The organism is Pseudomonas sp. JV449, from assembly GCF_032424295.1.
Taxonomy (GTDB): Bacteria; Pseudomonadota; Gammaproteobacteria; order Pseudomonadales; family Pseudomonadaceae; genus Aquipseudomonas; species Aquipseudomonas marginalis.
Genome location: NZ_VYKD01000035.1, coordinates 113,352 through 195,108, shown reverse-complemented (window position 1 = coordinate 195,108; position 81,757 = coordinate 113,352). Strand labels below are relative to the sequence as shown.

General features: G+C 58.5%; 77 protein-coding genes and 3 pseudogenes (1 of these 80 running past the window's edge). 46 read left to right on the top strand and 34 right to left on the bottom strand.

The genetic code is table 11. The features are described from left to right. The 3 genes from F6S08_RS31310 to rep form a co-directional block, all read right to left on the bottom strand. A partial coding sequence (locus tag F6S08_RS31310; RefSeq protein ID WP_409999783.1) for an integrase core domain-containing protein occupies positions 1-952 on the bottom strand: 952 nt, incomplete at its 3' end. 127 nt (positions 953-1,079) lie between these two features. Beyond that, a complete protein-coding gene (locus F6S08_RS31305) occupies positions 1,080-1,652 on the bottom strand; it encodes a xanthine phosphoribosyltransferase (protein WP_065948742.1) in 573 nt (190 codons plus the stop codon). Between the two features lie 58 nt (positions 1,653-1,710). Then, complete coding sequence (gene rep, locus F6S08_RS31300; protein ID WP_027608306.1) at positions 1,711-3,720, bottom strand: DNA helicase Rep; 2,010 nt, start codon at positions 3,718-3,720, stop codon at positions 1,711-1,713. A gap of 255 nt (positions 3,721-3,975) precedes the next feature. Here rep and F6S08_RS31295 point away from each other — a divergent pair, with 255 nt between their 5' ends. After that, on the top strand, positions 3,976-5,649 hold the full coding sequence (locus F6S08_RS31295; protein ID WP_065926694.1) for a putative bifunctional diguanylate cyclase/phosphodiesterase: 1,674 nt from the start codon (positions 3,976-3,978) through the stop codon (positions 5,647-5,649). Here F6S08_RS31295 and F6S08_RS31290 read toward each other — a convergent pair. Beyond that, positions 5,646-7,058, bottom strand: coding sequence for a NorM family multidrug efflux MATE transporter (locus F6S08_RS31290; RefSeq protein ID WP_065926693.1), 1,413 nt, complete (start codon positions 7,056-7,058; stop codon positions 5,646-5,648). The two genes, F6S08_RS31295 and F6S08_RS31290, sit on opposite strands and share 4 nt — an antisense overlap. Positions 7,059-7,210: 152 nt before the next feature. Here F6S08_RS31290 and F6S08_RS31285 point away from each other — a divergent pair, with 152 nt between their 5' ends. Both F6S08_RS31285 and F6S08_RS31280 read left to right on the top strand, forming a co-directional pair. After that, complete coding sequence (locus F6S08_RS31285) at positions 7,211-8,131, top strand: LysR substrate-binding domain-containing protein (RefSeq protein WP_065926692.1); 921 nt, start codon at positions 7,211-7,213, stop codon at positions 8,129-8,131. Positions 8,132-8,308: 177 nt separating this feature from the next. Further along, positions 8,309-10,285, top strand: a complete 1,977-nt coding sequence (locus tag F6S08_RS31280; RefSeq protein WP_315872751.1) for a methyl-accepting chemotaxis protein — start codon at positions 8,309-8,311, stop codon at positions 10,283-10,285. 60 nt (positions 10,286-10,345) lie between these two features. Here the strand turns inward: F6S08_RS31280 and F6S08_RS31275 are convergent. After that, positions 10,346-10,999 (bottom strand): annotated as a pseudogene (locus tag F6S08_RS31275) (ATP-binding protein); the annotation flags it as partial. 255 nt (positions 11,000-11,254) lie between these two features. Here F6S08_RS31275 and F6S08_RS31270 point away from each other — a divergent pair. The 5 genes from F6S08_RS31270 (at position 11,255) to F6S08_RS31255 (ending at position 17,122) form a co-directional block, all read left to right on the top strand. Continuing rightward, entirely contained in the window at positions 11,255-11,809 is a 555-nt protein-coding gene (locus tag F6S08_RS31270) for a TnsA endonuclease N-terminal domain-containing protein (protein ID WP_315872754.1), read from the top strand. After that, complete coding sequence (locus F6S08_RS31265; RefSeq protein ID WP_248748487.1) at positions 11,796-13,724, top strand: helix-turn-helix domain-containing protein; 1,929 nt, start codon at positions 11,796-11,798, stop codon at positions 13,722-13,724. Before F6S08_RS31270 ends, F6S08_RS31265 begins: the two co-directional genes overlap by 14 nt. Next, a complete protein-coding gene (locus tag F6S08_RS31260) occupies positions 13,721-14,611 on the top strand; it encodes a TniB family NTP-binding protein (RefSeq protein ID WP_248748488.1) in 891 nt (296 codons plus the stop codon). Before F6S08_RS31265 ends, F6S08_RS31260 begins: the two co-directional genes overlap by 4 nt. Next, positions 14,569-15,690, top strand: a complete 1,122-nt coding sequence (locus tag F6S08_RS31655; RefSeq protein ID WP_409999782.1) for a TniQ family protein — start codon at positions 14,569-14,571, stop codon at positions 15,688-15,690. Before F6S08_RS31260 ends, F6S08_RS31655 begins: the two co-directional genes overlap by 43 nt. Before the next feature lie 670 nt (positions 15,691-16,360). After that, complete coding sequence (locus tag F6S08_RS31255; protein ID WP_248748489.1) at positions 16,361-17,122, top strand: hypothetical protein; 762 nt, start codon at positions 16,361-16,363, stop codon at positions 17,120-17,122. A 125-nt stretch (positions 17,123-17,247) separates the two neighbouring features. On the opposite strand, the gene F6S08_RS31250 is transcribed toward F6S08_RS31255, so the two are convergent. Together F6S08_RS31250 and F6S08_RS31245 are read right to left on the bottom strand one after the other, a co-directional pair. Then, positions 17,248-17,466, bottom strand: coding sequence for a hypothetical protein (locus tag F6S08_RS31250; protein WP_248748490.1), 219 nt, complete (start codon positions 17,464-17,466; stop codon positions 17,248-17,250). A gap of 92 nt (positions 17,467-17,558) precedes the next feature. After that, positions 17,559-19,328 carry a hypothetical protein gene (locus F6S08_RS31245; protein ID WP_315872750.1) on the bottom strand — a complete coding sequence of 590 codons (1,770 nt, stop codon included), beginning with the start codon at positions 19,326-19,328 and terminating at the stop codon, positions 17,559-17,561. Positions 19,329-19,816: 488 nt separating this feature from the next. Here F6S08_RS31245 and F6S08_RS31240 point away from each other — a divergent pair, with 488 nt between their 5' ends. The 7 genes from F6S08_RS31240 (at position 19,817) to F6S08_RS31210 (ending at position 27,615) form a co-directional block, all read left to right on the top strand. Next, positions 19,817-20,992: an AAA family ATPase gene (locus F6S08_RS31240; RefSeq protein ID WP_248748491.1), complete on the top strand. Its 1,176-nt coding sequence runs from the start codon at positions 19,817-19,819 to the stop codon at positions 20,990-20,992. Beyond that, positions 20,989-23,205 (top strand): S8 family peptidase, encoded by a 2,217-nt coding sequence (locus F6S08_RS31235; RefSeq protein ID WP_248748492.1) that lies wholly within the window; start codon positions 20,989-20,991, stop codon positions 23,203-23,205. Before F6S08_RS31240 ends, F6S08_RS31235 begins: the two co-directional genes overlap by 4 nt. 28 nt (positions 23,206-23,233) lie before the next feature. Then, positions 23,234-23,722 (top strand): toll/interleukin-1 receptor domain-containing protein, encoded by a 489-nt coding sequence (locus F6S08_RS31230; protein WP_248748493.1) that lies wholly within the window; start codon positions 23,234-23,236, stop codon positions 23,720-23,722. Positions 23,723-23,758: 36 nt separating this feature from the next. Then, positions 23,759-24,148 (top strand): TIR domain-containing protein, encoded by a 390-nt coding sequence (locus F6S08_RS31225; protein WP_248748494.1) that lies wholly within the window; start codon positions 23,759-23,761, stop codon positions 24,146-24,148. Continuing rightward, positions 24,145-25,137 (top strand): caspase domain-containing protein, encoded by a 993-nt coding sequence (locus tag F6S08_RS31220; RefSeq protein WP_248748495.1) that lies wholly within the window; start codon positions 24,145-24,147, stop codon positions 25,135-25,137. The genes F6S08_RS31225 and F6S08_RS31220 overlap by 4 nt, the downstream gene beginning before the upstream one ends. A gap of 11 nt (positions 25,138-25,148) precedes the next feature. Beyond that, positions 25,149-26,321, top strand: a complete 1,173-nt coding sequence (locus F6S08_RS31215) for a S8 family peptidase (protein WP_283099309.1) — start codon at positions 25,149-25,151, stop codon at positions 26,319-26,321. 298 nt (positions 26,322-26,619) lie between these two features. After that, positions 26,620-27,615 (top strand): TIR domain-containing protein, encoded by a 996-nt coding sequence (locus F6S08_RS31210; RefSeq protein ID WP_248748496.1) that lies wholly within the window; start codon positions 26,620-26,622, stop codon positions 27,613-27,615. A gap of 464 nt (positions 27,616-28,079) precedes the next feature. Here the strand turns inward: F6S08_RS31210 and F6S08_RS31205 are convergent, their stop codons facing one another. The 4 genes and pseudogenes from F6S08_RS31205 to F6S08_RS31190 all read right to left on the bottom strand — a co-directional run bounded on the left by F6S08_RS31205 (position 28,080) and on the right by F6S08_RS31190 (position 31,323). Continuing rightward, positions 28,080-28,847 carry a reverse transcriptase domain-containing protein gene (locus tag F6S08_RS31205; RefSeq protein ID WP_248748497.1) on the bottom strand — a complete coding sequence of 256 codons (768 nt, stop codon included), beginning with the start codon at positions 28,845-28,847 and terminating at the stop codon, positions 28,080-28,082. Next, the gene (locus F6S08_RS31200; RefSeq protein ID WP_248748498.1) at positions 28,831-28,992 is read right to left on the bottom strand and encodes a hypothetical protein; all 162 of its coding nucleotides are present in this window, start codon (positions 28,990-28,992) and stop codon (positions 28,831-28,833) included. Before F6S08_RS31200 ends, F6S08_RS31205 begins: the two co-directional genes overlap by 17 nt. 993 nt (positions 28,993-29,985) lie before the next feature. After that, positions 29,986-30,837, bottom strand: a pseudogene (locus tag F6S08_RS31195) (YifB family Mg chelatase-like AAA ATPase); the annotation flags it as partial. 225 nt (positions 30,838-31,062) lie between these two features. Further along, complete coding sequence (locus tag F6S08_RS31190; protein WP_065926689.1) at positions 31,063-31,323, bottom strand: accessory factor UbiK family protein; 261 nt, start codon at positions 31,321-31,323, stop codon at positions 31,063-31,065. 422 nt (positions 31,324-31,745) lie between these two features. On the opposite strand from F6S08_RS31190, the gene glnK reads away from it, so the two are divergent. From glnK to sutA, 4 genes are all read left to right on the top strand, one after another. Then, a complete protein-coding gene (gene glnK, locus F6S08_RS31185) occupies positions 31,746-32,084 on the top strand; it encodes a P-II family nitrogen regulator (protein WP_002555808.1) in 339 nt (112 codons plus the stop codon). A gap of 34 nt (positions 32,085-32,118) precedes the next feature. Further along, positions 32,119-33,456 (top strand): ammonium transporter, encoded by a 1,338-nt coding sequence (locus F6S08_RS31180; RefSeq protein ID WP_027608313.1) that lies wholly within the window; start codon positions 32,119-32,121, stop codon positions 33,454-33,456. A gap of 199 nt (positions 33,457-33,655) precedes the next feature. After that, on the top strand, positions 33,656-34,081 hold the full coding sequence (locus tag F6S08_RS31175; RefSeq protein WP_065926688.1) for a secondary thiamine-phosphate synthase enzyme YjbQ: 426 nt from the start codon (positions 33,656-33,658) through the stop codon (positions 34,079-34,081). 101 nt (positions 34,082-34,182) lie between these two features. Further along, positions 34,183-34,509 (top strand): transcriptional regulator SutA, encoded by a 327-nt coding sequence (sutA, locus tag F6S08_RS31170; protein WP_027608315.1) that lies wholly within the window; start codon positions 34,183-34,185, stop codon positions 34,507-34,509. A 195-nt stretch (positions 34,510-34,704) separates the two neighbouring features. On the opposite strand, the gene F6S08_RS31165 is transcribed toward sutA, so the two are convergent. Genes F6S08_RS31165 through lptM form a run of 6 tightly spaced genes read right to left on the bottom strand, consistent with a single transcriptional unit; the run spans position 34,705 to position 39,293 of the window. Then, on the bottom strand, positions 34,705-35,400 hold the full coding sequence (locus tag F6S08_RS31165) for an HAD family hydrolase (protein WP_074847965.1): 696 nt from the start codon (positions 35,398-35,400) through the stop codon (positions 34,705-34,707). Then, complete coding sequence (gene xerC, locus F6S08_RS31160; protein ID WP_315872749.1) at positions 35,397-36,296, bottom strand: tyrosine recombinase XerC; 900 nt, start codon at positions 36,294-36,296, stop codon at positions 35,397-35,399. The genes F6S08_RS31165 and xerC overlap by 4 nt, the downstream gene beginning before the upstream one ends. A 2-nt stretch (positions 36,297-36,298) precedes the next feature. After that, entirely contained in the window at positions 36,299-37,018 is a 720-nt protein-coding gene (locus tag F6S08_RS31155) for a DUF484 family protein (protein ID WP_027608318.1), read from the bottom strand. 13 nt (positions 37,019-37,031) lie between these two features. After that, a complete protein-coding gene (gene dapF, locus F6S08_RS31150; RefSeq protein ID WP_315872748.1) occupies positions 37,032-37,862 on the bottom strand; it encodes a diaminopimelate epimerase in 831 nt (276 codons plus the stop codon). Between the two features lie 3 nt (positions 37,863-37,865). Continuing rightward, a complete protein-coding gene (gene lysA / locus F6S08_RS31145; RefSeq protein ID WP_065926684.1) occupies positions 37,866-39,113 on the bottom strand; it encodes a diaminopimelate decarboxylase in 1,248 nt (415 codons plus the stop codon). Positions 39,114-39,122: 9 nt separating this feature from the next. Beyond that, complete coding sequence (lptM, locus tag F6S08_RS31140) at positions 39,123-39,293, bottom strand: LPS translocon maturation chaperone LptM (protein ID WP_010207449.1); 171 nt, start codon at positions 39,291-39,293, stop codon at positions 39,123-39,125. 238 nt (positions 39,294-39,531) lie between these two features. On the opposite strand from lptM, the gene cyaY reads away from it, so the two are divergent. The 3 genes from cyaY (at position 39,532) to rnk (ending at position 40,627) form a co-directional block, all read left to right on the top strand. Further along, positions 39,532-39,864, top strand: a complete 333-nt coding sequence (gene cyaY, locus F6S08_RS31135) for an iron donor protein CyaY (protein ID WP_315872747.1) — start codon at positions 39,532-39,534, stop codon at positions 39,862-39,864. Positions 39,865-39,866: 2 nt separating this feature from the next. Beyond that, positions 39,867-40,085, top strand: coding sequence for a DUF1289 domain-containing protein (locus tag F6S08_RS31130; protein WP_027608322.1), 219 nt, complete (start codon positions 39,867-39,869; stop codon positions 40,083-40,085). Positions 40,086-40,216: 131 nt separating this feature from the next. Further along, positions 40,217-40,627, top strand: coding sequence for a nucleoside diphosphate kinase regulator (gene rnk / locus F6S08_RS31125; RefSeq protein ID WP_053127715.1), 411 nt, complete (start codon positions 40,217-40,219; stop codon positions 40,625-40,627). Here the strand turns inward: rnk and F6S08_RS31120 are convergent. The 3 genes from F6S08_RS31120 to F6S08_RS31110 form a co-directional block, all read right to left on the bottom strand. Next, positions 40,624-43,464, bottom strand: coding sequence for a class I adenylate cyclase (locus F6S08_RS31120; RefSeq protein WP_315872746.1), 2,841 nt, complete (start codon positions 43,462-43,464; stop codon positions 40,624-40,626). The two genes, rnk and F6S08_RS31120, sit on opposite strands and share 4 nt — an antisense overlap. 167 nt (positions 43,465-43,631) lie before the next feature. Then, a complete protein-coding gene (locus F6S08_RS31115) occupies positions 43,632-43,886 on the bottom strand; it encodes a TIGR02647 family protein (protein ID WP_027608325.1) in 255 nt (84 codons plus the stop codon). Between the two features lie 95 nt (positions 43,887-43,981). Further along, positions 43,982-44,266 carry a hypothetical protein gene (locus F6S08_RS31110; protein ID WP_065926681.1) on the bottom strand — a complete coding sequence of 95 codons (285 nt, stop codon included), beginning with the start codon at positions 44,264-44,266 and terminating at the stop codon, positions 43,982-43,984. Positions 44,267-44,391: 125 nt separating this feature from the next. On the opposite strand from F6S08_RS31110, the gene F6S08_RS31105 reads away from it, so the two are divergent. Beyond that, positions 44,392-45,051, top strand: coding sequence for a glutathione S-transferase (locus F6S08_RS31105; RefSeq protein ID WP_315872745.1), 660 nt, complete (start codon positions 44,392-44,394; stop codon positions 45,049-45,051). 37 nt (positions 45,052-45,088) lie between these two features. On the opposite strand, the gene argH is transcribed toward F6S08_RS31105, so the two are convergent. Then, complete coding sequence (gene argH, locus F6S08_RS31100; protein WP_065926679.1) at positions 45,089-46,483, bottom strand: argininosuccinate lyase; 1,395 nt, start codon at positions 46,481-46,483, stop codon at positions 45,089-45,091. 389 nt (positions 46,484-46,872) lie between these two features. On the opposite strand from argH, the pseudogene F6S08_RS31650 reads away from it, so the two are divergent. The 8 genes and pseudogenes from F6S08_RS31650 to F6S08_RS31065 form a co-directional block, all read left to right on the top strand. Continuing rightward, positions 46,873-46,989 (top strand): annotated as a pseudogene (locus F6S08_RS31650) (sensor histidine kinase); the annotation flags it as partial. Then, positions 46,986-47,732, top strand: a complete 747-nt coding sequence (locus tag F6S08_RS31095) for a LytR/AlgR family response regulator transcription factor (protein ID WP_065926678.1) — start codon at positions 46,986-46,988, stop codon at positions 47,730-47,732. The pseudogene F6S08_RS31650 and the gene F6S08_RS31095, both read left to right, overlap by 4 nt. A 137-nt stretch (positions 47,733-47,869) precedes the next feature. Next, the gene (hemC, locus tag F6S08_RS31090; RefSeq protein ID WP_065926677.1) at positions 47,870-48,811 is read left to right on the top strand and encodes a hydroxymethylbilane synthase; all 942 of its coding nucleotides are present in this window, start codon (positions 47,870-47,872) and stop codon (positions 48,809-48,811) included. Next, positions 48,808-49,566, top strand: coding sequence for a uroporphyrinogen-III synthase (locus tag F6S08_RS31085; RefSeq protein WP_065926676.1), 759 nt, complete (start codon positions 48,808-48,810; stop codon positions 49,564-49,566). Before hemC ends, F6S08_RS31085 begins: the two co-directional genes overlap by 4 nt. 18 nt (positions 49,567-49,584) lie before the next feature. Further along, complete coding sequence (locus F6S08_RS31080) at positions 49,585-50,709, top strand: uroporphyrinogen-III C-methyltransferase (RefSeq protein WP_065926675.1); 1,125 nt, start codon at positions 49,585-49,587, stop codon at positions 50,707-50,709. Between the two features lie 5 nt (positions 50,710-50,714). Beyond that, positions 50,715-51,956 (top strand): heme biosynthesis protein HemY, encoded by a 1,242-nt coding sequence (locus F6S08_RS31075; protein ID WP_065926674.1) that lies wholly within the window; start codon positions 50,715-50,717, stop codon positions 51,954-51,956. Between the two features lie 236 nt (positions 51,957-52,192). Beyond that, a complete protein-coding gene (locus tag F6S08_RS31070; protein ID WP_065926673.1) occupies positions 52,193-52,714 on the top strand; it encodes a disulfide bond formation protein B in 522 nt (173 codons plus the stop codon). 209 nt (positions 52,715-52,923) lie between these two features. After that, positions 52,924-53,382: an Rsd/AlgQ family anti-sigma factor gene (locus F6S08_RS31065; RefSeq protein WP_027608335.1), complete on the top strand. Its 459-nt coding sequence runs from the start codon at positions 52,924-52,926 to the stop codon at positions 53,380-53,382. Positions 53,383-53,434: 52 nt separating this feature from the next. Here F6S08_RS31065 and F6S08_RS31060 read toward each other — a convergent pair whose 3' ends face one another. Next, the gene (locus tag F6S08_RS31060; protein ID WP_315872744.1) at positions 53,435-54,112 is read right to left on the bottom strand and encodes an FKBP-type peptidyl-prolyl cis-trans isomerase; all 678 of its coding nucleotides are present in this window, start codon (positions 54,110-54,112) and stop codon (positions 53,435-53,437) included. Positions 54,113-54,304: 192 nt separating this feature from the next. Between F6S08_RS31060 and F6S08_RS31055 the strand changes: the two genes are divergently transcribed. After that, positions 54,305-55,462 (top strand): AlgP family protein, encoded by a 1,158-nt coding sequence (locus tag F6S08_RS31055; protein WP_315872743.1) that lies wholly within the window; start codon positions 54,305-54,307, stop codon positions 55,460-55,462. Here the strand turns inward: F6S08_RS31055 and F6S08_RS31050 are convergent. Continuing rightward, the gene (locus F6S08_RS31050) at positions 55,459-55,923 is read right to left on the bottom strand and encodes a TIGR02444 family protein (RefSeq protein ID WP_065926671.1); all 465 of its coding nucleotides are present in this window, start codon (positions 55,921-55,923) and stop codon (positions 55,459-55,461) included. The genes F6S08_RS31055 and F6S08_RS31050 overlap by 4 nt on opposite strands. A gap of 50 nt (positions 55,924-55,973) precedes the next feature. Here F6S08_RS31050 and F6S08_RS31045 point away from each other — a divergent pair, with 50 nt between their 5' ends. The 3 genes from F6S08_RS31045 (at position 55,974) to F6S08_RS31035 (ending at position 59,180) form a co-directional block, all read left to right on the top strand. Further along, positions 55,974-57,884, top strand: coding sequence for an ATP-binding cassette domain-containing protein (locus tag F6S08_RS31045; RefSeq protein WP_065926670.1), 1,911 nt, complete (start codon positions 55,974-55,976; stop codon positions 57,882-57,884). Beyond that, a complete protein-coding gene (locus tag F6S08_RS31040; protein ID WP_003176850.1) occupies positions 57,884-58,456 on the top strand; it encodes a mechanosensitive ion channel family protein in 573 nt (190 codons plus the stop codon). Before F6S08_RS31045 ends, F6S08_RS31040 begins: the two co-directional genes overlap by 1 nt. 91 nt (positions 58,457-58,547) lie before the next feature. Next, a complete protein-coding gene (locus F6S08_RS31035; protein ID WP_027608340.1) occupies positions 58,548-59,180 on the top strand; it encodes a LysE family transporter in 633 nt (210 codons plus the stop codon). Between the two features lie 151 nt (positions 59,181-59,331). Here the strand turns inward: F6S08_RS31035 and F6S08_RS31030 are convergent, their stop codons facing one another. From F6S08_RS31030 to F6S08_RS31015, 4 genes are read right to left on the bottom strand one after another with little or no spacing between them, the layout of a single operon-like run. Beyond that, the gene (locus F6S08_RS31030; protein ID WP_065926669.1) at positions 59,332-60,072 is read right to left on the bottom strand and encodes a penicillin-binding protein activator LpoB; all 741 of its coding nucleotides are present in this window, start codon (positions 60,070-60,072) and stop codon (positions 59,332-59,334) included. 3 nt (positions 60,073-60,075) lie between these two features. Then, complete coding sequence (gene lpoB / locus F6S08_RS31025; RefSeq protein WP_027608342.1) at positions 60,076-60,663, bottom strand: penicillin-binding protein activator LpoB; 588 nt, start codon at positions 60,661-60,663, stop codon at positions 60,076-60,078. Positions 60,664-60,698: 35 nt separating this feature from the next. Then, positions 60,699-61,070: a YcfL family protein gene (locus tag F6S08_RS31020; RefSeq protein ID WP_015886478.1), complete on the bottom strand. Its 372-nt coding sequence runs from the start codon at positions 61,068-61,070 to the stop codon at positions 60,699-60,701. 10 nt (positions 61,071-61,080) lie between these two features. After that, positions 61,081-62,475 (bottom strand): COG3014 family protein, encoded by a 1,395-nt coding sequence (locus F6S08_RS31015; RefSeq protein ID WP_065926668.1) that lies wholly within the window; start codon positions 62,473-62,475, stop codon positions 61,081-61,083. A gap of 268 nt (positions 62,476-62,743) precedes the next feature. Between F6S08_RS31015 and F6S08_RS31010 the strand changes: the two genes are divergently transcribed. Together F6S08_RS31010 and F6S08_RS31005 are read left to right on the top strand one after the other, a co-directional pair. Beyond that, positions 62,744-64,639: an FTR1 family protein gene (locus F6S08_RS31010; protein WP_315872742.1), complete on the top strand. Its 1,896-nt coding sequence runs from the start codon at positions 62,744-62,746 to the stop codon at positions 64,637-64,639. A 1-nt stretch (position 64,640) separates the two neighbouring features. Beyond that, the gene (locus tag F6S08_RS31005; protein ID WP_065926879.1) at positions 64,641-65,096 is read left to right on the top strand and encodes a YaiI/YqxD family protein; all 456 of its coding nucleotides are present in this window, start codon (positions 64,641-64,643) and stop codon (positions 65,094-65,096) included. 29 nt (positions 65,097-65,125) lie between these two features. Here the strand turns inward: F6S08_RS31005 and elbB are convergent, their stop codons facing one another. Next, the gene (gene elbB / locus F6S08_RS31000; protein WP_065948752.1) at positions 65,126-65,791 is read right to left on the bottom strand and encodes an isoprenoid biosynthesis glyoxalase ElbB; all 666 of its coding nucleotides are present in this window, start codon (positions 65,789-65,791) and stop codon (positions 65,126-65,128) included. 116 nt (positions 65,792-65,907) lie between these two features. On the opposite strand from elbB, the gene F6S08_RS30995 reads away from it, so the two are divergent. Beyond that, the gene (locus tag F6S08_RS30995) at positions 65,908-67,143 is read left to right on the top strand and encodes a sterol desaturase family protein (RefSeq protein ID WP_065926665.1); all 1,236 of its coding nucleotides are present in this window, start codon (positions 65,908-65,910) and stop codon (positions 67,141-67,143) included. Here F6S08_RS30995 and F6S08_RS30990 read toward each other — a convergent pair. After that, complete coding sequence (locus F6S08_RS30990; RefSeq protein ID WP_065926664.1) at positions 67,124-67,762, bottom strand: DedA family protein; 639 nt, start codon at positions 67,760-67,762, stop codon at positions 67,124-67,126. The genes F6S08_RS30995 and F6S08_RS30990 overlap by 20 nt on opposite strands. A 208-nt stretch (positions 67,763-67,970) precedes the next feature. Between F6S08_RS30990 and hemB the strand changes: the two genes are divergently transcribed. Together hemB and ppk1 are read left to right on the top strand one after the other, a co-directional pair. Continuing rightward, the gene (hemB, locus tag F6S08_RS30985) at positions 67,971-68,984 is read left to right on the top strand and encodes a porphobilinogen synthase (protein ID WP_065948754.1); all 1,014 of its coding nucleotides are present in this window, start codon (positions 67,971-67,973) and stop codon (positions 68,982-68,984) included. Positions 68,985-69,002: 18 nt separating this feature from the next. Beyond that, entirely contained in the window at positions 69,003-71,228 is a 2,226-nt protein-coding gene (gene ppk1, locus F6S08_RS30980; protein WP_027608351.1) for a polyphosphate kinase 1, read from the top strand. A 168-nt stretch (positions 71,229-71,396) separates the two neighbouring features. Here ppk1 and ppx read toward each other — a convergent pair whose 3' ends face one another. Continuing rightward, positions 71,397-72,899: an exopolyphosphatase gene (gene ppx, locus F6S08_RS30975; protein ID WP_027608352.1), complete on the bottom strand. Its 1,503-nt coding sequence runs from the start codon at positions 72,897-72,899 to the stop codon at positions 71,397-71,399. A 495-nt stretch (positions 72,900-73,394) separates the two neighbouring features. On the opposite strand from ppx, the gene F6S08_RS30970 reads away from it, so the two are divergent. From F6S08_RS30970 to F6S08_RS30950, 5 genes are all read left to right on the top strand, one after another. Continuing rightward, a complete protein-coding gene (locus F6S08_RS30970) occupies positions 73,395-74,054 on the top strand; it encodes a DUF1120 domain-containing protein (protein ID WP_315872741.1) in 660 nt (219 codons plus the stop codon). An 83-nt stretch (positions 74,055-74,137) separates the two neighbouring features. Continuing rightward, positions 74,138-74,785, top strand: a complete 648-nt coding sequence (locus F6S08_RS30965) for a DUF1120 domain-containing protein (protein WP_315872740.1) — start codon at positions 74,138-74,140, stop codon at positions 74,783-74,785. 92 nt (positions 74,786-74,877) lie between these two features. Next, on the top strand, positions 74,878-75,591 hold the full coding sequence (locus F6S08_RS30960) for a fimbria/pilus chaperone family protein (protein ID WP_074847951.1): 714 nt from the start codon (positions 74,878-74,880) through the stop codon (positions 75,589-75,591). Between the two features lie 135 nt (positions 75,592-75,726). Then, on the top strand, positions 75,727-78,105 hold the full coding sequence (locus F6S08_RS30955; RefSeq protein ID WP_315872739.1) for a fimbria/pilus outer membrane usher protein: 2,379 nt from the start codon (positions 75,727-75,729) through the stop codon (positions 78,103-78,105). 58 nt (positions 78,106-78,163) lie between these two features. Next, positions 78,164-78,670, top strand: a complete 507-nt coding sequence (locus tag F6S08_RS30950; RefSeq protein WP_315872738.1) for a hypothetical protein — start codon at positions 78,164-78,166, stop codon at positions 78,668-78,670. Here the strand turns inward: F6S08_RS30950 and F6S08_RS30945 are convergent. Genes F6S08_RS30945 through F6S08_RS30930 form a run of 4 tightly spaced genes read right to left on the bottom strand, consistent with a single transcriptional unit; the run spans position 78,651 to position 81,490 of the window. Continuing rightward, positions 78,651-79,388 carry an amino acid ABC transporter ATP-binding protein gene (locus F6S08_RS30945; RefSeq protein ID WP_027608358.1) on the bottom strand — a complete coding sequence of 246 codons (738 nt, stop codon included), beginning with the start codon at positions 79,386-79,388 and terminating at the stop codon, positions 78,651-78,653. The genes F6S08_RS30950 and F6S08_RS30945 overlap by 20 nt on opposite strands. Then, positions 79,375-80,025 carry an amino acid ABC transporter permease gene (locus F6S08_RS30940; protein WP_065926657.1) on the bottom strand — a complete coding sequence of 217 codons (651 nt, stop codon included), beginning with the start codon at positions 80,023-80,025 and terminating at the stop codon, positions 79,375-79,377. Before F6S08_RS30940 ends, F6S08_RS30945 begins: the two co-directional genes overlap by 14 nt. Beyond that, entirely contained in the window at positions 80,022-80,690 is a 669-nt protein-coding gene (locus F6S08_RS30935; protein WP_017736949.1) for an amino acid ABC transporter permease, read from the bottom strand. The genes F6S08_RS30940 and F6S08_RS30935 overlap by 4 nt, the downstream gene beginning before the upstream one ends. Before the next feature lie 14 nt (positions 80,691-80,704). Beyond that, entirely contained in the window at positions 80,705-81,490 is a 786-nt protein-coding gene (locus tag F6S08_RS30930) for a transporter substrate-binding domain-containing protein (protein WP_027608360.1), read from the bottom strand. Between the two features lie 255 nt (positions 81,491-81,745). Between F6S08_RS30930 and F6S08_RS30925 the strand changes: the two genes are divergently transcribed. Continuing rightward, positions 81,746-81,757, top strand: partial view of a FadR/GntR family transcriptional regulator gene (locus tag F6S08_RS30925; RefSeq protein ID WP_065926656.1) — the start only. The gene runs 684 nt beyond the window's last position; the window shows 12 of its 696 coding nt (coding positions 1-12); the start codon lies at positions 81,746-81,748; the stop codon falls past the right edge of the window.

Below are 81,757 nucleotides of genomic sequence, written 5' to 3'. Positions count from 1 at the left end.
CTGCCGGATATTCCACATCGGGCAAGCATCCAGGATAAATTCGGGTGGACGGCACATACAAGTCTCCCGGACGTTTCATGCCGAGCGCTTCGTGAGGGCGTACGTAATTAAACTCATGCCTGAAATGCTCCAGCAAAAGCTGCTGCTCGACTAAGTTTTTCCCTAAGGGCAACTCAAGTTTCAAGCTACGGTGCATTCGTTCATGGCGACCATTCTGGGCGGGTCTTCCCGGCATGGTTCGCTCGGGATAAATACCCAGCCGAATCCACCAAACTGCCAGTGTGGATATTCTTTCCAGGCCAGGAGAGGCGAACGGTACCCCGTTGTCCGAACGGATAACTTCCGGCATGCCGTACTCCTGAAAAAGCCTCTCAAAGGCCTGTTTTACAGGCTGRGTCATGATCTTGGGATGGGCCCTGCACGCTAAAATCAGCCGCGACGCATGGTCTGTGACGGTCAAAGGGAAGCACATCTGAGCATTAAGCATCTTGAACTGCCCTTTGTAGTCAGCACACCACGTCTTGTTAGGTTCGTCGGCCTTTCGCATTTGTGCGTGGGAAATGCTGTGTCGGCGTTTGAAGCGCCGCTTTTTGACGAGCCCAAGTCGGTCAAGCCATTGACCGGCCGTACTTGGAGAGGGCCAGGTGACGGAGGGATCTTCCAGCCGTAATAGCTCGAGAAGCTTTTTCGGCCCCCATTTATCGTGAGCCTCCTTCATCGCGACTACACGGGCCAAAATCTCGTCGTCGGTTTTATTTGGGCTGTTGTGAGGTCGCCGGGACAGTTCGGATAAAGACCTCAAATCGCCGTCGTGCCGGGCAATCCACTTATCGACGGTAGGTCGGCTAACGTCAAAGCGGCGTGCCAACTGGCTTTTGGTGAAGTTGCCAGAAAGCCAATCAGCTACCAGCTTGATTCTTTGATTCATGGGGGACTCTTGGTTCCAGGGCATGATCAGTTACCTCCTGATCATGCGTATTAGCCTGTAAACCATGTCCCCGGTTAGAAATGTAAACGATGTCCCCGGTTTGTACCGGGGCAAGCCCCCTCCCACCTGTTTAACCGCGTGCAGGCAACGATTATTCGATGAAGGTGACGACGCCACCTTCCAGCGACTTCACCCGCGCCAGCGACTCAACCCGATAACCCTGCGCATCCAACTCCGCACGGCCACCCTGGAACGACTTCTCGATCACAATCCCCAAGCCGGCAACGGTCGCACCGGCCTGCTTGATGATCGAAATCAGCGCTTGGGATGCCTTGCCGTTGGCCAGGAAGTCATCGATCACCAGTACGCGGTCGCTGCTGGTCAGGTGGCGCGGCGAGATCGCCACGGTGCTTTCGACTTTCTTGGTGAAGGAATACACCGTCGCCGACAGCAGGTTTTCGGTCAGGGTCAGGGACTGCTGCTTGCGGGCGAAAATCACCGGCACGCCCAGGTTCAGGCCCGTCATGATCGCCGGTGCGATGCCCGACGCTTCAATGGTGACGATCTTGGTGACGCCCGAGTCCTTGAACCGCGCGGCGAATTCGTCGCCGATCAGTTTCATCAGCGCCGGGTCGATCTGGTGATTCAGAAAGGCGTCGACCTTGAGTACCTGATCGGAAAGCACGATGCCTTCTTCGCGAATTTTCTTGTGCAGTGCTTCCACGGAAAGCTTCCTCTAATGGCGGGTTGTGCGCCGAAAGTAGATTGAAAAGTAGTCGATTCTAGCGCTTTAACATCGCGCGTATATCCGCCAGGGCGGTGTTGCCGCGAACGGCCTTCACCTCGGTCGGGGTGTCGTCATTGCCTTCCCAGGCCAGGTCATCCGGCGGCAGCTCGTCCAGGAAACGGCTGGGGGCACAATCGATGATTTCGCCGTATTGCTTGCGCTTGGCGGCAAAGGTGAAGGCCAGTGTCTGACGTGCGCGGGTAATGCCCACGTAGGCCAGGCGCCGTTCTTCCTCAATAGTGTCGGCTTCGATGCTGGAGCGGTGCGGGAGGATTTCCTCTTCCATGCCCATGATGAACACGTAGGGAAATTCCAGGCCCTTGGACGCATGCAAGGTCATCATCTGTACACCTTCGGCGCCGTCTTCCTCTTCCTGCTGACGCTCGAGCATGTCGCGCAGCACCAGCTTGCCGATGGCGTCCTCGACAGTCATTTCGCCGTCTTCGTCTTTTTCCAGGGTGTTCTTCAACGCTTCGATCAGGAACCAGACGTTGCCCATGCGGTAATCCGCGGCCTTGTCGCTGGAACTGTTGGTGCGCAGCCAGTTTTCATAGTCGATGTCCATGACCATGCTGCGCAGGGCGCTGATCGGGTCTTCGCCGGCGCACTGCTCACGTACCTTGTCCATGAAGCGCTTGAAGCGCGACAGGCGATCGGTGAAGCGCGTGTCCAGGTGTTCGCCCAGGCCGATTTCATCGGTGGCGGCGTACATCGAGATCTTGCGTTCGGTGGCGTAGTTGCCGAGCTTTTCCAGGGTGGTGGAACCAATCTCGCGGCGCGGCACGTTGATCACGCGCAGGAAGGCGTTGTCGTCGTCCGGGTTCACGATCAGGCGGAAGTAGGCCATCAGGTCCTTCACTTCCTGGCGTCCGAAAAAGCTGTTGCCGCCTGACAGCCGATACGGGACCTGGTGGTGCTGCAATTTCAGCTCGATCAGCTTGGCCTGGTAGTTGCCGCGATACAGGATCGCGAAGTCGCTGTAGGGGCGGTCGGTGCGCAGGTGCAGGCTGAGGATTTCCACCGCCACGCGCTCGGCTTCGGCGTCTTCGTTGCGGCAGCGGATCACGCGGATCTCATCGCCGTGGCCCATCTCGCTCCACAGTTGTTTTTCAAACTCGTGGGGGTTGTTCGAGATCAGCACGTTGGCGCAACGCAGGATGCGGCTGGTGGAGCGGTAGTTCTGCTCCAGCATCACCACTTTCAGGGACGGGTAGTCGTCCTTGAGCAGCATCAGGTTTTCCGGGCGGGCGCCGCGCCAGGCGTAGATCGACTGGTCGTCGTCGCCCACCACGGTGAACTGGTTGCGCGTACCGATCAGCAACTTCACCAGCAGGTATTGGCTGGCGTTGGTGTCCTGGTATTCGTCCACCAGCAGGTAGCGCACCTTGTTCTGCCACTTTTCGAGGATGTCGGCGTGTTCCTGGAACAGCTTCACCGGCAGCAGGATCAGGTCGTCGAAGTCCACCGCGTTGAACGCCTTGAGCGTGCGCTGGTAGTGGGTGTAGACGATGGCGGCGGTCTGTTCCTTGGGGTTGCGCGCGTTTTCCAGGGCTTCAGGCGGCAGGATCAGGTCGTTTTTCCAGGCGCCGATCATGTTCTTGATCTCGTCGACGCCGTCGTCGCCTGCGTATTCCTTCTGCATGATGTCGGTCATCAGGGCCTTGACGTCGGTCTCGTCGAAGATCGAGAAGCCCGGCTTGTAGCCCAGCCGCACATGCTCCTTGCGGATGATGTTCAGGCCCAGGTTGTGGAAGGTACATACCGTGAGACCACGGCCTTCGCCACCCTTGAGCAGGGTGCCGACACGCTCTTTCATTTCCCGCGCGGCCTTGTTGGTAAAGGTCATGGCGACGATGTATTGGGCGCGGATGCCACAGTTCTGGATCAGGTGCGCGATCTTGCGGGTGATCACACTGGTCTTGCCGGAGCCTGCGCCGGCGAGCACCAATAGAGGGCCGCCGACGTAGTTCACGGCTTCTTGCTGCCGGGGATTGAGTCGGGACATACGGAATTCAGGGAGTCGTTGTTCAAAAGGGCGGGCATTTTAACAGGCTGGCAAGATTCTGCTGCCCTGGATCGACGGTGTGACGTACCACTCGATCTAAATTTGCCGGTTTTGCTACTTTGCCGCAGGATGTCTGGGTTTTTAAGACAATTGCTTACAGCCTGCGTATTTGATAACCACGATCATTGGTGATTATCAGGCCGCACGTCATAATGCCCGCCGCCAACGAATTTTTGCAGAGTCTAGGGAGCTAGCTTGTCTACGCCTGTCGAACCCTTGCGTTTGCTGCTACTGGCCGATACGCCTGAGTGGGCAGCGTTGTTGCGCGAGTGCCTGGCGCCGATGGGCGATGGGGCTGTGCTGATCAGCGCGCCAAACTGGGACTCGGTGAGTCGTCTGTTCGATGACGACGACAGCGCAGTGCTGTTGACCATGCCCAGCCTGCAACCCGGCCCTGGCCGTTGCAGCTTGCCGTGCGTGTTGTTGTTGGAGCAGGAGCCGCTGGTTCCGCCACTGGGCGTCAGTGACTGGCTGATCCGCAATGCGCTGGACGCCGACACGTTGCGTCGTTGCCTGCGCCATGTGCGTGAGCGGGGGGTGCTGGAAAACACCCTGCAACGCCTGGCCGAGCAGGACCCGCTCACCGGCATCGCCAACCGCCAGGGCTTCCAGACCCTGCTGGCCGCACGGTTGGCCGAGAACGAAGGTCGCGGCCTGGCCCTCGGTCACCTGGACCTCGATAATTTCCGCCATGCCAACGATGCCCTCGGCCACCAGGCCGGCGACCGCCTGATCCTGCAAGTGGTCTCGCGGCTCAAGAGCCAGCTGGAAGCCGGCGATCAACTGGCGCGCCTGGGCAGCGACGAATTCGCCCTGCTGATCGATACGCGCCGCGCGCCCCAGCGTGCGGAGTGGATGGCCGAGCGCATCACCGAAGCCATGGCCGAGCCGTATTGGGTGGATGGCGAAAGCCTGCTGATCGGCTGCAGCCTGGGCGTGGCCCATGCCCGCGCCCGTGCCGGCGCCGACCCGCTGATGTGGCACGCCCATATCGCCATGCAGCAAGCCAAGAGCACCCAGGGCTGTACCTTTCATATCTTCAACGAACGCATCAACCGCAACGCGCGCAGCCTGGCCGACCTGGAAAGCGAGCTGCGCCGTGCCTTGCGCCGTGATGAGCTGGAGCTGCATTACCAGCCGCGCCTCGACCTCGACGACGGGCATATCGTCGGCCTGGAAGCCCTGGTGCGCTGGCGCCACGGCGAGCGCGGCCTGTTGCCGCCGAGTGAATTCGTGCCCCTGGCCGAACAGAGCGGCCTGATTGTACCGTTGGGTTACTGGGTGATTTCCCGGGCCCTGCGTGACATGCAAGACCTGCGCGAACGCGGCCTGCCGCCGCTGCATATGGCGGTCAACCTGTCGTTTCGCCAGTTCCAGGACAGCCAGCTGCTTTCTACACTGAGCCGGCTGATCAGCGAGCGCGGCGTGGAAGCGCAATGGTTGGAGTTCGAACTGACCGAAACCGCCGTGATGCGCCGCAGTGACCTGGTCAAGCAGACCATGGACGCCCTTGGTCGCCTGGGTGTGCGGTTTTCCCTGGATGACTTCGGTACCGGTTTCTCGTCGTTTGTGCACCTCAACAGCCTGCCGATTGCCTTGTTGAAGATCGACAAAAGCTTTGTCGGCGGCATGGAGGAGCGCGAAGAGAACCGCAAACTGGTGCACGCGATGATCAACCTGGCGCACAACCTCAATCTGGAAGTGGTGGCCGAAGGTGTGGAAACCCCCGAGCAACTGGCGCTATTGCGGCTGTTCGGCTGCGACCAGGCCCAGGGTTACCTGATCAGCAAGCCGCTGCCGTTGCCGGAGCTGGTGGAATACCTGACCTTCGGCGACGGCAAGCACACCCGCGTGAGCGAGGGTCTCTAGTCGGCCTGTACCGCCTGAAAGCCGGTGTCGGCTTCGGGCGCCGGGCCTTCCCGGCGAATCATCCGCTTCATCTTCGCTTCAAACGCCCAGGTCAGGCTTATCGCGGCGCAGGCCAGTCCCAGTGCCAGGCCCCACCACACGCCGGTTGGCCCCCAGCCCAACGTGAAAGCCATCAGCCAGGCCGAGGGTGCGCCAATCAACCAGTAGCAGCCCGCACCGATCAGGAACGTGGTCTTGGCGTCCTTGAGCCCGCGAATGCAACCCATGGCGATGGTTTGCACGCCGTCGAACAGCTCGAACCACGCGGCGACGGCCAGCAGGCTCACGGCCAGGACGATCACGTCGTGGAACGCCGGGTTGTCGTGGTCGATCAGCAGTCCTATGAGCGGCTCGGAAAACAGCCACAGCACCGCCGCGAATCCCAGCATTATCGCCGCGCCAAAGCCTATGCCGACACGCCCGGCCATGCGTGCGTGCACCAACTGTCCGGCGCCATAATGCTGGCCGATGCGCATGGTCACCGCGTAGGACATCCCCGCCGGCACCATAAAGGCCACCGATACGATTTGCAGGGCGATCTGGTGCGCTGCCAACTGCGTGCTGCCCATGGTGCCCATGCACAGGGCTGCAAAGGCAAACAGCCCGACCTCCACCGCATAGGTGCCGCCGATCGGCAGGCCCAGGCGCCACAACTCGCGCAGATATTGGGTGTTGAGGTGCAGCAGCCCTGTACTCAGCGGGTAGGCGGCATAGGCCCGGTTGCTGCGGATGTACCACATCAACGCCAGCGCCATGCTGTTGGCGACAATCGCCGTGACCAGGCCGATGCCCATCAAGCCGAGCTTGGGCAGGCCGAACATGCCTTCGATCAGTGCGTGGTTGAGCAGGTAGTTGACCACTGTACCGCCGAGGCTGATCACCATCACCGGAGTGGCTTTGCCGATGGCGCTGGTAAAGCCGCGCAGGGCCATGAAGCTCAGGTAGCCGGGCAGGGCAAACGGCAGCATGGTCAGAAATTGCCCGGCCGAATGTACGTTGGTCTCGGTCTGGCCGAACATCAGCAGCACCGGCTTGAGGTTCCACAGCAGCAGGGCCGCCGCCAGGGCCATCAGCCAGGCCAGCCACAGCCCGGCCTGGGTCAGGCGGGTGGCACCTTCGATATCGCCCGCGCCGTGGCGGATCGCAACCAAGGTGCCCACGGCGGCAATCACGCCGATACAGAAAATCGCGACGAACGAATAGCTTGCGGCACCCAGGCCGCCACCGGCCAGGGCTTCGGGGCTCAGGCGCGCCATCATCAGGGTGTCGGTCAACACCATCAGCATGTGCGCCAACTGTGAGGCAATCAACGGCCCTGACAGCCGCAGAATGGCCCAGAGTTCGGTACGTGCCGGATGCTGCATGATCATCACGCTCAAAAAGTCAGAGGGTTGGGGAAGGGCTGATTCTCGGCGCTCTCAGCCCATTGCACAAAGGGATAAATGCGATCGTTTGCATGATTAAAACTCATGCTTGATTGATTCTGGTAGGGTTTCAGTATTGCGCTGTCGGAGCTTTCCTCATGTCTCGTCGTCTTCCTCCTCTTTATGCCTTGCGCGCGTTTGAAGCGGCCTCCCGACACAGCTCTTTCACCCGCGCGGCCGAGGAGTTGTCGATCACCCAAAGTGCGGTGAGCCGACATATCCGCACGCTTGAAGAGCATTTCGCCTGCCGGCTGTTCCAGCGCAATGGCCGCACCTTGCAGCTCACTGAAGCGGCGCGTCTGTTGTTGCCCGGTGTGCGCGAAGGGTTCGCGGCGCTGGAGCGCGCCTGCCATACCTTGAATGCCGAAGATGACATCCTGCGCATGAAGGCCCCCTCCACATTGACCATGCGCTGGCTGCTGGCGCGACTCAGCCGCTTCCGGGCGCTGCAGCCGGGCAATGAGGTGCAACTGACCAGCGCCTGGATGAGCGTGGACGAGGTGGACTTCAACCAGGAGCCGTTCGATTGCGCGGTGTTATTGAGCTACGGGCATTTTCCAGCGGATTGGGAAGCCAGCTATCTGTTCCCCGAGCTGTTGATACCGGTGGGTGCACCGAACCTGTTGAACGACGGTCCTTGGGACGTGACTCGCCTGGCCGGCGCCGAGTTACTGCACCCCACACCCGACCGCCGAGACTGGCGCAATTGGCTGGAGCGCATGGGGCTATCGTCCCAGGTGTCGCTCAAAGGCGGGCAGGTGTTCGATACCTTGGAGCTGGGCATGATCGCCGCCGCCCGCGGTTATGGCGTGTCGATGGGCGACCTGCTGATGGTGGCCGAGGATGTGGCGCAGGGACGCTTGAGCTTGCCGTGGCCGACTGCGGTAGCGAGTGGGGAAAATTACTATTTGGTGTGGCCGAAAACCCGTCCAGGGGGTGAGCGCTTGCGGCGTCTGGCGGATTTCCTCCAGAGCGAGGTGCAGGCCATGGTTTTACCCGACGTCGAACGGCTCAATTGAGGGGTTTTGACTCAGCGACGCAACCGTTTGCGTGATACCCCTGCGCTTCGCTCAAGTATTGCAAAACGCCGCCGAAGTAGGTGTGTTGGAACCATCGTGCACCAACGTTTCCCACCAGATAATTTGCCGAGCAGCGCTATGAGATCAGGATGATCCTGGCCTCGGCCAGGAGCTGTCATGTCTCAACCTCGCGCCCGGATTGCCTCCCAGTTAGGTCTCGCGTTAGCCGTGATTTTGGCTGTCGTCATCAGCGGCAGTACTGTTTTCGCCTTGCGTTCCCTCGATTCCGCCAACCTCGATACCCGCGAGGAGCACCTGGCCAGCGAGGCGCGCTTGCTTGCCGACCAACTCAATACCTTCCACAGCACGTTGCGCGAGAGCACCCAGCGTTTGAGCGGGCTGTTTGAAAAACGTTTCGGTGCCGGGTTGAGCGTGCATGTGGACCAACCCGTGAGCGTGGCCGGTGTTCAGACGCCCAGCCTGTACCTGGGCAACGAGGTGTTGAACAACAACTTTGATGAGGTGGACGAGTTCAAGCAAATGTCTGGCGGCGTGGCCACCGTATTTGTGCGCAGTGGCGACGACTTCATCCGTATCAGCACGTCCCTGACCAAGCAGGATGGCAACCGCGCCATCGGCACCGTCCTCGACCGTCAGGGCCCGGCCTACCAGCGCGTTGTGGGTGGGCAGACCTACATCGGCAGGGCGGTGTTGTTCGATCGTTCCTACATGACCCAGTACAGCCCGGTGCGTGACAGCGGCGGTAAGGTTATCGCCGTGCTGTTCATCGGTTTTGACTACACCGATGCGCAGAATGCCCAATTCGAAAACCTCAAGCGCTTCCGAATTGGCCAGACCGGCTCCCTTGCACTGCTGGATGAGCAAAAGCACTGGCTAGTGGCACCCGCCGGCGTGCAGGCGTTGGATCAATCGGTGCCGGTGATGCTGGACCTGGCCAAGACCCCGGGCAAAGGTCGCTTCTGGAGCGACAAGAACGAAGATTTCTATAGCGTTTCGGTACCGTTCGAAGGCGGCCCGTGGGCCGTGGTCGCGAGCATGCCGAAAGCTGAAATCCGCGCGGTGACCTGGGCCGTGGGGATTCGCCTGGTGATCGGCAGCGTGCTGGCGATGTTGCTGGCGGTGGGCGCCACGGTCTGGCTGCTGCGCAGCAAGCTGCAACCGCTGAGTGACTTGGTACACCAGGCCGAAGCCTTGGGTGCGGGCGACTTGAGCGCACGCCTCAACGTATCCAGCCATGACGAAATCGGCCAACTGGCGCGCAGCTTCAATCAGATGGGTGAAGCGCTGTCGACGATGGTTTCCCATATCCGCAAGGCGGCCGAGGAGGTCAATAGTCGGGCCCAGGCGTTGTCCGGTCTGTCCGGTGGGGCCTATGACGGCATGGAGCAGCAGTCCGGCGAAATCACCAGCATGGCCGGCGCGGTGGAAGAGTTCAGTGCCACCTCGCTGAACATTGCCGACAACATGGGCAACACCGAGCGCCTGGCCCAAGAAAATGCCCAGCAAACCCGCATTGGTCGCAATTCGATGCAGGAGGCGTCGTCGTCGCTGGAACATATCGCGACCGCGCTGAACAGCACGGCCACAGTGATCAATACCCTGGGCCAGCGCTCCCAGGAAATCGGCGGCATCGTCGGTGTGATCACGTCCATCGCCGAACAGACCAACCTGTTGGCGCTCAACGCGGCCATCGAGGCTGCACGCGCCGGTGAACAGGGCCGTGGGTTTGCCGTGGTGGCTGATGAAGTACGCAACCTGGCATCGCGCACCCGCGAAGCCACCGATGAAATTTCCGGGATGATCCAGAGCATCCAGCGGGAAACCGGTAACGCCATCAACACTATGGAACACGGCAACACGCTGATGCAGGAAGGCTTGTCGCGCAACGCCGACGTAGCCTCGGCCCTGGCGCGCATTGATGAGCAGAGCCGCTCGGCCGGCCAGCAATTCGCCGCGATCACCACCGCCACCCAAGAGCAGAGCAGCACCGCGACCTTGCTCAGCAGCAACTTGCAGAGCATTGCGCTGGCCAACAGCGAGCAACGTGAAGTGGTGTCCAACCTGGCGATTACCGCCAAGGAACTGGAGACGTTGGCGGCGAGCCTGCGCCATGAGGTGGATCGCTTTCTCTGAGCCACCGTTTTCCAAGATGTGGGAGGCTTGCCCCCTTCCACATTTGGCGCTGCGCCAAGCTTAAGTGATCGCCGCCGGGCGGTATTGCAGGGCCTCTTTCAGGTGGTCGCGGGTGATGGTCTCTACCTGATCCAGATCCGCCAGGGTGCGCGCCACCTTGAGCAGTCGATGGGCCGCGCGCAGCGATAGGGTCAGTCGTTCACAGGCCGTTTCCAGCCAGTTTTCATCCACCTTCGTGAGCTTGCAGTGCTCGCGCAGCCCCGGCAGATCAAGAAAGGCATTCGCACAGCCCTGGCGCTTTTGCTGATGCTCGCGAGCCTGGGCGACCCGCGCTGAGGCATGGGCGGTATCCTCGCCCGCCTGTTGGATCGGGTTCAGTGCCGTCGTTTCCCTCGCCACGGTCAGGTGCAAGTCAATCCGGTCCAGCAGCGGCCCCGAGAGCTTGTTGCGATACCGCTGAATCTGCTCCGGCGTACAACGACAGCGCCCGCTGGGTTCGCCCATATAGCCGCAAGGGCAGGGGTTCATCGCCGCCACCAGTTGAAAGCGTGCCGGGAAACTTACGCGGTCGCGGGCGCGGGAAATCACGATATGCCCCGACTCCAGCGGTTCGCGCAAAACCTCCAGCACCTTGCGATCAAACTCCGGCAGCTCATCCAGGAACAGCACGCCATGGTGAGCCAGGGTGATTTCCCCAGGCTGTGGTTTCGAGCCGCTGTAGGCTTTCGAAATACATGATAAGTAGCTACGCTAGAGGCCGCTATTGGCCATCAAAACCTTCTGAAATTACTGAGAAGCTTGTCGGTAATAAATGAGACCAGATAGAAAATGATCGGAAATAGATGCGACCAGATTAAGCCGGTTCGGAAGATCAAGCCGACTCGCCGCAGCATTTCAGGAGTGATGGCTTTCAAAGGGCTAGGTGGGGTCGCTTTTGAGTCGTCATTGGAAAGAGACTTTCTGAAGCGTATGCGCTTCTCTCACCAGGTTGAGTCGGTTATCTCCCAACCGGTCGAGGTTCCTTTCTCCGACTCCCTAGGACGCCCGCAGATCTACACGCCTGATTATCTTGTTTTTTACCACCAGCAGAACTTGCCTTACTTTGGCGTGCTACGGCCGCTGCTTGTGGAGGTAAAACCGAGGGAACAATGGGTAGAGAACTGGCGAGCCTGGTCAGGCAAGTGGAAGGAAGCACGCCGGTTGGCTCGTAGCCAGGGGTGGCAGTTCCGCATTTATGACGAGTCGCGGATTCGTGGCCTTCCGCTCGAAAACATTGTGTTCCTCGAGCGCTTTGAGCGAATGATCTTTGAACAAAGTGACATCGATACAGTGCTGAATACGCTGCACGAGATGGAAGTTGCTCCGGTGCACTACCTCCTGGCACGGCATTTCAACGGTATTTTCCGCGATCGGGGCGTATCGCTACTGTGGCACCTGATCGCCACGCGTCAGGTTGACTGCGACATTACTGAACCGCTGAATCATGACCTCGAACTCTGGGTGCCTGATCATGAAACTGTATGAAGACGACACCAGCGAGCATCTGGTCCCGTTTGAGCCCGTTCGGTCTCGCGTTGCCATTGAGGTCGGCGCGATGGTGCGGCGAGACAGGCAGGTCTACCGGATTGTTCAGATCTTGGATCTGCAAACGGTGATCGCGACGGAGGTCGAGACCGGTCGCAGTACGGCTCTACAGATTCTGGACCTTAGGGCTGTGGATGCGGAAAAACTGGACGGCCTATACGTTAACCACGATATCAGCAGCATCAGCTCAGATGCCTGGGCTATTGCGCAAAAGCGTTACTCCGCAATTCTGCCGTTGCTAGGCAACACGGTCTTATCCAAAGAAACCGTTGCGGCGCGTGCGAAGGCGACAGGAATCAGCCCGGCAACCCTTTATCGTTGGCTAGATCGCTACAATCGATGGAATGAGGTCTTGGCTCTCGTACCGCGCAAACGAGGATGGCGTGAGGGCAGTACGCGTCTTTCTGTTGAAGGAGAAAAGCTCGTACAAGAGGTGCTGGCTGATTACTACCTGACTGAGCAAAGGTACACGGTTCAGTCCACCATTTCGGAAGTCGAACGTAGAGCGCGAGTGCTAGACATTCAGCCTCCGGGTGCATCCGCCATCAGGGCCCGGATCCGACAGATTCCCGAGGTGGTGAAGCTTCGCCGGCGCGGATATGCCGAGCAGGCGAACAATAGACACACACCTTCAGTCGGTCAGTTTCCAGACGAAGGCTATCCCCTAGCCGTTGTGCAGATCGACCATACCCCGGTCAATCTCATTGTGGTGGACGAGCGCCATCGCAAGCCAATTGGTCGGCCATGGCTCACCCTTGCCATCGACATCTACTCCTGCATGATCGTTGGCTACTACTTGGCGTTCGAGTCGCCTTCCGAGACATCTGTGGCGATGTGCATCGCACATTCGATTTTGCCCAAGGAAGCCTGGCTGGCTGCCCACGACATCCGTGGAGAGTGGCCGGTATGGGGCTTTCCGCGCACGATTCACACTGATAACGGTGCAGACTTCAGGGCGCAGAACATCGTAGATTCTTGCAAGAACTACGGGATAGACAGCGTCTTCCGACCATCCAAGGTTCCAAAGTACGGTGGTCGAATTGAGCGGGTGCTTGGTACCTTCATGAGAATGGTGCACGAGCTACCGGGAACCACCTTCAGTAACCCTCAGGAGCGTGAGGGCTATGACTCGGATGCTAAAGCCGTTCTCACAATGGCGGAATTCGAGGTATGGCTGGTTCGGTCAATTCTGAAGTACCACCAGACCTACCATAAAAAGCTCCACATGAGCCCAGCTCGCAAGTGGCAGTTGGCATTCTTCGGCAATCGGGAGGTAGATCCCCTGATCAGCGTGCCGGCGCGACCGACGGATCCTTTGGCGGTACAGCTGGACTTCCTCCCATCTGTTCGCAGGACAGTGCAGACGTATGGTGTGCAGTGGGATCTGTTCTACTACTCCGAGGCGCTGCGTCATTGGATCAATCAAAAGGATCCCGCGACCGGAAAGGCTCTCAAACTGCTCTTCAGGCGGGATCCTAGGGATGTAAGCGTCATTTGGTTCTACGACCCTGTTCTGAAGCAATACTTTCGAGTGCCGGCCTCATACCAGGCATTTCCTGCGGTAACCCTCTGGGAGTATCACGCTGCCAAGGACAAAGCTGTCAGCGAAGGGCGCGAGAACATAGACGATGCGTTGATCGCCGAGTACGCCGTCGAAAACCGAAAGCTTGTCCAAGAGGCGTCCGCGAACAGCAAGAAAGCCCGCAAAGACGCTCAGAAGAGTCGTACCCACAGCAGGAAGGGTACGCCGGCCCAACCGAGCAAGCCCGTTGCGAAGCTGGTACTGGAGCCCATTCAGGAGGATTCTGACCTACTTATGCTTTCGGAGGTCGAATCGACAGGTGAAGTCGAATGAGCACATACGAACACATCCATTCTGATTTTCGACCGGTGTTGCAGCTGAGTGACCGGGAACGGATCCTTTTCATGGGAGAGGAGCGCTGGATCGGGTATGCATCGGCTCGTACGATCCTGGATACGCTTAATGACCTGATCGTCATGCCCAAGCGAGCGCGAATGCCTAATCTGCTGATTGTGGGCGATTCCAACAACGGCAAGACGACCATCATTCGGCGCTTCCAGAAAACGCATGGTGAAGGGTACGTCGACGAAAATGATGACCCGGTCCGCCCGTTGATTCTTGCGGAGGCACCTTCGGCTGCTGACGAGAAGGCGCTGTATGTGGCTTTGTTGGAGCAGCTATGGATGCCTTACAGAATCACGGATACCAAGTTGGCATTGCGTTACCAAGTGATCCATTCTTTCCGTGAGCTCAGGGTCAGAATGCTGATCATTGATGAGTTTCATTCGTTGCTGACGGGCTCTGCGATCAAGCAACGTGAGGTGATGAACGCCTTGAAGTCGCTCTGCAATGAACTGGTAATACCGATCATTGGCGTCGGAACAACGGATGCCGTTCGTATCCTTCATCATGACCCACAACATGCCAGTCGCTTCGATGTCATCAAACTCGATCAGTGGAAGCTTGATCCCGAATTCCAGCGCATACTCAAAGGGTTTGAGTCGGTACTGCCGCTGAAGAAGCCCTCTGGGTTGGCACATCCAGACAAAGCTCGGCGTATACACGCCATTTCCGGCGGAAATCTCGGGAATGTGCACCGCCTTCTGATGGAGTGTACGAAGCAGGCCATAGCTTCTGGTAAGGAGTGCATTGAGATAGAACTTATCGAGAGCATGTCATGGTTACGTCCTACTCGTGGCATCCGGGAGCAGGCCCTGTAAACTCGATCTGGCCTCTCAGTAAACCGCTGCTCGCCGACGAGCTTCTGACTTCGTGGATTGTCAGGATGGCACTTGCTCACGGCTGCTCCCCAGCAGCGTTGACCGCAATCGCATGGCCTGGCTTTAGAGCTTGGGCAAGTGACCTGGGTCGAACTGTGGCAGAGAATAGGCTTGCGGTTCTGAGCCGGCTGTCGGGTGTACCTTGCGCGAGTCTGCAGTTCGCTACCCTTGGGCATGCGATGTCTTCGATTGTGCATCGTCCGGACAGACTGCCGCGTGGGAATTGGCCATGGCTAACAGTGCTGGGCTGCAGAGGGGGGTATCATAGTGGGGGGCTGCAATGCTGCCCAGATTGCATTGCGCAATACAACTCGCGGTACTGCATTCAATCGCGCTTGGCCTGGCATACCTGCTGCCCTATCCATGGAGTAGAGCTTGTTGATCGGTGTGGACGTTGTCTGGCTCCTCTGCAGCCGGAGCAACTAAGAGCCGGTGCCATGTTCAGCGACTGCCATAGGTGCGGTGCTGCGTTAAGCGGTGGAGCTCGGAGCCCTGCTGCAGAAGCTGCGCTGGCTTTTCAGAGGTACGTAGACGAAAGCATTGGCCTGCGCCCCCTTTACGGAATATCGTCTCTCGATTTACGCGATTGGTTAGCTATCGCTCGAACCATGGTGAGTTTTGCCCAGGTAGCAATACGTCGCCATAGCGCTGCTGCCGGACGTTTCTTTCAATCACTGGGCATACCGCTTGAGTCCCTTCAACCGATCCCATTGGGTTTACCCTTTGAATACCTTTCTCCCGCTGAACGCTCTGTGCTGCTCAGCATCGTGTGGGTGATAATGTCAGCCGGGCCACGAACGTTTATCGAAGCAGCACGACATGAATCACTTCCAGCCTCGACTCTGCATTTCTCCCCCAGTAGTGCGCCCCCAGTTCTGCTGGATTTGGTCGCAGCACTGCGGTCGCCTGGACATCATTTGATGAGTGGTGTTGGCCGTGAACTTACCAGTAGCCCCGCGCAGACGCTGCGTATGTGGTTGCGACTGAAACGAAAGGTCAGACGACGTGGCATCTGTTGAGCATTTGGATCGCTGTGAATGCGACGGCTGTGGCCGTGCCATTGAGCAGCCCAAAAGGATTTACCAAGAAAAGCGCTATTGCGGGAACTGCTATCCACGGCTGTTCAAGCGTCGACTCTGTCCTGGCTGCGGCAATTTCTCCAGGCTTCCGACATTTGATAAGGCCGCTCGCTGCAGCGCCTGTTTGAGGAGTGGGCCATGTGCCCGATGCAACAAGGTCGATTTCAAAGTCGGGCGAATTACCCCATATGGGGCTGTGTGCAAGCCTTGCGCGGTGCACTTTCGTGAGTCGGCAATCTGCGAATCCTGCGGGACGCATTCACAGCGAGTAGCGAGGAATACGCTGACTGGCAAATTGCTCTGCCCAAAATGCAGTGGTCCTGCTGCCGAGACATGTCCTGACTGCCGGCGACATCGCGTACTGATTGCGGGATCTGATGGTCGCCGGCGCTGCAAGGTCTGCATCACAGCAGGTGTGCATGCGTGTGTGACTTGTCGTGTCAGTACACCAGCCGGGCGTGGCGAAGAATGTGAGCAATGCTATTGGGAGAGAACCTTCCACAAGCGCTTGGCAATTAACGTTGCCGGATTGAGCGTTCAATCCATGGCGCAGCGGTTTCAGCGATTCGGAAGTTGGGCTTTGCTTGAGCTTGGTCCCAAGGCGGGAGCCTTGAAGATCAACACTTATTACAAGTTCTTCAAAGAACTCGAAAACGTCTGGCAGGATGTGCCTCCGTACGTTGAATTGCTGCGGCATTTCTCGGCTGAAGGATTGCGCCGTGCACGCGTTCCCATGCGTTGGCTGAGCGAGCTCGACGGTTTAATGATGTGCGCGCTGGCCCGCGAAACAGATTCTGAGCAGCGACGTGTGCAGGGCATCATGGAGCAACCCCGAGAACTCTGGCCCGAGCAATTGATTGTCGGTTATTACCGCATGCTGCAAAGCCGCTTGGCGGCCGGTGACATTAGCCTAAGATCAACCAGGCTCGCTTTACGATCTGCCTCTGATTTGCTGGGACACTCGCGGCTGAAGGCCGGCGCCATGGTTGACCAGAAAGCGCTCGATAGTTATTGGCGTAAGTCGCCGGGGGCGGTGGCAAGTGTCACCGGGTTCATCGGGTACTTGAACAGGGTTTACAGCGCGGGACTGAACTCTCGTCCGGATGCGAATTGGGCAAGACAGCAGAAGCTAGCGAAACGCGAGCGAGAGCTTGTCGAGTTGCTGCCACAACGTGACGAGACAAGTGATTTTGAGTCTCGATGGATTGCTAAGGCCTTGGCCTATTTTCATGGTATCGGCAGGATCAGTCGCAAGGCACTGGTTTATGTTCCGGCAACCTATCAAGGGACTGCAGGATTCAACATTGAATGCCCACAAGGGGTGCTGTGGGTGCCATCAGCGGGCACCTATGAGCGACCCATCGTCGATTAAAGGGTAATCCATGGACTTAGCCATCTCTCTGTATTCTACCTGACCATCATGCAGCGCGGCCGCGGCCTGCGGAGAGTGTCCCGTCGCGGTAAGTCATCTATGACTCCAGAGTCCGGGGTAGTTATCTAGCACTGCCGTAGTTGCATGATCGCGTCCGCAATCGCTTTTGAATTTACATCCAGGGTTTCCATAGCTCCCACTGCATTGGCTGCAACACTCTCTACATCATTCTCAGAAAGCCACTTGGTGATTTCTTCGATCGCCGCGCCTAGGGCGTGCTGGTTGTGCAGGAGCAGTGTCAGAGCATCAGCCGTGGCGATCTTGCAATCTGAGTAGTCAGTCATGATGGTCGTCCTTGGAAAGAGCTTCTGGAAGCCTAGTTCATCTCGCCGGCTACAGCGGGGCGCTTCTCTAGGGAGTCGGTAGAGCTCCAAGATTAGACAAGCGCTAGATCAAGCTCACCAAATTTGTTGATGAGGATGTTCCGATAAAGAATTTCCTTGTCATGTTTGCCATGGTTAAAGGTGACGTATTCTTCTGGGTACAGCTTCTTGAGTTTGCTGAATACCCCTCTGTAGCCGGGAATCCTTCGGCATAGCTCGTTGACGAAATGCTTGAATGCCTCTTCATTTCCGCTGAACGTCATCAACAGCCCTGCAGATCCCGGAGGGATTTCACCTTCTTTCCCGTCCTTTCGCTGAACCTCGAAGCAAAAGAAATTGCCCTTGGTCGTCTTGATGCGGACGATCAATATTCCCCGCCGCAGTCCGGCGCTTCGGTCGAGATACAGCCAGGAGCGAACATCTGATGGAAGCTCCTCTTCGTTTTCGACCACGAGCTCAACGACACCGAGTGGCGGCTTACTGCTGAACCGTGCGAGGGGCGTGTACCAGTCAACGCGTAGGATCTTTTCCGGATTGTCAGCAGCGATTGATTTGAGTGCATTCCAGATGTCCATAAAAAAGCCTTGAGTTTCCAGCGCCACGTCAGGTGCTGTCTCATGCTCTGCATCCGATACGGTCTCAAGCTTGCCGACGTTCTTTCCACTTCCGGTGCCAGTACCTGCAGAAACTCCATCTGCCTTAGGTGGTGCTGGGCCAAGTGGACTTTTATTGGCTTTCACGACAGATTTTGATTTCTTCACTGGCCGTTTTTCGCCAAGCACTTTGAACGGCGCGGCTTTGGCCTCATAGATTTCGGCATGCCTATCGGGCTCAATCGTGGAACGCTCTTGGAGGAACTCCTCAAGGGCAGCGCTTTTGATCGGGCGCGGCAGCACGATTCTTCCCAGTCCATCCACGCCTTCGCTGCTGTCGAACTTCAGTTTTTGAAATTCAACTTCAGGACCTTTGGGCATGCTTGTTCCCATCAGATCCAAGCACAAAAAAGTTTTCCCGCCATTCAGCCATTTGCCCCGACCGAGGATCTCACCATGACCTTCGAACCATGGTTCGCATTTGAGGAGCATGGGCTTGCCTGGTGCTTGGGACATGAATTGCGAATTCACCCTTTTTACAACGCTAGCCGTGTGCGGGTCGTAGAGAATATGAGCCAGGAACACTGCGTCGAAGAAGCGCATTCTCGGGCCTGGGCGAACTAGCCAAACGGGCAGATTACGCTCTGCTTTCGGGTTTTGATAAAGAACGTTAAAAACATCGTCCCAACGTAAATTCGCAAGCGTCCTGCAGATTTCCATGTTTCTGGCATAGGCACGTACGAAGTACTCTGTGCAGGGGATCAATAGGTTTTTATCATCATCTAACGAGAAGTCGAGAAGCTTGCAGGCATCTTCGTTTTCCCTGAGTAACGGATACTCCTCATCTGCGAAGAGTTTTCCTTGATCTGCGGCGATGAGCTCTCTGCGTGAAGTAATCCGCCGTTTTTCTGTGCTGAAGTTTACCGCGAGCCTTGCGGTGGCAAGCTTGGTGTCTGAGATGCAGTGGCCATTGCGCCAGATTGTGCCGACTCGGTAATGGGGGAGGCTGGTGAAGGGAACGTGGGCCACCTTAAATTCACCAGGGACGTTATCCTTCAGTTCGCGGAACAGTACGGCCGCAAGAGGGATAGACATCGCCCTGTTATTACGCATCACGGGGCCATACCACCAGACGATGTAGTCGCCTACCCAGTTTTGGGTTTTGCTATCAGGATTCCTGAGGTCTGGCCTTCGGTAGGCAAAATTGCAACGCGTAACTGCTCCGGTCACTGACCATTCTCTCCTGACTTGCAGCTCAACCCATTCCGCGCCTCATCGATAGCGCCGGCGTGCCACTTTTTTGACATCACTTTGCGGCGCCAGTGTATCTAGTCGTTTTGTTTCGCGCGATGAAAATTGGCGCCAGCGTTACGTCGGGAGCCTCTTCAAATCAACAGTAGCAGTCAACTCATCCATGGAGGCCACAAACGTGGGGCTGGGCATCTGTAATTGATGCTGTCGCGATGGGTGGTGGTGATGAAATTGGGGTAAATTTTAAAGAAATATGTATATATATACAGTTATCCTGTTTCAAGCTGCTCCTCCTCCTCGCCATCCAAAAATTTATGAGGTCTGAGGGCCCGTTAGTCGTAGGGCTAAAGCTTTAGCTATAGAGGAATTCGTGCCGTTCAGCAGTCGCTAGGGCGAGATTCTCATTTTATGATAGGATGTAGTCCATGTTTTTAATGCTTTCAACCCTTTAAATACGGCGGTTTGCGATGTCTGTGGACGAATGCGAGAAATTTAAGTTTGATTTAGCCCAGGTCGTTCGTCTTGCACTGGAAGAGAAGAGTGAAGACATTCGTCTCTTCGTAGCCAGGTTGGTGCGACAGTATCGAGGTACTGAACCCAGCCTGGCGCAGGAGTTGGCCGGGTTCCTGAAAACTAACGCTCCCAAGGCTGCGCCGACCGCAATGCGACGAACACGCGAGAGTGCAGAGACGGGCCGCAGCGCTTTACCAGTTGATGACGATTCGCAACTCGCTCTTTTGAAGCGCTTTGTCGAGACCGAATCTCTTCCAAAGCCTTTGCTTTCTAAAGACATCGAGCGAGCGTTGGAGCAAATCCTCAATGAACGAAAACAGATTGAAGAGCTTGCTGCGCGAGGTTTGGATCCAACCAAGTCGGCTGTTTTCGTTGGTGCACCAGGTGTAGGAAAGACGATTACAGCGCGTTGGATGGCAGCACAGCTTGGTGTCCCACTGTATGTTTTGGATCTGTCTGCTGTCATGAGTAGTCTTTTGGGACGAAGCGGCTCAAATCTGCGTAATGCACTTGATTATGCCAAGCGAACCCCATGCGTGCTCTTACTTGATGAGCTGGATGCGATTGCAAAGCGCCGTAGTGACGACAGCGACATCGGTGAGCTGAAACGGTTGGTAACGGTAATTCTCCAAGAGGTGGATGAATGGCCAGCAACTGGGCTTTTGCTTGCAGCCACCAATCACCCAGAGCTCATTGATCCTGCGTTATGGCGGCGATTCGACCTTGTCATCGAATTCGGCGCTCCTGAAGCAGGCGCGGTCGACGCAGCGATCCAGCGTTTTCTGGGGCCGGATCTCGATCTGTTTAAAGAATGGCTAGAAGTTCTTTCGTACTCTTTCCAAGGTGAATCGTTTAGTGATATTGAAAGGCTATTGCGACGAATGCGAAGGGGCCTTGTAGTCGGAGGAGGGAGTGCTGAAAGCCTAATTGAAGATCTTGTGAGGGCGAAATGTGCTTCTCTTGATCGACAGGCTCAGATTGACTTTGCGGTTTTGCTCGACGGCCATACTGGACTTTCTCAGCGGCGTGTCAGCGAAATCACGGGTGTCAGTCGCGATACCATTCGAAAACACAGACCGAGTACACGGATAGTTAGTGGGCGGTCATCAAGGGCGAGAAAGGATGCATGACTCAAACTAACTTTTTAATAGGCCGAGGCGAGTTGTTGACTCATGACATCAAGGGGCCGCGCCGAAATCCAGACAAATCTGAGGTTTACACCCTCAAGCAATCGCAAGATCGCTTATTTGACCAGGCTCGCGATACGGCTGTAGCTCTAGATGCGTTGCCTAAAGGCGCTTGTCCAAATGACTTCGGTGTCGCAAGGTTTGTACTCAATCCAAGCTACATTGCGCGTTCATTTTTTCCTTCCGATTTGTTTCGTGCCGTCGGTCTTAAATCGATAGGCAGCCGTAGGGTGACAATTCGTCCGGATGGATGGAAACGTAAGGGCGATCCAAGAGAATGTTCCACAACAGAAATATTCGTAGCCGGCAAGCGTCAGGCCTTTCGCTCGTTAAGTGATTGGATGCTCGATGTCGACTCGGAGTCTGATGAGGCCTTGGATCTACGTCGCATTGAGCAAATTGGAGTTTTTGAGCCATCGCAACGAGTCGCTGACGCGGGTACTGAGAAAGATCGTTTTTATGAGGTCGGAATTCACCTACTGGCCGATGATGGGAGCAATTTCATTCAGCAGGCCTTTACTGAATTCGCTGCAGAGCTCGGCGTTAAAATTCATCAGGATCTGAGCTTTCAGGCAGGTACGTTGTGGTTCGTACCGGTCGAGGGAGCTCAAGAGAAGGTCCTCAGCTTATCGAGATTTGTATTTGTACGGGTCGTTCGGCCTGTGCCGAAGATGCGAGGACTTTTGCCGAGTGTTCGGCGTAGTGGACCTGCTATTGAGTGCTCTCTTCCCGCTCAAGATCCTTTGTCTTCTGATCCCCGGGTAGCCATTTTGGATGGCGGACTACCTAAGGTTCACCCCGTTGGGCGCTGGGTAAGAAATTATCGGGTTTTGGATCCATATTCTTCTGATGATCTCGATGGGCCTGAGCACGGGTTAGCTGCGACATCTGCTTTTTTATTTGGGGCCATTCAACCAGAGGAGATGGCTGAGCGGCCCTATTCCTATGTGGATCATTTACGTGTATTGGATGATGGTGCGAACAGTGAAGATCCTCTAGTCCTTTATCGTACTTTGGGGCATGTGGAAGAGGTTTTGCTCTCGCGCCAGTATGAGTTTATCAACCTCAGTATTGGCCCAGATGTCCCAATGGAGGACACCGAGGTTCACACTTGGACTTCTGTAATAGATGAGTTGCTGAGCGATGGTGAAACCTTCATGACCGTCGCGGTTGGAAACAACGGACTTCGAGACGCCTTTCTACGTTATGACAGAGTTCAGGTGCCTGCGGACTCCGTTAATGCAGTTGCAGTGGGAGCTACAAACAGTTCTGATGCAACTTGGCGGAGAGCCCGCTACAGTGCCAAGGGCCCAGGGCGAAGTCCAGGATTCATCAAACCGGATCTCATGGCTTTCGGTGGTTCAAGTAAAGAGTATTTTCACGCGTTAGTCCCAGGCGTACAGTCCGAGCTAGTACCGCTTCAAGGGACAAGCTTCGCTGCACCTAATGTTCTTCGAAGCGCGGTTGGAGTTCGAGCCGTACTAGGTGCGGGTCTTTCACCTCTCGCTATCAAAGCCCTTCTGATTCATGCTGCGGACACAAATGGTCATGAAACTGCTGAAGTTGGCTGGGGTAAAGTTCCTGAAGAGTTGATGGCGATCATTGCATGTCCGTCGGGCGTCGCTAGGATTGTGTATCAGGGGGAATTGAAACCTGGAAAATACTTACGAGCACCATTGCCTCTACCGGTTGGCGGGCTAACAGGAATGGTGAACGTTAAAGCTACCTTCACTTTTGCGAGCGCAACGGACCCCCAAGACTCTGCTTCATACACGCGGGCAGGGTTGGAGGTGACCTTTCGGCCAAATGAAGGGAGGGTCAAGGAAGGTAAGGCCAATGCGGAGCCTAAGTCTTTTTTCAAGAAAAAGAAGTTTGCGACGGAGGCAGAGCTTCGTTCGGATTCCGGTAAGTGGGAAACGGTACTGCATGATCAAAGTAGAATGCGAGGTACAAGTTTGGATGAGCCCGCGTTTGATATCCATTACAACGCTCGTGAGGGGGGCGGGGCTGCTGATCACGCGAAGAAAATCAGATACGCGTTGATTATCACGGTTGAAGCGCCGAAACATCCAGATCTGTATGCTGACATTTTGAGTGCCTACGCGAGAATACTTACGCCAATTCAACCGCAAGTCTCAATCCCAATCAGGGTTTGATTTTTTTATAACAAGGAGCTTGTAAGTAATGTCTAGGGCAAAGATTTTTATTTCGCATCAACAGCAAGATTCTAACTCGGCGATTGCTGTTCAGTCGCATCTAAAGCAGAAGCACAATATTGAGTGCTATCTTGATGTTATTGATCCGAACCTTAAAAGGGGGGAGGAAATTGCTGAGCACGTCCGATCGGAGCTCAATCGGTGTACTCATCTTCTGGCGATCGTGTCTGATGCGACAAAGGCTTCATGGTGGGTGCCATGGGAAATTGGCGTTGCTACGGAAAAGGACTATCCGCTTGCCACATTTGGCACCAATGTCGTGTTGCCTGAATACCTGATGAAGTGGCCCTATTTAAAGAGCTATAGTGATCTAGATAAGTATGCGTCGACGGTATCTGAAATGATCATTACTGAAAGCTTCGAGAAGTACGGCACACTGGACTCTGTTACAGCCAGTGCAAACCGTAGTGGAACAAAACAATTTTATCGTTCGCTGCGTACTAAGTTGGGGCAGTAATTATTTTAGCTTTAAAAACTATGCTAGGGAGAGGACATGACAACAACTCGAGTTTTTATAAGCTTTGATTATGATCATGACGATGTTCTCAAAATGCTTTTGGTTGGTCAGGCAAAAAACCCAGATAGTCCGTTTAAGCTTGCAGACTGGTCAATAAAAGAACATATAGACAAAAATTGGCAGGACAAAGCTCGTCAGAGAATTAGAGCCGTTGATGTTGTATGCGTAATTTGTGGAGTGCATACGAACTCAGCTACAGGTGTCAGCGCCGAAATCAAAATAGCCCAAGAAGAGGGGGTGCCTTATTTTCTCTTGTGGGGGTATTCCGACAAAAACTGTGTTAAACCACTGGCAGCTAAGCTCTCAGATCAGATATATAAGTGGACTTGGCCGAACTTGAAAAGTTTGATCGGAGGTGCCAGATGACTAAAAAAGCTCTGATTATTGGTATCGATGATTATTCCGAATATCCACTTAAAGGATGCGTTAAAGATGCTGTGTCCGTGTCTAAATTACTTGATAGTCACGGAAATGGTGATCCTAACTTTAGTGTCATAGAGCTTCTTAGTAGTGAGTGTGATGTTACATATGAATTAATGCTTGAATCAATGAAGAAGCTTTTTTCGGGTGACGCAGAGACTGCAGTTTTGTATTTTGCAGGACATGGGATTATTGACGAAACCACCAACCATGGTCATTTGGTTAGTCAAGATGGGAAAAAGCCAGGTTGGGGGGTTTCTCTTTCGGAAGTGCTAGCTCTAGCAAATGCGGCTTATCCTAAAATTAAGTCAAGTGTTATCATATTAGACTGCTGTCATTCGGGGAAACTCGGTGAGCCAGATAGAGTTGGCGCGAAAGGTACGGCTGAGATCGGTACGGGCGTCACTATTTTAACTGCCTGCCATCGCGACGAAGCTGCGATGGAAGGGCAGTATGGCGGAGTATTTACTGATTTATTGGTCGATGGACTTTCTGGTGGATGCGCCGATATTCGAGGAAATATTACACCTGCATCTATTTATTCTTATGTAGATCAGACGCTCGGTTCATGGGAACAGCGTCCAATTTATAAGGCGAATGTCCAGAATTTTATAACCTTAAGGAAAGTATCCAGCAAAATTCCCGACGAGACTTTAAGGCGGTTGCCAAAATTATTCCCTGACAGATCTAGTATTTTCTCTCTTAATCCGACGTTTGAGCCTGATCGGAATAACATTCCTGAAGAGTTTAGGGCGCTTCCGGTTAATGAAGATAATGTTCGAGTGTTTAAAGAATTACAGCTCCTCAATCGCCATGGTCTAGTAGTCCCTGATGGTGCGGAACACATGTACTATGCGGCAATTGACTCGAAAGGCTGCAAGCTTACTGCTCTCGGAGCGCACTACAGAAAATTGGCTGAAATGAAACGGATCTAGAGAGTAATGTCATGGAAAAGTACGTTGTACTAAGAGACGTCGCACCTGCAACGCATCAGCTCACGAGAGGCGCTATGATCGGGGCACGGGCGATCAGCAGTGCGAAACCTCAGCTGAAAATAGAAATCGAAAGCGTTCCCGCGCATGCTGTCGCGGATCTTCGCCAAGATCCACGAGTGAAGTCTGCAGCACCTATAATTGCTACTCGCTTGATCAAACCGCTAAGTAGTCAAGCCACCTTTACGGGCGATGCTTGGGGAATTGCTGCAGTTAGAGCGGACTCTACTCCGTATACCGGTGACGGCGTAACGGTCGCTGTTTTGGATACGGGGATTGATGCGGCTCATCCAGCCTTCGCTGGAGTAGATTTGAATCAGCAAGACTTTTCCGGGACCGGTAACCATGACGCTAATGGGCATGGTACGCACTGCGCAGGAACAATCTTTGGCCGGGATGTGAATGGCCAACGGATCGGAATCGCGCGCGGCGTAAAAAAAGCGCTGATTGGAAAAGTTTTGGATGACGATGGTGGGGGAAGTTCTGAAATGATTTTTCAGGCGCTTCAGTGGGCTTTGCGGGAGCGGGCGGATATCATTTCGATGTCCTTAGGCTTCGATTTTCCAGGAACTGTACAACGTAAAGTGGATGCGGGTTGGCCGGTAGATTTGGCTACCTCCGAAGCACTTGAAGCCTATCGTGGAAATTTGCGTATGTTTGATGCGCTGATGGCAATGTTTAAGGCTGAAGGTGCTTTCCGTGGCTCTCCAGTTGTCATCGCTGCTGCAGGAAACGAAAGTCGCCGAGATTTACGTAGTGAATATAGAATTTCAGCTTCGGTACCTGCTGCAGCCGACGGGGTGATTTCAGTAGCAGCAGCACATCAGCTAGGTGAAGAGTTTGGTATTGCGGACTTCTCTAATAGCCTCGCTCACATTTCCGCGCCTGGCGTAGATATACTATCGGCCTGGCCAGGAGGGACACTGCATTCGCTTAATGGAACCAGCATGGCTTGTCCTCATGTTGCGGGCGTCGCAGCACTATGGTGGGAGTATGCTGTGAAGGAGGGGGCTCCAGTAACTTCAACTGCCGTTTTTTCTCAGCTGACATCTACTGCACGCAAATTGTTTTCAGTTCAGTTTGACCGAAGTGATTTCGGTTTTGGATTGGTTACATCTCCGGCGTAGTAATTGGAGCCGAGCTTTTAAGCGGCGCCGGCCAGGTTGAGGTGGTTGTCGGAAACCATTTGGCGACCAATCAGCAGATGGTGAAGTAGGTCTTGCCGATCGGGCTCGCGCCGCTGCTTACGATGTGAACCGGTAGGAAAGAATCTCGATAACGCCAAAGCCCGTCAATGTGCGGGCCTTTTGGCTCGCCCACTCTGCAGGTAGTGGCCTATTATTAGCTTTCAAATCAAATGATATACCCTGTGCGGTGTCGTTGGAGATCGCCGCCTACACGCAGCAGTTCATAAAGGATTAGAACATGTCGGATCAACGTGAGTTTGATATCGCTCTCTCATTTGCGGGAGAGGATCGTGGTTATGTAGACCAAGTAGCAAACCTTTTGCGAGACTCCGGAGTAAAGGTTTTTTACGATAAATTTGAAGAGGATAACCTCTGGGGTAAGAACCTCTACGACTATTTATCTGACATTTACATGAACAAGGCTATGTATACGATCATGTTCGTATCAAAGCATTATGCCAAGAAACTGTGGACGAGCCATGAGCGCACAGCCATGCAGGCTAGGGCTTTCCAAGAAAGCCAGGAATACATACTTCCGGCCCGCTTCGATGATACGGAGATATCCGGTATTCTGCCGACCACCGGTTACATCTCACTTATCGAGCGTTCTCCAGAAAAATTTGTTGAAGTGATCCATAAGAAGCTTATCAACAATGGTGGAACAGTGCCTTCTGGGTCGATCCGCAAAGCGCTCTTTGCGACTACAACAATCCCACGCTTTGACCCTCTGATACCCAGCGTATCGGTGATCTCCTCCACCGGCGCTACTGTAGCCTCGGCTACTGTTGTGGCCATTGCAGACAACAATACTACAAAGAGCGGGCAAACAGACGCCAACGGAAAAGTCATACTAAGTATTCCCACCCGCCGTCAGTATCAGCTGCTTGTGGCACACCCCGACTTTCCTGCCGCCTTGATCGCATCCTGGGATCCAGCTGAAGACATTCAGGTAACCCTTGCAGCTACTGAAAACACAGGATCAGTAATTTGTCATAGCACTGGATACATACCTGGGCTTGAGGGTCGGCTTAATCCTATACTTGACACAGGCAACAGAACATACCTGTATGCGGACAATATTGCGATTGATAGCGGCAAGAATCAGCCAGCCGATTTCAAGGTTGATGAACCATTTGAACTTGAGGACTCTAATGGCGTAGTTATGGAGGTCCGTATTATTTATATTCAGGGAAGGACATCTTTGATACAGTTTGTCCGGCCGCGTTATGATTAATGACGGACGGTTACCATCGGCGCATAATTTAGAAAGCGCTTCATCGGTTGTTCTGAGATATTTGTGGCAAAAGGCGCTTAAGCCACCTGAAATTAGGGTTTGAACGCTTTTTTTGTAGACGCATCACTCTGAATAGACATGGATTGGAATAGCTTGGCAGTTGGATTTCCAGCTTTTCCATCTATCAACGCAAAATTACTAAGCGAAGAAGGTCTAGCATTTTGTTGTTTCTGAAGAGTTTATAAAGATCTGGCCCGAATCGCAGAGACCGTAGAGGTGCCGCCTACAGGGCGTGAAAGTAGCACTTATGAAGGGCAGCTTGTGCGTTAGTAGTCTGTCTTGACCGGCTGCATCGGGTCAGTTTCTGGCGGTCACGACAGGCGGCGGGCGGCCAAGAGCATTAGTTAAAAGCACTCTACGAATTTGGGAGGAAACTCAGCAAAGCTAAAGTGGGGAATATAAATCTACACTAACGTAGACGCTTGCGCAGGACTTATCGAGTTAACGTATCCCCATATCCCACTTTTTTGCTTATCACTTGAGGCATCTTTATAGCTTGACAAAAGCTCACTGAATCGCCAGTCAGTTATTTTCATAAATTGGTATTGCAGGTCTATATTGAATGCAGTAATTGAGTGGGATGGGCCTTGAGTTTTTTCTTCATTTAAAGAAAATCCAGACCGCGCTGCACTTTTCTGGATCATCAAGAGGGCAGCCTCTGCCTTTTCGAAGCATTGAGTAGATATGATAATATCATCAACATAGACACTTGCCCTTACACCTTCAGCCTTGTTCAGCATGTCAATAGTGTTTCCAAGAGAGCTCTTTCGAAAACATAGCGACGCTATAATTGTTGACTGAACAAAACCAAATGGCAGCGCGAAAATCTGCCCTGAGTCAAGCGGTATCGAAACAGTTGACTCCATAGCTATAGCTCTTGATTTTTCGTATCCGAAGTATGGTTTTAATTCGCGAGTTATACGGCTTCGATTTATGCTATTAAAAAATTTTTTTACATCGACATGAACGAAAAATTTTCCGTTAAGGTGGTATTTGACAGCATCAACATGTCCACCACTTTTCAAGTGATAGTAGTTGGCTGGAGGGAGCCATCTGAATTCAATGATTTTCTTGAGAAGTTTTCCTTCGTTTAAAGTTTCTAAAGTCGGAACATACACCCAAGTGTTAGATTTTAGTCGAAATCTGCTGAGCCATTTATGAGAGTTCTGCATCAGGTATAGGCTCAGAATAGTTAAAAGCCACGCTCAAGAGCGGGAGAGCTGCATCCACGAACTTCAAAATGACCGTAGCCAAAGTGAAGATCTTGGTAGCAAACTCAATACGCTTCTGAGCTTGGCTGTAATCAGATTTCTTCATGATTACGTACCTCATCTAAATTCCTGGCTGACCGAGCGCTAAGCGCATGGCTTTACAACCAACGAGGAGACCGATGAGACGAAAAGGAGTCATATCGGATAACCCAGAGATCACATAGTGACGCGATGAGGGACACGCTGCGGGGCAGCCTGTCGCCAGGAAGATTGGATCCTAACACCTCACGTCGAAAAGCCGCAACGTCGTAAAGTTCTGGCTCATAGCCCTGTGAGTTGATGGTAATTTTCTAGAGGCCAAAAATGGCCGCGATGTATCGATCTCTGCCCTTCACGAAGCGCTCTTATTTGTTGGCCGAGAGCTGTCTCCGTGCTGGGCTGCAGAACCTGCCAGTCAGCAAGGCTAAGTTTCGGTTAGGAAGCTAGAGACGATTTAGAGGGCGTGTCTGGCCTAGATGTAGTCCCCGGAAGCAACCGGAGTCAGGGGGGCATCAACGAACGGAAGCTGGTGCAGTTGCGCTTGTGAAACGCCCTGCGATTGGCTGCTGGAAGAGCAACTGGTAAGGCTCCGGAACTGCTACAACAGTGGGCCTAGCCGGCGACGTCGCTGGCTTGGATCTCTATTACGCATAGTCTCTCTGAGGCGCTCAGTTACTTCAGCGAAGACAGCCGGGTCCGCCTCTCGGATAGCTTTAATTAGTTCTTCGCGTCGACGAGCCTTGCCTTCAATGATCTCGGTAAAGCTGCTATCTGACTGGTGAAACCTACTCATTGGGTAGCCTCGTGAATCGGGCAATGTTCTGAGCGTACCACACGGATGACTGGGTGAGCTTTGTCGATTCCCGTATCCAAAAACAATAATAACCACCCTTTCACCAGTAAACGTGACAGATCGGCCCCAACGGAAACGATGCCCAAGGCATCACCCATTGATGGAAGCGTCGGGTTCCTGTCTAGGCTGAATATGCTATTTAGCTTCCGCAAGCGGCCAATATCATCAGTCGCATATATTTCAAAAGTTTCTCATTTAATTCGAAAGCCTACAGCCGCCGCCCACCAGCGCCGGCCCTGACGCAGAGTGGTGTGGCTGGCGAAACGGCCGGTGTGGCCAATGGCTCAGCGGCGCGAGGCTGACGACGGACTGGATCGCCGCCACCTCAAGAGCTTCCTGTTCGCTCAAGGGGGGCAACAGGCCGGGCAGGCGACTGGCGAGCAAGGTCTTGCCGGTGCCCGGTGGGCCGCTGAACAACAGGTTATGCGCACCCGCTGCGGCGATCAGCAGGGCGCGCTTTGCCGACAGTTGGCCCTGCACTTCGCTCAAGTCTGGGTAGGGTTTGTTCAGGTACAGCAAACCATCGGACTTGTAGGGCTCAATCGGCACGTGCCCATTGAGGTGCGCCACCACTTGCAACAAGTGGTCTACCGCAATCACCTTCAACCCCGACGCCAGGCACGCCTCCTCGGCATTCGCCCGAGGCACTATCACGGTGCGCCCGGCCTTGCGGGCCGCCAAAGCCGCCGGTAGCACGCCTTTCACCGCACGCACTTCACCGGACAACGCCAACTCACCCAGGCATTCAATGTCATCGAGCATCAACGCTGGCACCTGCACGCTGGCGGCGAGGATCCCCAGGGCAATCGCCAGGTCAAAACGCCCGCCGTCCTTGGGCAGGTCGGCGGGCGCGAGGTTGAGGGTGATGCGGCGCGCGGGGTATTGCAGGGCCGAGTTGAGGATGGCGCTGCGCACGCGGTCTTTGCTTTCCTTGACGGCGGTTTCGGGCAAACCCACCAGTGTGAGGGACGGCAAGCCATTGGCCATATGCACTTCAACGGTGACGGCAGGGGCTTCGACGCCGATCTGGGCGCGGCTGTGGACGATGGCGAGGGACATGCTCGTTCCTTGAAATGGGCGGCCGCTTCCTGCGGTTTTTCAAGGGTAGATGAGGTGGGGAAGTGCAGCGTGGAGGAGGTTTTACAGAACGTATCCGAGGTGCAGCGCAAAACAAATGTGGGAGCGGGCTTGCTCGCGAATGCGCTGGATCAGTCAGCATCTTCGTGTCTGACAGACTGCATTCGCGAGCAAGCCCGCTCCCACATTTTGACCGAGTTGCCTCAGTTACTCGGCAGTGTTGGTCAACCGAGCTTCCAACTCCGCCACCTTCGCCTCCAGGCTCTCCAGCCGCGCACGGGTGCGGGCGAGCACCACCATCTGGCTATCAAACTCTTCCCGGCTCACCAGGTCGAGCTTGCTGAAACCGCTTTGCAGCAAGGCCTTGAACTGGCTTTCGATTTCATTGCGGGGCAGCGGGGTGTCGCCGCTGAACAGGCGAGAGGCGTGGCCGCTCAGGGCGTCGAGGAGGTCTTTGGGCGCGAGCATGGGAAATATTCCGGAAAACTGTTGGCGGGCAGTGTATCACGCAGCGTCTATAGTCTTTTTCACGGCCTGGGTCGCACGCTTTTCGCGCATCAGGCTGGGCGGCTATGCACCGTTTTCGTGCGCATTGCAGGCGCCGGATGGCCCCGTTGGTGGGCCTAGGTGAGCAAAGGACTGATTTCAGTGATTTTTACGGAGCTGGCAAGGTTTCTGCTTAGACGATCATGACCCATGCACTGATGCAGTCGCTGTGACGAATGCAGTGCGCCGACGGATCAGGGGTACAGGTTTCGTCACCAGTGGTTCGCTGGCGTCGCAATGGCAACTGCCCTTGCGACGATGCGTTACAAAGCCAGGCACTGCGCTTAGACTTGAGACGGGTTTGTTTTCCTGGGGCAAGTCCACCAATTCGGGAGAGAGTTTTCATGAAGCTAGTCACTGCCATCATCAAGCCGTTCAAGTTGGACGATGTACGCGAGTCGTTGTCCGAGATCGGCGTGCAGGGCATTACCGTTACTGAGGTCAAGGGCTTCGGTCGGCAGAAGGGTCACACCGAGCTGTATCGCGGCGCGGAATATGTAGTGGATTTCCTGCCGAAGGTGAAGATTGATGTCGCCATTGACGACAAGGATCTTGACCGGGTTATCGAGGCGATAACCAAGGCCGCCAACACCGGCAAGATCGGTGACGGCAAGATCTTCGTGGTCAATCTGGAACAGGCTATTCGCATCCGTACCGGCGAAACCGATACCGACGCAATCTAAGCCGCCAAACCCCAACGCCCCAGGAGAAAACAATATGACTCTGCGTAAATTCGCAGGGCTCGGAGCCCTGTTGTCCATCGTAATGCCAAGCCTGGCCATGGCGGCAGACGAAGTGGCTGCTCCAGTCCTCAACTCCGGTGACACCGCCTGGATGCTCACATCCACCGCGCTGGTGCTGTTCATGACCATTCCAGGCCTGGCGCTGTTCTACGGCGGCATGGTGCGCTCCAAAAATATTCTGTCGGTGATGATGCAGTGCTTCGCCATCACCGGCCTGATCAGCATCCTGTGGGTTGTCTACGGCTACAGCATCGCGTTCGATACCACCGGTATGGAACAGGGTGTGGTCAACTTCAACTCCTTCTTCGGCGGCATGGGCAAGGCGTTCCTGGCGGGTGTGACCCCGGCCAGCATCACCGGGCCGGCTGCGCTGTTCCCGGAAGCCGTGTTCATCACCTTCCAGATGACCTTCGCCATCATCACCCCGGCGCTGATCGTCGGTGCGTTCGCCGAACGCATGAAGTTCTCCGCCATGCTGATCTTCATGGCTATCTGGTTCACTCTGGTCTATGCGCCAATCGCCCACATGGTGTGGAGCGGCAACGGTGGCCTGCTGTGGGACTGGGGCGTGCTGGACTTCGCCGGCGGCACCGTGGTGCACATCAATGCCGGTGTCGCTGGCCTGGTGGCGTGCATCGTGCTCGGCAAGCGTAAAGGCTTCCCGACCACTCCAATGGCGCCTCACAACCTGGGTTACACCCTGGTGGGTGCGGCCATGCTGTGGGTCGGCTGGTTCGGCTTCAACGCTGGCTCTGCGGCTGCGGCCAACGGCACCGCCGGCATGGCGATGCTGGTGACTCAGATTGCTACCGCTGCTGCAGCCCTGGGCTGGATGTTCGCCGAGTGGATTACTCACGGTAAGCCAAGCGCACTGGGCATCGCCTCGGGTGTAGTGGCTGGCCTGGTCGCCGTTACACCGGCCGCCGGCACTGTTGGTCCGATGGGCGCCCTGGTGATCGGCCTGGTGGCCGGTGTGATCTGCTTCTTCTGCGCCACCAGCCTCAAGCGCAAGCTGGGCTACGACGACTCCCTGGACGCATTCGGCGTGCACGGTATCGGCGGTATCGTCGGTGCGATCCTCACCGGTGTGTTTGCAGCCCCTGCATTGGGCGGCTTCGGCACCGTGACTGACATCGCAGCTCAAGTCTGGATCCAGTGCAAAGGTGTCGGCTTCACCGTGATCTATACCGCCATCGTCACCTTCATCATCCTCAAGGTGCTGGACGCGGTCATGGGCCTGCGGGTTACCGAAGAGGAAGAGGCTGTCGGCCTCGACCTGGCGCAACACAACGAACGCGGCTACAACCTGTAAGTACGCGAAAAAAAGATGCCCGGCTTGCCGGGCATTTTTTTGCCTGGCGTTTGTCAGTCATAACAAGCTGTGCCGGTTTTTGCGCAGAGTTTGTCATGCACTTTCCAGCGTGCGAATGTCTTACAGGCACGTAGGCGTATTCGGCACTTTGTTTTTTCCCAGAGCGCGCTAGAATGCGCGCCGATGGGCGGAGAACTGTATGTGGCAACAGACCCTGATTACCCTGCGGGCCAAGCCCCGGGGCTTTCACCTGGTGACTGACGAGTTGCTTGCCGGCTTGCCTGAGCTGAAGGCCTGCCGCGTGGGCCTGTTGCACCTGTGGCTGCAGCACACCTCGGCCTCGTTGACGGTCAACGAGAATGCCGATCCGGCGGTTCGTCGTGACTTCGAGCGTTTTTTCAACTCGCTGGTGCCGCAAGGTTACGCCGGGTTCGAACACAACGACGAAGGTCCGGATGATCTGCCGGCGCACTTCAAGGCCAGTCTCCTGGGCTGCCAGCTGAGTTTGCCGGTCAAGGCCGGCCGCTTGGCGATGGGGACCTGGCAAGGTGTTTATCTGGGCGAGCACCGTGATCATGGCGGTGCTCGTAAAGTCCTCGCCACCTTGCACGGTGATGGGGCATAAGCCACTGGTTATCCGGTGGATGTGATTTTTTTCCGGCAACCTCGACAGAGGGCGAAGCTGGGCTATAACTAATCTGCTTTTCGCAAGTCATGAGGTAGAACATGAGCGACGATGATCTGGAAAACGACGAACTCGAAGTAGGTGACGAAGACGACACCGAAGAAGGTCTTGAAGCGGCGGCGGAAGACGTTGCTGAGGACGACGGTGGTGATGACGCTCCTGTTCCAGCTGCCAAGGGCAAAGCCAAGGCTGCTGTTTCGGTAGATGAATTGCCGAGCGTTGAGGCCAAGAACAAAGAGCGCGATGCCCTGGCCCGTGCGATGGAAGAGTTTCTTGCCAAAGGCGGCAAAGTGGTCGAAGTCGAGCCCAATGTGGTTGCTGACCCGCCCAAGAAGCCGGATAACAAGTACGGCAGCCGACCTATCTAAGGTCAGCCACCTGCTTGTAAGAAAAAGCCCGCCGTCGCTGCGGGTTTTTTCATGCCTGTAATAACCGGCTACAGGTTACCCCCAATCAAGTGTGGGAGGGGGCTTGCTCCCGATTACAGTAGGTCAGTCAATACATCTGGAGACTGATACACCGCTATCGGGAGCAAGCCCCCTCCCACATTTTTCTCACCCGTGTTACTGCCAGCTGCGAAGTAACTCCGGCAACTCCGTCAGGCTGCGAATCTGTGCATCCGGGAGTTTATCCCCTTCCCACACCTTGCCCGACGGGTTGAACCACACTGCCCGCAGCCCCGCCTGCTGAGCCCCGGCAATGTCGTCCCCGGGGTGGTCGCCAACATGCACCGCCGCACTGGCATCTACTCCGCCGCGCTGCAGCGCTTCCTGGAACAGCCGCGCATCCGGCTTGGCGATGCCAATATCTTCAGCGCGTAGCGCAAAGTGAAAGTAGTCCGCCAGGCCAACACGCTGCACATCGGCATTGCCATTGGTGATCACACCCAGCAGAAAATGCTGGCGCAGCGCTTGCAGCATCGGCTCGGCCTCAGGGAAAGGCGTGAGCTGATGGCGGGCGTGAATGAACGCTTCGAAACACACATCGGCCATTTCCGTGGCCTCAGGCTGTGGATAACCGGCCTCTTCAAACGCATGTATCAACACCCGATGGCGCAGGATACTGATGCGGTGTTTGAGTTCGGGATGCCGTTGCAGCACCTGTTGGCGCAGGCTGGCGAAATGCTCCAGGGGCAGGTCGCCCACCTTGGCGGCATGGGTGGCCAGCCATTCGCGCATCGACGCTTCGGCGCTGATGATGACGGGTACGTTGTCCCAGAGCGTGTCGTCCAGGTCGAAGGTGATCAGCTTGATGTTCATGAGTCGCCGTCCTTGATGCGTTTGGCCCGTGGATGGGCGCTGTCGTAGACCGTTGCCAGGTGCTGGAAGTCCAGATGGGTATAGATCTGCGTGGTCTTGATGTCGGAATGGCCAAGCAGTTCCTGCACGGCGCGCAGGTCCTGGGACGATTCCAGCATATGGCTGGCAAAGGAGTGCCGCAGCATATGTGGATGCAGGTTCTGCCCCAGCTCGCGCTCGCCGGCAGCCTTGACCCGTACCTGGATGGCGCGCGGCCCCAGGCGCCGCCCTTGCTGGCTGATAAACACCGCGTCGTCCACCGGGTTGGCCAGGGCGCGCAGCGGCAGCCACAGTTGCAGGGCTTCGCGGGCTTTCCTGCCTACCGGCAGCACCCGAGTCTTGCTGCCTTTGCCGAGCACTTGCACCAGGCCGTCGGCCAGGTCCAGTTGATCGAGGTTCAGGCCCGTCAGCTCCGATAGGCGCAGGCCTGAAGAGTAGAACAGTTCGAGGATCGCCTGGTCGCGATGGGCGAGGAAATCGTCCTCCACGGCGCCATCGAGCAATTGCAGGGCACGGTCGGTGTCCAGGGTCTTGGGCAGGCGTCGCTCGCCTTTCGGCGGGGCCAGGCCGTTGGCCGGGTCGTGGTCGCAGAGGCCTTCGCGATTGAGGTAGTGATAGAGACCGCGCACCGCCGACAGCAGTCGCGACAGACTGCGCGAGGACTGGCCCGCCTGGTGCAGCCGTGCGATCAGGCTGCGCAGGCCCTGGATATCCAGGGTCTTCCAGCTGGTGACCTGCTGTTTTTCGCAATACGCCAGGACCTTGTTCAAGTCCCGTCGGTAAGCCTCCAGGGTATGGGGTGACACCTGGCGCTCGTTACGCAGGTGAGCGCAGTAAGCGTCCAGTTGCCGTTCCATGGCTAGCGCACCGCGCGCAGGGCGGTGGTGTGGCGCGGAAGGACGCGGCCCAGTACTTCGGCGATATAGGTGAGGAACAAAGTGCCCACCGAGCTTTTGTAGTGCGCGGGATCGCGGCTGGCGATGGCCAGGACGCCGTGCAGGCCTTGATGGCTGAGAGCGACGACGGCGGTAGAGCCGATCTGCTTGCGTTGTTCGGCGCCGAACAGGAAGTCCAGCTCGTGCTCGCGCAGCGTGCCGCTGATGGTCTTGCCTTCGGAAAGCAGGCCGCCGATCGCGGTTTGCGCGTCGCCGCCACTGACCCAGCGACCCACCGGCATCGGGTTGTCGCTGAACAGGATCAGGCTGACAAACGGCACCTGGAAGTCCTGGCGCAGGCTGTCTTCCACGGCGATGACCGTTTCTTCCAGGCTGGTGGCGTCCATCAGGGTAAGAATCAGACGGCGGGTTTTCTCGAATAGACGGTCGTTGTCGCGGGCGACATCCATCAGGTGCGAGAGCTTGTGGCGCATTTCGATATTGCGCTCGCGCAGGATCTTCATCTGTCGCTCCACCAACGACACGGTGTCGCCGCGCTGGTGGGGGATGCGCAGGGCCGGGAGCAGTTCTTCGTGTTCGACGAAGAAGTCCGGATTAGCCTCAAGGTACGCCGCGACGGCAGCGGCCTCCAGACTTTCGCTCGGGGTAGTTGCTTGTGCGGGTACTTGAGGCTTATCGGTCATTGGCTTGGCTCACTCATAGACGGACCTGTCCTTCGTATACGCGCGAGGCCGGCCCGGTCATCATCACCGGGTGGCCAGGGCCTGCCCACTCGATGGACAGGCGTCCACCGGGCAGGTCGATCAACAGGGGCGAATCCATCCACCCCTGGCTGATCGCGGCCACGGCAGCGGCGCAAGCACCGGTACCGCAGGCCTGGGTTTCGCCGGCGCCGCGTTCCCACACGCGCAATTGCGCCCGGGAACGGTCGATCACCTGCAGGAAACCCACATTGACCCGCGCCGGAAAGCGCGGGTGGTGTTCGATCTTCGGCCCCAGTTCATGCACGGGGGCAGTGTTGATGTCGTTGACCCGTAGCACCGCATGGGGGTTGCCCATGGACACGGCAGCGATGTCGACGGTCTGGCCGTCAACGTCCAGCAGGTAGCTGGCGGCCTGCTCGGTCGCCTGGAACGGAATATCCGCCGGCACCAGGCGCGGCGCGCCCATGTTGACGCTGATCTGGCCGTCGCTGCGGATATCCAGCTCGATCACGCCGCTCTTGGTCTCGACGCGAATCTGCCGCTTGGCGGTCAGGCGCTTGTCCAGCACAAAGCGTGCAAAGCAGCGCGCACCGTTGCCGCACTGTTCCACTTCGGAGCCGTCGGAGTTGAAGATCCGATAACGGAAATCCACCTCCGGGTTGCTTGGCGCCTCGACGATCAGCAATTGGTCGAAGCCAATCCCGGTATGCCGGTCGCCCCACTGTTTAGCGTGCTTGGGCAGGATGTGCGCGTGCTGGCTGACCAGGTCGAGGACCATGAAATCATTGCCCAGCCCGTGCATCTTGGTAAAACGCAGCAGCATGGCTTACTCCGGCAGCAGGCTTTCGCCAGCATACAACTCGGCTACCGTCTCGCGGCGACGCACTTCCAACGCTTGATCACCGTCCACCAACACCTCGGCGGTACGTCCGCGGGTGTTGTAGTTGGAACTCATGACAAACCCGTAGGCACCGGCCGAATGCACGGCCAGCAGGTCGCCTTCTTCCAGGGCCAGTTGACGATCCTTGGCCAGGAAGTCGCCGGTCTCGCAGATCGGGCCGACGATGTCATAGGCGCGTGCTTCGCTGTTGCGAGGCGTCACCGCGGTGACATTCATCCAGGCCTGGTACAGCGCCGGGCGGATCAGGTCGTTCATCGCCGCATCGACGATGGCGAAGTCCTTGTGCTCGGTGTGCTTGAGGTACTCGACCTGGGTCAGCAGCACGCCGGCATTGGCGACGATATAGCGGCCCGGCTCGAACATCAGCGTCAGGTCGCGGCCTTCGATGCGCTCGCGCACGGCCTGGATATAGTCGGCGATCGCCGGTGGCTCTTCATCGCGATAACGCACGCCCACGCCACCACCGAGGTCGATGTGGTGCAGGTAGATGCCGCATTCGCCCAGGCGGTCGATCAATGCCAGCAGGCGGTCGAGGGCATCCAGGAACGGCGGCAGTGTGGTCAGTTGCGAGCCGATATGGCAGTCGACACCCAGCACTTCCAGGTTCGGCAGCTGGGCGGCACGGATGTACACGTCTTCGGCGTCGGCAATGGCGATGCCGAACTTGTTCTCTTTGAGACCGGTGGAAATGTACGGGTGGGTGCCGGCATCGACGTCCGGGTTGACGCGCAGTGAGATCGGCGCACGAACACCCATCTCGGCGGCGACGACTTGCAGGCGTTCCAGCTCGTCGGTGGACTCTACGTTGAAGCAATGTACGCCGACTTCCAGGGCCCGGCGCATGTCTTCGCGGCTCTTGCCTACGCCGGAGAACACGATCTTGTCAGCCTGGCCGCCGGCGGCCAGGACCCGTTCCAGCTCGCCACGGGAGACGATGTCGAAACCGGCGCCCAGACGCGCCAGGACATTCAGTACACCCAGGTTGGAGTTGGCCTTGACTGCGTAGCACACCAGGTGCGGTACGCCATCGAGCGGGTCGGTGAACGAGCGGTATTGGGCTTCGATATGCGCACGGGAGTACACGTAGGTCGGGGTACCAAAGCGCTGGGCAATCGCGGACAACGCCACGCCTTCCGCGAACAGCTCGCCGTCCCGGTAGTTAAAAGCGTCCATGGAGCTCCCTTATTCGTAGGTGTCGTGCTTATGCGCTTTGGAGGGCTTTTGCGACGATTGCGCCTGTTCATTCGGGTCTTTGCTGTCATCGGGCAGGTACAGCGGGCCTTTTTGACCACAGGCACTAACGAGGCAAGCGACCGCGACGAGCGCAGCAAGGGAAGAGATCAGGCGCTTCATGGCGAAATCCTTGAATATGCATTAATTGCGCCCGAGTATACCGACCACCCGCCAGCTTGCCTATGCGCTGAAATACCCGTCCGGCGGGGGTTTGCCGAGATGGTCGGGAAGCGGACTACGCTGGTTGAGGATATTTCACGCCGTCAATCGTGTTGAAATCGGTATCCTTTGCAATCGGCGGGGCTCGCCCGTATCGTGCGGCGCTTGAGCAAAACCAGACACTTTCGAGGTTGCCACAATGAGTTTGACCGAAGCCCGTTTTCACGACCTGGTGGATGCCACCCAAGAGAAGCTGGAAGATATTTTCGACGACAGCAACCTGGATGTGGATCTGGAAAACTCGGCCGGTGTGCTGACCGTCAAGTTCGAGAGTGGCCAGCAACTGATCTTCAGCCGCCAGGAGCCGCTGCGTCAGCTGTGGCTGGCGGCGCGCTCCGGTGGCGTCCACTTCGACTACGACGAAGAAAGCGGCAAATGGCAGTGTGACAAGAGTGAAGAGTTGCTGGGCGAGATGCTCGCGCGCCTGGTCCACGAATATACCGGCGCCGAGCTGGATTTCGACGAGATCTGACCGTGACCCAGCCTGCGCCTGTACGCCCGCCCAAGCCGCTGTTCAGTAATGTCAGCCCGGCGGTGCCGTCACCTTGTATCAGTTTGTGTCGCCTGGACGAGCAAAAAGTCTGCCTCGGCTGCTTCCGCCATGTGGAAGACATCCGTGAATGGCGCTCCGCCGATGATCAGCGGCGCCGAGTGATCGTGGCCCAGGCCGAGCAACGCAAGGCCGCGCCTTGAGCCCGTCTTGTTTATTTACGGTGCTGTGGTAGTGTCCGGATACGCCTCAACTCATCGAGGCCCGTGAGAACCCCGCCTTTTCCTGGCGGGGTTTTGCTTTTTTGTGCAGAAAAAAGGAGTCTGCCTGAATCATGACCGCACCTTCCATCATCCTCACCCGTCTTGATGTGCAGCGTCTTGAGCAATTGATCGACCGTATGGACGAGACGCAGCCGGGCGTTATTGCACTGCAAGCCGAACTCGACCGCGCCGAAGAAGTGGTTGGCCACGATGAAGTGCCTGCAACGGTCGTGACCATGAACTCCAGTGTGCATTGCCGTGAGCAAGGCAGCGGCAAGGACTACCACCTGACCCTGGTCTACCCGAAAGATGCGAATGCCGATGAAGGCAAGATTTCGGTCCTGGCCCCGGTGGGCAGTGCCTTGCTTGGCCTGCAGGTAGGGCAGCACATCGATTGGCCGGCACCGGGCGGCAAGACCCTCAAGCTTGAGCTGCTCAGTGTTGATGGTCAGCCCAAGGATGGCGGCGCCTTCCCTCTCTAGACCTGGCTCAGCGCCTCATTCAGCGCGAGCTCCAGCTCGGCCTTGTAGCGCAGGTACAAATTGCTTGGGCTTTGCACATCACCGAGCAGCCCCGACAGGTCGAGGTCGGTGATGTAGCAGCGGTAGCGCTCGGTTTCCCGGCGTTGCCCGACGATTTCCTGGGCGACCACTGCAAACAGTTGGTCGCCAAACTCCAGCTCGGAAAACTCCCGCTGATTGCAGTACAGGGTTATGCCCACCTGGCCCGGCGCCGCCTTGCCGATAATCGCCTGCACGTCATAAAACGGTTTGTTCGCGGGGTTCTGCGGGGCTGGCCGCGGCTCCACCCCACGCGCGCGCGTGCTGCCTGACGGCAGCAGTTGGTAGTACAAGATTTGCACCTCACCCAACGGTTGTTGCGTGTCCAGGGGCGACAGTGCTTCCCGGCGATAGATGATCGACTGCAAAAAGCGCTGCAACGGCGCCAACAGGCTCTGCTCATCATGAAACGGCAAGCGTTGCTGCCAGAGCGCGTTGAATTCATCCAGCACATACAGCTCGGCGAAGCCTTCGTTGACCCGGTAGAACACTTGCACGCAATCGGCCATGCCCATGGGCAGCAACAGCGCCAGGTCGTGGTCTTCCAGGGCCATGGCATCCAGGTGCAACGGGCTGTAGCTGGCCAATTCTTCGCTGAGGTAGGCGACCAGCGCATCCTGGGTCGCCAGTGATACGTGGGTGGCCTGGCCGGGCATCAACTCCATCACGTGATAGTGCTGCTGTACCTGGAGCAAGTAGCGGTGATTGCCCTGACCCAGCAGCAGGTTCTGTGCGGTGTCGAAGATTTCTTCCACTCGCTGGGCAATGAACTGCGCGCGGTTGTGACAGAAGCAGCGCACCCGCAGCCGAGGCAGATGATCCGACGGCAGTTGATTGAGGTAGTCGCGCAGGCAATCGAGCAGGGCATGGGGGCCGTCGTAGCGGCTGACCATCACCTCGTTCCAGCTGTTGAGCGTGACCTGATCGAGGGTCAGTACCAGGTTGTCTCGCACACCGGCATAGCTCAGGGAGTCGGTGCGCTCGGTGGTCATCAGGATATTCAGGTCGCGATGATGCTTGAGCGGGTCGACGCCGACGTTGATCAGCAGCAACACTTCCTCGGGCACCGCCGAGCGCAGCAGGCGCGCTTCATCAACGCTGGCCAGGGGCAGGGCGATAGCCTGCTGCAGGCTGCCCAGCAGGTTGAACAGCTCGAATTCGGTCATGTCGCTGGTGCCGGGGTGCAGCGCCAGGCGCGTGCTGCTGTCGATGACGCCGTTGCGGTGGCACCAGGTGAGCATTTCCAACAGGTCGCGGCTGCGCTTGATCGGCGCGAAGTGCTCCCATTCCAGGGCTGTGAGATTACCGTTGTACAGGCCCCAGTGGTGCTGGCCGGGCTCCTTGCGGTTGGGCGATTGCACCAGGGTCAGGGTGTCTTCGGCCAGGTCCGGGGCGATGCCGGGGTTGATGAATTCAACCTTGCCGGCCTTGCGTTCAAAGGCGGCATACAGGCGCCGTCCCAGCACATTGAGGTCGCGCTTGTTGATCAGGCTGACCGTCTGTTCGGTCCGGGCGAACTGGGTCAGGAAGCGATAGCTGTAGTTCAGCTCGCTGACCAGGGCACGGCGCTCGGAGGCCACCTGGCGTACTTTCCACTGGCTGCGGCTGTCCAGCAGCGCCAGTTGGCGTTGGTCCCAGCCCCACTCGTGGGCCAGGCGCTCCAGCAACAGCCGCTGCCAACTGGTGCTGCGCTGACCGGCGCTGAGCTTGCGGTTGACCTTCAGGTACAGGGCGCGACGCACCAGCTCCAGGCGCTCCGGCTCGTTGCGTGCCTTGAGATATTCCTCGATACGGCGGTACACCACGATGTACGGGTCCAGCTCATCCAGGTCCATCTGGTTGGCGAACACCGCGCGCTTGAAGCGCAGGCTCAGGCAGTGCACGTTCGGGTGCTCGCTGGCGTAGACCTCGGTCAATAGCAGCTTGAGCACCGACTTGTAGGGCGACTCGATGCCCTTGAACAGTTGCCACAGCCCGGCACCGATGAATTCACCGGGAGGGATACGCGCCAGGTGGCCGAGGTCGAGGGTTTCATCGGCGCGGATAAAACGCTTGGAGATCAGTGTGTGGGTGAATTCCGCATAGCGGGTCTCTTCATACACCGGCACCAGCCACCAGATCGGCGTACGCCCGGCCAGCCAGATGGCTGTGCGGTAAAACTCGTCCAGCAACAGGTAATGCTGGGTCGTGCCGCAGTCGTCGGAGCTGAGTTGGGTGTCGCGCTCGCCGAGTACAAAGCGCGTCGGCTCAATCAGGAAGAAGTGCGCTTCTGCGCCCATGCCCAGGGCCCAGGCTTCCAGCAGTTGGCATTTTTTACGCAGCTCCGCGAGCTCGTTTTCGCCCAGGTCGGGTGCGTGGCACACCCACACATCCATGTCGCTCTGGTCGGCCTGGGCGAGGGTGCCGAGGCTGCCCATCAGGAACAGACCGTGGATCGGTTTGGGTTGATTGACCGGACGCGGCTTGTAAGAGAACGAGCGGGTCAGGCGCTGGGCTTCCGTGAGTGCCTGGGCGTCGGGCTCGAAGTTCGACAGCCCGGCCGGCGTGCTGCCTGAGACATACCCCGGCAACAGTGGGTGATTGACGTGAAAAAACAGCGGCAGCAGGGTCAGCACGCTTTGCTGGCGCGGCGTCAGCCCTTCGACGGCACGAGCCATGCGACCTTCATTGAGGGCCATGAAGCGCGCACGCAATTGGGCCAGCACCTTGCGGTCGATGCCTTCGTCCAGGTCAGGGCGGATTTCATGGGTGCGGGTCATGTCGAACTCGGTGGCTCGCAGGGCCCGACGCGGGCGGCCATGTAGGAGTTTACAGCCAGTCGCGTAGGAGGTTTAGAGGGAAATGGTTTTTGACGTCAAAAAGCGGGCCGTTGCACAGCAGTGCCCTCGGAGTCCGCAAGAGCCGGACTCCATGGGCGGTATACGGATCAGGCGGCTTCTTTGGTGTTGGCGGTGCTCAGGATGGTCAGCAGGGTTTGGGCCTGCTCTGCAGCGTCCCGGCCAAGGCTGGTCAGGTAGCCTCCGTCCGGTTGATCGATAAGTCCTTTCGCATGGAGGCGCTTGGCAGCGGCGATGGCAGAGGGAGCGGCGGTCTGATGGACTTTCAGACCTTCCTTGGTGCTGTCCAAGGGGAAGAGTACAAGGATTTCCAGTTCGGCAACCAACTCAGGGGTATACGACATAAGGACTCCAGACTTTCTAAAATTTATTAGAGGCTAGCAGGCCATAAGGTGAACGCACTTTGCCGAACTGTCCAGCGTGTTGCGGTGTGCCGGGATTATTCCTTTTCGGGCGGCAGCTCAGGCAGTGCCCGCAGCGCTGTTTCATACCATTCGGTATTGAATGCGCGGTCATCATCCAGCATCGCGTCGATCTCGAAAGCCAGCACATGGGCCATGAGATTCAGGATCTCTTCACGTTCATAGCCCACCAGGGTCAGTTTATTGAAAGTGGCCTTGGCAGCGGGCGGATTGTCGCTTTCGATCTGGTTTTCGATCGCTTCGATCAAGGTGTTTTCGGTGAACTCTTCTTCGTCGCTGTCGATATCGGTCGGCTCGCTCATGGCAGGCTCCTCAAGGAAAGGGCGCCAGTCTACCCCCATTCAGGCAGGTGATGCTGCTGGTCAGGACCGGCCCTGGGATCTATAACTCCTGCAGCCAACCCCGCACACGGCCTGGAGGCTTTGCGATGCTCAAGCTTTACGGATTCTCGGTCAGCAACTACTACAACATGGTGAAACTGGCACTGCTGGAGAAAGGCCTGGCTTTTGAGGAGGTGCCCTTTTATGCCGGGCAAACCCCTGAAGCCCTGGCGGTCAGCCCGCGTGGCAAGGTGCCGGTGCTGGGCGTGAAGCAGGGGTTTATCAACGAAACCAGTGTGATCCTCGAATACATCGAGCACTCCCAGGAAGGCCCGTCGCTGTTGCCGGCCGACCCGTTCCAGCGTGCCCAAGTGCTGGCGTTGTGCAGGGAAATCGAGCTGTACATCGAATTGCCCGCCCGCGCGTGTTTTGCCGAGGCGTTTTTCGGTATGCCGGTGCCGGAGGCGATCAAGGCGAAATCCAGGGCTGAGTTGCTGCTGGGGATCGGCTCTTTAGGCCGTCACGGCAAGTTCGCGCCTTATGTGGCGGGGGAGGGCTTTACGATTGCGGATCTGTATTTCATGTACAGCGTGAACCTCGCCTGTGTGGTGGGCGAGAAGCTGTTTGGCCTGGACCTGTTGGCTGAATTGCCGGCGGCCAGAGCGTTGCTGGAGCGACTGCATGCCATGCCTAATGCGCAGAAGGTGGCGGCGGACAGGGAGGCCGCGATGCCGGCGTTCATGGCGATGGTTGCGGCCAAAAAATGATCAAATGTGGGAGAGGGTTGCCCCCCTCCCACCTTTTTCAGCGGCTGGCGAGCAGGGCCTGGCCGCGAGCGACCGCAGCCTTCACCTGTGCCGGCGCGGTACCGCCCACGTGGTTACGGGCATTCACCGAGCCTTCCAGGGTCAACACGGCAAACACGTCCTGTTCGATCTGGTCACTGAACTGGCGCAGCTCTTCCAGGCTCATTTCCGCCAGGTCCTTGCCGGTGTCGACGCCGTATTTCACCGCATGGCCAACGATCTCGTGACAGTCGCGGAACGGCAGGCCACGGCGTACCAGGTAGTCCGCCAGGTCAGTCGCCGTGGAGAAACCGCGCAGGGCCGCTTCACGCATGATCGCGTGCTTGGGCTTGATCGCCGGGATCATGTCGGCAAACGCGCGAAGCGAGTCGCGCAGGGTGTCGGCGGCATCGAACAGCGGTTCCTTGTCTTCCTGGTTGTCCTTGTTGTAGGCCAAAGGCTGGCCTTTCATCAGGGTCAGCAGGCCCATCAGTGCGCCGAATACACGGCCGCTCTTGCCACGCACCAGTTCGGGCACGTCGGGGTTTTTCTTTTGCGGCATGATCGAGCTGCCGGTGCAGAAGCGATCCGGCAGGTCGATGAACTGGAATTGCGCACTGGTCCACAGCACCAGCTCTTCGGAGAAACGCGACAGGTGCATCATCGCGATGCTGGCGGCGGCGCAGAATTCGATGGCGAAGTCGCGGTCGGACACGCCGTCCAGGGAATTGCCGCCGACGGCGTCGAAACCCAGCAGTTGTGCGGTGTACTCACGGTCGATCGGGTAGGTGGTGCCGGCCAGGGCTGCGCTGCCGAGCGGCATGCGGTTGGCGCGCTTGCGGCAATCCACCAGGCGCTCGTAGTCGCGGCTGAGCATCTCGAACCAGGCCAGCAGGTGGTGGCCGAAGGTCACGGGTTGTGCGGTTTGCAGGTGGGTGAAGCCAGGCATGATGGTGTCCGCCTCACGCTCGGCCTGCTCCAGCAAGCCTTTCTGCAAGCGGGTGATTTCGGCCAGGATCAGGTCGATTTCATCGCGCAGCCACAGGCGGATGTCGGTGGCCACCTGGTCGTTACGGCTACGACCGGTGTGCAGTTTCTTGCCGGTCACACCGATACGGTCGGTGAGACGGGCCTCGATGTTCATGTGCACGTCTTCCAGGTCGACACGCCAGTCGAACGTACCGGCTTCGATCTCACCACGGATGGTGGTCAGGCCATCGATGATGCTGTCGCGCTCGGCGTCGGTCAGCACGCCGACCTTGGCCAGCATTGTCGCGTGGGCTATGGAGCCCATGATGTCGTGGCGGTACAGGCGCTGGTCAAAGGTGACGGAGGCGGTGAAGCGGGCGACGAAGGCGTCGACGGGTTCACTGAAGCGGCCGCCCCAGGACTGGTTGGTCTTGTCGGTGCTCATGGGTTCGCTCGTGGTCTGCTTATTAAGAGGCATGAAAGTGTGCCGGCGATAATAACAGGGTTGCCCTTGGAGGCGGTGCCGCGGGTCGTCGGCATTTTTATTTGTGCAAAGGATGGCTAAGTGCCTTGCCGCCGACCGCGTCCGGGACGAGACTGGAGACAGGTGCTTATTGATACGATATTTGACGATTGAGCAATATCGTCTCGGCGAGCGTCTACAGTTGGACTGATAGTGTGTGAATGCACCAAAGTCGGGTAATGCGGTCAGAGCCTGACTATCCATTTAAAAGGGGGGTATTCGGATTGTGTATCAGCAAACCCTACGACGATGCCCGAAGGCAGCAGGTCTTGGGCGCTATTGAACAGGTCCGGGTAAATATGGGTGCCGCTGTCAGGGCACTTTTTGCCGCTCGCGCTAGTCTTAGCGTGGATCGCTGTGACGCAAGTCACCGCACCTGTCTACGCTATCCTTGTGCGAGACTCACGCAGGAATCCAGCGCTATATGAATGTCCTGATCGTTGATGACGAACCCCAAGCCCGCGAGCGACTGAGCCGTTTGGTCAGTGAACTCGAGGGTTATACAGTCCTTGAACCGAGTGCCACCAGCGGCGAGGAGGCGTTGACGTTGATCGACAGCCTCAAGCCGGACGTGGTGTTGCTCGATATCCGCATGCCGGGCCTCGATGGCCTGCAAGTTGCTGCCCGCCTGAGTGAGCGCGAATCGCCACCTGCCGTGGTGTTGTGTGCCGCGCAAGAAGAGTTTGCCGCGCAGACACTGGAAGCCAGTGGTGTCAGCTTCGTAGTCAAGCCAGTGACTGCCGAGGCCTTGCTCAGGGCCCTGAAGAAAGCCGAACGTCCCAATCGCGCCCAACTCGCTGCCCTGACCCAGCCAGCCGCCCAAAGCGGCAACGGGCCGCGCAGCCATATCAGCGCCCGCACACGCAAAGGCATCGAGTTGATCCCCTTGGACCAGGTGGTCTACTTCATTGCCGATCACAAGTACGTGACCCTGCGGCATGAGGCTGGCGAAGTGTTGCTCGATGAGCCGCTCAAGGCCCTTGAGGATGAGTTCGGTGACCGCTTCGTGCGAATCCACCGGAACGCGCTGGTGGCCCGTGAGCGAATCGAGCGCCTGCAGCGCACGCCCCTCGGGCACTTTCAGTTATTCCTCAAAGGGCTTAACGGGGATGCGTTGATCGTCAGCCGGCGCCATGTCGCCGGCGTGCGCAAGATGATGCAGCAGCTTTAGCCCGAGGGTTTTGGCAAGCCTGCATTCATTATCCCGGTGCGACGTGGCCAGGGAGGCCCCGCACTTGCTGATTCAAATCAAAGCGTATTTGCCTGAGCTGTTATTATCTGCCGTATCTATTCAGTACGGATTGATCCATGTCCTCTCGCGAAATCCGCATCGCCACCCGTAAAAGCGCCCTGGCCTTGTGGCAGGCCGAATACGTCAAAGCACGCCTTGAGCAGGCCCATCCCGGCCTCAAGGTGACCCTGGTGCCCATGGTCAGTCGCGGCGACAAGCTGCTCGACTCGCCGCTGTCGAAGATCGGCGGCAAGGGCCTGTTCGTCAAGGAACTGGAAACCGCGCTGCTGGAAAACGAAGCCGACATCGCTGTGCACTCAATGAAAGACGTGCCCATGGACTTCCCCGAAGGCCTGGGCCTGTTTTGCATCTGCGAGCGTGAAGACCCGCGTGACGCCTTCGTTTCCAATACCTTTGCGTCTTTGGATGACCTGCCCCTGGGCAGCATTGTCGGTACCTCCAGCCTGCGTCGCCAGGCACAGCTGTTGACCCGTCGTCCGGACCTGCAGATTCGCTTCCTGCGCGGCAACGTCAACACCCGCCTGGCCAAGCTCGATGCCGGTGAGTATGACGCGATCATCCTCGCCGCCGCCGGCCTGATCCGTTTGGGCTTCGAAGACCGCATCACCTCGGCCATCAGCGTCGAAGACAGCCTGCCTGCTGGCGGGCAAGGCGCCGTGGGCATCGAATGCCGCACTGCCGACCGTGAAATCCACGCGTTGCTCAACCCCCTGGATCACTACGAGACCGAAGTGCGTGTCACGGCCGAACGCGCCCTGAACAAGCACCTCAACGGTGGCTGCCAGGTGCCGATCGCCTGCTACGCCGTGCTCGAAGGTGAAAACCTGTGGCTGCGTGGCCTGGTTGGGGATCCGGATGGGGGCACTCTGCTGACTGCTGAAATCCGTGGTCCGCAGCGTGACGCCATCGCCCTGGGTGTCCAGGTGGCTGAAGAGCTGCTGGACAAGGGCGCTGGCGCCATTCTGCAAAAAGTCTACGGCGAGGCCGGCCCGCAGTGACCGGTTGGCGCGTGCTGCTGACACGGCCTGCCGAGGAGTCGGCGGCCCTGGCGGCGGCGTTGTCCGAAGCCGGTATCTTCAGCAGCAGCTTGCCTTTGCTGGACATCGAACCGTTACCCGTTACCCCCGAACAACAGGCCGTCTTCGGTGATCTTGGCCGCTACTGTGCAGTGATCGTGGTGAGCAAACCGGCCGCGCGGCTTGCCGTGCAGCAGTTGGATCAAGCCTGGCCGCAACTGCCGTGGTTCAGCGTCGGTGCGGCCACCGCGCAGGTCCTGGCTGATCACGGCCTTCCCGTTCACTATCCCCAAACCGGCGACGACAGCGAGGCCTTGCTTCAATTGCCTGCGTTGCGCGAGGCTATCGCACGGCCCGGTGCGCGGGTGTTGATCCTGCGCGGCGAGGGGGGGCGGGAGCTGCTGGCTGAGCGTTTGCGCGAGCAAGGTGCTAGTGTCGACTACTTGGAGTTGTATCGTCGTTTCCTTCCGGCCTACGACACCGGTGTACTGACCCGGCACATCCAGTTGGAACGCTTGAACGGCCTGGTGGTCAGCAGTGGGCAGGGTTTTTTGCACCTGCAGGCCCTGGCCGGATCCGATTGGCCACAGGTGGCGCAGCTGCCGTTGTTCGTGCCCAGCCCGCGAGTCGCCGAGATGGCGCGGGCCGCTGGCGCAGAAAAAGTTGTGGATTGTCGCGGCGCGAGTGCCGCGGCTTTGTTAGTGGCGTTACGGAGTCATGCCGTTCCCACTCTCTGATACGCAAAGGACGGATACGTGAGCGAAACAGCCTTGCCTAAAGATGAAACCCAACCCGCACTTGATGCGTCGGTTGAGTCACCGGTCACCGCGCCGCGCCGCGGCAATGGCCTGGCAGTTGTCGCCCTGCTGCTTGGCGCTGCGGGTGTTGCCGCCGGCGGTTGGGGTCTCTGGCAGGTTCGTGCCCTGCAAGCCAGCAGCCAGCACCAACTGGGTCAAGTGCAGACCCTGGATGACCAATCCCAGGCCCTCAAGCAAAGCCAGCAACAACTGGCTGCACGCCTGGCGCAACTGCCGGGTGCGGATGAGCTTGAGGAGCGCCGTCGGCTGGTGGCCCAGTTGCAGGGTGACCAGCAGCGCTTGAGCCAGCGCCTGGAAACCGTGCTGGGTGCCAGCCGCAAGGATTGGCGCCTGGCTGAGGCCGAGCACCTGATTCGCCTGGCGAGTTTGCGCTTGTCTGCCTTGCAAGACATCAACAGCGCCCAGGCCCTCGTCCAGGGCGCCGACGAGATTCTTCGCGAGCAAAGCGATCCGGGCTCCTACGCTGCCCGCGAGCAGCTGGCCAAGAGCCTTGCCGCGTTGCGCAGTACTGAGCAGCCGGATCGCACCGGGCTGTATCTGCAATTGGCGGCCTTGCGTGATCAGGTCGTGCAACTGGCGGCCATTGCCCCTGAGTATCAACTGACCGAGCCCGCATCCCAGGGGCGTCCGAGCACCGATACGGACAGCCGTTGGAGCCAGTGGTGGGAGCAGATTTCCCGTTACTTCCGCATCGACTTCAACCCCGACGACAACATTCGTCCACTGCTCGCCGGTCAAGGCCTGAACCAGGTACGCCTGGCCCTCAGCCTGGCCCTGGAGCAAGCACAATGGGCGGCGCTCAATGGTGAATCGGCGGTGTACAGCCGCTCCCTGGGTGAGGCTCGCAGCGTGTTGCAGGACAACTTCAACCAGGACAACCCGCAGAGCAAGGCGATGCTGGCGCGTATCGCCGAGCTTGAGCCCAAGGCTGTCTCGGTGGTGACCCCGGACCTGGCGGCGAGCCTGGCTGCGGTGCAGGCGTACCTCGAACGTCGTCATCTGTCTGCTGACGAAGCCAAGGCGGCATCCACGCCGGCGGCCACGTCGGCGAAGCAGGAGTAGAGCCGATGAAGCGTTTCTATGTGATCCTGGTGCTGGCGATTGCAATCGCCCTGGCACTGGCCGTGGGCATTTCGAAACACACCGGCTACGTGCTGATTACCTATCCTCATGTGCTGCACTACGAGTCGAGCCTATGGGCTACCGTGGTGGCGGTGTTTGTCTTCGCCCTGGCTATCTACTTGATCCGCGTATTGCTGAGCCTGGTCACCACCTCGGGTGGCGTGGTCAACCCGTGGTCACGACGTAACCGCAGTCGCCGCGTGCAGATCGCCATTGAACAGGGCCAGATGGACCTCGCCGAAGGCCGTTGGGCCAGTGCCGAACGTCACCTGCACCGTGCCGCCGAAGCCGAGCGCCAGCCATTGCTGTACTACCTGGGCGCGGCCCGGGCGGCGAATGAGCAGGGCCGTTATGAAGAGTCGGACGGTTTGCTCGAGCGCGCCCTGGAGCGTCAGCCCCAGGCCGAGCTGGCGGTTGCCTTGAGCCATGCGCAGTTGCAATTGGACCGTGGCGATACTGACGGCGCGCTCACCACCTTGCAGGCCATGCACGAGCGTCATCCCCACAACGGCCAAGTGCTGCGCCAATTGCAGCGTCTGCACCAGCAGCGTGGCGACTGGTCGTCGGTAATCCGCCTGTTGCCGGAGCTGCGCAAGGATAAGGTACTGCCCGCCGGCGAATTGGCCGAATTGGAGCGGCGTGCCTGGGGGGAGAACCTGAGCCTGGCGGCCCAGCGCGAAGAGCAGGGCGAAGCCGGCCTGCAGTCTCTTGAGCGGGCCTGGCAACAGCTCACTTCCGCCCAGCGCCAGGAGCCGCAACTGGTCCTGGCCTATGCCGAGCAACTGCGTCAATTGGGCGCCGATGCCAAGGCGGAGGAGGCGTTGCGCGGTGCCATCAAGCGCGGCTACGACAGCCACCTGATTCGTCTCTACGGCCTGCTGCGCGGCAGTGATCCTGCCCGGCAATTGAAGTTTGCCGAGGGCTGGCTAAAGGACCACCCGGGCGATGCCAGCCTGTTGTTGACATTGGGTCGTCTGTGCCTGCAAAACAGCCTGTGGGGCAAGGCGCGTGATTACCTGGAAAGCAGCCTGCAGGTGCAACGTAATCCCGAGGCCTGTGCCGAACTGGCGCGGCTGTTGGCGCAGTTGGGCGACACCGAGCGCAGCAACCAGTTGTTCCAGGAAGGCCTGGGCTTATTGGATAACCGCTTGCTGGCGTCTCCGCTGCCAGTTCCTGCCCGAGTTTGATGCAGGAAGAAGTCTAGGGTTGGCTCAGATATTTCTGATGACCAGCCCTTCAATGCTGCGCATATGCCGGCCCTGAGGGGCTTTGAAGCAAACTCCTACGTTCATGCGCTTCAAGTCTTCCATTCTCTGACGGGATGTCCCTACGTTCTCACGGAATCGTCTGCTCTGGCGCGTATTGAAAGGGGTCAGGCCTTTCCTCTAACGTAACGACCTATCTCTCGCGATGCGGATAAAGCATGTCTTTGGCCCCTTCACGCTCCTTGTTTTTCCTTGCGTTCATGGCGGGTGCGCTGACGTTGGGTGCGTCCTTCTATCTTGAGTTCGGTGCCTCGTTACGCCCTTGTTTCCTGTGCCAGATGCAACGGGCCTTTCTGGCTGCCTTCACGCTGATCAATCTGGTCGCCGCTATCCACAACCCCAGGCGTTCCACTTTTTACTTGTACGGGTTTACGAGCATGGTCTGTGCGTTGCTGGGTGCCATCACCGCCGTACGCCAGGTGCTGCTGCAAAATGCCGCAGCGGATCAGGCCGCCGATTGCTGGCCCAGTCTCAGTCACATGCTCGAGAACCTGTCGCTGTGGCAGGCGTTGCAATTGACGGTCGAAGGCACGGTCGATTGTATGGAAATAAGCTGGACGCTATTTGACCTGAGCCTTCCCGAGTGGAGCCTGTTGTTCTTCCTGGGCATGTTGATCCTCGGTGTCATGCAATTTTCCCGACTGTTCTTGAGCCGTCCGTTGCGCTCAGCGGGCCACTGATCGGAGGCCGCAGTTTGTAGGACGGGATTAAACACTTGTATGAACTTTCTCTCCTGCGTACCTTGAAGCCATAGTCATGGGGGCATAATCTGGCCCGCACGCGTTATTGAAACCGTTTGTCAGACGCGGCCTTGTCCCGCTGCTGTTTTATCCTTGAAGTGTTGCGCGGGCATCAGGCGGCAGCGCCCCTATAGGGAAGAGAGATCATCATGCTGGAAAGTTGTCAGAATGCTCAGGAACGCTGGGGTGGGGTGCACAAGCTGATCGACAGCTGGTTGAAGGCACGTCACGAACTGGTTCGGGCCTTTGATGCTCTTGGCGCCAAGCCCGAGGCCCTGGCTGAGAATCGCAAGCCGTTGCAGGAGTTCTGTGAAGTGTTGGTGGACTATGTGTCTGCTGGCCATTTCGGTGTCTACGAGCAGTTGACCAAAGAGGCGGAAGCCTTCGATGATAAGCGTGGTCTGGAACTGGCCGAGACCCTTTACCCGCGTATCGATGTCATCACTGAGAAACTGCTGGCGTTCACCGACCTGTGTGATGCCGGCCAGTGCGTTGCTGAGAAATTCAAGGAGTTGGGTGGCCTGCTCCATGAGCGTTTCGAACTGGAAGATTGCCTGATCGAAGTGCTCCACAACGCCCATAAGGAAGAAGCTGTCCCCCAGGCCTGACCTTTGCGGGCGAGATAAGAACGGTGCGCATGGCGCACCGTTTTTTATTGGCTCAATGACGGGTGCCGAGTAATTCGATCTCGAATACCAGTGGCGTATACGGCGGGATCAGCTCGCCGGCACCGTCGCCTCCATAGGCTTGGGCCGATGGGATCACGAGGCGCCATTTGGCCCCGACCGGCATCTGCTGCAACGCGCTGCTCCAGCCGCTGATCACACTGTCCAGGCGAAACCACTGGGGTTGTGTGCTCTGATCGAAGACCGTGCCATCGGGCAATCGTCCAACGTAGTTCACCTGGACCTGATCATTCGCGCCAGGCTTGTTACCAGTGCCGGGTGTCAGTTCCGTGAGCAGGATGCCATCGGCCAACTCGCGCACCCCTTTCACGGCTTTTTCCCTGGTTAAAAACTGCTGCTCGGCGGCGAGCGCCTTTTCGCTTTTAGGCGCTTGGGCGTCGGCTTCGGCCTGCGCTTCGTGCTCGGCAAGAATCTGTTCGATGCGCGTGTTATCCAACGCCAGCGGCTTGCCTTGATAGGCTTGCTTGAGGCCGTCGATCAAGACCTGGATCTGCAGGTCCGGGACTTCCTGGCGCAGGCGCTCACCGAGGCTGGCGCCCAGGCTGTAGGCGAGGTCGTGCTGGTCTTGGGGCGTGGTTTTTGACGGTGATTGCTCGCTCGCATTGGCCGTGGAAATCGCCAGGCCCAGCACAAGGAAAAGGTAACGCGACATGGGCATTCTCCTGCCGAAAGTGCGACGGATTATGCCAGTGCGAGTGCGTAAAAAGTGCCGCGTGTTTTCGTTATATCGATAAGAATTTTCGCACGTTGCAACGCAACGCAAACGATACTGTCAACATGCCCTAGCGGCGGTAAGAGCAGAGGGCTAGTATGAGCCGCACCCACGTCAGCCAGGAGGTAAACCATGTCGGCCAAACAGAAGCCTGTAAATACCCCGTTGCATTTACTCCAACAATTGTCGGGCAGCTTGCTCGAACATCTGGAAAGCGCATGTTCCCAAGCGTTGGCCGATGCAGAAAAACTGCTCGCCAAGCTGGAAAAACAACGCGGTAAAGCGCAAGAAAAGCTGCACAAATCCCGCACCAAACTGCAAGACGCCGCCACTGCCGGCAAGGCCAAGGCACAAGCCAAAGCCAAAGACGCGGTAAAAGAACTCGAAGACCTGCTGGATGCTCTCAAGGATCGTCAAGCTGAAACCCGCACCTACATTTCCCAACTCAAAAAAGATGCTCAAGAAAGCCTGAAACTGGCCCAGGGCGTTGGTCGTGTGAAGGAAGCCGTAGCTAAAGTGCTGGGTGCCCGTGCTCCGGCTAAAGCGCCAGCCAAGCCAGCGGCTAAAACCGCTGTTGCAAAACCAGCCGTGAAGCCAGCGACCAAAACTGCTGCTGCAAAGCCAGCCGTGAAGCCAGCGACCAAAACTGCTGCTGCAAAGCCAGCCGCGAAGCCAGTTGCTAAAACCGCTGCTGCGAAACCAGCCGCGAAGCCAGCGACCAAAACTGCTGCTGCAAAGCCAGCCGCGAAGCCAGTTGCTAAAACCGCTGCTGCGAAACCAGCCGCGAAGCCAGTTGCTAAAACCGCTGCTGCGAAACCAGCCGCGAAGCCAGTTGCTAAAACCGCTGCTGCGAAACCAGCCGCGAAGCCAGCGGCTAAAACCGCTGCTGCGAAACCAGCCGCGAAGCCAGTTGCTAAAACCGCTGCTGCGAAACCAGCCGCGAAGCCAGCGGCTAAAACCGCTACTGCGAAACCAGCCGCGAAGCCAGTTGCTAAAACCGCTGCTGCAAAGCCGGCCGCGAAGCCAGTTGCTAAAACCACTGCCGCCAAACCAGCCGCCAAACCTACTGCTGCAAAACCGGCTGCAAAGCCAGCCGCCAAGCCAACTGCAAAGCCTGCTGCTGCAAAGCCAGCCGCCAAGCCAGTTGCAAAGCCTGCTGCTGCGAAACCAGCACCGGCCAAGCCAGCAGCACCTGCTGCTACCCCGGCAGCGACCACCGCTCCAACCGCATCGACCAGCAGCACCCCTGCACCGGTAGCGCCAAGCACCACCCCAACCAGCGCTTCCTAAGTGCCGGTGATCATGACGCGCAGCTGCTGCAGCGCGTCATGGTCAAGGTTGGCGGCATCCTCAGCCGCCAGTCCTTCCAACCACCGCGGTTGAGTCATCTCCCCTTTCGGCCATGCCTGCGTCAACGCTTCCAGGCGCGTCAGCAATTGCCGTTCGGCATCCAGTTCCAGGGCTTTGACCCGCTCGCGCAGCGCCGCCAGTTGCTCATCCTGCTGCACCTTGGCACGCCATTGCACACGCAACTGCCGCAAGGGTTCGATCACCTGCGCCTGCCACGGCCGGGCCAGCTGTTGCAGGGTGCGCATACGCTCCGGCTCAAGTGCCACGCCCCGCTGTTCCAGCCACGCGCCGCAGAGCAACAGGCACACGTCCGCCCCTTGCTCCTGCAAGCGCAGGCAGGCGGCTTCGACGCCCGGGCGGGCGTAAGTCGAGAGAGCAAAGCTCCACAGGTCAGCGTTCATATTCACACCCAAGCCAGCGGCCAACGAAGCTGGTAGACTCCGCCGCCATTATGATCCGACTTCAAAGCCTAACATTACAGCGTGGCCCGCAACGTCTTCTCGAAGACGCCGAGCTGACCCTGCACGCCGGTCACAAAGCCGGCCTGATCGGTGCCAACGGCGCCGGCAAATCCACGTTGTTCGCCCTGTTGCTGGGTGAGCTGACCCCGGATTCCGGGGACTGCTTGCTGCCGGCCGACTGGCGCATCGCCCATATGCGCCAGGAGATCGACACCCTGGACCGCATCGCGATCGACTACGTGCTCGATGGCGACCTGCGCCTGCGCCAGGTGCAGCACGACCTGGCCGAGGCCGAGAAAGCCCAGGACGGCGCCGCCCAGGCCCGCCTGCATGCGGAACTCGACAGCGCCGACGGCTACACCGCCGACGCCCGCGCCCGCAAGATGCTTGCCGGTCTTGGCTTCACCAACGAACAGATGGATCGTCCGGTCGCCGACTTCTCCGGTGGCTGGCGCATGCGCCTTAATCTGGCCCAGGCGCTGATGTGCCCCTCGGACCTGCTGCTGCTCGACGAACCGACCAACCACTTGGACCTCGATGCGATCCTGTGGCTGGAGGACTTCCTCAAGAGCTATCAGGGCACCTTGCTGCTGATTTCCCACGACCGGGACTTCCTCGACGCCGTGGTCGACAACATTGCCCACGTCGAACAGAAGAAGATCACGCTCTACCGTGGCGGCTATACCGCGTTCGAACGGGCGCGTGCCGAGCGCCTGGCCCAGCAGCAGCAGGCGTTCGAGAAGCAGCAGGCGCAGCGCGCGCACATGGAAAGCTACATCGCCCGGTTCAAGGCCCAGGCCACCAAGGCCCGCCAGGCCCAGAGCCGGATCAAGGCCCTGGAGCGCATGGAAGAACTGTCGGCGGCCCACGTCGATTCGCCGTTCGACTTTGTGTTCCGCGAATCGGTGAAAATCTCCAGCCCGTTGCTGGACCTCTCGGATGCCCGCCTGGGGTATGGCGAGAAAACCATCCTGGAGAAGGTCAAGCTGCAGCTCACCCCAGGTGCGCGCATCGGTTTGCTCGGCCCGAACGGCGCGGGCAAGTCGACGCTGATCAAGAACCTGTCGGGCGAGCTGCAACCCCTGGCCGGTCGTTTGACCCGTGGCGAGAACCTGGTGGTGGGCTACTTCGCCCAGCATCAGTTGGACTCCCTCGACGCCAAGGCCAGCCCGTTGCTGCACCTGCAACGCCTGGCGCCGACCGAGCGCGAGCAAACCCTGCGCGACTTCCTCGGTGGCTTTGACTTCCGTGGCGCGCGCATCGATGAGCCGGTGCTGAACTTCTCCGGCGGCGAAAAAGCCCGCCTGGCCCTGGCGTTGATTGCCTGGGACCGCCCGAACCTGCTGCTGCTCGACGAACCGACCAACCACCTCGACCTGGAAATGCGCCTGGCGCTGACCATGGCCTTGCAGGAGTTCAGCGGTGCGGTCCTGGTGGTGTCTCACGATCGCCACTTGCTCAAGAGCACCACCGACAACTTCCTGCTGGTAGCGGATGGCAAGGTCGAAGAGTTCGACGGCGACCTGGACGACTACGCCCGTTGGCTCACGGACTACCGCCTGCGCAATGCGCCGGTCAGCAACACCCCGGTCAACCCGGACAAGACCGATAAGAAAGCCCAGCGCCAGGCCGCTGCCGCACTGCGCCAGCAGTTGGCGCCGCACAAGCGCGAAGCCGACAAGCTTGAGGCCGAGTTGGGCAAAGTGCACGAGCGCCTGGCCAAGATCGAAGCCAGCCTGGGCGACAGCGCCGTGTACGAGGCTGCGCGCAAGGATGAGCTGCGCGACCTGCTGGCCGAACAGGCCAGGCTCAAGGTGCGCGAAGGGCAATTGGAGGAAACCTGGATGGAAGCCCTCGAACTGCTGGAAACCCTGCAAGCGGAGCTGGAGGCGCTGTCCTGATGGAAGCCTTGCAACTGCCGTTGCCTGCGCAATGGATCGAGCCTGTATGGATCGGCGTGCAAATCCTGCTGATCCTGCTGGCCGGCTACCTCGCCCAGCGGTTTGTCGCCAAGGGCCTGACGCGCCTGGGTGAGCGCTACCCGTTTCCGCCACAACTGCTGATGCCCCTGCGTGGCGGATTGCGCTGGCTGATCATGGGCAGTGCGTTGATCTTTGTGCTGGGCCGGCTGGGTGTGTCCGCCACGGTGTTGTGGACCGCGCTGTCGGGGTTTGTCGCAGTGGCGGCAGTGGCGTTCTTCGCCATGTGGTCGGTGTTGTCCAACCTGCTGTGTGCGATCCTGATCTTTACCGTCGGACCGTTTCGCCTCGGTGACATCGTCGAGTTGGTGGATACCGTCGACAAGCCCGGCGTGAAGGGCAGGGTAGTGGCGATCAACTTGCTCTACACCACACTGATCGAAGTGGAAGCGGCAGGCACCGACAGCGCCATCGTACAGGTGCCTAACAGCCTGTTCTTCCAGCGCTCGGTGCGGCGTTGGCCCGGCACCCATGTGTTCCCTGGCGACCGCTAGCATTTACCGCGTGTAAAAATCTATAGCCAGCCTCTGCTCGGCGGAGTTAGCTTAAGGCCCGACAATCGCTGACTCTTCCCCGAGGTGTGCTATGGCACTCGACACGTGGCTGGCCTTTTTCCTGGCCAGTTGGATCATCTCCCTTTCCCCTGGCGCCGGCGCCATCGCTTCGATGTCCAGCGGCCTGCAATACGGCTTCCTGCGCGGTTACTGGAACGCCATTGGCCTGCAACTGGGCCTGGCCATGCAGATTGCCGTGGTAGCGGGCGGTTTGGGTGCCATTCTGGCGGCGTCGTCGACCGCGTTCTATGCGATCAAGTGGTTTGGCGTGGCGTACCTGGTGTACCTGGCCGTCAAGCAATGGCGTGCCTTGCCCATGGACATGGCCGATGACGCGGCGATACGCCCGCTCGGCAAGCCGATGGCGATGATGTTCCGTGGTTTCCTGGTCAACGCCAGCAACCCCAAGGCCCTGGTGTTCATGCTGGCGGTGCTGCCGCAGTTCGTGAATCCCCAGGCGCCGTTGCTGGTGCAGTACCTGATCATCGGTGCGACGATGATCAGCGTCGATATGATCGTGATGGCGGGGTATACGGGGTTGGCGTCCAAAGTCCTGCGGCTGTTGCGCACGCCCAAGCAGCAGAAGCGCGTAAACCGTACGTTTGCCGGGTTGTTCGTGGGGGCTGCGGGTTTCCTGGCCAGCTTGCATCGCGCAACGGCGTAAACCTCGGTACCTCTGAAGAAACCGAGTTAAAAGTGTGGGAGGGGGCTTGCTCCCGATGGCGGTGTCTCAGTTACAGCTAAGCTGACTGACACCCTGCTATCGGGAGCAAGCCCCCTCCCACATGGGTTGTGTGTTTCCAAAGGATTACCCTTCAGCGCAGGATTTTCGGCGCTTCATCCCTTGGCAGGTTATTGCGCAACACCGGCTGGCCAGGCTCTTGATAGCCGCCGCCCAACTGTTCCGCCAGTTGCCGTGCCACGTCCTCACCCAGCGCCTTCGACACTTCCTTCACCACCCGCGGCCGGTTCAGGCTCACGCGTATGTCGCGGCTGTTCACCAGCTTGGTGTCCTGGCCTTCGCCCATGGCGGTAAACGCCGAGGTGATTTCGTAGGTGCGGGTGTTGATCAGGCTGAAATCCGCCACCAGCGTCAGGCCCAGCACCGCCGAGTAGCTGTTGGTGTGGTCCAGGGCGTTGATGTCCTGGGTGAAGTCGATGTCTGACAGCGTACCGAACAGCACATAGTCCGCGCCCTTGAAGTGACCGGCCTTTATGCGCTTGATCACGTCATAGACGTCACCCTTGGCATCGGCGGTGTAGGGCGTGCCCTGCACCAGCTGGAACTGGCGGGACTTGAGAATCTCCCCCTTGATATCACCGCTGAACTTGCGCAGCTCGGTTTGTTCGATGTAGCTGCTACGGCTCTCGTACTCGCTGTAGTTCGATGCACCGCTGGCGTTGTAGCTGCTTGCCTGGAAGTTGTTGCTGGCCGAAACCTGGTGGATGTACTCCTCGACCTGCGCCTGGTAGGCCAGGTCGGTCACCGCAATCTTGGGTGCAGCCGAGGCGCCAAAGGCGCACAACAGGCCGATCAAACCGATCCATGCACGCATTGCCTAGCGCTCCGTGGTCTTGCGGATTTCTTTTTCGTCCATCCATTCGGCCAGGCCGCTCTCGACGTCGATCAGCTGCAGGCTGAACTTGTAGAACACGTCCTTGTAGTCCGAGCTGCGCTTGACGATGGAACTGATGGAGCCTTCCAGGCGGTACTTGGCGGCGACCATGTTGCCGGTCTTGCTGACGCTGGACTTCTTGTACAAGCCGCTCTGGTTCTGCAGCTTGAGCTGGTCGACCTGGCTTTGCATGTCGGTGTTGTCACTGGCGAAGCGTGCGGTGCCGGTCTTCATCAGCTGGGTCTTGATCGACGTGGTGATCTCACGGGTGTCGATGTACTCGCTGGTCTTGTTCTTCACGTCATACACCTGCACCACCGGGCGGCCTTGCAGGATGCCGGACTGGGCGAGGGAGCGGGTCATGCTTTCGGCGATCATCTGCAGGTCGGTGGAGCCGAACTCGTTGGTCACCAGTTCCACGGCCTTGGTGTCGCCGTAGCTGATGTTTTTACCACCCAGTACCGGGGAGGTATTCGCGCAGCCGCTGGCCAGGACGGCAACCACGGCGAGAATCGAGAAGCGTGCAAGCATGGGGAAATCTCTCAGCAGCAAAAAGAATGAACGGCTCAAGGGGTTTTGACTTCAAGGCGGAAGTCCGCGGCCTGGGGCACATTGGCAATGGCGGGCAGGAAGGTCGCCTGGTTGGCGTACAGGTTCAGCACTTTCCAGGTCTCTTCATCGCCCACCGGGAAACCATCGGCGCCCAGCCAGGCGAAGCGGTAATACATCATCTGGTTACTGCTGGTGATATTGCTCAGTTGCACCTTGGCGGTGAGGAAGCCGTTCTCGCGGGCCACACGAATGGCGCCGACCGCGATGCCCTTGAACTTGCCCATCACCACGATCTTGCTCGCGGCGCTGCCAGGCTCCGGTGGTGGCGGGGTGGCGCAGCCGGCAAGCAGGACCAGCGCCAGTGCGCCGAGGATAAAGTGACGCATAGGGTGCTCCTTAAGGTTGTTTGAGGGCGATGGCCTGGGTTGTCGTGCCGGGCAGCACATGGGCGGCGAGGCCACCGGCGAACACTTGGTTGCCGACCACGCGCAGGGTGATCACCTGGTAGCGCTGGTCGGCCTTGATCGTTACCAGCGTGCCACCCAGGGCGTTGGGCAGGCTGACCTGGTGTTCACCACGCTTGAGGCGCAGACGCGTGACTTGGGTCATGTCCGGCAGGGTGCGCCAGGTGCGGGTGTCGGCGCCTTCGGTCACGGCCGAGGCGATACCCAGTACCAGGCCTGCCATGGGGTTGGTCTTGTTCAGGTTGTTCTGCGCCACACCACGGCTTACCGCACGCACGGTAGTGCGCAGGATGATGCCTGGCATGTCGTCACGCAGGGCGCGGCGGGACATGGCCGTGGTGCTGTTGAGCGCCGTGAGGTTCTGTTGCTGGCCGTCGACACCGATCTGGGCAAAGGTCGCTGTGGAGGTGTCGGCCTTGATCACCGGGAACGACAGCGGGGTGATCACCAGATTGCCATTGATCGGGATCGGCAGCGGCAGGCGGATCGAGTCGCGGGCGGGTGCGAGGCCGCTCTGCACTACGATCAGCACGTCGGTTTCGTCACTGCCGACCTTGGATTTGTCCAGGTCGAGCAGCGCTTTTTCCAGCAGTGGTGTGTTAGGGCGCAGCTCGACGGCCTTGCGATAACCGGGGGCTGCCAGGTCTTTTTCGCCCAGGGCTTCGTAGACGAAGCCGGCCAGGTAATGGCTGAACGCACTCTGGTAGCTGTTCTTCAGGCCGACCACCTCCGGCGCGTCGAGGGCCTGCACCGGGTAGCCGTGCAGGTCCTTGATCTGGGTGGTCACGCCCTGTTGCTCGGCTTCGTCTTCGCGCTTGAGGTATTCCTTGTCGCGCAGGTCGGCGATCACCGCTTCGCGTTCGTGGGTCTTCTTGATTTCGGTGCGTGCACCGTCGAAGTCGTTCAAGGCCAGCAGGTTCAGGGCCATCTGCGTGGTCAGCATGACTTTTTCGTAGTCATAGCCTTCGTAGCGACGCACCTTGTCATTGGCCAGGAAGCTGCCGAACTGGGAAAGGTATTTTGCGCTGTCGAACTTGACCGACTCTTCCCACTTGTAGACTTGCAGGTCGGCGCTGCGCCAGGCGGTCTGGCTGCCGGTCAGGTCGCCCTTGGCCCGCAGCAACTCGCCCTTTTCGAAGAAATACAGCAGGTCTTTGTCTTCGCCGGTGTTGTTCTTTTCCAGCAGGGTCAGGGCGGCGTCGACATTGCCGGTGGCGAGTTGCTGGTTGGTGGCTTGCAGCTCGGCGTCGTAGCTGCGGAACATTGAACAGCCGCTGAGCAAAGTGACTGCCGCGAGCGCGAGCGGAGGTAAGGCGCGAAAAACCATGTCACTTCTTCCCTGAAAGTAGTCAACCAATATGGTTATTCCTCATAAAACCGAGGAACGAAATTCCCTTTCGCACTAACAGGGCGCGGCATTATAAGCATCGTTACTGGCAAAACAATGGCTTTTTGCCTCGATTGAGCTGACAGCGATGCCAGTAACCCATCTCCAAAATGCCCCGTCCGCCCACACGACAAATCACTAACGCCTTGAGTCAAACCCTTTAACGCTTAACAATGTGTTACTTCGTATTTCCACTTGAGATTCATTCATGACTGGCCCCTTCCGTTTTCTCGCCTGGCTGCTGTTGCCGGCATTGATGTCGTGCAGCTTCAACCTGCTGGCCGCGACTGCCGAGGGCGCTCCACAAGCCCTGCATCTGCTGGACTACATTGGCGCCGACTACCCACCGACGGTAGAGGCGGGCAAGGTGGTGGATGATTCGGAATACCGCGAGCAGGTGGAGTTTCTTGGGGTCTTGCAGGGGTTGGTGGCGGATTTGCCGCAAAAGCCTGAGCGCGCGGAACTGGTGAAGGGGGTCGAGGAACTGCTGGCGGCTGTCAGCGCTCATGCAGACGGCGCGACCGTCGCTCGCCAGGCCCGCCAGTTGGGCGCCAAGCTGGCAGTCGCGTATGAAGTCAGCCAAGCCCCGGCCATCACGCCCGACCCGACGCGCGGCGCACCGCTCTACGCCCAGCACTGTTCGGTGTGCCACGGCACTGCCGGTGCCGGCGATGGTCCGGCCGGCGTGGGGATGACGCCGCCTCCGGCCAACTTGACGGATGCTGCGCGCCTGGATCGCCTGAGCCTTTACGCGATCTACAACACCCTGGGCCTGGGTGTCGAAGGCACTGACATGCCGTCCTTTGCTGACCAACTGGACGACCGCCAGCGTTGGGACCTGGCCACCTACATCGCCGGCTTCACCGCCGACCCGGCTGCGGCGAAAAGCGAGCAGCCCTTCAACCTCGCCGACCTGGCCCGCCAGACGCCTAATGAAGTGCTGGCCGCAAACGGCCCAACCGCTGCCGCGACCTTCCGCGCCCAGCGTGCGCAACCGCCGCAGGTCAAGCGTGGCCCGGCGCAGTTGCTCGATTACACCGCCAGCACCCTGGACAAGAGCCTCGCAGCGTTCCGTAACGGTGACCACGAGCAAGCCTATGATTTGTCGGTGGCGGCGTACCTGGAAGGCTTTGAGCTGGTGGAAAGCTCGCTGGATAACGTCGATGCCAACGTGCGTAAGGACACCGAGAAGGCCCTGATGGCTTACCGGCAGTCGTTACAGGACGGTCTGCCGATCGAGCAGGTGCAGCAGCGCCTGGACGTGGCCAAGGGCAAACTCACCGAGTCCGCAGGCTTGCTGGGCAGCGATGGCTTGAGCTGGTCGTTGAGCTACATTTCCGGTCTGCTGATCCTGCTGCGTGAAGGCCTGGAAGCCATCCTGGTGCTGGCGGCGATCCTGGCGTTCCTGCGCAACACCGGCCAGCAATCGGCGGTGCGCAGCGTCAACGTCGGCTGGGGCCTGGCACTATTGGCCGGCTTGGCCACCTGGGCATTGGCGGCGTATGTGATTGATGTCAGCGGCGCCCAGCGCGAATTGCTCGAAGGCTGCACGGCGCTGTTCGCCAGTGTGATGGTGCTGTGGCTTGGCGTGTGGATGCACGACCGCCGCCATGCCGCGGCGTGGCAGGACTACATCAAGAGCAGCCTGGTGGGCGGCGGTGGGCGTTTCGGTTTTGCGATATTGGCGTTCTTCTCGGTCTACCGCGAGCTGTTCGAAGTGATCCTGTTCTACGAAACCCTGTGGCTGCAAGCGGGCCCGGCTGGGCACAACGCGGTGCTGGCGGGTGGTGCCACGGCGTTGGTGCTGCTGGTGGGCCTGGCCTGGGTGATCCTGCGCGGTTCGGCGAAACTGCCGCTGGCGCTGTTTTTCGGCATCAATGCGGGGCTGTTGTGCGCGTTGTCGGTGGTGTTCGCCGGGCATGGCGTCAAGGCGTTGCAGGAAGCCGGCATCTTCGGCACGCGGCCAGTGGCGTTCTTTGACTTCGACTGGCTGGGCATCCACGCCGATGCGTACTCGTTGAGCGCACAGGCCGTGGCGATCCTGGCCATTGTGGTGCTCTATGGCCGCAGCCGGCTGGCAGAAAAGCAGCGAGTGGCGGCATAACATGCGCGTATGGATCGATGCAGACGCCTGCCCCCGGGCCGCCAAGGAGCAGGTGGTGAAGTTCGCCCTCAAGCGCCAGTTCGAGGTCGTCCTGGTGGCCGGCCAAAGCCAGATCAAGCCGAGCTTCTCGTGCGTGAAGTTGATCGTGGTGCCCAGCGGCCCGGACGCAGCAGATGACTATCTGGTGGAGCACGCAGTGCCCGGCGAACTGGTGATCTGCAGCGATGTGCCCCTGGCCGACCGCCTGGTGAAGAAGGGCGTCACGGCCCTCGACCCTCGGGGCAAGGAGTTCAGCCCGGCGAACATGAGTGAGCGATTGGCGGTGCGCAACCTGTTTACCGACCTGCGCGAGCAGGGCCAGATGGGCGGTGGACCACCGCCCCATGGGGAGAAGGACAAGCAGGCATTTGCCAACTCACTCGACAGGATACTGACGCGGTTAATGCGCCAGTCCTGATCCGTTGGAGAGGGAGCCCGGCATCCCCACTAATCGTTCTCGTGGGTCAGCTCCAGCACCCGGTCCACCAGCTTGTTGATGCCTGAGGCCACTTCACTGATGCTCTTGCCGAGCATATAGGCGGGCGTACTGACCAACTTGCGTGCGGTGTCCTCGACAATGTCTTCCACGCTGCATTCCTGGTGGGTGGCGCCCATCTTATCCAGGGCCGCGGCAGTGTCGGTGTCGTTGCCGATGGTGCAGGTCACGCCCGGGCCGTAGATCTTCGCGGCCAGGGCCGGCGAGATGCAGATCAGCCCCACCGGCTTGCCCGCTTCGGCAAAGGCTTCGGCCAGTTCCAGCACGTGCGGGTTGACGCTGCAACCCGCGCCCTCGACGGCAAAGTTGGACAAGTTCTTCGCCGCACCGAACCCACCGGGTACGATCAGCGCATCGAACTCGTCGGCGTTGGCGTCTCGAATATCCTTGATCTCGCCCCGGGCAATGCGGGCCGACTCCACGAGCACGTTGCGCGACTCGGGCATTTCCTCGCCGGTCAGATGGTTGATCACATGCAACTGGGCGATATCGGGTGCAAAACACTGGACCTGAGCACCGCGCTGATCCAGGCGCAGCAGGGTGATCACGCTTTCGTGGATCTCTGCGCCGTCGTACACGCCGCAGCCGGAAAGGATCACTGCAATCTTTTTGCTCATGGGCATTTCTCCTGGAGTCTTGGCGTTAAATGTCTACTAATTTGTCACCTGTTGCCAATGGGATCTCGCGCTGCTGCACCTAATCTTGATGTAACAAAAATAGACCGGACCAGACCATGGACTTCGTGCCTTACGCGGTACCGTTTTTCATTGCCTTGATTGTGGTGGAGCTGCTCGCCGACCGTTGGCGTGGCCAGCGCAACTACCGGGTGGCGGACGCCATCAACAGCCTCAGCACCGGCGTGCTGTCCACCACCACCGGGCTGTTGACCAAGGGTATGGGGCTGCTGACCTACGCGTTCGCCCTCAAGCACCTGGCGTTGATCGAACTGCCTGCCCACAGCGTCTGGACCTGGGTATTCGCCTTTGTGTTCTACGACTTCTGCTACTACTGGCTGCACCGGATGGGGCACGAGCGCAATATCCTGTGGGCCGCGCACTCGGTGCATCACCAGAGCGAGGACTACAACCTCAGCACCGCCCTGCGCCAGACCAGCACCGGCTTCCTGCTGAGCTGGATCTTCTACCTGCCCCTGGCCGTGCTTGGCGTACCGCTGGTGGTGTTTATCAGCGTGGCGTCCCTCAACCTGTTGTATCAATTCTGGGTGCATACCCGGCACGTGCCCAAGCTTGGCTGGTTCGAGTGGTTTTTCGTCACGCCCTCCAATCATCGGGCCCACCATGCACAGAACGCTCTCTACATGGATCGCAACTACGGCGGTGTGTTCATTCTTTGGGACCGGCTGTTCGGCACCTTCCAGGAAGAAGACGACAACGAGCCGGTGATTTTCGGCGTGACCACACCCTTGGCCAGCTGGAATCCGTTATGGGCCAACCTGCAGTTTTATGCACAGCTTTGGCGTGATGCACGGCGTACCGAAAGTAAGTGGGACAAGCTGCGCATCTGGTTCATGCGCACCGGTTGGCGCCCGGCGGACGTGAAGGCCAAATACCCCGTGGCCAAGCCGGATTTGAGCCAGTTCCGCAAATTCGACGTGCCACTGGACGCGCGCCAACAGGTCTACATCGCCCTGCAGTTCGCGGCGTATGTGGGGTTTGGCAGCTATTTGATGAATGTCGGCGAAGGTCTGCCCAGCGCAGCGCTGATTGTCGGCTGGGGGGCGATGGCGCTTGGATTGTTCACCCTGGGGGTAGCCCTGGAGAATCGCCCGTGGGCGTTAAAGGCAGAGCTGATACGCCTGGCGCTGAATGTGCCGTTGGTGTGGCTGGCGCCGGTGGTCGGGCTGTGGCCGGCCAGCAACCTGGGCTGGCTGGGCCTGGTGAGCTACAGCCTGCTCAGCGTGATTGGCCTCTACTGTTGCAGGGGCCGGCTTACTCGACTGGTGTCTTAGGCGCTTCTACCGGGACGGGCTCGGTGGCGGCGAGCCGCGCCTTGGCATCGGCACAGGCCTGGCGGGCGATACGGGCGTTCTTGAAGCGGCGGCGCAGCCACAGACCAAAGCCCAGCAGCAGCAAGGCGCCCAGTACCCATAGCTCGTATTTCTTGACGCTGCCCAGCATGCCTTCCAGTACCGCGCCGAAATGATAAGCCGCAGCGCCCAGGGCCGCCGCCCAGATTGCAGCACCTATACCGTTGAGGATCAGGTAGCGCAGTGGCGGGTAGCCTGACAGGCCGATCGCAACAGGCATTACCGTGCGTAAGCCGTAGACAAAGCGGAAGCTCAGCACCCAGATATCCGGGTGCTTGCGGATATGTTCCAGGGCCTTGTCGCCCATCAATTGCCAGCGCGGCTTGCGCGCCAACAGTTTGCGGCCGTGCTTGCGCCCCATGTAATACCAAAGCTGGTCGCCGGCGTAGCTGCCGAAGAAGGCAACGACCACCACCAGGTTGATATCCATGTACCCACGGAACGCCAGGAAGCCTGCGAGAACCAGGATGGTTTCGCCTTCGAAGAACGTGCCTAGGAAGAGGGCAAAGTAGCCGAAGTCATGCAGAAATTGTTGAAGCATGGTCTGGGTGCTGGCGAAATGAACGCGCAGCCTACGCCTTCGTGAACATTCATGAAAGTATCGAGATGTGTCACGAAGTGAACAATTCCTACATTAACCGACGAATGCGACTACAGGTCGCATCGTTAAGCACAACTGTCATACCTTCGTCATAATGCCCGCTTATAACTGCAACGCTCGCCCGTGAACCCGGGCTCAGGAGTCTGTCGTGAGCTTTACCCCTGCCAATCGCCTGTTCCCTGCTACCCGCCTGCGCCGTAATCGCCGTGATGATTTTTCTCGCCGCCTGGTTCGTGAAAACGTACTGACGACGGATGATCTGATCCTGCCGGTGTTTGTACTCGACGGTGAAAATCGCCGGGAATCGGTAGCGTCGATGCCGGGTGTAGAGCGTCTGACCATTGATCTGCTGCTTGAAGAGGCGGCGGGCTGGGTCGACCTGGGGATTCCGGCGTTGGCGTTGTTTCCGGTCACGCCGTCTGAACTCAAGTCCCTTGATGCTGCCGAAGCCTGGAACCCGGACGGTATCGCCCAGCGCGCCACCCGCGCCCTGCGCGAGCGTTTCCCGGAGCTGGGGGTGATCACCGACGTGGCGTTGGACCCGTTCACCACCCACGGGCAGGATGGCATTCTTGACGAAGACGGCTATGTTCAGAACGACATTACCGTCGACGCGCTGGTCAAGCAGGCCTTGTCCCATGCGGCAGCAGGCGCCCAGGTGGTTGCGCCGTCGGACATGATGGATGGCCGCATCCAGGCGATTCGCGAAGCCCTGGAACTGGCCGGCCACGTCAATGTGCGGATCATGGCCTACTCGGCCAAGTACGCCAGCGCCTACTACGGCCCGTTTCGCGATGCGGTGGGCTCGGCGCTGAACCTGGGCAAGGCCAACAAGGCTTCGTACCAGATGGACCCGGCCAACAGCCATGAAGCCTTGCACGAAGTGGCGGCGGATTTGGCCGAAGGTGCCGACATGGTGATGGTCAAGCCGGGGATGCCGTACCTGGACATCCTTTACCGAGTCAAAGAGGAATTCAAAGTGCCGACCTTTGTGTATCAGGTCAGTGGCGAATACGCCATGCACATGGCTGCAATCCAAAATGGCTGGTTGAGTGAAGGGGTAATCCTAGAATCCTTGACGGCCTTTAAACGTGCCGGGGCTGATGGCATCCTGACCTATTTCGCCGCCCGCGCCGCCCAATTGCTTAGAGAGCAACAATAGCCCTCACAGGAACATTCGATGAATACCGAAGGACTCTCCGAAGTTGCCGTAAAAGACGCTCACCCGGTGGTGGAACAAGTCACCGAGACCCCGCCGGAGCACGAGCCGGCCGCGCCTGTGGTGGTAGCCGAAGCGCCAGCCCCGGCCCCGGTGGCCGCCGTAGTGACCAATCTGGATGACAGCAGCCTGTACATCCACCGCGAGCTGTCACAACTGCAATTCAACATCCGCGTGCTTGAACAGGCACTGGATGAGTCCTACCCGTTGCTGGAACGCCTGAAGTTCCTGCTGATTTTCTCCAGCAACCTGGATGAATTCTTCGAGATCCGCGTCGCCGGCCTCAAGAAACAGATCACCTTCGCCCGTGAACAAGCTGGCGCGGACGGCCTGCAGCCGCACCAGGCGCTGGCGCGCATCAGCGAGCTGGTGCACGGTCATGTGGATCGCCAGTACGCGATCCTCAATGACATCCTGTTGCCGGAACTGGAAAAGCATCAGGTTCGCTTCATCCGTCGCCGCCACTGGACTACCAAGATCAAGACCTGGGTGCGTCGCTACTTCCGCGACGAAATCGCGCCGATCATCACCCCGATCGGCCTGGACCCGACGCACCCGTTCCCACTGCTGGTGAACAAGAGCCTGAACTTTATCGTCGAGCTGGAAGGTATCGACGCTTTCGGTCGCGATTCGGGCCTGGCGATCATCCCGGCGCCGCGCTTGCTGCCACGGATCATCAAGGTACCCGAAGAGGTGGGGGGCGCTGGCGACAACTATGTATTCCTGTCGTCGATGATCCATGCCCACGCCGATGACCTGTTCCAAGGCATGAAGGTCAAGGGCTGCTACCAGTTCCGCCTGACCCGTAACGCCGATCTGGCGCTGGATTCCGAAGACGTCGAAGACTTGGCCCGCGCCCTGCGCGGCGAGCTGTTCTCGCGGCGCTACGGTGATGCGGTGCGCCTGGAAGTGGCCGACACCTGCCCGAAACACCTGTCGGACTACCTGCTCAAGCAGTTCAACCTGGGCGAGACCGAGCTGTACCAGGTCAATGGCCCGGTGAACCTCACGCGCCTGTTCAGCATCACTGGCCTGGACAGCCATCCGGAGCTGCAATACACCCCGTTCACCCCGCAGATCCCGAAACTGCTGCAAAACAGCGAGAACATCTTCAGCGTCGTGAGCAAGCAGGACATCCTGCTGCTGCACCCGTTCGAGTCCTTCACCCCGGTGGTCGACCTGCTGCGCCAGGCTGCCAAGGACCCGCACGTATTGGCCGTGCGCCAGACCCTGTACCGTTCCGGTGCCAACTCGGAAATCGTCGACGCGCTGGTAGACGCCGCGCGCAACGGCAAGGAAGTCACTGCGGTGATCGAGTTGCGCGCGCGCTTTGACGAAGAGTCAAACCTGCAATTGGCCAGCCGCCTGCAAGCGGCCGGCGCGGTAGTGATCTACGGCGTGGTGGGCTTCAAGACCCACGCCAAGATGATGCTGATCCTGCGCCGTGAAGCCGGTGAAATCGTGCGTTACGCCCACCTGGGCACCGGCAACTACCACGCCGGCAACGCCAAGCTCTATACCGACTACAGCCTGCTGACTTCCGACGACGCCTTGTGTGAAGACGTCGGCAAGTTGTTCAGCCAGTTGATCGGCATGGGCAAGACGTTGCGCATGAAGAAGCTGCTGCACGCGCCGTTCACCCTCAAGAAGGGCATGCTCGACATGATTGCCCGCGAGACCCAGTTCGCCCTCGAGGGCAAACCGGCGCACATCATCGCCAAGTTCAACTCGCTGACCGATCCGAAGATCATCCGCGCGCTGTACAAGGCCAGCCAGTCCGGCGTGCGTATCGACCTGGTGGTGCGTGGCATGTGCTGCCTGCGTCCGGGCATTGTCGGCGTGTCGCATAACATCCATGTGCGCTCGATCATCGGCCGCTTCCTGGAACACACGCGGGTGTTCTACTTCCTTAACGGCGGCGAGGAGCAGATGTTCCTCTCCAGTGCCGACTGGATGGAGCGCAACCTCGACAAGCGTGTGGAGACCTGCTTCCCGGTCGAGGGCAAGAAGCTGATCATGCGGGTCAAGAAGGAGCTGGAAAGCTACCTCACCGATAACACCCACAGCTGGAGCCTGCAGTCGGATGGCCGTTACGTGCGTAACACGCCGACCGGCAACCAGAATCCGCGCAGCGCCCAGGCGACGTTGCTGGAAAAGTTGGGTAGCCCGATTCTGTCGGTGAACTAACAGACAACACGCTCTGAAAATGTGGGAGGGGCGGTGCGACGACTCGACTTGCTCCCGATTGCGGTGGTTCAGTCAAAGTATTCGCGACTGACACACCGTAATCGGGAGCAAGTCGAGTCGTCGCACCGCCCCTCCCACATTTGTTTTTGCAGTGTTCATGAGATCGGGTTAGCGCAGGTTCAGGCTGAACCCCACCCGCGTCAGCCACTCCGCTTCCTGGGCGAAGTCCGCCTGGGTCAGCTGGTTCTCATCCAGCCAGCCTTTGGGGAATACGACATCCAGGCTGTCGCCATTGGCACGCAGGGTTACCTGGGGCATCTGCTGGGTGCCACGAATGTGGTGGAACAGGATCGCGAAGCGCAGCAGCACGCACAGGCGGATCAGCTTGATGCCTTCATCGCCGAACTCGGCAAACTTGTCCTTGGGAATATTGCGACGATGGCCGCGCACCAGCAGCGCGAGCATCTGCTGGTCTTCCCGGGAGAAACCCGCCAGGTCGGAGTGCTCGATCAGGTAGGCGCCGTGCTTGTGGTAGTGGTAGTGGGCGATATCCAGGCCCACTTCATGCACCTTGGCCGCCCAGCCGAGCAGTTCGCGCCATACGCCGTCTTCCAGGTCCCAGTCTTCGGCGACCTGATCGAACGCATGCAGGGCTTTACGCTCCACGCGGGCTGCCTGCTCCTGATCGACGTGATAGCGCTCCATCAGCGACGTTAGCGTGCGCTCTCGTACGTCTTCATGATGATGGCGGCCCAGCAGGTCATACAGCACGCCTTCGCGCAGGGCGCCGTCACAGTGGTCCATGCGTTGCAGTTCGAGGGCGTCGAAGATCGCCTCGAGAATCGCCAGGCCGGCCGGGAAGATGGTGCGACGGTCGGGCTTGATGCCGTCGAAGTCGATCTTCTCGGCATCCCCCAGCTTGAACAGCTTGCGCTTGAGCCAGGCCAGGCCTTCGGCGTTGACCTCGCCGGTGCCATGGCCGCCGGCCTTGAGCGCCAGGCCGATGGCACGGATGGTGCCGGACGAGCCGATGGCTTCATCCCAGGTCAGGCGGTGCAGGGCGTGCTCGATGCTCATGATCTCCAAACGCGCTGCCGTGTAGGCCTGGGCGTAGCGCGCCGGGGTGATCTTGCCGTCCTTGAAATAGCGTTGGGTATAACTGACACAGCCCATCTGCAGGCTTTCGCGCAGCAGCGGTTCGAAGCGCTGGCCGATGATGAACTCGGTACTGCCGCCGCCGATGTCCGCCACCAGGCGCTTGCCGGGGGTATCTGCGAGTGTATGGGACACGCCGAGGTAGATCAGGCGCGCTTCTTCGCGGCCGGAGATGACTTCTACGGGGTGGCCGAGGATTTCCTCGGCGCGACGGATGAATTCGCCCCGGTTACGGGCTTCGCGCAGGGCGTTGGTGCCGACGATTCGCACGGCGCCCAGGGGCATGCCGTTGATCAGCTGTGCAAAACGCTTGAGGCAGTCGAGCCCGCGTTGCATGGATTCTTCATTGAGCTGGCGCTCATCGTCGATCCCGGCAGCCAGTTGCACTTTCTCTCCGAGCCGCTCAAGGATGCGGATTTCGCCGTTCTGGGCCTTGGCCACGACCATGTGAAAGCTGTTGGAGCCCAGGTCGATGGCGGCGATCAGGGACAGATTCTTGGCTTGGGATTGCGGCATGGTTTGGGGGTCTCGGTCGATAACCTTGCCATCGTGCCACGATCGATCGCTGGAGCCAACGCGTAGTAACAGAGGATTTTTCCTCGTATACCTATAAGTGCTTTCTGCGCGGCGCGTAGGACCGGCCCACAAATGATGTATTACAAAGCCAGAAAGCACTGGGTTTTGTACTGGCTATTCTTGGTTTTATTGAGTTTGTCGATAAGTCTTACGCCGTTTTATGTTTGTCCTAACTTGCTGTTTCCCTGTTCGTATACATGGGGTTGTTTTTTAGAGTGGAGATAGGGATCACTCTTACATGAGGTGTCATTTTTTCCGGTTTTATTATTCTCTTAGAATATGAATACTCACGTTCGGCACCTGTCCCGGGTGGTGTTTATAGGTCGGAGCTTCAAGGACGAGATATTCATATGCGCACCAGGCGTGACGCAGGGGAGGTGTTCTGATCATTCAATAACTGGCCAGCCTATGGTCATTGCTATGGATGAAAGTTAGATGAAGAAGAATTACCCAGTAGTGGCGGGCCTATGCCTCGTCGTTGCGAGCCTGACTGTCCAGGCTGCCGATGTACGTGTAAAAGGCGCGATCGCTCCAGCCAGTTGCAGTTTTACACTCACCCGCTCGGTCATTGACTATGGAACTATTCACCCGAGCAGCCTGAGTCCGACAAGTTATACCAAGCTGGATAAGAAGAGTGTTCCCTATACGGTGAGGTGCAGTGGTCAGTCTAAAATAAAAGTGGGTATCAAGAGCGTTGATAATCGAGCTGGCTCGAGAATACCAGGCATGATGCTGGGGCAGTTTGGCGGGAACTATAAGGATCTCTACAATTTTGGTCTGGGGGCCACTTCCAGGGGGCAGAAGATCGGAGGTTATGTAGTGCACCTTCGAAATTCTGTAGCTGACGGCAAGCCGGTAGGGATTGTTAGCTCGGAAAATAACGGCGTACGATGGGAACCAAACAGTACCCAGGCAGTAGGCCACACTGCCAATATAGCCAGTTGGCGTGCGGGGAATGTGTATGCGCCTATATTGGTTAATGCTGTTTCCGGCAATGTTGAAGTTCAAGCCGTCATAAACAAGACGTCCGAACTTGATATGGGCAACCAGATCAACCTGGACGGCCATTTCACCCTGGAGTTGCGCTACCTCTAGATTTCTCCACACAGGTATCCATGGCGTGCTGACTATGAAGTGTCAATCAGCACGTGTCTCTTTGGCTAATGTCGATGATTGCTATGAAGAAGATTATTTCGTTATCAGGTATGTTTCTCGCTATGCTGGGTTTGAGTGCGCAAGCTGCGGACTTACGAGTGAGAGGCTCCATTGCGCCTGCCAGTTGCAGTTTTACTATTGTTAATTCAACGATAGATTACGGTCGGATTGATCCTAGGTCACTGAGTGCTACTAACTACACCAAACTGGCCAAAAAGGGGACGCCTTACACCGTCAGGTGTGCATCGCCCACGTTTGTTGGTATTAAGGCACAGGATAACCGCGCGTCCAGCAAGGTGCGCGGCATGATGGTGAGTCAGTACAATATTACTTATAACGATGATTTCAATTATGGTCTTGGGTTTACCTCGAAGAATGAAAAAATCGGCGGCTATGTGCTTTTCATGGAGAACAACATTGCCGATGGTAAAACTGTACGGGCTGCGCGGTCTAATAATAATGGCGCGAGTTGGGGGATCACCGATCCTGTCTTGGGGCAGTCAGCCAACGTTGGAAGTTGGCGTACGAGCGCCAGCTATTCGCCGATTAAAATAACCGTCGTCTCGGGGAATTTGAATGTTCAACCAGTGATCAATAAAACCTCTGCGCTGAGCATGAATAACGAAATAAAACTTGATGGCCATACAACCCTGGAATTGGTCTATCTCTAAAAGCTTCCAGGCGATTCAGGTCGGCTTGCAGTCTCTTTGGCGGCAGCCCACCTGATTCGGCGTGTTTCGTTATTGCTGTGAAGGAAGTGTTGATGCTTGTTTCTACAAGAAAAAAATCTATTCTGGCCGGTTGTTTGTGTCTCGGTTTTGTTTTCTGCCGTGCCGCGTATGCAGACGGCATGGAACCGGAAACAACAGTTGTCATTCTCAATGAGGCGGATGGTGAAGTCAGCATCAATGTCACCAATACGGACCCAAGTCCTGCCCTGCTTCATTCAGTTATCGAAGATATACCGGAAGACCCGGAGCCTTTAGCCGTCATTACTCAGCCCGTTGCGCGTGTCGATAGCGGTGAGCGGCAAATGGTCAGGGTTATGGCAATCAATAAGGAGCCTCTCAAAACCCAACGTTTGAAGCGCATTACGTTTGAAGGTATTCCCCAGGCACAACCCGGCTCGGGCGCGACAATTGGTATCAGCCTACGGCAAAACCTGCCGCTCATTCTCCACCCCAAAGGTTTACCCCAACATCATGCACCGTGGGAACTGCTGACCTGGAGCCTTCACGGCAATACCTTGAGCGCACGCAACAACAGCCCCTATGTGGTGCGCCTGGCGGCTGAGGTGGTCTTGAACCCGCAGAAGGTGAATGCGCTTTTGCCGCGTACCTATATCTTGCCGGGCGAAACCCTCAGCGTTGCCGTGGAAAAACGTTCTGCAGCCACGTCGGTCACCCTTATGCCGGCCACGCTCTATGGGTTTTCCGTCGATAGCTACGAGGCTTTGCTCGTAGCGAATCAGCCGTGACCTGCCATGGGGAAAAAAGCCAGCAGGTTTTGTAGCGCTGTACGTGGGCAGCCATCCCGGGCGCCAATAAAACCTGAGGAGGCTTTCAGGCGAAGCGGAATCAGCCTTTCGGTTTGGGCGGTGGTGGTGTCGGGAATGGCCGCTGACGTTTACGCCGCGCCGGCGGCGGTGCTCGGATTTGACCTTGCCACCTTGCAGGCGCGTGGTATCGACCCTTCAGTTGCGCGCTACTTTCAGCAAGCCCCTCGGTTCAGCGAGGGCACGCGCGTCGTCGATTTGACGGTCAACGGTAATCCCATCGGGTTGACTGACGCGCGGTTTAACCATGAAGGCGCGCTGTGTTTCAATCGTGGGCTATTGGATCGGGCGGGACTGCAGATTCCCGCCACGGTGATCGATAAGCAAGTCTCTGCCGCCCAGGCCTGTCATGACTTTATTGCCGAGTATCCGAAAACGGTAGTGACCTTGCGCCCAGGGCGTGAGGAGGTTGTGCTGGTCGTCCCGACCCAGGCGCTGCGCGACATGCAACAAAGCACTGGTCATTACGCCCGGGGAGGTGCAGCGGCGCTGGTCAACTACGATGTCCAAGGCGTCAATGCCCACTCGCGGGGGGATCGAGGGCGCTTTTTATCCGCTTCAACGGAAATGGGTTTCAATGTGGGCAATTGGATCGTCCGCAGTCGTCAGCTCTATCTCTCCAACGATGAGCGTTCGGCGACTGAGCATCTGTATGCATACGCACAGCGCGATATCGCTCCCTTGGCTTCGACATTTCAGGCAGGCCAGATATCGGCTGATAGCCCCGTGTTCGGTGGTGTTCAACTGATCGGTGCACAGCTGTTTCCTGACGGAATGGAAAACCGCACCAGCAGCAATGGCGTTTTGGTTGAAGGGCGGGCGCGGAGTCAGTCGCGGGTGGAAGTCCGGCAGTCCGGCGCATTGATTTATACCACTCTCGTCCCGGAAGGGCCGTTCACCTTGCGCAATTTGCCACTGCTCAATGGCACCAGCGACCTCGACGTCAGGGTTATCGAAATCAAGGGGGGGCAACACAGTTTTATCGTGCCGGCCGCCTCGTTCCGTGGATCGGTTCCGATTAAATCGGGATATACCGCTGCAATAGGAAAGGTGCGTGATGTGGATCGAAGGGGCGCCGCCGAACCTCTGTTGGCCATGGCCAGCGGAACGTGGGCGTTAGGGGAGGATACGGCCCTCAGTTCGGGAGTTCAGGGCACGGACAACTACCACTCGGTGGGCCTGGCGTTGGACAGTAGCTTTGACCAGCGGTTTTCACTGGGATTGCGCAATAACCTTTCCCATGACCGTAAGCAAAAGGCACGCGGTTCGCGTAGCGGCGTTTCGTTTGGCAGTACGCTGCCGGGCAACGTCCAGATGAACTTGAGCGCCACTCGCCAGACGTCGGGTTACCGGGATGTGCTCGAAGCTGTTGGCGGCGAGCCCGGCGAGGTACAGGGCGCGCGCGCCAGGCACCAGTACACGGCAGGCTTCAGTTGGTCAGACCCTCAATTGGGTGGCTTCGCTGTCGGTTATTCCCGTTCGGCTCATTTCGACAATCGTACTTCCCAGCATATCTACGGCGCGTGGAACAAAAACTTCAGGCACGCCAATGTTGCGGTGAGCATTGACTCCCAGGTAGGTGCGTCAGGCGACTCCAGAGACAAAAATGATGGCTTGGGCATGCGCTTGCAGATCACTGTTCCACTGGGCAGTGACCGCTCCGTGACCTCGACGGTTCGACGCCAAGGGCGTCATGCCGGTATCGGTACAGCCTACAGCGAGCGCGTGAATGACACCCTGAACTACGAGTTAAGGGGCGAACGCGACCTGAGAGGTACCAGCGATCAGTCGGTGGGTGGAACGCTCAACGCGACGTCTCGTTATACCCAACTCGGCCTGGGGCTCAATCGAGACTCGTCCAGCACGATCTATAGCGGGCAGCTACAAGGCGCCGTGGTTGCTCACGAGCGAGGCCTGACACTGTCTCCCTACCGTGTAGAGGACACTTTCGGTGTGGCGTCGGTGGGGAATATTCCGGGTGCTCGCATCAGTACCCCTCAGGGGCCCGTCTGGACCGACCGCTGGGGAATGGCCGTGATTCCCGGCTTACCCGCTTATCAGGGCAGCCTTGTCGAGGTGGACGGTAAAAGCTTGCCACGCCAGGTTGATCTCAATAATGGCACGAAGATGCTGGAGGTCGGGCGAGGCTCGTTCAGTACGGTCGAGTTTGAGGTCTCGAAGGTTCGCCGGATGCTGGTGCGTGTCAGCGACCCAAGCGGGCAGCCGTTGCCCAAGGGGACGTCGGTGCTTGCCGCCGATAACACGTTCCTGACCACGGTGGTGGGGGACGGAATGATCTTCCTCAACAATATTGAGCATTCCCAGGTACTGACCTTGTCGTCGCCGAATGCGACTCCCTGCAAACTGCAACTCGATCTGGCGGAGCACAGCTATGACGGCCAACTGTATGAAACCTCCTCAGCGGTCTGTCGTTAAGGCTGCCCTTGCCTCGGGACGCTTTCCAGGCGGGGTGGGATTACTGGTGGGTCTCTTGATGATTGCTGACGTTTCGGCGTCGGAATGCCACCTGTCATTGAGCCGGCCGCAGATCGACTACGGGCCGTTGCGCGTCGACACACAGCCCGGACCCCACGGTATTTCCATCGGTAGACGCACGGTGCACCTCAGCGTGGTTTGCCCTGAGGCGGCGGTGATTGCGCTGCGTTTCCGCGGTGCGCCAGCCGATGCGCAGGGTTTCAGTTTTGGCCATCACGGGCGCTTTGATCTGAGCCTTCGGCAGGCATTGCTGGATGGCCAGGCCGTCGAACTGGTGTCGATGCACAACCGCACTGAACGAGACGGGCAGCTGCGCCCCGGCGGTGTGCTGGTGCCACTGAGGGCCGGGCAGCCAATCGCCGGTCGAGTCTTTTCGGCTCAGGTGCAGGTCGATACCTATCTAGCGGGCACCCACCCCGCCGTGCGCGATAAAACCCTGCTGGAGGGGGGAGGCCGTTTCGAAATGGTGCCCGATGGCTGGGCGATCAGGCGTGCGCTTCGGTAGTGCCGATGAAGTTCGCCAACTCAGCAGTCTGCGGGTTGGCAAACAATACCTTCGGATCGCCGACTTCATGCACCTTGCCCTGGTGCATGAACACCAGCTTGTCGCCGACTTCCCGGGCGAAGCGCATTTCGTGCGTCACCATGATCAAGGTCATGCCGTCCTTGGCCAGTTGGCGCACCACGCTGAGTACTTCATTGACCAGCTCCGGGTCCAGGGCCGAGGTGATTTCATCGCACAGCAGCACCTTGGGCGACATGGCCAGGGCGCGGGCGATGGCAACGCGTTGCTGCTGGCCGCCGGACAGGCGATCGGGGAACGCGTCGAATTTCTCACCCAACCCCACGCGTTCCAGCATTTGCCTGGCCAGTTGTGCTGCCTTGGCCTTAGGCACTTTCTGCACCACTTGCGGTGCGAGCATGACGTTTTCGCCCACGGTCAGGTGCGGGAACAGGTTGAACTGCTGGAACACCATGCCGACTTTCTGCCGCAGGCTGCGCAGGTCGGCGCGGGCGGCGTCGAGGTATTCGCCATCCACCTCGATCACGCCGTCGTTGATCGATTCCAGGCCATTGAGGGTCCGTAGCAAGGTGGACTTGCCCGAGCCGCTGCGGCCGATGATTGCCACGACCTGGCCTTCTTCAACGGTCAGGTCGATGCCCTTGAGGACGTGGTGATCGCCGTAATACTTATGCAGGGCGGAAATTCTAAGCAGAGGCATGCAGTCTCCTTTCCAGGTAGCGCGCACTGAGGGACAAGGGGTAGCAGAGCAGGAAGTAACCGAGGGCCACCAGGCCGTAGACCATGAAGGGCTCGAAGGTGGCGTTGGCGAGCATGCCGCCGGTCTTGGTCAGTTCGGTAAAGCCGATGATTGAAGTGACGGCGGTGCCTTTGACCACCTGCACCGAGAAGCCCACGGTAGGCGCCACGGCGATCCGCAGGGCCTGGGGCAGGATCACGTAGCGCAGTTGTTCAAGCGGGTTCAACGCCAGGCTGGCCGATGCTTCCCACTGGCCATGGGCGATGGAGTCGACGCAGCCGCGCCAGATTTCGGCGAGGTAGGCGCTGGTAAACAGCGTCAAGGCGATCGCGGCCGCCAGCCAGGGCGAAATATCCACGCCGAGCAGGGCAATGCCGAAAAAAACCAGGAACAGCTGCATCAACAACGGGGTGCCCTGGAACAGTTCGATATAGGTGCGCGCAACATTGCGCGCGAATGCCTTGCGGCTGATGCGCATGGTCATCACCAGCAAACCGATCAGGCCGCCGCCGATAAACGCCACGATCGACAGCAACAGCGTCCACTGCAGGCCCGTAAGCAGGTTGCGCACGATGTCCCAGAAGGAAAAATCACTCATCGGCTATTCCTCATCACAAAGCGGCGGCCGATCCAGTTGAGCAACTGGCGAATCATCAACGCCATGCACAGGTACACCAGGGTGGTCAGGGCATAGGTTTCGAACGCGCGGAAATTGCGCGACTGGATAAAGTTGGCGGCAAAGCTCAGCTCCTCGGTGGCGATCTGCGAACACACCGCCGAACCGAGCATCACGATGATGATCTGGCTGCTCAGGGCAGGCCACACCTTGCCCAGCGCCGGCAGCAGCACCACATGGCGAAACGCTTCGAAACGCGTCATCGCCAGCGCGGCGGCGGCTTCCAGTTGCCCGCGCGGGATGGCCTGGATGCCGGCGCGGATGATCTCCGTGGAGTAGGCCCCCAGGTTGATCACCATCGCCAATACGGCTGCTTGCCACTCGGTGATTTTCAATCCCAGGGAGGGCAGGCCGAAGAAGATGAAGAACAACTGCACCAGGAACGGCGTGTTGCGGATCAACTCGACATACACACCGAAGAACCAGGCAAAGGGCTGGATCTTCCACGCCCGCACCACGGCGCCGACAGTGCCCAGGGCGACGCCCAGGATTGCGCCGATGGCCGTCAGCTCAAGGGTGAACAGCGCGCCGCGCAACAGCAGATCGGTATTGGCCAGCACCGGCACAAAGTCGAATTGATAGGCCATCAATCAGCTCCGCTTCAGAGATCAGCAGGCAATGGCTCTTTGAGCCACTGCATCGCGTTCTTTTCCAGGCTGCCATCGGCCTTGGCCGCGACCAGGATCTGGTTGACCTTCTCCAGAAGCGCCGGCTCGTTCTTGTTCACGCCCACGTACACCGGCGAGTCCTTGAGCTTCACTTTCAGCGCCGGCACGCGTTTCGGGCTGCGTTCGCTGATCGCCACCATGACCACGTTGCCGCTGGCGATCAGGTCGACCTGGCCGGCCAGGTAGGCTGCGATGGTGGAGTTGTTGTCTTCGAAGCGCTTGATGGTGGCTTCCTTCGGCGCTACGGCGGTCAGCTCGATGTCTTCGATGGCGCCACGGGTCACGCTGATGGTCTTGCCCTTGAGGTCGTCGGTGCTGCTGATGGCGGCATCAGGCGGGCCGAACACGGCCAGGTAGAACGGTGCGTAGGCCTTGGAGAAGTCGATGACCTTTTCGCGCTCGGGGTTCTTGCCCAGGCTGGAGATCACCAGGTCGACCTTGCCGGTGGTGAGGAACGGGATGCGGTTGGTGCTGTTGACCGGGGTCAGCTCCAGCTTGACCTTGAGTTGGTCGGCCAGCAGTTTGGCGGTGTCGATGTCCAGGCCACGGGGCTTCATGTCGGGGCCCACCGAGCCGAACGGCGGGAAGTCCTGGGGCACGGCGACCTTGAGGGTGCCACGGGCGACGATATCGTCCAGACCGTTGGCCTGGGCGGGTGCCTGGCTCAGCATCAGGCTGGCAAACAGGGCAGTGAGCAGGGCGCTGCAGCGCTTGGTCATGGCAACTCTCCGAGAAGGGCGAAGGAATTTTCTGGATTTGCTCAGTGCACAGCCCATGCCAGTACGGCGCAGATCGTCTGCGAGGCGCGAGTTTGTTGAGCTTTGGTGGTCTTACTGGTCTGAACAGTTGTGCGCGTTTTCGCACCCTTTTCGAGCGTCGGTAAAACTGCGCGAGCCCCTTTGGGGCGTGGCTTGCCGTGGTCCACGAATAGCTTTACAACTAGCCGTTCTGTTGACAAAAACCTCGAGTTTTTTATGAATTCCATC

Bases quoted from the DNA above. Each gene is read 5' to 3' on its own strand.
- F6S08_RS31290 (WP_065926693.1), bottom strand. From the start codon at position 7,058: ATGATCATGCAGCATCCGGCACGTACCGAACTCTGGGCCATTCTGCGG.
- xerC (WP_315872749.1), bottom strand. From the start codon at position 36,296: ATGGAACGGCAACTGGACGCTTACTGCGCTCACCTGCGTAACGAGCGC.
- F6S08_RS31655 (WP_409999782.1), top strand. From the start codon at position 14,569: ATGGTTACGTCCTACTCGTGGCATCCGGGAGCAGGCCCTGTAAACTCG.
- argH (WP_065926679.1), bottom strand. From the start codon at position 46,483: ATGAGCACCGACAAGACCAACCAGTCCTGGGGCGGCCGCTTCAGTGAA.
- F6S08_RS30935 (WP_017736949.1), bottom strand. From the start codon at position 80,690: ATGGCCTATCAATTCGACTTTGTGCCGGTGCTGGCCAATACCGATCTG.
- F6S08_RS31260 (WP_248748488.1), top strand. From the start codon at position 13,721: ATGAGCACATACGAACACATCCATTCTGATTTTCGACCGGTGTTGCAG.
- sutA (WP_027608315.1), top strand. From the start codon at position 34,183: ATGAGCGACGATGATCTGGAAAACGACGAACTCGAAGTAGGTGACGAA.
- F6S08_RS31005 (WP_065926879.1), top strand. From the start codon at position 64,641: ATGCGCGTATGGATCGATGCAGACGCCTGCCCCCGGGCCGCCAAGGAG.
- F6S08_RS31010 (WP_315872742.1), top strand. From the start codon at position 62,744: ATGACTGGCCCCTTCCGTTTTCTCGCCTGGCTGCTGTTGCCGGCATTG.
- F6S08_RS30990 (WP_065926664.1), bottom strand. From the start codon at position 67,762: ATGCTTCAACAATTTCTGCATGACTTCGGCTACTTTGCCCTCTTCCTA.
- F6S08_RS31065 (WP_027608335.1), top strand. From the start codon at position 52,924: ATGCTGGAAAGTTGTCAGAATGCTCAGGAACGCTGGGGTGGGGTGCAC.
- F6S08_RS31225 (WP_248748494.1), top strand. From the start codon at position 23,759: ATGACAACAACTCGAGTTTTTATAAGCTTTGATTATGATCATGACGAT.
- F6S08_RS31030 (WP_065926669.1), bottom strand. From the start codon at position 60,072: ATGCGTGCATGGATCGGTTTGATCGGCCTGTTGTGCGCCTTTGGCGCC.
- F6S08_RS31050 (WP_065926671.1), bottom strand. From the start codon at position 55,923: ATGAACGCTGACCTGTGGAGCTTTGCTCTCTCGACTTACGCCCGCCCG.
- F6S08_RS31055 (WP_315872743.1), top strand. From the start codon at position 54,305: ATGTCGGCCAAACAGAAGCCTGTAAATACCCCGTTGCATTTACTCCAA.
- F6S08_RS31200 (WP_248748498.1), bottom strand. From the start codon at position 28,992: ATGAAGAAATCTGATTACAGCCAAGCTCAGAAGCGTATTGAGTTTGCT.
- F6S08_RS31075 (WP_065926674.1), top strand. From the start codon at position 50,715: ATGAAGCGTTTCTATGTGATCCTGGTGCTGGCGATTGCAATCGCCCTG.
- F6S08_RS31205 (WP_248748497.1), bottom strand. From the start codon at position 28,847: ATGCAGAACTCTCATAAATGGCTCAGCAGATTTCGACTAAAATCTAAC.
- F6S08_RS31180 (WP_027608313.1), top strand. From the start codon at position 32,119: ATGACTCTGCGTAAATTCGCAGGGCTCGGAGCCCTGTTGTCCATCGTA.
- F6S08_RS31270 (WP_315872754.1), top strand. From the start codon at position 11,255: ATGCGCTTCTCTCACCAGGTTGAGTCGGTTATCTCCCAACCGGTCGAG.
- F6S08_RS30970 (WP_315872741.1), top strand. From the start codon at position 73,395: ATGAAGAAGAATTACCCAGTAGTGGCGGGCCTATGCCTCGTCGTTGCG.
- F6S08_RS31045 (WP_065926670.1), top strand. From the start codon at position 55,974: ATGATCCGACTTCAAAGCCTAACATTACAGCGTGGCCCGCAACGTCTT.
- F6S08_RS31020 (WP_015886478.1), bottom strand. From the start codon at position 61,070: ATGCGTCACTTTATCCTCGGCGCACTGGCGCTGGTCCTGCTTGCCGGC.
- lptM (WP_010207449.1), bottom strand. From the start codon at position 39,293: ATGAAGCGCCTGATCTCTTCCCTTGCTGCGCTCGTCGCGGTCGCTTGC.
- F6S08_RS31015 (WP_065926668.1), bottom strand. From the start codon at position 62,475: ATGGTTTTTCGCGCCTTACCTCCGCTCGCGCTCGCGGCAGTCACTTTG.
- dapF (WP_315872748.1), bottom strand. From the start codon at position 37,862: ATGCTGCTGCGTTTTACCAAGATGCACGGGCTGGGCAATGATTTCATG.
- F6S08_RS31235 (WP_248748492.1), top strand. From the start codon at position 20,989: ATGACTCAAACTAACTTTTTAATAGGCCGAGGCGAGTTGTTGACTCAT.
- F6S08_RS31040 (WP_003176850.1), top strand. From the start codon at position 57,884: ATGGAAGCCTTGCAACTGCCGTTGCCTGCGCAATGGATCGAGCCTGTA.
- F6S08_RS30940 (WP_065926657.1), bottom strand. From the start codon at position 80,025: ATGAGTGATTTTTCCTTCTGGGACATCGTGCGCAACCTGCTTACGGGC.
- F6S08_RS31190 (WP_065926689.1), bottom strand. From the start codon at position 31,323: ATGCTCGCGCCCAAAGACCTCCTCGACGCCCTGAGCGGCCACGCCTCT.
- F6S08_RS30965 (WP_315872740.1), top strand. From the start codon at position 74,138: ATGAAGAAGATTATTTCGTTATCAGGTATGTTTCTCGCTATGCTGGGT.
- ppx (WP_027608352.1), bottom strand. From the start codon at position 72,899: ATGCCGCAATCCCAAGCCAAGAATCTGTCCCTGATCGCCGCCATCGAC.
- glnK (WP_002555808.1), top strand. From the start codon at position 31,746: ATGAAGCTAGTCACTGCCATCATCAAGCCGTTCAAGTTGGACGATGTA.
- F6S08_RS31215 (WP_283099309.1), top strand. From the start codon at position 25,149: ATGGAAAAGTACGTTGTACTAAGAGACGTCGCACCTGCAACGCATCAG.
- F6S08_RS31285 (WP_065926692.1), top strand. From the start codon at position 7,211: ATGTCTCGTCGTCTTCCTCCTCTTTATGCCTTGCGCGCGTTTGAAGCG.
- F6S08_RS31070 (WP_065926673.1), top strand. From the start codon at position 52,193: ATGTCTTTGGCCCCTTCACGCTCCTTGTTTTTCCTTGCGTTCATGGCG.
- F6S08_RS31230 (WP_248748493.1), top strand. From the start codon at position 23,234: ATGTCTAGGGCAAAGATTTTTATTTCGCATCAACAGCAAGATTCTAAC.
- F6S08_RS30930 (WP_027608360.1), bottom strand. From the start codon at position 81,490: ATGACCAAGCGCTGCAGCGCCCTGCTCACTGCCCTGTTTGCCAGCCTG.
- F6S08_RS31165 (WP_074847965.1), bottom strand. From the start codon at position 35,400: ATGAACATCAAGCTGATCACCTTCGACCTGGACGACACGCTCTGGGAC.
- F6S08_RS31175 (WP_065926688.1), top strand. From the start codon at position 33,656: ATGTGGCAACAGACCCTGATTACCCTGCGGGCCAAGCCCCGGGGCTTT.
- F6S08_RS31280 (WP_315872751.1), top strand. From the start codon at position 8,309: ATGTCTCAACCTCGCGCCCGGATTGCCTCCCAGTTAGGTCTCGCGTTA.
- F6S08_RS31240 (WP_248748491.1), top strand. From the start codon at position 19,817: ATGTCTGTGGACGAATGCGAGAAATTTAAGTTTGATTTAGCCCAGGTC.
- rnk (WP_053127715.1), top strand. From the start codon at position 40,217: ATGACCGCACCTTCCATCATCCTCACCCGTCTTGATGTGCAGCGTCTT.
- F6S08_RS31095 (WP_065926678.1), top strand. From the start codon at position 46,986: ATGAATGTCCTGATCGTTGATGACGAACCCCAAGCCCGCGAGCGACTG.
- F6S08_RS30950 (WP_315872738.1), top strand. From the start codon at position 78,164: ATGATTGCTGACGTTTCGGCGTCGGAATGCCACCTGTCATTGAGCCGG.
- lpoB (WP_027608342.1), bottom strand. From the start codon at position 60,663: ATGCTTGCACGCTTCTCGATTCTCGCCGTGGTTGCCGTCCTGGCCAGC.
- F6S08_RS31210 (WP_248748496.1), top strand. From the start codon at position 26,620: ATGTCGGATCAACGTGAGTTTGATATCGCTCTCTCATTTGCGGGAGAG.
- F6S08_RS30960 (WP_074847951.1), top strand. From the start codon at position 74,878: ATGCTTGTTTCTACAAGAAAAAAATCTATTCTGGCCGGTTGTTTGTGT.
- cyaY (WP_315872747.1), top strand. From the start codon at position 39,532: ATGAGTTTGACCGAAGCCCGTTTTCACGACCTGGTGGATGCCACCCAA.
- hemC (WP_065926677.1), top strand. From the start codon at position 47,870: ATGTCCTCTCGCGAAATCCGCATCGCCACCCGTAAAAGCGCCCTGGCC.
- F6S08_RS30945 (WP_027608358.1), bottom strand. From the start codon at position 79,388: ATGCCTCTGCTTAGAATTTCCGCCCTGCATAAGTATTACGGCGATCAC.
- elbB (WP_065948752.1), bottom strand. From the start codon at position 65,791: ATGAGCAAAAAGATTGCAGTGATCCTTTCCGGCTGCGGCGTGTACGAC.
- F6S08_RS30995 (WP_065926665.1), top strand. From the start codon at position 65,908: ATGGACTTCGTGCCTTACGCGGTACCGTTTTTCATTGCCTTGATTGTG.
- rep (WP_027608306.1), bottom strand. From the start codon at position 3,720: ATGTCCCGACTCAATCCCCGGCAGCAAGAAGCCGTGAACTACGTCGGC.
- F6S08_RS31060 (WP_315872744.1), bottom strand. From the start codon at position 54,112: ATGTCGCGTTACCTTTTCCTTGTGCTGGGCCTGGCGATTTCCACGGCC.
- F6S08_RS31250 (WP_248748490.1), bottom strand. From the start codon at position 17,466: ATGACTGACTACTCAGATTGCAAGATCGCCACGGCTGATGCTCTGACA.
- F6S08_RS31120 (WP_315872746.1), bottom strand. From the start codon at position 43,464: ATGACCCGCACCCATGAAATCCGCCCTGACCTGGACGAAGGCATCGAC.
- F6S08_RS31220 (WP_248748495.1), top strand. From the start codon at position 24,145: ATGACTAAAAAAGCTCTGATTATTGGTATCGATGATTATTCCGAATAT.
- F6S08_RS31115 (WP_027608325.1), bottom strand. From the start codon at position 43,886: ATGTCGTATACCCCTGAGTTGGTTGCCGAACTGGAAATCCTTGTACTC.
- F6S08_RS31105 (WP_315872745.1), top strand. From the start codon at position 44,392: ATGCTCAAGCTTTACGGATTCTCGGTCAGCAACTACTACAACATGGTG.
- F6S08_RS31035 (WP_027608340.1), top strand. From the start codon at position 58,548: ATGGCACTCGACACGTGGCTGGCCTTTTTCCTGGCCAGTTGGATCATC.
- ppk1 (WP_027608351.1), top strand. From the start codon at position 69,003: ATGAATACCGAAGGACTCTCCGAAGTTGCCGTAAAAGACGCTCACCCG.
- F6S08_RS31110 (WP_065926681.1), bottom strand. From the start codon at position 44,266: ATGAGCGAGCCGACCGATATCGACAGCGACGAAGAAGAGTTCACCGAA.
- F6S08_RS30955 (WP_315872739.1), top strand. From the start codon at position 75,727: ATGGCCGCTGACGTTTACGCCGCGCCGGCGGCGGTGCTCGGATTTGAC.
- F6S08_RS31155 (WP_027608318.1), bottom strand. From the start codon at position 37,018: ATGACCGATAAGCCTCAAGTACCCGCACAAGCAACTACCCCGAGCGAA.
- lysA (WP_065926684.1), bottom strand. From the start codon at position 39,113: ATGGACGCTTTTAACTACCGGGACGGCGAGCTGTTCGCGGAAGGCGTG.
- F6S08_RS31265 (WP_248748487.1), top strand. From the start codon at position 11,796: ATGAAACTGTATGAAGACGACACCAGCGAGCATCTGGTCCCGTTTGAG.